The sequence below is a fragment of the Pseudotamlana haliotis genome, assembly GCF_008806375.1.
Classification (GTDB): domain Bacteria; phylum Bacteroidota; class Bacteroidia; order Flavobacteriales; family Flavobacteriaceae; genus Pseudotamlana; species Pseudotamlana haliotis.
On sequence record NZ_WAAT01000046.1, the window covers coordinates 61,458 to 161,365 of the forward strand.

General features: G+C 36.3%; 80 protein-coding genes and 1 tRNA gene. 37 read left to right on the top strand and 44 right to left on the bottom strand.

Translation table 11 applies throughout. From position 1 onward, the window contains the following. Nucleotides 1-134: 134 nt before the first annotated feature. Entirely contained in the window at nt 135-878 is a 744-nt protein-coding gene (locus F6U93_RS10565; RefSeq protein ID WP_150939583.1) for a rhomboid family intramembrane serine protease, read from the bottom strand. 193 nt (nt 879-1,071) lie between these two features. Here F6U93_RS10565 and F6U93_RS10570 point away from each other — a divergent pair, with 193 nt between their 5' ends. Further along, nucleotides 1,072-2,355 (top strand): replication-associated recombination protein A, encoded by a 1,284-nt coding sequence (locus tag F6U93_RS10570; RefSeq protein ID WP_150939585.1) that lies wholly within the window; start codon nt 1,072-1,074, stop codon nt 2,353-2,355. Nucleotides 2,356-2,368: 13 nt separating this feature from the next. On the opposite strand, the gene F6U93_RS10575 is transcribed toward F6U93_RS10570, so the two are convergent. From F6U93_RS10575 to radC, 3 genes are all read right to left on the bottom strand, one after another. Next, nucleotides 2,369-3,145 carry a hypothetical protein gene (locus tag F6U93_RS10575; RefSeq protein WP_150939587.1) on the bottom strand — a complete coding sequence of 259 codons (777 nt, stop codon included), beginning with the start codon at nt 3,143-3,145 and terminating at the stop codon, nt 2,369-2,371. Between the two features lie 136 nt (nt 3,146-3,281). Continuing rightward, nucleotides 3,282-4,499 carry a polysaccharide deacetylase family protein gene (locus F6U93_RS10580; RefSeq protein WP_225312667.1) on the bottom strand — a complete coding sequence of 406 codons (1,218 nt, stop codon included), beginning with the start codon at nt 4,497-4,499 and terminating at the stop codon, nt 3,282-3,284. An 83-nt stretch (nt 4,500-4,582) separates the two neighbouring features. After that, nucleotides 4,583-5,281, bottom strand: a complete 699-nt coding sequence (gene radC / locus F6U93_RS10585) for a RadC family protein (protein ID WP_150939590.1) — start codon at nt 5,279-5,281, stop codon at nt 4,583-4,585. Nucleotides 5,282-5,390: 109 nt separating this feature from the next. On the opposite strand from radC, the gene F6U93_RS10590 reads away from it, so the two are divergent. Both F6U93_RS10590 and F6U93_RS10595 read left to right on the top strand, forming a co-directional pair. Then, nucleotides 5,391-6,278 carry a dienelactone hydrolase family protein gene (locus F6U93_RS10590; protein ID WP_150939592.1) on the top strand — a complete coding sequence of 296 codons (888 nt, stop codon included), beginning with the start codon at nt 5,391-5,393 and terminating at the stop codon, nt 6,276-6,278. A gap of 98 nt (nt 6,279-6,376) precedes the next feature. Then, the gene (locus F6U93_RS10595; protein WP_150939595.1) at nt 6,377-9,013 is read left to right on the top strand and encodes a mechanosensitive ion channel family protein; all 2,637 of its coding nucleotides are present in this window, start codon (nt 6,377-6,379) and stop codon (nt 9,011-9,013) included. A gap of 79 nt (nt 9,014-9,092) precedes the next feature. On the opposite strand, the gene F6U93_RS10600 is transcribed toward F6U93_RS10595, so the two are convergent. Both F6U93_RS10600 and F6U93_RS10605 read right to left on the bottom strand, forming a co-directional pair. Further along, the gene (locus tag F6U93_RS10600) at nt 9,093-10,448 is read right to left on the bottom strand and encodes a UDP-N-acetylmuramate--L-alanine ligase (RefSeq protein ID WP_150939597.1); all 1,356 of its coding nucleotides are present in this window, start codon (nt 10,446-10,448) and stop codon (nt 9,093-9,095) included. Between the two features lie 247 nt (nt 10,449-10,695). Beyond that, nucleotides 10,696-11,646, bottom strand: a complete 951-nt coding sequence (locus F6U93_RS10605) for a tetratricopeptide repeat protein (protein ID WP_150939599.1) — start codon at nt 11,644-11,646, stop codon at nt 10,696-10,698. A gap of 220 nt (nt 11,647-11,866) precedes the next feature. Here F6U93_RS10605 and F6U93_RS10610 point away from each other — a divergent pair, with 220 nt between their 5' ends. Genes F6U93_RS10610 through F6U93_RS10620 form a run of 3 tightly spaced genes read left to right on the top strand, consistent with a single transcriptional unit; the run spans nt 11,867 to nt 20,276 of the window. After that, a complete protein-coding gene (locus F6U93_RS10610) occupies nt 11,867-18,346 on the top strand; it encodes an alpha-2-macroglobulin family protein (protein ID WP_150939601.1) in 6,480 nt (2,159 codons plus the stop codon). Nucleotides 18,347-18,354: 8 nt separating this feature from the next. After that, entirely contained in the window at nt 18,355-18,858 is a 504-nt protein-coding gene (locus F6U93_RS10615) for a hypothetical protein (protein WP_150939603.1), read from the top strand. Then, nucleotides 18,855-20,276 (top strand): T9SS type A sorting domain-containing protein, encoded by a 1,422-nt coding sequence (locus F6U93_RS10620; RefSeq protein WP_150939605.1) that lies wholly within the window; start codon nt 18,855-18,857, stop codon nt 20,274-20,276. Before F6U93_RS10615 ends, F6U93_RS10620 begins: the two co-directional genes overlap by 4 nt. Nucleotides 20,277-20,286: 10 nt before the next feature. Here F6U93_RS10620 and F6U93_RS10625 read toward each other — a convergent pair whose 3' ends face one another. From F6U93_RS10625 to F6U93_RS10635, 3 genes are all read right to left on the bottom strand, one after another. Next, nucleotides 20,287-21,009, bottom strand: coding sequence for an SDR family oxidoreductase (locus tag F6U93_RS10625; RefSeq protein WP_150939607.1), 723 nt, complete (start codon nt 21,007-21,009; stop codon nt 20,287-20,289). 508 nt (nt 21,010-21,517) lie between these two features. Continuing rightward, on the bottom strand, nt 21,518-22,513 hold the full coding sequence (gene obgE / locus F6U93_RS10630) for a GTPase ObgE (protein ID WP_150939609.1): 996 nt from the start codon (nt 22,511-22,513) through the stop codon (nt 21,518-21,520). A 151-nt stretch (nt 22,514-22,664) separates the two neighbouring features. After that, on the bottom strand, nt 22,665-23,774 hold the full coding sequence (locus tag F6U93_RS10635) for an adenylate kinase (protein WP_150939610.1): 1,110 nt from the start codon (nt 23,772-23,774) through the stop codon (nt 22,665-22,667). 302 nt (nt 23,775-24,076) lie between these two features. On the opposite strand from F6U93_RS10635, the gene F6U93_RS10640 reads away from it, so the two are divergent. The 5 genes from F6U93_RS10640 (at nt 24,077) to F6U93_RS10660 (ending at nt 28,769) form a co-directional block, all read left to right on the top strand. Then, the gene (locus tag F6U93_RS10640; protein WP_150939612.1) at nt 24,077-25,231 is read left to right on the top strand and encodes a 5-(carboxyamino)imidazole ribonucleotide synthase; all 1,155 of its coding nucleotides are present in this window, start codon (nt 24,077-24,079) and stop codon (nt 25,229-25,231) included. A 2-nt stretch (nt 25,232-25,233) separates the two neighbouring features. Next, nucleotides 25,234-25,713, top strand: a complete 480-nt coding sequence (gene purE / locus F6U93_RS10645) for a 5-(carboxyamino)imidazole ribonucleotide mutase (RefSeq protein WP_150939614.1) — start codon at nt 25,234-25,236, stop codon at nt 25,711-25,713. A 153-nt stretch (nt 25,714-25,866) separates the two neighbouring features. After that, complete coding sequence (locus F6U93_RS10650) at nt 25,867-27,906, top strand: M3 family metallopeptidase (RefSeq protein WP_150939615.1); 2,040 nt, start codon at nt 25,867-25,869, stop codon at nt 27,904-27,906. A 47-nt stretch (nt 27,907-27,953) separates the two neighbouring features. Continuing rightward, a complete protein-coding gene (locus F6U93_RS10655) occupies nt 27,954-28,505 on the top strand; it encodes a sigma-70 family RNA polymerase sigma factor (RefSeq protein ID WP_150939617.1) in 552 nt (183 codons plus the stop codon). Nucleotides 28,506-28,508: 3 nt separating this feature from the next. Beyond that, nucleotides 28,509-28,769: a hypothetical protein gene (locus tag F6U93_RS10660; RefSeq protein WP_150939619.1), complete on the top strand. Its 261-nt coding sequence runs from the start codon at nt 28,509-28,511 to the stop codon at nt 28,767-28,769. On the opposite strand, the gene F6U93_RS10665 is transcribed toward F6U93_RS10660, so the two are convergent. Beyond that, the gene (locus tag F6U93_RS10665; RefSeq protein WP_150939621.1) at nt 28,749-29,567 is read right to left on the bottom strand and encodes a UbiA prenyltransferase family protein; all 819 of its coding nucleotides are present in this window, start codon (nt 29,565-29,567) and stop codon (nt 28,749-28,751) included. The genes F6U93_RS10660 and F6U93_RS10665 overlap by 21 nt on opposite strands. Before the next feature lie 120 nt (nt 29,568-29,687). On the opposite strand from F6U93_RS10665, the gene gcvP reads away from it, so the two are divergent. The 4 genes from gcvP (at nt 29,688) to F6U93_RS10685 (ending at nt 35,153) form a co-directional block, all read left to right on the top strand. After that, a complete protein-coding gene (gene gcvP / locus F6U93_RS10670) occupies nt 29,688-32,537 on the top strand; it encodes an aminomethyl-transferring glycine dehydrogenase (protein WP_150939623.1) in 2,850 nt (949 codons plus the stop codon). 104 nt (nt 32,538-32,641) lie between these two features. After that, on the top strand, nt 32,642-33,700 hold the full coding sequence (locus F6U93_RS10675) for a 3-oxoacyl-ACP synthase III family protein (RefSeq protein WP_150939625.1): 1,059 nt from the start codon (nt 32,642-32,644) through the stop codon (nt 33,698-33,700). A gap of 58 nt (nt 33,701-33,758) precedes the next feature. Continuing rightward, on the top strand, nt 33,759-34,280 hold the full coding sequence (locus F6U93_RS10680; RefSeq protein ID WP_150939627.1) for a methyltransferase: 522 nt from the start codon (nt 33,759-33,761) through the stop codon (nt 34,278-34,280). A gap of 24 nt (nt 34,281-34,304) precedes the next feature. Further along, entirely contained in the window at nt 34,305-35,153 is an 849-nt protein-coding gene (locus F6U93_RS10685) for a glycosyltransferase family 2 protein (protein ID WP_150939629.1), read from the top strand. Here the strand turns inward: F6U93_RS10685 and F6U93_RS10690 are convergent. Both F6U93_RS10690 and pafA read right to left on the bottom strand, forming a co-directional pair. Continuing rightward, entirely contained in the window at nt 35,146-35,955 is an 810-nt protein-coding gene (locus tag F6U93_RS10690; protein WP_150939631.1) for a DNA/RNA non-specific endonuclease, read from the bottom strand. The genes F6U93_RS10685 and F6U93_RS10690 overlap by 8 nt on opposite strands. Further along, nucleotides 35,956-37,608 carry an alkaline phosphatase PafA gene (gene pafA, locus F6U93_RS10695; protein ID WP_150939633.1) on the bottom strand — a complete coding sequence of 551 codons (1,653 nt, stop codon included), beginning with the start codon at nt 37,606-37,608 and terminating at the stop codon, nt 35,956-35,958. A gap of 109 nt (nt 37,609-37,717) precedes the next feature. Between pafA and F6U93_RS10700 the strand changes: the two genes are divergently transcribed. Continuing rightward, complete coding sequence (locus F6U93_RS10700; RefSeq protein ID WP_150939635.1) at nt 37,718-38,455, top strand: MlaE family ABC transporter permease; 738 nt, start codon at nt 37,718-37,720, stop codon at nt 38,453-38,455. After that, on the top strand, nt 38,455-39,222 hold the full coding sequence (locus F6U93_RS10705; RefSeq protein WP_150939637.1) for an ABC transporter ATP-binding protein: 768 nt from the start codon (nt 38,455-38,457) through the stop codon (nt 39,220-39,222). The genes F6U93_RS10700 and F6U93_RS10705 overlap by 1 nt, the downstream gene beginning before the upstream one ends. Before the next feature lie 180 nt (nt 39,223-39,402). Here the strand turns inward: F6U93_RS10705 and F6U93_RS10710 are convergent, their stop codons facing one another. The 11 genes from F6U93_RS10710 to porU form a co-directional block, all read right to left on the bottom strand. Beyond that, complete coding sequence (locus F6U93_RS10710) at nt 39,403-40,905, bottom strand: DUF389 domain-containing protein (protein WP_150939639.1); 1,503 nt, start codon at nt 40,903-40,905, stop codon at nt 39,403-39,405. A gap of 6 nt (nt 40,906-40,911) precedes the next feature. Continuing rightward, the gene (locus tag F6U93_RS10715; RefSeq protein WP_150939641.1) at nt 40,912-41,991 is read right to left on the bottom strand and encodes a mannose-1-phosphate guanylyltransferase; all 1,080 of its coding nucleotides are present in this window, start codon (nt 41,989-41,991) and stop codon (nt 40,912-40,914) included. 5 nt (nt 41,992-41,996) lie between these two features. Further along, complete coding sequence (locus tag F6U93_RS10720; RefSeq protein ID WP_150939643.1) at nt 41,997-42,593, bottom strand: SprT-like domain-containing protein; 597 nt, start codon at nt 42,591-42,593, stop codon at nt 41,997-41,999. Nucleotides 42,594-42,657: 64 nt separating this feature from the next. Then, nucleotides 42,658-43,308 carry an HAD family hydrolase gene (locus F6U93_RS10725; RefSeq protein ID WP_150939645.1) on the bottom strand — a complete coding sequence of 217 codons (651 nt, stop codon included), beginning with the start codon at nt 43,306-43,308 and terminating at the stop codon, nt 42,658-42,660. Nucleotides 43,309-43,316: 8 nt separating this feature from the next. Next, nucleotides 43,317-44,000 carry an SDR family NAD(P)-dependent oxidoreductase gene (locus F6U93_RS10730; RefSeq protein WP_150939647.1) on the bottom strand — a complete coding sequence of 228 codons (684 nt, stop codon included), beginning with the start codon at nt 43,998-44,000 and terminating at the stop codon, nt 43,317-43,319. Then, nucleotides 43,993-44,940, bottom strand: coding sequence for a M28 family metallopeptidase (locus F6U93_RS10735; protein WP_150939649.1), 948 nt, complete (start codon nt 44,938-44,940; stop codon nt 43,993-43,995). Before F6U93_RS10735 ends, F6U93_RS10730 begins: the two co-directional genes overlap by 8 nt. An 88-nt stretch (nt 44,941-45,028) precedes the next feature. Continuing rightward, on the bottom strand, nt 45,029-46,654 hold the full coding sequence (locus F6U93_RS10740; protein WP_150939651.1) for a pyruvate dehydrogenase complex dihydrolipoamide acetyltransferase: 1,626 nt from the start codon (nt 46,652-46,654) through the stop codon (nt 45,029-45,031). A gap of 3 nt (nt 46,655-46,657) precedes the next feature. Next, entirely contained in the window at nt 46,658-47,656 is a 999-nt protein-coding gene (pdhA, locus tag F6U93_RS10745; protein WP_150939653.1) for a pyruvate dehydrogenase (acetyl-transferring) E1 component subunit alpha, read from the bottom strand. 204 nt (nt 47,657-47,860) lie between these two features. Continuing rightward, a complete protein-coding gene (gene cdd / locus F6U93_RS10750) occupies nt 47,861-48,346 on the bottom strand; it encodes a cytidine deaminase (protein ID WP_150939655.1) in 486 nt (161 codons plus the stop codon). A gap of 107 nt (nt 48,347-48,453) precedes the next feature. Next, nucleotides 48,454-49,698, bottom strand: coding sequence for a type IX secretion system outer membrane channel protein PorV (gene porV, locus F6U93_RS10755; RefSeq protein ID WP_150939657.1), 1,245 nt, complete (start codon nt 49,696-49,698; stop codon nt 48,454-48,456). A gap of 34 nt (nt 49,699-49,732) precedes the next feature. Beyond that, the gene (gene porU / locus F6U93_RS10760; RefSeq protein WP_150939659.1) at nt 49,733-53,617 is read right to left on the bottom strand and encodes a type IX secretion system sortase PorU; all 3,885 of its coding nucleotides are present in this window, start codon (nt 53,615-53,617) and stop codon (nt 49,733-49,735) included. A 265-nt stretch (nt 53,618-53,882) separates the two neighbouring features. On the opposite strand from porU, the gene gldJ reads away from it, so the two are divergent. Together gldJ and F6U93_RS10770 are read left to right on the top strand one after the other, a co-directional pair. Continuing rightward, complete coding sequence (gene gldJ / locus F6U93_RS10765) at nt 53,883-55,571, top strand: gliding motility lipoprotein GldJ (protein WP_191963502.1); 1,689 nt, start codon at nt 53,883-53,885, stop codon at nt 55,569-55,571. Nucleotides 55,572-55,653: 82 nt separating this feature from the next. Then, entirely contained in the window at nt 55,654-56,934 is a 1,281-nt protein-coding gene (locus F6U93_RS10770; protein ID WP_150939663.1) for a UDP-N-acetylmuramoyl-tripeptide--D-alanyl-D-alanine ligase, read from the top strand. Between the two features lie 234 nt (nt 56,935-57,168). Here F6U93_RS10770 and F6U93_RS10775 read toward each other — a convergent pair whose 3' ends face one another. The 7 genes from F6U93_RS10775 to F6U93_RS10805 all read right to left on the bottom strand — a co-directional run bounded on the left by F6U93_RS10775 (nt 57,169) and on the right by F6U93_RS10805 (nt 62,695). Next, nucleotides 57,169-57,939 (bottom strand): LuxR C-terminal-related transcriptional regulator, encoded by a 771-nt coding sequence (locus F6U93_RS10775; RefSeq protein WP_150939665.1) that lies wholly within the window; start codon nt 57,937-57,939, stop codon nt 57,169-57,171. A 113-nt stretch (nt 57,940-58,052) separates the two neighbouring features. Then, a tRNA-Val gene (locus tag F6U93_RS10780) sits at nt 58,053-58,127 on the bottom strand. Nucleotides 58,128-58,192: 65 nt separating this feature from the next. After that, on the bottom strand, nt 58,193-59,410 hold the full coding sequence (locus F6U93_RS10785) for a bifunctional folylpolyglutamate synthase/dihydrofolate synthase (protein WP_150939667.1): 1,218 nt from the start codon (nt 59,408-59,410) through the stop codon (nt 58,193-58,195). A gap of 3 nt (nt 59,411-59,413) precedes the next feature. Next, entirely contained in the window at nt 59,414-60,292 is an 879-nt protein-coding gene (locus F6U93_RS10790; protein ID WP_150939669.1) for an energy transducer TonB, read from the bottom strand. 2 nt (nt 60,293-60,294) lie between these two features. Further along, nucleotides 60,295-60,687: an ExbD/TolR family protein gene (locus tag F6U93_RS10795; protein ID WP_150939671.1), complete on the bottom strand. Its 393-nt coding sequence runs from the start codon at nt 60,685-60,687 to the stop codon at nt 60,295-60,297. 1 nt (nt 60,688) lies between these two features. After that, the gene (locus F6U93_RS10800) at nt 60,689-61,390 is read right to left on the bottom strand and encodes a MotA/TolQ/ExbB proton channel family protein (protein ID WP_191963503.1); all 702 of its coding nucleotides are present in this window, start codon (nt 61,388-61,390) and stop codon (nt 60,689-60,691) included. A 240-nt stretch (nt 61,391-61,630) separates the two neighbouring features. Next, nucleotides 61,631-62,695 (bottom strand): anhydro-N-acetylmuramic acid kinase, encoded by a 1,065-nt coding sequence (locus F6U93_RS10805; protein WP_150939673.1) that lies wholly within the window; start codon nt 62,693-62,695, stop codon nt 61,631-61,633. A gap of 94 nt (nt 62,696-62,789) precedes the next feature. Between F6U93_RS10805 and F6U93_RS10810 the strand changes: the two genes are divergently transcribed. From F6U93_RS10810 to F6U93_RS10840, 7 genes are all read left to right on the top strand, one after another. Beyond that, a complete protein-coding gene (locus tag F6U93_RS10810; RefSeq protein ID WP_150939675.1) occupies nt 62,790-63,932 on the top strand; it encodes an acyl-CoA dehydrogenase in 1,143 nt (380 codons plus the stop codon). A 233-nt stretch (nt 63,933-64,165) separates the two neighbouring features. Continuing rightward, on the top strand, nt 64,166-64,501 hold the full coding sequence (locus F6U93_RS10815; protein WP_150939677.1) for an arsenosugar biosynthesis-associated peroxidase-like protein: 336 nt from the start codon (nt 64,166-64,168) through the stop codon (nt 64,499-64,501). A gap of 79 nt (nt 64,502-64,580) precedes the next feature. Beyond that, complete coding sequence (gene arsS / locus F6U93_RS10820; protein ID WP_150939679.1) at nt 64,581-65,636, top strand: arsenosugar biosynthesis radical SAM (seleno)protein ArsS; 1,056 nt, start codon at nt 64,581-64,583, stop codon at nt 65,634-65,636. 30 nt (nt 65,637-65,666) lie between these two features. Then, nucleotides 65,667-66,161 (top strand): rhodanese-like domain-containing protein, encoded by a 495-nt coding sequence (locus F6U93_RS10825; RefSeq protein ID WP_150939681.1) that lies wholly within the window; start codon nt 65,667-65,669, stop codon nt 66,159-66,161. Further along, nucleotides 66,139-66,756 carry a TIGR04282 family arsenosugar biosynthesis glycosyltransferase gene (locus F6U93_RS10830; RefSeq protein WP_225312668.1) on the top strand — a complete coding sequence of 206 codons (618 nt, stop codon included), beginning with the start codon at nt 66,139-66,141 and terminating at the stop codon, nt 66,754-66,756. Before F6U93_RS10825 ends, F6U93_RS10830 begins: the two co-directional genes overlap by 23 nt. A gap of 130 nt (nt 66,757-66,886) precedes the next feature. Next, on the top strand, nt 66,887-69,835 hold the full coding sequence (locus F6U93_RS10835) for a PEP/pyruvate-binding domain-containing protein (protein ID WP_225312670.1): 2,949 nt from the start codon (nt 66,887-66,889) through the stop codon (nt 69,833-69,835). 3 nt (nt 69,836-69,838) lie between these two features. Further along, on the top strand, nt 69,839-71,086 hold the full coding sequence (locus tag F6U93_RS10840; protein ID WP_150939682.1) for a serine hydrolase: 1,248 nt from the start codon (nt 69,839-69,841) through the stop codon (nt 71,084-71,086). 4 nt (nt 71,087-71,090) lie between these two features. Here F6U93_RS10840 and F6U93_RS10845 read toward each other — a convergent pair whose 3' ends face one another. Both F6U93_RS10845 and F6U93_RS10850 read right to left on the bottom strand, forming a co-directional pair. Beyond that, complete coding sequence (locus F6U93_RS10845; RefSeq protein WP_191963504.1) at nt 71,091-73,832, bottom strand: MFS transporter; 2,742 nt, start codon at nt 73,830-73,832, stop codon at nt 71,091-71,093. 76 nt (nt 73,833-73,908) lie between these two features. Then, the gene (locus tag F6U93_RS10850; protein ID WP_150939686.1) at nt 73,909-74,808 is read right to left on the bottom strand and encodes a serine hydrolase; all 900 of its coding nucleotides are present in this window, start codon (nt 74,806-74,808) and stop codon (nt 73,909-73,911) included. Nucleotides 74,809-75,034: 226 nt separating this feature from the next. On the opposite strand from F6U93_RS10850, the gene F6U93_RS10855 reads away from it, so the two are divergent. The 6 genes from F6U93_RS10855 (at nt 75,035) to F6U93_RS10880 (ending at nt 81,293) form a co-directional block, all read left to right on the top strand. After that, nucleotides 75,035-75,847, top strand: a complete 813-nt coding sequence (locus F6U93_RS10855) for a purine-nucleoside phosphorylase (RefSeq protein WP_150939688.1) — start codon at nt 75,035-75,037, stop codon at nt 75,845-75,847. A 195-nt stretch (nt 75,848-76,042) separates the two neighbouring features. Then, on the top strand, nt 76,043-77,011 hold the full coding sequence (arsM, locus tag F6U93_RS10860; RefSeq protein ID WP_150939689.1) for an arsenosugar biosynthesis arsenite methyltransferase ArsM: 969 nt from the start codon (nt 76,043-76,045) through the stop codon (nt 77,009-77,011). Between the two features lie 228 nt (nt 77,012-77,239). Beyond that, the gene (locus F6U93_RS10865) at nt 77,240-78,136 is read left to right on the top strand and encodes a sterol desaturase family protein (RefSeq protein WP_150939691.1); all 897 of its coding nucleotides are present in this window, start codon (nt 77,240-77,242) and stop codon (nt 78,134-78,136) included. 5 nt (nt 78,137-78,141) lie between these two features. Beyond that, on the top strand, nt 78,142-78,915 hold the full coding sequence (locus F6U93_RS10870; protein WP_150939693.1) for a DUF547 domain-containing protein: 774 nt from the start codon (nt 78,142-78,144) through the stop codon (nt 78,913-78,915). Then, nucleotides 78,908-79,612 (top strand): TIGR04283 family arsenosugar biosynthesis glycosyltransferase, encoded by a 705-nt coding sequence (locus F6U93_RS10875; protein WP_150939695.1) that lies wholly within the window; start codon nt 78,908-78,910, stop codon nt 79,610-79,612. The genes F6U93_RS10870 and F6U93_RS10875 overlap by 8 nt, the downstream gene beginning before the upstream one ends. 166 nt (nt 79,613-79,778) lie before the next feature. After that, on the top strand, nt 79,779-81,293 hold the full coding sequence (locus F6U93_RS10880) for a carboxypeptidase-like regulatory domain-containing protein (protein ID WP_150939696.1): 1,515 nt from the start codon (nt 79,779-79,781) through the stop codon (nt 81,291-81,293). A gap of 5 nt (nt 81,294-81,298) precedes the next feature. Here F6U93_RS10880 and F6U93_RS10885 read toward each other — a convergent pair whose 3' ends face one another. Continuing rightward, complete coding sequence (locus tag F6U93_RS10885) at nt 81,299-82,030, bottom strand: metallophosphoesterase family protein (protein WP_191963505.1); 732 nt, start codon at nt 82,028-82,030, stop codon at nt 81,299-81,301. 247 nt (nt 82,031-82,277) lie between these two features. On the opposite strand from F6U93_RS10885, the gene F6U93_RS10890 reads away from it, so the two are divergent. From F6U93_RS10890 to F6U93_RS10905, 4 genes are all read left to right on the top strand, one after another. Further along, the gene (locus F6U93_RS10890; RefSeq protein ID WP_150939698.1) at nt 82,278-83,585 is read left to right on the top strand and encodes an NAD(P)/FAD-dependent oxidoreductase; all 1,308 of its coding nucleotides are present in this window, start codon (nt 82,278-82,280) and stop codon (nt 83,583-83,585) included. A 12-nt stretch (nt 83,586-83,597) separates the two neighbouring features. Continuing rightward, on the top strand, nt 83,598-85,199 hold the full coding sequence (locus F6U93_RS10895) for a 4Fe-4S binding protein (RefSeq protein WP_150939700.1): 1,602 nt from the start codon (nt 83,598-83,600) through the stop codon (nt 85,197-85,199). A gap of 110 nt (nt 85,200-85,309) precedes the next feature. After that, the gene (locus F6U93_RS10900; RefSeq protein ID WP_150939702.1) at nt 85,310-86,002 is read left to right on the top strand and encodes a glycosyltransferase family 2 protein; all 693 of its coding nucleotides are present in this window, start codon (nt 85,310-85,312) and stop codon (nt 86,000-86,002) included. Next, nucleotides 85,999-87,486, top strand: a complete 1,488-nt coding sequence (locus F6U93_RS10905; RefSeq protein WP_150939705.1) for a cellulose synthase family protein — start codon at nt 85,999-86,001, stop codon at nt 87,484-87,486. The genes F6U93_RS10900 and F6U93_RS10905 overlap by 4 nt, the downstream gene beginning before the upstream one ends. Nucleotides 87,487-87,608: 122 nt before the next feature. Here the strand turns inward: F6U93_RS10905 and F6U93_RS10910 are convergent, their stop codons facing one another. Both F6U93_RS10910 and F6U93_RS10915 read right to left on the bottom strand, forming a co-directional pair. Continuing rightward, the gene (locus F6U93_RS10910) at nt 87,609-87,800 is read right to left on the bottom strand and encodes a hypothetical protein (protein WP_150939707.1); all 192 of its coding nucleotides are present in this window, start codon (nt 87,798-87,800) and stop codon (nt 87,609-87,611) included. A gap of 4 nt (nt 87,801-87,804) precedes the next feature. Then, nucleotides 87,805-88,173 (bottom strand): DUF2085 domain-containing protein, encoded by a 369-nt coding sequence (locus tag F6U93_RS10915; RefSeq protein WP_150939709.1) that lies wholly within the window; start codon nt 88,171-88,173, stop codon nt 87,805-87,807. Nucleotides 88,174-88,369: 196 nt separating this feature from the next. Here F6U93_RS10915 and F6U93_RS10920 point away from each other — a divergent pair, with 196 nt between their 5' ends. Further along, nucleotides 88,370-89,836 carry a mannosyltransferase gene (locus tag F6U93_RS10920; RefSeq protein WP_150939741.1) on the top strand — a complete coding sequence of 489 codons (1,467 nt, stop codon included), beginning with the start codon at nt 88,370-88,372 and terminating at the stop codon, nt 89,834-89,836. Nucleotides 89,837-90,030: 194 nt separating this feature from the next. On the opposite strand, the gene F6U93_RS10925 is transcribed toward F6U93_RS10920, so the two are convergent. The 9 genes from F6U93_RS10925 to F6U93_RS10965 all read right to left on the bottom strand — a co-directional run bounded on the left by F6U93_RS10925 (nt 90,031) and on the right by F6U93_RS10965 (nt 99,656). Continuing rightward, nucleotides 90,031-90,252, bottom strand: coding sequence for a hypothetical protein (locus F6U93_RS10925; RefSeq protein WP_150939711.1), 222 nt, complete (start codon nt 90,250-90,252; stop codon nt 90,031-90,033). A gap of 80 nt (nt 90,253-90,332) precedes the next feature. Then, a complete protein-coding gene (locus F6U93_RS10930; RefSeq protein WP_150939713.1) occupies nt 90,333-90,641 on the bottom strand; it encodes a hypothetical protein in 309 nt (102 codons plus the stop codon). A 42-nt stretch (nt 90,642-90,683) separates the two neighbouring features. After that, nucleotides 90,684-92,219: a bifunctional GNAT family N-acetyltransferase/carbon-nitrogen hydrolase family protein gene (locus F6U93_RS10935; protein ID WP_150939715.1), complete on the bottom strand. Its 1,536-nt coding sequence runs from the start codon at nt 92,217-92,219 to the stop codon at nt 90,684-90,686. A gap of 1 nt (nt 92,220) precedes the next feature. Further along, nucleotides 92,221-93,195, bottom strand: coding sequence for a deoxyhypusine synthase family protein (locus tag F6U93_RS10940; protein ID WP_150939717.1), 975 nt, complete (start codon nt 93,193-93,195; stop codon nt 92,221-92,223). Further along, complete coding sequence (gene speB, locus F6U93_RS10945) at nt 93,185-94,123, bottom strand: agmatinase (protein WP_150939719.1); 939 nt, start codon at nt 94,121-94,123, stop codon at nt 93,185-93,187. Before speB ends, F6U93_RS10940 begins: the two co-directional genes overlap by 11 nt. Further along, nucleotides 94,113-95,510 (bottom strand): type III PLP-dependent enzyme domain-containing protein, encoded by a 1,398-nt coding sequence (locus F6U93_RS10950; RefSeq protein WP_150939721.1) that lies wholly within the window; start codon nt 95,508-95,510, stop codon nt 94,113-94,115. Before F6U93_RS10950 ends, speB begins: the two co-directional genes overlap by 11 nt. A gap of 1,261 nt (nt 95,511-96,771) precedes the next feature. Next, the gene (locus tag F6U93_RS10955) at nt 96,772-97,629 is read right to left on the bottom strand and encodes a pseudouridine synthase (protein WP_150939723.1); all 858 of its coding nucleotides are present in this window, start codon (nt 97,627-97,629) and stop codon (nt 96,772-96,774) included. Nucleotides 97,630-97,771: 142 nt separating this feature from the next. After that, entirely contained in the window at nt 97,772-98,674 is a 903-nt protein-coding gene (locus tag F6U93_RS10960) for a geranylgeranylglycerol-phosphate geranylgeranyltransferase (RefSeq protein ID WP_150939725.1), read from the bottom strand. Nucleotides 98,675-98,726: 52 nt separating this feature from the next. Beyond that, nucleotides 98,727-99,656 (bottom strand): mevalonate kinase family protein, encoded by a 930-nt coding sequence (locus tag F6U93_RS10965; RefSeq protein WP_150939727.1) that lies wholly within the window; start codon nt 99,654-99,656, stop codon nt 98,727-98,729. Between the last annotated feature and the right edge of the window lie 252 nt (nt 99,657-99,908).

Below are 99,908 nucleotides of genomic sequence, written 5' to 3' on the forward strand. Positions count from 1 at the left end.
ATAAAAATTCCATTTTAAATTGTAGTTAATTTTTCTTAACTGTTGACTGTTGACTGTTGACTGTTGACTCTAAAAAAGTATAAACTTTAATTATAATCTAAGTGTTTAAAAGAGTTCTTTTCACTTTTCACTTTTCACTTTTCACTTTTCACACCATCTTCCTTGTAAATATAATTGTAAGTTGGCGTTTCTTGCTCTGGCTCTTCTTCAACTTCAAGTTGTTCAATAAAGTTTCCGTTTTCGTCAAAGTGTTTTAAAAACGGATCATCATCTTCATTGTAATCGGGGTCTTCCCAAACGTATTTTTTAGGCTTAGCTATCTGTTTTCTAAATATTAAAGCAAACAATAAGCCTGTAATTAAACCTGCGGTGTGCCCTTCCCATGACACCCCCTCTTCAATGGGTAAAGTGTGCCAAATCATACTTCCGTAAAGAAAAACAACGACTAAAGACAAAGCTATTAACCGATAATGCTTAGCAAACACCCCTTTAAAGAAGGTAAAACTTACCAGTACGTAAATGAGACCACTGGCGCCTATGTGATAAGATGACCGGCCAATACACCATGTTAAAATCCCCGACAACAAAATGCCATACCCTAAAACCTTCCAAGCAATAGGTCTATAGAAATAAAACAAGGCTGATGACAGCACAAATAAAGGAATGGTATTATGATAAAGATGCTTGATATCTCCATGGATAAACGGAGAAAAAAGAACACCCCTTAAGCCTTTTAACGTTTTGGGATAGATACCATATTTATTAAAATGATAACCAAAGCGCACTTCAAACCAAAATACAATCCAAATACATAGAACAAAAAACAGCGGATATGCAATAACCCCTGTACTAAACTGAAAAGAATCCTTTTGCTTCATTACTTTAAATATAGCAAATACTTAACCAAATCAAATGTGATGCTAAATTGACAGTAGTATTCCGAAACTTTGAACTTTGAACTTTGAACTCTGCAACTCTGTAACTCTGTAACTCTGAAACTCTGAAACTCTGAAACCTAAAAATCACAACAAGAAAACTAATTAAACATAAAAATACTTTAATTTTACAACTATGAATGAGAATGAACCCTTAGCTGAACGTCTCCGACCAAAAACTTTAAAAGACTATGTGAGTCAAACCCACTTAGTAGGAGAAAACGGTGCCCTAACACAGCATATCAAACAAGGTTTAATTCCTTCCATGATTTTTTGGGGACCTCCTGGCACTGGAAAAACCACATTAGCTAATATTATAGCCACAGAATCTGGCAGACCTTTTTACACTTTAAGCGCCATTAACTCTGGAGTAAAAGATATTCGTGAGGTTATTGATAAAGCCAAACAAAGTGGTGGCTTATTTACGACTAAAAACCCCATTTTATTTATTGATGAAATCCATAGGTTTAGTAAATCGCAACAAGACTCCTTATTGCAAGCGGTGGAGAAAGGTTGGATCACACTGATTGGAGCTACAACTGAAAATCCGAGTTTTGAAGTCATTTCGGCGCTTTTATCGCGTTGCCAGATTTATATTCTAAATGCTTTTGATAAAAACGATTTAGAAACCCTTTTACAACGTGCAATTGATACCGATGAAATCCTATCGAAAAAGAACATTAACTTAAAAGAAACGGCAGCGCTTTTAAAACTATCTGGAGGTGATGGCCGCAAACTGCTTAATATTTTTGAACTTATTGTAAATTCTTATAATTCAGAATCTGTAGAAATAACTGATGAAGGGGTTTTACAACGCGTTCAAAACAATACCGTGCGTTATGACAAAACTGGCGAGCAGCATTACGACATTATTTCTGCCTTTATAAAAGCCATTCGTGGTAGCGACCCTAATGCTGCTGTATATTGGTTAGCACGTATGATTGAAGGTGGCGAAGACGTGAAATTCATTGCACGCCGTTTACTTATCGCGGCTAGTGAAGACATTGGTAATGCGAACCCTACAGCCTTAGTCATTGCAAACAACACTTTTCAGGCAGTAGCTACCATAGGTTATCCAGAATCTCGAATCATTTTAAGTCAGTGTGCCACTTACTTGGCCTGTTCTCCTAAAAGTAATGCCGCCTATGCCGCAATAGGAAAGGCCCAAAAGTTAGTTAAACAAACTGGTGATTTAAGCGTCCCTTTAGAAATTAGAAATGCACCTACAAAACTGATGCAGGAATTGGGCTATGGTAGTGATTACAAGTATGCCCATAACTACGAAAATAATTTTGCACCTCAAGAATTTCTTCCCAAGGAAATTCAAAACATCAAGTTATACGACCCTGGAAATAACGCCAGAGAAAATGCACATCGTGAGTTCTTAAAAAATCGATGGAAAGATAAATACAACTATTAAAGCTAAAAGGTCTTTAAAACTTAATGTTAAGTACTTCCTGCTTTAAAACATCATTTTCATAATATTCAAGCACCCAGTCCTCCCCTTTTTTATAAACGGTCGCACTTTGGCCTTCTACCAAGAACATATTTTTAGCATTGGTTTTTTTCAATTTATACACCACTTTGGGCGTACTGTCAACCAATTGATAACCGTTTTCTATTTTTTGAGCATATAAAATAGTGTCTCCTACATTAGGGTTGTTATTATTACTAGGGGTAGCAGTAACCAATGGGGTTGCAGCAACGGTTGGAGCACTAGGCACAGCTTTTACCGCTGGAGCTTGAGGCGGCACAGGGACCGTTATACTTTCGTTATTATATTTATATTTTAGCGTTTCAAAGGATTTAAAAGCATCTCTCAATGCTAAATTATAAGCTGTTTTGTATTCTTTTTCACGACTCATACCTTCTTGAGACCTAAAAACTTCTTGACTAGAGCAATTTTCAAGAACTACGGTAAGCTTAGTTACAAATAAACTTGAATTTTTCTCTACATTAGATTTCAATCCTAAACATGGATTATTTGCTAAATCCTGAGGAAAATCTTCAGCACCTTGCATCACTGCAGTAAAACCATACTTTTCAAACAAAAACTCAGTTAGCGAGTTTAATTGGTATTGATCAGGTTCTCTTAAAAACTCATATTGAGTTGGTACAATAACATATTTATAAGCATTCAAGTTTTTTTGAGCAAAAGCCCCGCTCACTGTAAACACTAGCAGACATATGGATAAAAATTTAATTTTCATTCTATTATGTTTTTTAAATTAAAACTCAATGGTAAAGATACGCTTTTTCAAAATTTCAAAGTCTCATGACCAGCTTACAATACACCTAAAGTTTAAAGCTTGTCATATGAATTAAAGTCTAAGGTTTTTTTAAAGATTAAGTGGTTTCTGCTGAATCTAAAATCAGGTTAAACAATTCCTTAAACCCTTCCCATTGTTTGTCTTCAGAAAAGGTATAATTATGAAAAACTGGCACAAACTCACCATTTACTGCTCTGATAGTATGAATGAGTTCATTTAAAACTTTCTTTTTATCTAATAAAGACCATTGTTTTAATAAGGCCACATCCATAAGCTGATAAGGCGTTATTTTCAAAGGGGTTTGCACTTCAAAATCTAAATCATAAAACAAAAATGGCGTACAAGAGCCTGCTCTAAACCCAATATGATTTATGTATCCCATGGTATAATCTTCTTTAACTTCTAAAGCAATTAGATTTCTATACGTTTCAGGTAAATTAAGCTTTGAATGTGAATGTCGAGAAGCCACTAAATTAGTATTTAGAATATCTTCCATTTTTTCCTTCTCTCGTTTTAAACGTTTGGCATCCTCTAGCGCAAAATAAGAGACTTTAAGCCCTACATTACAATAATCCGCCAAATGTTTTATTAGAGTAACAAAATCTTTTTTATTCGGACTCACACCTTTATCGTAGGTCGATAATTGACCAATTAAGAAAAAGAAAAGAAACTTTGAACTTGTATTTTTTTGCCGGTTTAAAATATACTTAAAAGTATCGTGAGGATCATTTTTAAACCTTAATAAAACACCAAAACGATCATAAAGACTATATAACTTAAATTTTGAAAGATCTGAAATCGTTCCACCTACAGTTCTAAGTAGTCCTTTCAATTTATATTTATATGGGCTAGGAACATCAATAATAGGTCTTATTCTGTAGGTCTTATTAGGAAATTTATAACTTGGAAATTGCGCTTGCAATGCGGCCTTAAATTTATAGGCCCAAATATCAACAACAGGTTGATGTAAAAATCCCGATTTATAAGCCAAACTCTCTTCTGCTGTAAAGCGCCCGAATTCATCCTTTACATGTGGCAAGTATTCCTCATACCGCGATAACATGTAAAAGGAAGCCGAAAAGATATCAAAAGGCATGGCACTTTTATCACTATTAGAAAAGAAGCATTTGGTATTATCCCATTTCTGAATATTGATATCGACATCGCTTAAACCTTGTTCGAACAAAAAGTCATGACTTTTAATAAAAAACTCTTTACCAAGTTGCTGTTTGGTATAAGACATTTTTAAACTATCATGGGCGATAAATTCTTCAATTTGGGTAGTGAATCGCACTTCAAAACCTAAAACCCTAGTGCATATATGTTTGAAAATATAGTTTAGCCGTGGGGATATTTTATGAGTATAAACTAAAAGCATTACAAAAGGATTTCATCAGCAAAACTAAAGTATGCTTTTTCTGTGATTATTAAATGATCTAGAACTTTAATATCTAAACTTTCTGCGGCCGTTTTCAATTTCTGGGTAATTTGCTTGTCAGCTTCACTTGGCTTTAAAGTCCCAGACGGGTGGTTATGCGATAAGATGAGTCCCGTTGCCCCTACTTCTAAGGCCGTTTTAAGAACCAAACGAACGTCTACTAAAGTACCAGTAATCCCGCCTTTACTCAATTGATTTTTTTGAAGCACCTTATTAGAGTTATTCAAATAGATTATCCAAAACTCCTCATGCTCAAGCTCTCCAATTACAGGTTGCATTAACTCATAAACAGAACGACTAGAAGTAATCTGTTTTCTTTCTAAAGCTTCTTCGCCGCGACGCCTTCTTCCCAACTCAAGAGCTGCTAGAATAGTAATGGCTTTAGCTTCACCAATACCTTTAAAACTTATAAGTTGTTTTAAAGATAACTTCCCTAAAGCGCTTAAATTATTATTGGTATGTGCTAATATGCGTTTACTTAAAGCGACGGCACTTTCATCGCGATTTCCAGAACCGATTAAAATAGCCACCAACTCCGCGTCACTTAAGGCCATTTTGCCTTTATTTAGTAATTTCTCTCGCGGTTGATCGTCATGATTCCAATGTTTTATGGTGAATGAGGGCGGTTTTTCTTGCATTCGATAAATATAAATATTGTAAATTTATAAATCAACAAACACCAATTTTAAATATCAATTTCACTGGACAGCATCAAAACGCCTTTATTGGCACTTAACAATAAATACTATGAAACCATTAAAAAAAGAAGACCTGAACCAAGAAGTTTTTGACTTATACGATGATTATGCCCATAATAAAATAAACCGCCGTCAATTTGTTGAAAAACTGTCCTTATTTGCTATAGGAGGATTAACAGTCTCATCACTTCTAAGTTTTGTTTCTCCAAATTATATAGACACCTTGCTTGTTGACCCAAACGACCCAAAACTAGATTCTGATTACATCAACTATAATTCACCAAAAGGTGGAGGCTCTATAAAAGGACTACTTTCAAAACCTAAGGGAACTAAGAAAAAATTACCTGGGGTTATCGTGGTTCATGAAAATCGCGGTTTAAACCCTTACATAGAAGATGTTGGACGACGAACAGCTATTGAAGGCTTTATTTCATTGGCTCCAGATGCTTTAACTCCGCTTGGCGGCTACCCGGGGAATGATGATGAGGGTCGTGCCATGCAAAAGAAGCGCGATAAAAATGAAATGCTTGAAGATTTTATCGCCGCATACCATTATTTAAAAAATCATGAGGACTGCGATGGTAACGTAGGTGTTGTTGGTTTTTGTTTTGGTGGCTGGATTTCTAATATGATGGCTGTAAAAGTAACAACTTTAAAAGCGGCTGTTCCTTTCTATGGCGGACAACCTTCAAAGGAGGAAGCTTCAAAAATTCAAGCACCATTACTGCTACAATTTGGAGAATTAGATACCCGAGTAAATGCTGGCTGGCCAGATTATGAAGCAGCTTTAAAAAAATACAATAAGGATTACAAAGCCTATATTTACGAAGGTGCAAATCATGGATTTCACAACAATACAACACCACGTTATGACAAAGATACTGCAACTTTAGCTTGGGATAGAACTATTTCATTTTTTAAGATAAACTTAATCTAATCAAATAAAAAAACTATGAACCCAACTGGTTAAATTCATAGTATTCATAACAACTTCAAAAACGTATATTTGCAACTCCAAATTTAAGCTATGAAAAGATGAATTTCAAACATTACATATCGTTATTCTTTATTTGCTTTATCTGTTTGTTTAACACAGTAACCCTTAGTGCCCAGAGCCTAATTCCTAAAAAAGAGCAAGCAGTAGAAGAAAAAATAGACTCAACCAAAGTTCAACCTGAGGCTATTCCTTTGATCAATATTGTACAGCAGATTCAGGTAACGAATATGAATATTAAGGCCACTCAAAGGAAAATCAAAATTCCCGATGGCATTAAAAAAATTGATTCTCTTTTACCAATATACGCCACATACTTAAAATCAGAAGGTGAGGCTACAAAACACTTTATAAAAGCCAATCCTAATGGACAAAAAGTAGACCTCACCATGATTACCTGGTCAGGATACTCATCCTATTTATCAGAATGGATGGATAAAATAAATGACCAAGAAGAGCGTAATTCTATCTTAATTGAAGACATTATTTTTCAAAACGAAGTTTGGCAATTAAGTTATCAAAATGCCATTGATAAAGAAGCACCTCCAGAGGTTTTAGAATCTATAGAAAACACTTTAGCTGAAGTACAAAGTACTCAAAACACTATTTTAGAGAACAATAATTATTATTTAAAATTAGAAACAAGCCTCAGTAAACAAATCAACTATGTTAAGGGTGTATCCAATGATTTATTGTCACTAAAAAACTCTGATGTTTACGATCTATTTTATTTACGTCACCCACCTATCTGGCAAACTACTTATGGAACTTCTAACAAAGATATTGCTGAAAATACTGAAGTAGAAGCTTTAAAAGTTAAATCTGCTAAAGCTCCCGATGTTGGACCAGATTATATGAGTAGCATCATCTCGTTTTTAATATTCATAGGCATCTTCACGCTGCTCATGAGGTATTTCAAGCGTGGATTTTTAAAGTACCCTTATAAAGATAAAGATGAAGATGTGATTGTGGCAAAAAATTTAATTCTGAATAAGAATAATTTATGTATCATCTTTCTCTCATGTTTGTTTAGCGAATCGTTCTTAACAAATTTCCCAAAACTTCTAACAGATAGCATAACACTTGTAACGCTACTTGCAGCCATTCCTTTAATTACACCTATTATGGGTGATAGGTATAAAAAAATCTTATACTATATTGCTGTTTTCTATATTTTAAACACTGCTAAAACCTACTTTTGGTATTCAGGGTTAGGTTACAGACTATATATTCTAGCCGAATCGACTCTTGTACTATTCATACTTTACCGTTTTACATCACCTTACCTTAAAACACTAGAAACCTTTGAAAAAGGACTTGCAAAACTCCTTTTCAAATTAGTCCCAATAGTATATTTATTAAGCATAGTTTCTATTATATCAAATATTTTAGGTTACACTAACCTAACGGACATTACCCTTAAAATTAGCACACAAGGCGCCATTGTTACCATGGTATTTTATGCCTTAACACTAATAATTAATGGTATTGTAGTTAGTGTGATTCACCGTCATTTCACGGTAAAACATACCTATAGCGCGATTGAAAGAAAAAGCATTGAGAAAAAAGCCTTAAAACGAGTTCGTATTACGGTTTATGTGCTTTGGGGGCTATTTTTTCTCGGGATGGTTGACGCCTTAAGACCAATGATCACCTTCTTGAGTGATGTTCTTACTGAGCCTTACAAAATAGGGAGTCTCACATTTACCCTAGGTGCTATTGTAAGTTTTAGTTTTACCCTCTTCATTTCCTTTAGTTTAACAAAACTGGTTTCCTTTTTAATAAATGATGGTGACGGTATTTTAAGATACTTTCACTTACCTAAAGGTATTCCTGCTGCAATATCATTGGTCATTCGTTATTTCATTATAGGATTTGGTACCATCCTCGCATTATCAGCACTAGGGGTTGATTTAAGTCAATTTAACCTGATGGCTGGTGCTTTAGGTGTTGGTATTGGTTTTGGTTTACAGAACATTGTTTCGAACTTTATATCAGGGTTAATTCTCGTGTTTGAGCGCCCTATTTTACCGGGTGACACCGTAGAAGTTAATAATTTATTAGGAACCGTATCGCGTATTGGTATTCGTGCCTCGAACATCAGTACCTTTGATGGATCTGAAGTCATCGTCCCAAACAACAACTTGATTTCTAACGACTTAATAAATTGGACGCTATCAAACAACACCAAGCGTATTGAAATTTTAATAGGTACGAGCTACAACGCGGATCCTAATGAGGTTTTAAAAATATTAGTTGAAGTGGCTGAAGAATGCGATTATCTTTTGAATGATCCGGCACCACGTGCTCTTTTTAATGATTTTGGTGATAGTTCTTTAAACTTTAGATTGCTATTCTGGTCACATTATGAATTAGGCTTACAAGCTAAGAGTGATGTATCGATTGGTATTTACAACCGATTTAAGAAAGAAGGTATTGAAATTCCGTTCCCGCAACGTGATCTTAACGTAAGAAACGTTCCAGAGTCCTTTACTTTAATTCCGCCTCATGAGACGCCTGAAACACCTATGGCTCCGCTAGAAATGGAAACAAAAACCACAAAAGCTAAAGACAAAAACATGAAGCGCCCGATTATTGAACCTTTGAAAACAGATATTGATTCTGATGGCTCTGCCAGCGATGGTGATGGTGATGGTGCTGGAGATTCTGCTAAATAATAACCTAGGCTACGACCATAAAAACAAAAAGCGTTAGATTTTGATAATCTAACGCTTTATTTATTAGGTATATTGAATTTTATTTCATCAAAGGTTTCACTGCATTAAAATCTAAACCACCATAATTTCCTGAACTCATCAAAAGCAGGGCTTTGTTATCAAAATCTTGAGCAAACAAGAAGTTTTTAAAATCTTCTGGGTTGGTATAGATAATCAAATCATCACGCTTAAAGGCTTCAGCAATTTGATGGTGAGTGATGTTTTCTAATTTTTTAATTTCAACAGCATCAGGAGAATAAAACACCACAGCTACATCTGCAGCGTCAAGAGCACCTTTATATTCCTTTAAGAAATCGGCATTTAAACTACTGTAAGTATGCAATTCTAAACAAGCTACTAACTTTTTATCTTTATATTGTTCTTTTACCGCTTGTGTCGTCGCCTCTACTTTACTTGGTGAATGTGCAAAATCTTTATAGGCCACACTAGTTTTTCCTTCGGCAATTTTTTCTAAACGCTTGCTAGCCCCTTTAAAAGTTGAAATCGCTTCGTAGAAATCATCTTCATCAACACCCATGTGTTGACAAATCCATTTGGCACCCGCTAGGTTATTTAGGTTGTGTTTACCAAAAACTTCAATAGGTAAATCGCCTTCAGAAGTTTCTAAAATAGTCTCTCCGTCTTCAACCGTATATTCTGGTGTGTGGTAAGCAATTTTTCTAATTGGGTTCTTACTTTCTTCAACCACACGTTTCACTTCTGGGTCTTCTTCGTTGAAATTAATGTTACCACCACTAACTATAGAATCTACAAAAATGCGAAACTGCTCCACGTAGTTATCATACGTTGGAAACACGTTAATATGATCCCAGGCTATACCACTTAACAGAGCAATATTAGGTTTGTAAAGATGAAATTTAGGACGTCTATCAATAGGCGAACTTAAATATTCATCACCCTCTAAAACCATAAAATCATTTGTTTCAGTGAGTTTTACCATTACATCAAATCCTTCTAACTGCGCGCCCACCATATAATCAACATCACGATCGTGGTAATGCATCACATGAAGAATCATTGAAGTAATGGTTGTTTTACCGTGACTCCCACCTATTACGACACGGGTTTTATGCTTAGACTGCTCATACAGAAATTCAGGGTAACTGTATATTTTAAGTCCTAATTCCTGTGCTTTAAACAACTCCGGGTTATCGGCTTGGGCATGCATACCTAAAACGATAGCATCTAAATTATTAGTGATTTTTTGTGGAAACCAACCAATTGCTTCTGGCAATAAACCTTTGGCTTCTAGTCGTGATTTCGATGGTTCAAACAATGAGTCATCGCTTCCTGTAACTTGATATCCTTTATTATGCAATGCTATGGCAAGATTGTGCATTGCAGAACCGCCAATAGCTATAAAATGTACGTTCATGGTGAAATTTTGAATGTATCAAATATAGTTTTTTAGTTACGAATTCTCGAATGAATTGTACTGAAATTACGGTTATAAACTTGTTAAATGATTATTCTTAAAATGGAGGACCAAAGGTTAAAAACCTAACCAAATACACTGCTACTTTACCAATAGGTATATTTAAAGTTCATGTACCCGCGCTAGTGGTTGCATCAGATAGCTTTTGGTGAGTGCATGCTCCCCATAGCTATCAAGAGCCCAAAACTTACATATCTAAAATATGTTCTTTTTCATCTGAAAATCTTTCTTCTGAAGGAAGCTCTTTTAAGGCTAAATTAATATGCTTTAATGCTTGATTTTTATGCTCTTGGTAACGATAAATCTGCGCTAAACGATAATGCGCCGAAGCTTTAGGAATTTGGTCCTTGTCAGAAAACTTTTTCAGGTAGTTTTCTAAACTCGTAATGCCTTTTTTATGGGCGATTTGATAGCTTGCAGATAGGCGTCCGAGTTGATAATTCAAAGCATTGTCTTGAAGATGTTGCTTCGCTATTTCAACTGTTTCTAAAGCCTTTTCATGCAAATTTTCCTGCTCATAAAGCTTCATGAGTTCGAGGTAACAAGTTAAGGACCCACCTACTTTTACTGCTTTTTTATAGTAGATTTCGGCTTCCTCAAAATCGTCATCATACTTATAAATAAACCCTTTTGCTAGATAACCATCAACCTTGGAGAGCTGCTCCAACTCTTGGGCATATTGTAGGGCTTTTTCTTTGCTTCCACCAACAATTCCGGGCAAGTGCATATAATATTGAACCAACGCCCAACGGGTATTGATGTGCTTTTTGTCTAATTCGGCAGCCTTAAGAAAGGCGACCTTCATATCACCGATATAAGCCATGGCTTTAAGCCTATTTTCCATGGCCATCATAGCCAAAATACTGCCGTAATTATAAAAATATTTAGCCTTGGTTTTATCTTTTTCTAGAACTTCCTCATAACAATTAATTGCATTGTCCCATTTTTTTTGATAGCCATAGGCATCGCCTAACAAAGATTTTACTTCTAAATTATTGGGGTGATTTTTTAAATATTTTGTTAGAAACAGTTCAGCATCATGATACTGCTTTTCTTGAAATAAGGCGTCAACCTCAGCAAAATTACCTTGTGAAAAACCAAGACACGGCAATAATACAAAAAGCAAGATTTTACTCATTTAAATTAAGGGTTTTCAACAAATGTAATCTTTATTTATAAAGTAACGATTTATTGGCTCAAGCTTAATAAATTAGCCGGCTGAGCCCATTTTTTCTTAACAAAATGATTAACTTTCCTGATTTAACAAAAGTTATGAAATTGACTCTTGTTTTTGGAATGGCTTTTGAGACCAACTAAACCACAAATTTAAAGTAGACCCCGACACAAACTCAGTATTTATGAGGCATACGCTATTATTAATAATTGTTCTTTTTTCCTTAAACCTCACCCAAGCACAAAATCAGTACCCTGATTTATGGAAAAAAGTAGAAGCTTTTGAACTTGAAGGCTTACCACAATCAGCGCTAAAAACACTAAAAACCATTGAAAAAAAGGCAAAACGCGCTGAAAATCATGAGCAAATCATCAAAGTGATGCTTTTTAAGAGCAAATTTAACCTGATTTTAGAGGAAGAGGCTCAGCTCCAAATCATCAATGATTTTAAATCTGAAATTAGCAAAAATGAGGCACCAACTAAAAACGTACTCGAAAACATATTGGCGCATTTATACTGGCAGTATTTCAACGAAAACAAAGATCAGTTTTATAGCCGAACCAAAACTTCTAAAAAAGTAAATGCTGAAGATTTTAGAACCTGGGATTTACAAACGCTCTTTCATGAAATTCATGTGCATTATCAAAGTTCATTGCAAGATGAAGCTTTACTAAAACAAGCCTCTATAGAACAGTATAGCGTCATTATAAAAAAACAAGGAAATTCCACAGCACTTAGACCTACCCTATTTGATTTTTTAAGCCACAATGCCTTAGAATTTTACGAAACCGATGAAACTAGCATTACCCAGCCGGCTTATAAATTTGAAATAGACCAGTCTGAATACCTCTCCTCAGCTGAACAATTTTCTAAATTACAAATTGAATCAAAAGACAGCACGTCATTACAACTTAACGCACTTAAAATTTACAAGGCGCTCATTAAATTTCATTTGAATGACAAAACTTTTGAAGCGCTTAGCGATGTGGATATTCAACGTATCAACTTTGTTTACGATCATGCGACTTTTGACAATAAGGAAAATTTAAAGCTAGAAGCCTTAAAAATGGCTAGTAAGACCATTACAAATCACGATAGCGCAGGATTATACAATTTTGAAATTGCTAAAATATATTACAAACAAAGCGAATCTTACAGTTCACAAATTAATGAAGAGAACCGTTGGAAAGCCAAAGAAGCCTTAGTGCTTTGCAATGAAATAATTAAAACCTACCCCGAAAGTAGAGCTGCAGAAAAATGTGTGGTTTTAAAATCAAAAATAAACAAATTCCATGTTGAAATAACGTCTGAGAGTTACATCCCTAATAGAAAAGCGTCGCGTCTATTAATTAACTACAAAAACATAGACACTTTAGATTTTCAAGTTTATAAACTGAGTAAAACTCAGGTTAAAACCTTTACTGGGCTTTATAGAAAGGACCAAAAACTATCCTTTTTAGATGAATTATCGCCATTGGAATCATGGACTAGCAAACTTAGAAATGAACAAGATTTTCAAACACACACTACCGAAGTTGTTGTTCCTAAATTAGATAATGGAAACTATGTCATCCTCGCTCGAGTTAAAAAAGATGAAGACACTTTTGCTTTTACCACGATTCAGGTCACAGATTTTGCTTTGGTTGAAACGGAATCTACAGCATTTAAAATATTCCAAATAATCAACCGAAATAACGGCACACCCATTACCAAAGCTCAAATTGAAGCTTCTTACTACCAGCAAAATTCTAGAACATTAGAGCGTAAATCTTATGAAACCAACAACCTTGGTATTTTTAAAATTGAAAAGGGTGATTACTTCTACAGAAATATCAACTTAAAAGTTTCCAAAAATAAGGATACCGCCTATTTTGGTGACTATTACATCAACAAGCGCTACAATAATCAGGCTGAGACCACAAAGCAACATAAGGCGTTTATTTTTACCGACCGCAGCATTTATAGACCTGGACAAACCGTTTATTTCAAAGCCATTGCTATGGAAACCACCGCTGGAAAATCGGTGGTTCTGGCTAACAGGCCACTAAAAGCAACACTCCACAATGTTAATGGAGAAGAACTCATGCAACTTGATTTAATAACCAATGATTTTGGATCAATTGCAGGAGATTTTATACTCCCTAATAATGGCGTAACTGGTCGATACAATATAACGGTTACTAAGCCTACCAACGAAATACAGTTGTTTGCAAGACAAGATATCTCGGTTGAAGAATATAAACGCCCTAAGTTTGAAACTACTTTTGACCCCATTACCGAAACCTTTCGTGTAAATGATTCCATACATGTAAAAGGAAAAGCCTTAGCTTTTTCGGGAAGCAACATTACAGACGCCAAAGTGGTTTATCGCATACATCGCAAGGTGGAATACCCATTTTGGTCCTCTAGGTATCGTCCCTATTCGTATAATGCGGCACAAGAAATCACCCATAGTGAAATAAAAACAGATGCTTCTGGTCAATTTGAAATCACTTTTAAAGCCCTTCCCGACGCTAGTGTAGACAAAGAAAGCTTACCTATTTTCACCTATGAAATTACTGCAGATGTCACCGATTTAAACGGAGAAACACACAGTGAAACCACCACTATAAAAGTGGGTTATCACGCGTTGGAGGCGAAATTAAATATTGAAGCGTACTTGAATAAATCTGAAGGAAAGCAAGAATTAATCATAGATACCAAAAACTTAAATGGTGCTTTTGTTCCTACGGAAGGCCTTATTAAAATATACAAACTTCAGGCACCGAACCGTGTCTTACGAGAACGACCATGGGAAGCCCCAGATTATAAAAAGTTATCTGAAGCTGAATTTAAAACCTTGTTTCCACACGAGGCTTACGCAAATGAACACCTTTCAGACCACTGGAAAAAAGGAGCTTTGGTTGTAGAAAAGCCTTTTAATACGGCTGATTCCAAAACTATACCCCTAGACGACCTTGACCATTGGGAATCGGGGCAGTACGTCATTACTTTAGAAGCGAAAGACAAGTTTGGTCAATTGGTAAAAGATGAAGCTAAAACCACGCTTTTCAGTCAGAATGATAAAACTTTAGCCGACCAAGAATTATTTAGTGTTACTACAGATAAAACAAGCTACAATCCAAATGAAACGGCTTACGTGACTTTGGGGTCTTCTGCTGAAAATATCGCTGTAACGCTTAGTATTGAAAAAGGCAAAAAAATCATTAAAACTGAAATTATAAATCTAAACAACAGTAAAAAGACCATCGCGATTCCCGTTACAAAAAATGACATTGGTGGATTTGCCGTACACTACAGTTTTGCTGCTTTTAACAGTTACAGTTCTGGCAAAAAAATTATTACTGTGGCTTATCCAGAAACCGGTTTACAAATTGAAACACTAACTTTTAGAGATAAAATCCAACCTGGCGCTCAAGAAACCTGGGAATTTAAAATTAAAGGTCCGCAAGGCGAAAAAGTAAGCGCAGAGTTATTAGCAAGCATGTACGATGCCTCTCTTGATCAGTTTAAATCACATAACTGGAAATTCAACCCAATAGCTAAACCAACCTATTACTCTCGCATTTTTAAGAACGGATATAACAGCTTTAAAACTCAAAATTTCACAGCTTACAACCCGAAAAACACAGAAACCTATCCCACCCAACTCTACGATAAATTCAACTGGTATGGTTTTGACATGAATAACCAGAACACAAATAAGCGTTATTTAAATGAATTACGAACCAAACAAGAATCTAAATACAGTAGCTCAGTTAAAAAAGGCTTTGTTTCAGGAACAATTTACGATGAAACTGGAGCGCCTATTCCTGCCGTGAACATTATTATTAAAGGCACGTCAAGAGGAACCATGACCAATTTTGATGGTAATTTTTCTATTAAAGCCAGTAAAGGGGACATTCTAGAAATCACTTATATCGGTTTTGATTCACAGGAAATTACCATCGCCAACAAAAACTTTTTCCATGCATACCTAACAGCAAACACCGACCATTTAGACGAGGTCGTTGTATTAGGTTATGGCGCCGCACCTCGAGCAGCAACCAACCTCACCGGGGCTGTTCAAAAAGTAGAAGCTGATGAGGCTGATGTAGGAGCATCAGAAACTCCCACTGTAACTATTCGAGGTAATGCTCGTATTTCTGGAAACAATAAACCTTTGTGCATCGTTGATGGAAAAATCACTGAAGACATTTCAGGTATAGACCCAGATGACATCCTGTCTATGGACATTTTAAAAGACGCTGCTTCTACTGCAATTTATGGAAGTAAAGCTAAAAATGGTGTTGTAATTATCACCACTAAAAATGGTTTGAACGCCATGTCTCAAGTAGAAGTTAGAAAGAACCTCAAAGAAACGGCGTTTTTCTTTCCACAGTTAAATACCGATAAAACAGGAAATATCAGTTTTAGTTTTGAAACACCAGAAGCTTTAACCCAATGGAAACTGCAATTATTGGCTCATACAAAATCCTTAGAGAGTACGACTAAACAGTTTACCACCATCACACAAAAAGAACTTATGGTGAGTCCCAATGCCCCACGTTTTTTACGCGAAGGAGACCGCATTACAATAAGCGCTAAAATTGCCAACCTCACAAAAAAAATAATGTCAGGTGATGCTACTTTAATCCTAAGCGATGCCATTTCTGGAAAAGACCTCAACACCGCACTGGGCAACGCCGTAAACAGCAAATCATTTTCAGTAGATGCCAACGGCAACACCCAAGTCTCTTGGCAACTAAGCATCCCTGACAACATACAAGCTGTACAGTATAAGATTATAGCTAAATCAGAAAGCTTTAGTGACGGCGAACAAAACACAGTTCCTGTTTTATCGAACCGTATATTGGTTACTGAAACCCTACCTATGTGGATTAATAGCAATCAAACAAAAACATTCACACTCGAAAAGCTTAAAAATAACAGCTCAGCCACACTAAAAAATCATAAGTTAACTTTGGAAATCACTTCCAACCCAGCATGGTATGCGGTTCAAGCTTTGCCTTACTTGATGGAATATCCTTTTGAATGCAATGAACAAACCTTTAGTAAATATTACGCCAATGCTTTAGCGAGGCACATTGTAACTTCAAATCCTAAAATTGAAGCTGTTTTTAATGAGTGGAAATCGCAAGAGGCTTTAATTTCTAATCTTGAAAAGAACCCGGAATTAAAATCCATTTTAATTCAAGAAACACCTTGGTTGCGTGATGCACAGAGTGAAACCGAACAGAAAAAACGCATCGGCTTATTATTTGATTTGAATCAAATGACTAGCAGTTTACAGGCCACGCTTAACAAACTAAAATCAAATCAACTTAGTTCTGGAGCTTGGCCTTGGTTTAACGGAGGCAGAGAAAGCCGTAACATTACGCAGCATATTATCACTGGCTTCGGACATTTAGACAAACTTGGAGTGTCTTCAGAAAACACTTCAAATATGATTCAGAAAGCTATAAGATATCTTGATACTGAATTTGTTGAAGAATATAAAAACCTTAAGAAATACGATGATAAGGTCGATTTAAGTAAAGACCAATTAAGCACCACACAACTGCATTACTTATACATGAGAAGTTTCTTCCCTGAAATTAAAAAATCAGAAGAAGTTGTGCATATCATCAATTACTACCAAACACAAATTGAGAACTATTGGTTGAAACGTCCATTATACGCTAAAGGGTTAATGGCTTTAATTTCATTTAGAAATGAGAACATCAATACAGCCAATAAGATTATGGCTTCTTTAAAGGAAACCAGTATCACTTCAGAAGAACTTGGAATGTACTGGAAAGAAAATACAAACTCATTGTTGTGGTACCAAGCCCCTATTGAAACACAGGCACTTTTAATTGAAGCTTTTTCAGAAATTAAAAATGATAAAAAGCGTATAGACAAGCTAAAAATGTGGCTACTCAAAAACAAGCAAACCAACCGTTGGAGTACAACAAAAGCAACGACTAACGCGGTTTACGCTTTACTCCTACAAGGTAGCGATTGGTTAAGTGTTTCTGATTTGGTTGAAGTTAAAGTGGGCAATCGAACCATTGACCCTACAAAACTGGACCATGTAAAAACTGAAGCAGGAACTGGTTATTACAAAACCTCTTGGTCTGCTTCTGAAATCACACCTAAAATGAGTGAAGTTACCCTCAATAAAAAAGGTGAAGGCATCGCTTGGGGTAGTTTGTACTGGCAGTATTTTGAGGATTTAGATAAAATCACTTCTGCTGAAACGCCTTTATCTTTAAAGAAGACATTATTTTTAAAAACCAATACAGACACCGGCAAAGCCCTTACTGAAATAACAAAAAACACTAAGCTTAAAGTAGGAGATTTAGTAACTGTTAGAATAGAATTACGCAGTGATAGAGCCATGGAATTTCTTCATATGAAAGATATGCGTGCCGCTGGTTTAGAACCTACAAACGTAATTTCAACCTACAAATGGCAAGACGGCTTAGGTTATTATGAAAGCACTAAAGATGCTAGTACCAATTTCTTTTTTGATTACTTGCCAAAAGGCGTTTATGTTTTTGAGTATGACCTAAGGGTAAATAACGCTGGAGACATGAGCAATGGCATTACAACTATTGAAAGCATGTATGCTCCAGAATTCAAAAGCCACAGCGAAGGTGTCAGAATTCAAACCCAATAAAACAAGTCATGAAAAATTTCTCATTCAAAAGGTATAAAGCTACAATTCTGCTTGCCATCGTTTTAGGGTTTGTTCAGGCTTGTAAAACCACAAAAACAGAAACACCCATAGAAACTACGACTGAGGAAAACCCTAAAATCATTTTTTTAACTTACAGCATTAATGAATCGCCATCAGGAGAAAGAAGCATGACCTTTATAAATCAAAAAACTGTTGATGGCTACTTAAAACCAAATAGTGATCATTCTGCAAATAACGCTGTTGATGGTGACTTGATCTGTTTGCAATTTGATGAACAGTCTAATATTATAGATCGTAGTTTGATAAAAAACCCATTAAAAAAAACCATAGAATCTTTAAATGATTCTAAAAGTTTCGAAACTGAGACTGTTCATGTGACTACTACGAAATTCACCAATAGAATTTCCTTAAAAAGAAATACCAAAATCATCACAATTAGTAACTTTGCCAACTCAAAAAATCTGATTAGCACTAAGATAAGCCAGGAATGAAAATCTTTTTACCATATATAACACTCTTTTTTGCTGCGATTCAACTATCAAATGCACAAAGCTTCCCTGTAGAAGCTATTAAAATTTCTGGTGATGATGACAAAAAGATAAACATTGTCATTTTAAGTGAAGGTTACCAAGCTAGTGAATTGGACAAATTTATCACAGACGCAAAGAGTTATTCAAACACCATATTTAATACGAGTCCGTTTAAAGAGTACGCCAATTACTTTAACGTGTATGCTATCAAAGTACCCTCAAATGAAAGTGGTGCTGACCACCCAGGAACAGCTACAGATTTAGCAGAACCAGCCCACCCAACACAAATGGTAGACACTTACTTCAACAGCACCTTTGATGCCTATGGCAGGCACAGACTCCTATTTTATGAAATTGACGGAAATGCTGCCAATAATACAGAAATCAAAATCACAAATGTATTGGCTGATAATTTCCCTATGTATGACCAAGGTTTAATTCTTGTTAACACTCCGCATTACGGAGGTAGCGGCGGCCAATTTCCTGTAACTTACAATGGCCATTGGGGTGTATATGTAGCCATGCACGAAATGGGACACTCCTTATTTAACCTGTTAGACGAGTATTATCCTGGGGATCATTTGGCTCGCGAAGGCATTAACATGACTCAAGAAACAGATCCTACTCGAGTAAAATGGAAAAATTGGTATAATGTAAATAAAGCAGGAATCCATCAGTATTATTCAGGGGCAACACCTAAAGACTGGTACAAACCAAACGCGGGCACCTGTATCATGGAAGTTATTGACAAACCTTTTTGTGCGGTCTGTAAAGAAGGTATTGTTGAAAAAATTCATGAATTAACAACACCTATTGACAGCTATTTACCAAATACCACAACGGTAGATGCCGAAAATTTCCCTATAGGTTTTGAATTACAACTCACCACTCCAAATCCAAATACCTTAAAAAGCACCTGGAACTTAAACGCGCTCCCCTATGCGTCTGATGTCGATGCCGTTGCAATCACAGAAGCTGATTTACTTAAAGACACCAACGTCTTAACCGCAATAGTTACCGACAACACCGATTTAGTCATGGTAGATAATCATGAAAGTGTTCATGCCTATGTAGTTACTTGGACGATTAATTACTCAACTTTTGGCATCACAGAAATTGAAAGCGAAACGCATAGATTCCATATTTCCATATATCCTAATCCATCAAACAACCTAGTTAATTTAGAATTTGAAGGCACTCATAATGCGCCTTTAAAAATTGACATTATTAGTATGGATGGCAAACAAATTAAAACTATTAACGTTTCTAGCTTAGAACCTCAACAAATAGATATCAGCCATTTGAATTCTGGAATCTATATTGCAAATTTCTATTCCGGAAATTCTTTAATTTCAAGTAAACGCTTAGTCAAAAACTAAATTCTAATGCTTATTTAGTTGGTGGCATGGTAGGACGCACCTCAATTTTACTCGGCAAGGTTCTCGGGTTCATTTTTAGTAAATCAACAACCATTTCACCAAGGTCTTCTATTTGAATTTTCCAATCGTCTTTAGCGTCTGGCTCGTTACCATTAAAATGTGTTGACACAGAGCCTGGCATAATGGTACTCACTTTAACACCGTGCTGTCTTAAATCTAACATCACCGATTGGGTGAACCCCGTTACACCAAATTTACTGGCATTATAAGCCGAACCTTTTGCAAAAAAATTGGCTCCGGCTAAACTTGAAATCGTAATAAAATAACCTTTAGATTTTTTAAGGGCTTCCACACTGGCTTTGATGGTATAAAAAACACCTGTTAAATTGGTATCAATAGTGTCTTGCCACTGCTCGACAGACAACTCTTCTATAGATGCGAAATGACCTAAACCCGCATTTGCAATCACATAATCAAGCTGTTTATACTTGCTCACCACTTTTCTAACTACATTTTGCTGACTCTCAAAATCACGTACATCTGCCTTAATACCCAGTGCTAAAGGACTCTTAGCTCTAGAATTCAACATTTTTGCAGATTCATCAGCGGCCTCGGCACTTCTACTGGTTATTACAACATGAACTCCTTGTGCAATTAAAGCTTCAGCGATACCATAACCGATACCTTTTGTACCTCCCGTAATTAATGCAACTTTATTTTTTAATGTTTCCATGATAGTTATTAGTTAAAATTACAAAATGAAATATAAAGATTAGAGTTTATAGCGTTATGATAGTTATAAAATAACAGATTGCGTCAGGTTTTACAGCGGTTTTTGTTTGAAATTACTATAAGATAATAGTCTGCTTCGTTGCACAACGAGGATGATTTTTTTCTTTATTCGGAAACAGAAAGGAAAAAAGGGCGTTTTATTGCGGTAATTTCAAATACGAAATGGTATTAATATCTAAGGGAAAAACATTTAACCTGAACAAATACCAATGAAGTCTTTTGTTTGCGTTAGGGATTGCAACGGAAATCCTTTTTAAAAGAGCCAGAAGAATAATCATAAACCATGTCATATACCCGATTATAAACACGCGCAATACCATGAGAACGCACAACGCTTTTAAAAAGATTGCAGTGGAAAGCCCGACCTTTAGGGAACGCCCAAAAGCCGTGAATATCAAATTATATTATTTATGAAAAATTTTACGCTTTCGCGGAAGCAATAACGTTTACTAATTCAACATCTTCCAAAGGACATCTTTAAGCTCAGTAATCCCTTTCTGGGCAACTGAAGAGATGAACATATAAGGAATTGGCAATTCGTTATCGAGTTCTTCTTTCATTTCAGCTTTAAGCTCTTCATCGAGCATATCGCTTTTTGAAATGGCGATAATACGTTCCTTATCCAACATTTCTGGATTGTAACGACGCAGCTCGTCTAAAAGAATATCGTATTGCTTTTTAATATCTTCAGCATCGGCTGGAATTAAAAATAGTAATATGGAATTACGCTCAATATGACGTAAAAAGTAATGCCCTAAACCTCTTCCTTCGGCCGCACCTTCAATAATACCCGGAATATCGGCCATGACAAAGGTTTGGTATTCACGATATTTTACAATACCTAAATTAGGTTTTAGGGTGGTAAACTCGTAATCGGCAATTTTAGGTTTTGCTGAAGTCACTACCGAAAGCAAAGTCGATTTCCCCGCATTTGGGAAACCTACAAGTCCGACGTCGGCCAACACCTTTAACTCCATGGTCACGTAGCGTTCTTCCATAGGGAGTCCCGGTTGGGCGTAACGTGGCGTTTGATTGGTAGATGATTTGAAGTGCCAGTTTCCTAAGCCACCTTTTCCTCCTTGGGCTAAGATACGCTCCTCGCCTTCTTCAGTGATTTCAAAAAGAATTTCGTTGGTTTCGGTATCACGAATTACGGTTCCCAGAGGCACATCAATGTACACATCTTCACCATCACTACCAAAGCTTCGGCCGCTACTACCATGATCACCATGGCCAGCGCGAATGTGTTTCTTAAACTTTAAATGAAGAAGGGTCCATAGGTTTGATTGCCCACGAACAATAACATGTCCGCCACGACCTCCATCACCACCATCAGGGCCACCTTTTGCGATATATTTTTCGCGATGTAAATGCGAAGAGCCTTTACCTCCGTTTCCGGAAGACACATACATTTTTACGTAGTCTACAAAATTCCCTTCAGTCATTGTCTTTATTTATTTATAATTCCCGCGAAGGCGGGAATCTTTTTTAATGAAGTTATATTAAATACCTTCTTGGGTATAAACAAACTATTATTAAAATGTATAGTTGTTTTATGAGATTCCCACCTTCGTGGGAATTCCATAAAGTTTTAATCTATAATTTATCAATTACAGCACTTAAACGCTCTGTAATATCCTCTATGCTCCCAACACCATCAACACCAAAGTATTTATCTTGAGCTGAATAGTATTCTTTTAAGATAGCGGTTTTGTTATAATATTCTGTGATTCTATTTCTAATGATAGATTCGTTAGCGTCGTCTGCACGGCCGCTTGTTTTCCCTCTTCCTAGAAGACGTTGCACTAAAATCTCATCTTCAACTTCTAGGGCAATCATGGCATTTATTTGAGAATCTTTAGAATCCATTAATTTCTCTAAAGCTTCTGCTTGTGCATTAGTACGTGGAAAACCATCAAAGATAAATCCTTTAGCATCGGCATTCTTTTCAACTTCTGCGTTAAGCATATCAATAGTCACTTGGTCTGGTACCAATTCACCTTTATCGATATATGATTTTGCTAGCATCCCTAAAGCGGTTTCGTTTTTAATATTAAATCTAAAAACATCACCTGTAGAGATATGTACTAAGTTATACTTTTCCTTTAAAAATTCTGCTTGCGTTCCTTTACCGGCACCAGGAGGGCCAAATAACACTAGGTTTGTCATATGTTGAGTTTGTTTTATTTGATATACTTCTGGCAAGTTTCTTCCTAAACCATCATAATCTAAGCCGTAACCCACTATGAATTTGTTTGGAATTTCAATACCGACATAATGCAGTTTAAAATCTTTTTTATAAGCTTCTGGTTTGTAGAAAAGCGTGGCTATTTTTAAAGATTTTACATTTTCATTTTTAAAAATACGATGAACTTCGGCTAAAGTATTTCCTGTATCAATAATATCCTCCAGAATAATTACCGTACGTCCAGTTAAGTCTTGCGTTAATCCTATTAAGCGTTGTATATCTTCGGTAGATTTCACACCTTCATAAGACGCTAACTTAATAAAAGTCACCTCACAAGGCTTAGGGTATTTCTTAACAAAATCGCTAACCACCATAAATGAGCCGTTCAAAATACCAATAAACATAGGGACTATATCACCTAAATCATCAGCTATTTCTGTGGCCATACGTTGTAGTGCATCATCTATCTGTTTGGCTGAAATAAAGGGCTTAAAGAACTTATCGTGTAGCTTGATCAAAACTTAAATTTATTTTAAAGAGGCAAAGATAATCAATAGATTGAGCAATAACCATTTTTTGATTTTGATTTTAGGAACTAATTTAAGATTTAACCGTATTTTTGCCTATCCTAATTTCGATATATATCATGTTCACTTTAAAATGACTTAAATAAAAAGCAGGTATTTTTTGTTTAGACGAAAAAGAAAACGCAAGCATAGCTATAGCTACGGTTAAGTTTCATTTTGAAGTATAAACGAAAAAGAACATATTTTAATAGGTTATTTTATGGTAAAAATGGTATTAGTAAAAAACACATTTAATGAATTATTTTTCATCAAACTTTAAACTTGGTATTTTAGGTGGCGGCCAACTTGGTAAAATGCTACTGTACAACACACGAAAATTCGATATTTACACCGCAGTGTTAGACTCTAGCGATGAAGCGCCTTGCAAAATTGCTTGTGACGATTTTCAGCTGGGTGATTTAATGGACTATGATGCGGTTTATAACTTCGGAAAACAAGTCGATGTTTTAACTTTTGAAATTGAAAACGTTAATGTTGATGCCCTTGAAGCTCTAGAAAAAGAAGGCGTAAAAGTTTATCCTTCTTCTAAAACCTTAAGAACCATTCAAAACAAAGCTACGCAGAAGTTATTCTACGTTGATAACGACCTGCCTACCGCAGCGTTTTCACGTTTTGCTTACACTTCTGAAATTAAAGATGCCATTGCTCATGGTGGTGTAACATTGCCTTTTGTTTGGAAATGTGCGCAGTTTGGTTACGATGGTACCGGGGTGAAAATTGTAAAATCGGTTGATGATTTAACAGATTTACCAAATGTGGAATGTATAGCAGAATCGTTAGTGCCTTTTAAAAACGAATTGGCTGTGATTGTGTCTAGAAGCGCTTCAGGCGAAATGAAAACGTATCCGGTTGTAGAAATGGAATTTCACCCAGAGGCCAACCAAGTGGAGTATGTGATTTGTCCGGCAAGAATTCCAGAAGCCATTGCTAAAAAAGCCGAAGATGTGGCTTTAGCGGCTTCAAAAGCCTTTAACCATGTGGGGCTATTAGCTGTTGAAATGTTTCAAACCCAAGATGATACTATTCTCATTAACGAAGTCGCACCAAGACCTCACAATTCTGGTCACCAAACTATTGAAGCGAGTTATACTTCGCAATTTGAACAGCACATCAGAGCGATATTAAACTTACCTTTAGGCCGCACTGATAATAAAGTTGGAGGTGTTATGGTTAACTTAGTAGGCGCTGAAGGCTATTCTGGAAATGTGGTTTATGAAAACATAGAAAACATCATGAAGTTAGATGGTGTAACACCACACATTTACGGTAAGAAACAAACGCGACCGTTTAGAAAAATGGGACATGTGACCATTGTGAATGAAGATTTAAATGAAGCGAGACGCGTTGCCGAAGAAGTAAAAAACAGTATTAAAGTAATAAGCGAATAGATATGAGTAAAGTAGGCGTTATTATGGGAAGCAAAAGCGACCTTCCCGTTATGCAAGATGCAATCGACATCTTAAAAGGTTTTGATATTGAAGTGGAAGTTGATATTGTTTCAGCACACCGCACACCAGAAAAATTATTTGATTATGGTAAAAACGCTCATACCAGAGGCTTTTCTGTCGTTGTGGCTGGCGCTGGTGGCGCAGCACATTTACCAGGTATGATTGCATCATTATCACCACTACCTGTTATTGGAGTGCCTGTAAAAAGCAGCAACTCTATTGATGGTTGGGATTCTGTATTATCTATTTTACAGATGCCTGGAGGTGTTCCTGTAGCTACAGTAGCCTTAAACGGTGCTAAAAACGCAGGTATTCTTGCAGCTCAAATTATTGGCGCAAGCGATAAATGTGTACTCGATAAAATAGTGATGTATAAAGAAGGCTTGAAAGTGAAGGTTCACGAATCAGCAAGAGATTTATAGTATGAAAAAAGCCCCAAAAATAAATTTGGGGCTTTTCAGCTATTAACAAATAATTCTATTGAGTTAGTCACTCTGCAATTATGACTTCAAAAATACGTATTTTTTTATTATGCATACATAGTAAATTAAATATTTAACATATAAATTAAAGAAATGATAAATAAATCACTAATCACCCCTTACAATACTAATTTTCAAACGGCTCCATTCTCAAAACTAAAAAATGAGGATTTTTTACCAGCCTTCAAAGATTCTATTGAAAGTGCTAAAAAAGAGATTGATAGTATCACAAACAACACTGAAAAGCCTTCCTTTGAAAACACCATTGAAGCTTTAGACTTCTCGGGCGAACAGCTAGACCGTTTGGGGAGTATTTTCTTTAATTTAAATTCTGCAGAAACTAACGAAACCATTCAAAACATCGCACAAGAGGTATCACCATTACTATCAGAATTTAGTAACGATATCACTTTAAATGAAGCCCTTTTTAAACGTGTAAAAGCGGTTTATGATGCTAAAGATGATTTAGATTTAACGGTTGAACAACAAACATTACTTGATAAAAAATACAAAGGTTTCTCTAGAAACGGCGCTAATCTAGCGGAAGACAAAAAGCAAAAACTAAGAGACATCGACAAGCAATTGAGTAAGTTGAGTCTTAAATTTGGTGAAAACGTCTTGGCGGAAACCAACAAGTTTGAAATGCTAATTACCGATGAATCCGATTTATCTGGCCTTCCGGAAGGCACCATTGAAGCTGCTAAACAGTTAGCTGAATCTAAGGACAAAGACGGTTGGATGTTTACCTTGGATTACCCGAGCTACATTCCGTTTCTCACCTATGCCGACAACCGCGAACTCAGAAAAAAATTAGCTCTAGAAGCAGGTGCTAAAGCCTTTAAAGGTGATGCTTTAGACAACCAAGAAAACGTTCTCAAAATCGTAAAACTACGCCATGAGCGCGCAAACTTATTAGGCTACAAAACCCACGCCCACTTTGTTTTAGAAGAACGTATGGCTGAAACTCCAGAAAACGTTACAAACTTTTTAAACGAACTTTTAGAGAAAGCGAAGCCTGCGGCTGAAATTGAATTCGAAAAACTTGAGGCCTTCGCCAAAGAACGTGACAATCTTGATCACCTTGAAAAATGGGACGGCGCTTATTATTCTGAAAAATTAAAACAGAAACTATTCAGTTTAGATGATGAGCTTCTCAAACCATATTTCAAACTAGAAAATGTTATAAACGGTGCTTTTATAATAGCCAATAAATTATTCGATTTAAATTTTGAAGAAATTAACGACATCGACAAGTACCACGACGATGTTTTAACTTATAAAGTGACCGACGCTAACGGCGATTTAGTCGCTATCTTTTACGCCGATTTTTTTCCAAGAGCAGGAAAACGAAACGGTGCTTGGATGACGGTTTACAAACCACAATACGTTAAAAATGGCGAAAATAGCAGGCCACACATTTCAATAGTTTGTAATTTCACTAAACCTACAAAAAGTAAACCTTCACTTTTAACCTTTAATGAAGTGACGACTTTATTCCATGAATTTGGACATGCCCTACATGGTATGCTAGCCAATACCACTTACCCGAGTCTTTCTGGAACTAGTGTGTATTGGGATTTTGTAGAATTACCAAGTCAAGTTTTAGAAAACTGGTGCTACGAAAAAGAGGCCTTAGAGTTGTTCGCAACACATTACGAAACAGGCGAAGTAATTCCTATGGATTTGGTTGAAAAAATTAAAGAATCAGCGGCTTTTCACGAAGGGATGCAAACGTTACGTCAGTTAAGTTTTGGTTTACTAGACATGAGCTGGCATGGTCAAGACCCTAGCAATATTTCAGACGTGAAAGCGCATGAAAAAGAAGCCTTTAAAAAAACTACGCTCTACCCTGAAGTTGAAGAAAACTGTATGAGCACAGCGTTTTCTCATATTTTCCAGGGTGGCTATTCGTCTGGGTATTACAGCTACAAATGGGCTGAAGTACTCGACGCCGATGCTTTTGAATATTTTAAAGAAACAGGTCTTTTTAATAAGACCATAGCTCAAAAATTTAAGGACAATGTACTGTCTCAAGGAGGCACCGAAAACCCAATGACACTTTACAAGCGTTTTAGAGGTCAAGAGCCTCAACCTGAAGCTTTGTTACGACGTGCGGGATTAATCTCTAAATAAAATTCATTTTTTTCAACTACATTTGAAACTCTAAATATCGTTTGTCAATGCCAAATCACCAAATTAACCCTAATAAGTGGATCGATCTATATTCAGATTACTTATTCAATTACACCATTTCGCGTGTAAGTGACCGAGTCATGGCGCAAGATTTGGTGCAGGATACTTTTTTGGCAGCATTAAAATCAATGAAAAACTTTAAGGGTGAAGCCAGTGAGCGTACTTGGCTTATCTCTATTTTAAAGCGAAAAATCATTGACCATTACCGTAAAACAAACTCCAATAAAGGTAAAGCTGAAGTCCGAATTAACTACAGAGATTCCGAAAGTGAAGGCGATTGGCTAGAAGAGCGTGTTGCCGACCCTTACGATAAAACAGCGGAAAACGATATAGAAAACACCGAACTCGGTGATGCCATACATAACTGCTTGAGTAAATTGCCCGCCAAACAAGCTGAAGTCTTTAAAATGAAAACCATTCTTAATTATGAAACAGAAACAATCTGTAATGAACTGAATATTACAGCGTCTAATCTCTGGGTAATCATTCACAGAGCACGAACCGCTATGGCAGATTGTTTAAAAGAAAATTGGTTATAAGTTATGAGTAGGATAAGGATTTTCATGCCTTGCGAAGAGGCGAGTCAGGTTTGTGACAAAGTACAGTACAAAGAAGCTTCGCTTTGGGAAAAAATAAAGCTAAACTTACATGTTGTTTTATGCATGAGTTGCCGTAAACACACTAAAGTGAACACCAAATTATCAGAATGCATTAAAAAATCGAATATCGATTGCTTAGACCCCAAATGCAAGGAAGTCATGAAAAAAACTTTAGACAAGGCACTAAAAAATTACCAATCCTAAAAGTAACCACAGTATGGGTAAAGCTTCAACCCAAAAGGAAGCGTAATATTTTCGTTGCACGGTTCTGGAAAACCAAACCATACTTCCTGTTACAGACAGTACAATCGCCAAGACCCCCATTCTAGAAACAGAAAACTGTGTTTTAAAACACTCCAGAACTAAAATAAAAGCCAAAAGTAGCCCCCCTAAAACCTTAGTTTTTTTTAGCCCAATTTTCTGCGGAATGGTTTCTAAATTCAAAGCATCATGTTTTAAATCACGTATTTCAAAAGGCAACATCAAAGCGAGTACATAAGCAAAACGCTGAACGCCCATTAACAGCACATCTTGAGTCATGGCAAAACCTTCATTAATTACTGGTAGAAATACGCTCACTCCCATCCACACCACAGCTATAATATAAACTTTCAGACCTTCTACCTGTCGTAAATTTCTCGTATTTCCGCGCAAAAACGGAAAAGCATAAAAAAAAGTTAACGCTGAAAACACACCCATAATTAAAAGGCTTTGGAGTTTCAAATGCAGACCAAAATAACACATCAGTAAAAAGGAAAAAAACGAACAAACATGAATCCATTGCAGCCAATTTCCGAAGCGCTTTTTATAAAATTTTCCAAGCCCATAAATTTTAACAAAATTATAACCCGAAATGGTAGCAAAGAAAACAAAGCAAAGTACTACTTTATCAAAACCTAAGCCCAACTCCAACAAGGTCACCCAACACAGTGACATAGCCGCTAAAGCCACGTGAATACTACTATATATATAGAAAGCAAAACCCTTTTTTAACAAATTCATAAAACAAATGTAGTTAAAGTGTTGCTAGAGAATTCAATTCGTTGAAAACTTTCGATTTTTCGCAATAAAACACCATAAATATTCATTAATTTTGCGAATTATTTATACAAATACACTTTTATGAATACAAACGCGTTTGCTTTGCGTCATATTGGCCCTAGAGAAGAGGACCAAAACCTTATGTTAGAAACTCTAGGTTTAGACTCGTTAGATCAATTAATTTACGAAACCATTCCTGATGATATTCGTTTAAAAAAACCGCTTGATTTAGACCAGCCAATGACCGAGTATGAATACTTACTTCATATTCATGCTTTGTCTCAAAAAAATAAAGTTTACAAAACTTATATTGGTTTAGGCTATCATCCCACGGTTTTACCAGCGGTGATTCAACGTAACGTTTTAGAAAATCCAGGTTGGTACACGGCATATACGCCTTATCAAGCTGAGATTGCCCAAGGCCGACTTGAAGCTTTATTGAATTTCCAAACCATGATTATCGATTTAACCGGTATGGAAATTGCCAATGCATCACTTTTAGATGAAAGTACAGCAGCTGCAGAAGCCATGAGCTTATTATTTGCAGTACGCGAACGTGACCAGAAAAAGGCAGGAATTAATAAATTCTTTGTTTCAGAACATATTTTACCTCAAACCTTATCGGTACTTCAAACAAGAGCAACACCTATAGGTATTGAACTCGTTGTTGGTAATGAAGAAACTTTCGATTTTTCTTCTGAATTTTTCGGAGCGCTTTTACAGTACCCTGGAAAAGCTGGTCAAATTACAGACATTGAATCTTTCATTTCAAAAGCAAACGACGCTAGAATTAAAGTCGCTGTGGCTGCCGATATTTTAAGCTTAATAAAATTAGAAGCACCAGGGGAATTTGGTGCTGATGTTGTTGTTGGTACCACCCAACGTTTTGGTATTCCAATGGGATATGGAGGACCTCACGCAGCTTATTTTGCCACTAAAGAAGCGTATAAACGTGATTTACCTGGACGTATTATTGGTGTTTCTAAAGACATGAACGGCAATCGCGCCCTTCGTATGGCTTTACAAACTAGAGAACAACACATTAAACGTGATAAAGCCACTTCTAATATTTGTACTGCACAAGTACTTTTAGCCGTTATGGCAAGTATGTATGCCGTATACCACGGCCCGAAAGGCTTAAAATTTATCGCCAATAAAATTCACAACAAAACAGCAACCTTAGCAAAGGCCTTAGAGGAATTAGGGTACGAACAAATAAACAACTCGTATTTTGATACGCTTCAGATAAAAACAAAAGCAAAAAAGATTGAAAAAATTGCTTCTCATAAAAAAGTAAATTTCTTTTATCCTGATAAAAAGACCGTGACCATTTCTATAAACGAAACAACTTCGGTTAGCGACATCAACGACTTAATTGCCATCTTCGCTAAAGCTGCAAAGAAAAAAACGATTAAAGTTTCTGAAGTTGAGCAACACAATAACATTTCAGAAAACATACAAAGAACTACAGATTTCTTAACAGAAGACGTGTTTAACAGTCATCATTCTGAAACTGAATTAATGCGTTACATCAAAATGCTTGAGCGCAAAGATTTATCATTAAACCATTCTATGATTTCTTTAGGGTCTTGTACCATGAAATTGAATGCAGCTTCAGAAATGCTACCGCTTAGCTCTGTAAACTGGGGAACCATTCACCCGTTTGCCCCTTTAAAACAGGCTAAGGGTTACTTAACCATTCTTAAGGAATTAGAAGATCAATTAACCGAAATCACAGGTTTTGCTGCCACTTCGTTACAACCAAATTCTGGTGCTCAAGGGGAGTTAGCTGGACTTATGGTGATTAAAGCTTACCACGAATCTCGTAATGACCATCATAGAAATATTTGTTTAATTCCTTCATCTGCTCACGGTACAAACCCTGCGAGTGCGGTAATGGCCGGTATGAAAGTGGTCGTAACAAAATCTACTGCTGAAGGAAACATTGATGTTGATGATTTACGTGAAAAAGCAGAATTACACGCTGATAATTTATCTTGTTTAATGGTAACTTATCCCTCTACACACGGGGTTTACGAATCTGCTATTAAAGAAATCACTAAGATTATTCATGATAATGGCGGACAAGTTTACATGGATGGTGCCAATATGAATGCCCAAGTTGGATTAACAAATCCTGGAAATATTGGTGCAGACGTTTGTCACTTAAACCTTCATAAAACCTTTGCCATTCCACACGGTGGTGGTGGTCCTGGCGTTGGCCCAATTTGTGTTGCTGAGCAACTCGTGCCTTTCTTACCTGGAAACCCGATTATAAAAACTGGTGGTGAAAAAGCCATTACTGGTATTTCTGGAGCACCGTTTGGTTCTGCTTTAGTTTGCTTGATATCTTACGGATACATCAAAATGTTAGGAGCCGAAGGATTAACAGAATCAACCAAAGTTGCTATATTAAACGCGAATTACATCAAAAATCGTTTACAAGGCAGTTTTGACACCTTATATTCAGGTGAACGTGGTAGAGCAGCACACGAAATGATTGTAGACTGTCGTGCTTTTAAAGCCAATGGTATTGAAGTGACCGATATCGCTAAGCGATTAATTGATTACGGTTTCCATTCACCTACCCTATCATTTCCAGTTGCTGGAACCTTAATGATTGAACCTACTGAAAGCGAAAGCAAAGCCGAAATCGATAGATTCTGTGATGCTTTGATTTCTATTAAGAATGAGATAGATAACGCTTCAAAAGACGATGATAACAACGTTTTAAAAAATGCACCGCATACACTTGCTATGGTCACTGCCGATACTTGGGAGTTCCCATACAGCCGTGAACAAGCTGCTTTTCCAATAGATTATGTGAAAGACAATAAGTTTTGGCCAAGCGTAAGACGTGTGAATGATGCTTATGGTGATAGAAATTTAATATGCTCTTGTGCGCCTATTGAAGACTATATTGAAGCTTAAAATTAAGGTTGAACATCGTAAATATTAAACAAATTATAACCATCACTATTTAAAACGTTTTATATTGCTAGGTATTAAAATTTAATCAAGGCAACTCCTTTTTTATGAACATAAAAATAACAGGAACTGGAAGCTACATTCCTTCTATTGTAGAAAGAAACGAAGACTTTCATAAACATACATTTTTAAATAGTGATGGTTCAATAATTAATGCGCCTAGCGAAGTCATTGTCAAAAAATTCAAAGCCATTACAGGCATTAAAGAGCGTCGTTACATCAAAAAAGATTTAACCACCTCGAACATTGCGACTTTCGCTGCTGAAAAGGCTATTGATAAGGCCAATATTTCTAAAGAATACCTTGATTATATTATTGTTGCTCACAATTACGGTGATGTAAAAAACGGTAGCGTTCAAAGTGATACCGTGCCAAGCATTGCTTCTAGAGTAAAACATCTTTTAGGTATTGAAAACCCAAAATGTGTGGGTTACGATTTACTTTTTGGTTGCCCGGGGTGGATTCAAGGTGTGATTCAAGCGGAAGCTTTTATTAAATCTGGCATCGCCAAAAAATGCTTGATTATAGGCGCTGAAACTTTATCTCGTGTTGTTGACCCTTACGATAGAGATTCTATGATTTATAGTGATGGCGCCGGAGCTGTGGTTTTAGAAGCTACAGACGATAAAGGTGGTGTTTTAGCCCACGAAGCAGCTACTTTTGCCTTAGATGAATCTCATTTTATTTTCTTCGGAGAAACTTACAACCAGGAGAGTGATGACCCAAGGTGCTACATTAAAATGCACGGACGTAAAATTTACGAATTTGCATTAAACAACGTGCCTTTAGCCATGAAATCTTGCTTAGATAAAAGTGGCATTAACATTTCTAAAATCAAGAAAATCCTGATTCATCAAGCCAACGAAAAAATGGACGAAGCCATTGTAAAGCGTTTTTACGAACTTTACGATATGGAAATGCCCGAAGGCATCATGCCCATGAGTATTGGAAAACTTGGTAATTCTAGCGTTGCTACCGTGCCAACTTTATACGATTTAATTTTAAATGGTGAAATGGACGGACAAGAAATCAACAAAGGCGACCACATCATGTTTGCAAGTGTTGGTGCTGGCATGAACATCAACGCCATTGTTTACAAGGTATAAGCTTAGGAATTCATGATTTGTCGTTTCCGCTTTCACGGAAATAAAAAATAAACCATTCATGTACGAAAAAACATTTCCAAACAAACGTTTTAAACATACCATTGAATTTTTAGAAAAACACATCAACACTTCTGAATCTATTTTAGATTTAGGCGTTGTGAATCCGTTTTCTAAAATCATGAAAGCACATGGTTATCAGGTTGAAAATACAAAAGGAGAAGATTTAGACCTCGACACTTCAAACATTATAAATTCTGAAGCCGAAGTCGTTACAGCTTTTGAGATTTTTGAACACCTACTGTCCCCTTTTACCGTTCTTAAAGCGATTAAATCAGATAAATTGGTGGCTAGTATTCCGCTGAAACTTTGGTTTTCATCTGCTTACAGAAGTAAAACAGATATGTTGGACCGTCATTATCACGAATTTGAAGATTGGCAATTTGACTGGCTCTTAGAAAAAGCAGGCTGGAAAATTATAGACCGCCAAAAATGGACTAACCCAACTAAAAAAATTGGAATTCGCCCTATTTTACGTTGGTTCACACCAAGGTATTATATTGTTTATGCCGAACGTATTTAAAAGCACCCTATAAAAAATTCTATTTTGAATTTCTACATTGTCATTCCAGCACATAACGAAGAAACCTCGATTGGGCTCACTTTAGAGTCTTTGGTCAATCAAACCTTGTTGCCAAAACGTGTGGTTGTGGTGAATGATAATTCAACAGATAAAACACAATCTATTGTAAACGCTTTCGCGGAAAAGCATCCGTTTATTTCATTGGTGAATTCAAAATCATCAAACAAGCATTTGCCAGGTTCTAAAATCATCAATGCCTTTTACAAAGGTTTTGAAACTTTAGATGAAGCATACGATGTGATTTGTAAATTTGATGCCGATCTTATTTTTCCGAAGCATTATTTAGAACAATTAGCTTCACATTTTAAAGCCAACCCGAATCTTGGTATGGCCGCTGGATTCTGTTATATTGAAAAAAATAACGAGTGGGTTTTAGAAAACCTCACTAATAAAGACCATATTCGAGGTGCGTTAAAAGCCTACAGAAGGGCTTGTTTTGAAGAAATCGGACAACTAAAACCTTCCATGGGTTGGGACACCGTTGATGAACTACTGGCTAAATATTACGGTTGGGCACTCATCACCGACGAATCCTTACACGTGAAGCATTTAAAACCAACAGGAATCAGCTATAACAAAGCTTCAAAGTACCTACAAGGGGAAGCCATGTATAAAATGCGCTATGGTTTTACAATCACCTTAATTTCAGCTGCAAAACTGGCCTTTAAAAAGAAAAGTTTCGCTTTGTTTAAAGATTATCTTGCCGGTTATTTTAAAGGAAAAAAAGATCAAATTGATTTTTTAGTTTCCGAAGAAGAAGGGAAATTCATTAGAAACCTCCGTTGGAAAGGCATGCTCGCCAAGTTTAGTTAAACACCCAATTTTTATACTCCGCTGACGCTTCCAGTTGATCTTCTAAATCATCGTCCAACTCTGGAAAGAAATCAATACCAGTAAGGGTTTCAATTTGATCTACAGGCACTACAAAATCATAAAGTGGTTTATTGGAGTTTTTATGAGGTATTAAAAACCCAATCATTTTAGTATTCCCGCCATTATAATCAACCAATACTTTATAAAAGTAATTAGGAACAGTCACAGCTTCATCACCGATAACATCCAGGTTTCCCTTTAAAACACCGCCAGTCACTACAAAAACACCATCGTACTTGGCCGCCCAATACCGTACTTTTTGTTCTAAAGCATTCCAAATACCGGCATTAAATTCATGCTCTTGCGGACTAATATTACTGGTTAAAAACGTTTCAACATAGGCAGATTTACTCGACCGCCTGTCCCCTGCAGGGCACAGATGTCCGCGATCATAGCCTGAATTCTTATAATTACGCCAATGTGCCGCACCAGTCTTTACCGCAGGATCAATTTCAAAATATGGGCGTTTGAAATTATGACTTGATAAATCAGATTTTTTCAACTCATAAGCCACCCATTCTGGTTGTTCATGAGCTTCGCTATACGACAAAGAATAGCCTTTGTGATGCACCACCTCCCCAGTGGTACTTGTAGGTAAGAAGAAAGTATTTGTGGTTGTTTTCGGCGTACTACCTTCTTCAATAACACCTTGCTGTTCTTCTACTTTTAAATAATGTTCATAACCATACACACCTACCATGATAAGTGCGGCTACAATAGCATACAAACTCCGTTTACTCATTTATTTTAATACGTAACCTAAAGGTTTTCCTGTAGCAGCATTTGGAAAGCTAATGCCTAATAAGGTTGAAATGGTTGGTGCAATATCGGTAATACTGGTACGCTCTGTGGTTTCTCCGTGAGCTACCCCTTGTCCGAAAATCAAGAAAGGTACATGGGTATCATAATTTAAACCACTACCATGAGTTGATCCCGTTTTTCCGTATGAAATGTATGCTGGATCATTGACTAAAACCACATCTCCAGAACGTTTTTGATTAAACCCTCTTTTTATCATCCCCTCAATGCCTTCAGTGAATTCCGTTGAAACAATAGCATTTCTAGTATAAGCTTTTGAAATATGCATGTAAGACATTTGCTCTTCAACAATAGCATTTTGGACATCAACCGACTTTAGACCTAATTCTTTTAATTTGGCTTTATTCAAGAAAATCTGTTCGTTACTGATATTTTCAACCACCTCGGTTGTGCCATATGTTTTCACTAAAAAGTCGTTAAACACTTCTTTTCGGCCTTTGTTATCAAGATATCCTGAAGGAATATTGTGCGCGTGTAAATAAGCAGGAACATCAACTGCACCATGATCCGCAGTTAGAAACACCACATATTCTCCTTTTCCTACTTCTTTATCTAAAACATTAAAAAAACGCTCTAAATCTTTATCCAAACGGATATAAGTATCTTCTATTTCCTTTGAATTTACACCAAAATTATGTCCGACATAATCTGTACAAGAATAGCTAAGTGTAAGCACATCGGTAATACCATCTTGACCTAAATCTTCGCCTTCAATAGCAGCAATGGCAAAATCTGTGGTTAAACTATTTCCAAAAGGCGTTGCTTTTAAAATACTATAGTTACCATTTTGGTCTTTTAACTTTTTCAAATTGTATGGAAACGTTGCCGTTTCTTTACCTTTAAAACCACCTTCATAGTCGTTCAAATCGGGACCACTCGCCGTATAAGTATCCATGTCATAATACACATCCCACTTTTTAAGATATGACGCAGCTTGCTTACTAGAGTTAAATTTGCTCACCCATTTTGGAAGTGCTTCCATATAAAACGAGCTCGAAATAAAAACACCTTCATCATCGCCATGAAACCAATAGGCGGCATCTGCAGTATGACCAGCTGGTAAAATAGCACCACGGTCTTTCACCGAAATACCAATCGTTTTACCCTTCATTTGGGTAAATAATTTATTTTCATCTGCAAAAGTTGTTGTTAACATACGACTTGGTGACATTTTACCGGCCTTATCAGTGGTTCCTAATGGCTGTACACTTTCATCACCAGCGCAGTAAACCTCCTCCTTAGTTTCCTTATCATACCAATAATTAGAAATGATTCCATTGTATTTTGGAGTTGTTCCTGTAAATATTGCCGCATGACCAGGAGCGGTTTTCGTTGGCACATAATTAAAGTGGTTATTTTTACAGTTAAAACCTTCGCTAATCATACGCTTAAAACCACCATCTCCGTATCTTGAATCAAAACGTGTTAAATAATCATAACGCATTTGATCTACTACTATACCTACTACCAACTTTGGCTGTACAGGTGATTTTGAAGTATTTGAAACAGATTGCCCTTGTACTTTAGCAGAAAAACTAAATACAATAGTAAAAGCGATGTAAAATATATATTTCATTATCATTTAAATTTGGAAACTCAAAAATACATATTTAATACTGCCTTAATTTAAAATTAAGGTTAAATACCCCCAAGTTTTTTTTACTTTAGCAGCTACAAAATTGCATATGAAATACCTGCATAATATTGGAACTTATTTTTTGATGATTGGTGAAATGTTTCACAAACCCACAAAGTGGAGCGTCATGAAAAAACTTATTTTAAAAGATATCGATGACTTAATCATTGGCTCTTTAGGCATTGTTGCTTTTATTTCTTTTTTCGTGGGTGGTGTTGTTACCATTCAAACAGCTTTGAATATAGACAACCCCTTAATACCGCAATCTCTTATTGGTTTCGCCACGAGACAATCCATTTTATTAGAATTTGCTCCAACATTTGTTTCCATTGTTATGGCTGGTAAGGTTGGTTCTTTCATTACTTCTAGTATAGGAACCATGCGTGTTACCGAACAAATAGATGCTCTTGAAGTTATGGGTATTAATGCGGTAAACTATTTGGTTTTCCCTAAATTCATCGCTTTAATGCTTTACCCTTTTCTTATTTGTATAGGTATGTTTTTAGGAATTGTTGGCGGATTAGTAGCTTGTATGTATGGCGGATTTAGTTCCCCTGAAGCTTATATTACTGGTGTACAATTAGATTTTGATCCTTTTCATATTACCTATGCTTTTATAAAAACCTGTGTTTTTGGTTTTTTATTAGCCACTATTCCGTCTTACCATGGTTTTTATATGAAAGGTGGTGCCCTTGAAGTTGGTAAGGCCAGTACAACATCATTTGTTTGGACCAGTGTATTTATCATCCTTTTAAATTATTTACTAACCCAAATGTTATTAAGCTAATGATTGAAGTTAAAGATTTACGCAAATCGTTTGGTGATACCGAAATTTTAAAAGGCATTAACACCAACTTCGAAAAAGGGAAAACCAGTTTAATTATTGGTCAGAGTGGCGCTGGTAAAACGGTATTCCTAAAATGTTTGTTAGGTATTTTTGATTATGAAGGCGGATCTATTGCCTACGATGGAAAAATATTATCAAAACTTAGTGAAGACGAAAAAAGAAATATCCGTGCACAAATAGGCATGGTTTTTCAAGGCAGTGCTTTATTTGATTCGATGACCATTGCTGAGAACGTGATGTTCCCTTTACGTATGTTTACCAAACAAAGTAAAAGCGAAATGCAAGACCGTGTAGACTTTGTTTTAAACCGTGTCAACCTTGAAAATGCACACAATAAGATGCCTAGTGAAGCGTCAGGTGGGATGCAAAAACGTGTAGCTATTGCTCGCGCCATTGTAAATAAACCCAAATATTTATTTTGTGACGAACCTAATTCAGGTTTAGACCCAAAAACCGCCATTGTCATTGACAACCTCATTCAGGAAATTACAGAAGAATATCAAATCACAACGGTAATTAACTCGCATGATATGAATTCGGTGATGGAAATTGGGGAAAAAATTGTGTTTCTAAAAGACGGTTTAAAAGCTTGGGAAGGCTCTCATGAAAACATTTTCAGAACCGACAATGAGGTCGTTACTGATTTTGTTTACTCTTCAAACTTATTCAAAAAAGTGCGCAGAATGTACCTAGAAGAAAACAGTTAGTGTTATCTCGAAAACTATTTAATTGATTTCTCGTGAAGGCGTAAAGGAGTAGCGCATAAATTCTGTAAAATCAGTGTATATGTTTCTAAAAAATACTTCGTGAGTCTCTGTGAAACCTCTGCGAAGCTCTGTGTAATAACCCCCACTAGAGTGAGAGCGGCCAACCAACATCCAACAACCTTAATTCAAGCGCTTAACCACCAGAGTATCCAATTTAAGCTTTAGCTTCAGCCACTTTTCTAATTTCGATTTCTCTTTGGCACGTTGTTCTTCAGCGTAATCTTCTTTCCACTTAACGGAAAAAACTGAAATCGTATCTTTCTGCTTGAAATCGGTATTAATGACATTGGCATATGAAAAACGGTCAATATTTTCATAATTAATATTCAACTCTTCAGTAAGTCCTTCAAAAGCCAAATAACTACTCTCTAATTTAGAAAAGCGTCGTAAACGATTTTCTAAATATTTAATTTTATCTGTTTGCGACAAAAGGTCTAAAGAATCACGTGTACGCAGCTCCTCCATATACCTAAAATTATCTAAATTTTTAGAGCGATTCTGATTGATAACCAATTTGGTATTCTTTAAGGCGCTATAATCCTCCAAACGACTACTTAATATAGCGATGGTCGTTTCAGGAATTTCGTCTAAACCAAAAGTATTTAATTCAATAGTCGATTGTTTATCATCTATAAAAGTGTAAGAAGCGTTACTTTTAATGTAATCACCATGTGGTAAATCGCTTAACTCTTCTCTAATAAAATTACCGGCATCTCGCTTAAAATTACTTTCTTTTAACACGTTTAAGAAAGTCCAAACCGCGGGTACCATAACCACTATAGCCAACAACATGGCCGCTCTAGATATGAATTGACGACGTTTAGAATTCGCGTATTTAAGCATAGGAAACCTTAGCAGCTTCAATACTAAAAAGGTCGCTAAAGCGATGAAAATAGTGTTAATAGTAAACAAGTACATCGCCCCACCAAAATAAACAAAGTTACCTTTGGCCAAACCATAGCCCGCTGTACAAAGTGGTGGCATTAAGGCCGTAGCAATAGCTACCCCAAAAATAACAGAAGCAATGGTTCCTTTTTTAGTACGTGCAATAATTAAGGCTAAACCACCGAAGAAAGCGATAAGCACATCTCGAATATCAGGTCTTACACGCCCTAAGAGCTCCGATGTATCTTCACTCAAAGGAAAGAGCCAGAAAAACAGAAAAGCCGTTAATAAACTTAAAACAATCATCGTTGCTAAGTTTATCAAAGACTTCTTTAGGGTATCAATATCATTTATAGCAATGGACAGGCCTATACCTAAAATAGGGCCCATAAGCGGAGAAATTAACATGGCTCCAATAACCACAGCGGTAGAGTTGGCGTTCAATCCAATAGATGCTACAAAAATAGAACAGACCAAAATCCATGCGGTTGCGCCTTTAAAAGGAATATCGGCCACAATCGCTTTGGTTGTAGCTTCCCTATCCGTATCATCTCTAAAATCTAATAATTCTCTTAGAAAGATCTTGATACTATCAAAAAGACCTTGGGCATCCTTTTTAACGGCGTCCTTAGACTCTTTTACATTTTTATCTTTTTCAGCTTCAGCTGCTTCAGCAACCTTATTAGCCTTAGCTTCGGCTTCCTCTTCCGAAAAATTAAATTTACTTTCTTCGCTCATTTATGATTATCCGTATTGCTCTCCAAAGGTGTTCTTTACATTTTGGAGTACTTTTTTAATGTCTTGTTCCTTAGACTTAGGAAAGATAAGCAAAACTTCTTCTTTATCAACAATAATATAATCGTTCAGACCATCAACAACCACGATTTTATCTTTTTTCGTACGAATCATGTTCCCTGAAGCGTCTTCTGGCAGCACTCTAGCATTCACAACAGCATTACCGTTCTCGGTTTTATCCAGCTTGTCGTATAAGCTACCCCAGGTTCCTAGATCATTCCAATCGAATTCTGCAGCAATCACATAAACATTTTTAGACTTCTCCATGATGGCATAATCGACAGAAATATTTTCGGCCTTCGGGTAATTTTCTGCAATAAAATCGGCTTCGTCATCAGTATTATAAACAGGCAAACCTTTTTCAAATAATTCGAATAACCCTGGCTGATTTTTCTTAAAAGTATCAATTACCGTTTGTACGCTCCACATGAAAATCCCTGCATTCCACAAGAAATTCCCCTGGGATATAAAGTCTTTTGCGGTTTCGTAGTCTGGTTTTTCTCTAAATTGATTAACTGATTTTATCGCTTCCGCGGAAGACTTATCGTATTCTATATAACCATATCCTGTATTTGGAAATGTTGGCTGAATACCTAAAGTCATTAACGCATCATTTTTGGAACAAAATTCAAAAGCTTGCTCTACATTTTTTGAAAAGGTAGTTTCATCTTCAATCCAATGATCACTAGGCGCCACTATCATAACAGCATCTGGGTTTTCCTTCTGTATTTTTAAAGAAGCATATAAAATACAAGGTGCGGTATTACGCATGGCAGGTTCTAAAACCACTTGACGTTGTGTTACCTCAGGAAGCTGTTCTAAAACCAAATCATTATATCGGGCATTAGTTAAAATAAAAATATTTTCTTTCGGGATAAGCTTCGACAGTCTCTGAAATGTTTTCTGAATCAGGGTATCACCTGTGCCTAACATATCATGAAATTGCTTTGGAAATTCTTCAGTACTTACAGGCCAAAATCGAGATCCTACCCCTCCAGCCATTAATATGGCATAATAATTCTTATTCATAGTTTTTATTTTATCAATTCAACTTCTGCATTGGGATTAAACAGATATACACGACCTGTTTTTACTTCAATACACTCAAATCTTTTAACGCGTTGGGTCCCCATTTGAAATATTTTACCGTTATAGATCTTAAAAACACTTCCTTGCGGAACCTCAAAAATATAGGTTTTATCGTTAGGTTCATCATATTGTTTTAAAGCCAACGATAAGTTAACATCGGTATCACTACTTGCCTTGGGATTTTTAAAGTGTCTTGCCAGCAAAGGCAATAAATCTACAGGGAATATTTCAGGATTTAAAAACGGTAACATTAAATGCTGAAAGGTATACTTCCATTCTTTACCATGTGGTTTAATAGCTCTTCCATAGGTTTTGAAAGCTTCTAAATGAGCGACTTCATGAATCAAAGTTATTAAAAAGCGATACGAATTCAAATTAGAATTAATCGTGATTTCATGCTTTCCGTTAGGCAGACACCTATAATCACCATGACGCGTTTTACGCTCTTGCTTGATTTTAACAACTAAATTTTCGTGTTGTACAAGCTCTGAAATTTGAGCTAAAGCCTTTGGCGGAATGTATTTTTGAAGTTGCTCCTGCATTAAAACAAAAATAACAGAATTCTTTTAAAGTCCTTTTTAATTTGTGAAGAGAAATTGATAAAACTTAAGCCATTTCATTATTAATGAGCGCTAACAAGTCATCCATTTTAGAAAAAGTTTTAGTCGCAAGTGTTTGTAATTCATTTTCAGGGTCATGAGCTGTGTAACCAAAAACATCAAAGCCTCCTGCTTTAGCCGCTCGAACACCCGATAAGCTATCTTCTACAACCAAGCATTCTTCTGGTTTAAAGCCCATAGTTTTAGCTGCCCACAAAAAAACCGCTGGATCTGGTTTCCATTTTTTAAGCGCATAGCAACTAAAAATTTTACCTTTAAAAAAAGGTAGCAAACCAGCTAGCCCGAGGTTCAATTTAATTTTTGATTCCGGACCACTAGACGCCACACAAAACGGTAAATTTAGATTTCCAATAACATCTCTAACGCCATCCACAGCCTCCATCTTTTTCTCAAAAGCCTCAAAGCTACGAACTCGGTAAATAGCTTCTAAATCATCCGGTAGCTCCCGTTGGGTTAAATCGGCAATCATTTGTTTACAGGCCACGAAAAAGCTGCCTTTAAAATGTTTCATGCCATAATCTAAGTCGATGTTTGCCCCGTACGCGTTAGCAATGTCTACCAAAACTTGAATACTTGTTGGTTCGCTATCCACTAAAACACCGTCACAATCGAATATGATGCATTTGTATTTACTCATAGTATATATTAAGGCGTAGAATTAGAAACCTGTAACATTTTACCGTTATAATACTTGTTTCCGTTTAGTGAAAAATCTAAAATATATTCGGCCATTTCTAATGCTGTTGTTGGTGCTTGATAGCCCGGAAAGGCTTCTTCAAGCATTTCAGTTTGCACGGCTCCTAAAGCTAACACGTTAAAAGAGATGCCAGAATCTTTATATTCTTCAGCCAATAATTCTGTTAAGGTAATTACCGCGGCTTTACTCGAACTGTAAGCTGCCAGACCAGGAAATTTCATTGAGCCTTGCACACCTCCCATGGAGCTAATAGTTACCACATGACTTTGGGTTTTCATAAAGGGTAACACCACACGCGTTAATTCGGCAACACCGTAAACATTGGTTTTATACACGCTTTCAAAATCAGCCATTGATAATTCTGAAAAAGGTTTGTTCACCAAAGCGCCTGCATTATTAATTAAGACATCAACCTGTTTCCAATTCTCATTGATAAAGCTTTCTACTTTGTTATAAGCCTTACTATCGGCTAAATCGAATGAAAACGCTGTTACGTTTTTTAGTTTTAAGTTGAAAATAGGCTTTTCATTCCGCGAAAGCGCTAAAACTTGGTGCCCAGCATCAGAAAACAACTTGACTAGTTCAAAACCAATACCGCGACTGGTTCCAGTGATTATAATATTTTTACTCATGTAACTTAAATTCTTTGGTTTCTGAATTAATCATCCCTTCCAGAGCAGGAATCATCTTATTAATGAACGTGGTCATGTGTTCAAAATCTAAAGCTTCTACCTCGTCATCTACATGATGATAATAGTCAAAATTGGTAAAATCGAAGGTTGAAATAGCCTGCGCAGGCACCTTAAAAGCGTTATAAAATGGATAATTATCAGAACGTTTAAATAAATTATAAGCTTTGGCTTGAGGCAGAAAGCCAATAAGCTCTTCTTTAGCATAACTATTTAATTTTTCAGCCATATTTGATTTTTTATAACCTGTAACATAAGCCGCAATTTCGCCTTCCGCTCTTGGCACACCAATCATTTCAAAATTGATCATGGTATACAAATCGATTTTCAAGTCTTTCAAACGCTTAGCCAGGTGATCTGACCCCTTTAAGCCCATTTCTTCAGCATCATAAAGTGTAAATAAAATACTGCGCTTATTAGATTTTGTTTCGGCAAAATATTTGGCCCATTCCATGACAGCAACGGTCCCTGAAGCATCATCATTAGCTCCGTTGGCTACTGTATCACCGTTTACTGCTTTTGCAGAACCAATGTGATCATAATGCCCACCTAGAATCACAAATTCATTTTTCAATTTAGGATCCTGACCTTCTAAATACCCAACTATATTGTAACCTATCAGCCTCTTAATATTAAAACTATCTCTATAGGTTTCAAAAAAAGGATTCACAGCGTTATTTTTAAAAAAAGTCTCGATATATACGGCTGCTTTTTCCAAACCTGCTGTGCCTGTTTTTCGGCCTTCTAAAGCATCAGAGGCTAGGTAATTCATGCTTTTTTCAATACTTTCTTTTAAAGCAGTATAATCTGATTGGTTTTGTACTTCCTGTGCTCCACAGGTCAAAACAGGTAATAAAAAGAGTAAATAGTATATGTTCTTCATAGTTTAAAGATAAAAAAAACCTGTTTCTTTTAACGGAAACAGGTTTTAATATTATGTGGTATTTCTTCTTTCGAAGGAATGCTATAGATTATAATAACATTGAAATCGGGTTTTCAATAAATCCTTTTAATGTTTGAAGGAATTGAGCACCTGTAGCACCATCAACCGTTCTATGGTCGGCTGCTAAACAAAGTTTCATAGTATTTCCTACTACAATTTCACCGTCTTTTACAACTGGTTTTTGAACAATAGCTCCAACAGAAAGAATCGCTGAATTAGGTTGGTTAATGATAGAAGTAAAACTATCGATTCCAAACATACCTAAGTTAGAGATAGTAAATGTACTACCTTCCATTTCTTCAAGAGATAATTTCTTAGTTTTAGCTTTAATAGCGAAATCTTTTACAGCAGCCCCAATATTTGTTAACTTTTGTTCGTCAGCAAACTTAACAACTGGTACAACAAGACCATCTTCTACGGCAACAGCTACACCAATATGTACATGGTGATTTAATTTCATTTTATCGTCAAACCACTGAGAGTTCACTTGAGGGTGTTGCTTTAATGCCATAGCACAAGCTTTAACCACGATATCATTAAATGAAACTTTAGTATCAGGAACGGCATTAACTTCCTTACGGAATGCAATGGCATTGTCCATGTTAAACTCAACATTTAAATAATAGTGAGGTGCTGTAAACTTAGATTTCCCTAAGTTTTTAGCAATAGCCTTACGCATGTTAGAGTTTTTAATTTCTTCAAAACTCTCTTCTCCAACTACAGATGCTACAGGAGCTCCGACAGCGGCAGCAGGTGCAGCAGCTTTAGGGGTAAAGTTTTCAACATCACGTTTAATAACACGTCCACCTTCTCCTGATCCAGGAATATCTGCAATTTTAAATCCTTTTTCTTCTGCCATTTTTTTAGCTAAAGGCGACACATATACACGGCCTCCTTCTGGAACGGCAGTTGGTGTAGGTGCAGCAGCTTGTTTTGGCGCAGCGGCTTTAGGAGCCTCTTTTTTAGGTGCAGCAGCTTTAGGGGCTTCTGCCTTAGCTGGAGCAGCAGCAGGTGCAGCACCAAAATTATCTGCAACTCCAGAAACATCTGTTCCTGCAGGGCCAATAATTGCTAATAATGAATCTACTTTTGCAGACTCTCCTTCTTGTAATCCTATTTCTAATAAAGTACCTGATTGGAATGATTCAAATTCCATAGTAGCTTTATCTGTTTCAATTTCAGCTAAAATATCGCCTTCCTCTACAGAATCACCTACTTTTTTCAACCAAGTGGCTACCGTACCTTCTTCCATGGTATCACTTAAACGCGGCATAGTCACCACAATAACACCTTCTGGTAATTCAGCAGCTTCAGGAGCAGCTTCCTCTTTTGGAGCTTCTTCTGATTTTGATTCTGTTTCTTCTGCAGCAGGAGCAGCGCTTCCACCACCGTTTAATAAACCTGAAATATCTTCACCTTCATCACCAATAATAGCTAAAAGCTCATCTACTTTAGTCGTTTCACCTTCTTGAACCCCGATATGAAGTAATGTTCCTTCATTGAAAGACTCAAATTCCATAGTTGCTTTATCGGTTTCGATTTCAGCTAGAATATCACCTTCTTCAATTTTGTCTCCTACTTTTTTTAACCAAGCCGCTACCGTACCTTCTTCCATGGTATCGCTTAAACGCGGCATATTTACTACTATTGCCATAGTCTATATTTTATGTTGAATGAATGGATAATCTTCTTGTTCGTAAACCATATCGTAAAGCTGTTGCTTTTCTGGATACGGCGACTCATCTGCAAACTTCTCGCATTCTAAAACGCGTTCTTTAACACGTTTATCAATTTCTTTAATATCGTCTTCTGTTGCGTATTTCTTTTTAAGAATAATATCTTTCACTTGCGTGATAGGATCTATTTTCTTGTATTCAGCAACTTCGTCTTTTGTTCTGTAGTGTTGAGCATCACTCATTGAGTGCCCTCTATAACGGTATGTTTTTAACTCTAAGAAAGTTGGTCCATCACCACGACGTCCTCTTTGGATTGCTTCATCAAAAGCTTCAGCAACTTTGATTGGGTTCATACCATCAACAGGTGCACAAGGCATATCGTATCCTAAACCTAATTTCCAAATATCAGTATGATTAGCAGTACGTTCTACTGAAGTACCCATCGCATATCCGTTGTTTTCACAAACAAATATTACAGGTAATTTCCAAAGCATCGCTAAGTTAAAAGCCTCGTGAAGAGACCCTTGTCTAGCAGCACCATCACCAAAACAACATAAGGTAACCGCATCACTACCGTGGTATTTATCACCAAAAGCGATACCTGCACCTAAAGGAATTTGACCTCCTACAATACCGTGACCACCATAAAATCTAAATTCTTTAGAAAAAATATGCATAGAACCACCCATACCTTTAGAGGTTCCTGTAGCTTTTCCGTACAATTCTGCCATAACACGTTTAGGGTCTACCCCCATACCAATTGGTTGTACGTGATTACGATAAGCAGTAATCATTTTGTCCTTAGTTAAGTCCATAGCGTGTAAAGCACCAGCTAATACAGCTTCTTGTCCGTTATATAAGTGAAGAAATCCTCTTACTTTCTGTTGAATGTAAACTGCAGCAAGTTTGTCTTCAAACTTTCTCCAGAACAACATGTCTTCGTACCATTTGAGGTAAACCTCTTTTGTGATTTTTTGCATGGAATAATTTTATGATAATTTATAAGCGACTACAAAAGTAACACTTTGTGCTGTAATGCAAAAACGCATTTTCACTAAAGTGCGAAAAAAATCGAAATATTGTAGTCTTAATTGACTCCTTTGAGTATTTCATAATTATTTGACTCTATTTTATATTTTTTTCAAAATATGACCGAATTTTAGACCTAAACAGCACGCTATGAATTAAAAAAGAACTGATTTATCGAACACATAAGGCAATAAATTTAAAACCGAATCTGATTTTGCTACGGCGCCCATTTCACCCATAAAATATATTTCTATAGGCTCATCCTGCTTTATTTCATATTCTACCATAGCCTGTCTACATGCGCCACAAGGAGGAATGGGTTTACTAGTAGGTGCATTTATAGCCGTTGCTGAAATCGTCATACACACTATTTTTGCATCTGGATATTGTGCTCCTGCATAATAAATAGCCGTTCGCTCAGCACAAAGCCCTGATGGATAAGAAGCATTCTCTTGGTTATTTCCTGTAACAACCTCTCCATTATCAAGTAATAAGGCAGCGCCCACTTGAAAATTAGAATACGGTGCATAAGCACGGGTTCTGGCTAACATGGCTTTTTCCATTAAATCAGACACATCACTTGGGAGCTCTTCTAAATTTTCATAAACAAATAACTTAGATTCTAATTTCACTTCTTTCATAGGCCGTAAAAATTTTAATTCATACTACAAGTTAGGAAACTCTTAGAAACAAAAAAACTATTGCTTTCACAATAGTTTTTTTTAAAAGGTAATTCAATATTTATATTTTAATATTCGGTATAAGCTCCTGCTCCAATATTAAAGGTTAACGAGAAACGTAAAGTGCCTTCTAACGGACTTTGTACTTGAGACGTTGAAAATAAATATGATAAATCAATATTTACAACACTTGCTTTAAATCCTGCTCCTAAAGCCATAAATTGCCTAGCACCTTTTTCTACAGATTCATGGAAATATCCAGCTCTAAAAGCAAAAGCATCTTGATAGGTATATTCTGCACCTAATGCCCAAGTAATTTCCTGCATTTCTTCTTTAAAACCTCCTGGCGCATCTCCAAACGATTGAAACATCCCTTTAAAAAAGCCCACGTCGTCAGACTTTCCTGCGTAAATCACATCAGAGGTACGTGACACCTCCGTATCTATACTATCGTCAAATTCACCATCACCGTCAACATCTACAAAAGTAACTTCATCACCTAAAATTGGTGGGGTAGGTACTAAAAGCTTTGTAAACTCAGTAGTCACCGCTATTTTGTTATAATCATCGAAGATGAAATCAAATCCACCACCAAGTCTTAAATTGGTTGGTTGAAAGTTTTCTTGACCAGCTTCATCATACTTGAATTTCGGACCAATATTTTGAATAGCAAATCCACCACGCCATCTTCCGTTAAAATCATCATAAGCTTCTTCTTCACTTTGGTAATATCCAGAAATATCTACACCAAAGGTACTTGCTGGAGAAGTATCATTTGTACCATCATTTAACTTTAAATCTGAACGCAAATAACGCATAGCAACACTCATTGCAAAACGGTCATTCAAACGTAAGGCATAAGCTGCATCAAAAGCAAATTCATTAGGACGTTGAGTATATGGCTCTGTATATTCATTTTGCACAAACTCAATATCGCCTAATGAAAAATATCTTAAACTTCCCGAAAAGGCACTACGTTCATCTATTCGATTGTAATACGTCAAACTTCCTAAGAAGATATCGTTTACTAACTTCCCTAAGTACGGTGTATAACTTACACCAACACCAGATTTAGTTTCCGCGAAAGCGTATTTTGAAGTGTTCCATTGTTGTGAAAAAGCATCAACTGAAGTCGCTACACCCATATCACCCATACTTGCTGAGCGCGCATCTGAAGCAATAAGTAAAAATGGCACTCCAGTAGTGATTACTCTACTATCATTATTGTTAGGAATTATGGTTGTTTCTGTAGTTTGGGCTTCTAGTTTAAAAATGAAAGCAAAAGCTATTAATAGCAATAATCTATTTTTCATGAATTTTAGTTTAGTTAGCAAATATAATTTTTTATTACAGTATTACAAGTTTCTCAATTTTTTCTACCGTTTTATTCAATAACGTAGAATGTACCTTCAATTTGTAAACGTATACCCCTTTACCAATTTTAGCACCAAAATCATCTCTACCGTCCCAGACAATATCTCGAGATAAAGAACTATTCACTACGGCTCCACCCGAAGTTTGTCCATTTAATGTTCTTACTAATTTCCCGGAGACAGTAAATATCTGTATAGAAACGTCTAAAGACTCCGAACTATTGTGATTGAACCAAAATTCGGTATAATCAACAAAAGGATTTGGGTAATTAAGTACGTTATTAATCACCAATTCTTGATCCTTATCAAAGACCATAAATTGAATTTCAGAAACTGAAGAATTATTATACACATCCCATGCCTTAAGGGTTAAGGTGTGTAATCCTGGTTCTAAATCTCTTAAAGGGAAACTCACTACGCCTCGTGTGTAATCGTCTACTTCTGTTTGATAGTAATCATTTAAAATTATTGGATTTTTTTCATCACCATCAAGTATTGCAACAATATCATGACCAATACCACTGGCGGTATTCACGCCATTAAGGTCCTCTAATTTCACTAATAAAGTTGGTGATTCATTGGTAATCCCACCGGTAACAAAGTTTTCATCATTCATATATAGATTAATGACCGGCCCTTCATTATCTTCGGGAGCATTTTCATTCAAACCACCTATTTTAACCACGTTCTCACTAGCACCAGCTTGATCAAATGTTGAGGCTTCATTTTCTGCGTAAAAATTCACTCGACCATACCCCACAGGAATACCAATATCTTTTGGCACCACAAAATCAAACTCAAATTGTCCGTTATTCACTGTGGCTTGTCCTCTAAAAATAATTTCGCCAAGCGTTTTAAAATCTAAAACAACGAGCTCCCCATTAAATTTGGTTCCATCATTTGCCAAGGTACTTCTATCAATATATTTATCATAAATTGTGGTGGATAGCACGCCACTATAGTCTGTGAGCACATTTCCCGAAACATCGGTAACTTCTCCTGCTAACTTGACTTTACTTAATGCTTTTAGGGTGTCGGTTGCTTGCGCTAATGGCACATCGTTAATTTTAGTCAACCGAATACTTGGCTTAGCAAAACTCAACTTCATTGCGGGGTCACCAATAAAAAATATCAATCGACGTTGACTATTATTTGACACCGCTGGGTCAGCTTTTGCTAACCTTAGAGCTTCAGCCATAGACGGATACTCATCATCAGCGTAAGCATCAGTATCACTATAAGAAAACAAATACTGCCCCAGAATTTTATTAAAATTAATAGCAAAACTAACGTAAATCTGACGTGTGGTTGTGATTAATCCTATTGCTCCGGCTTGTTTGTTCCAAAAGGTAAATTCGCCAGCAGTTTCACGATAAGGGTTGTCAAATCGAGTAAACTCACAAGTCACCGTTACAAAGCAATTGAGTTTATTGTAATTTCTAAAATTTTCAATGTCTGGCTTAGATAAAATACGCTCTTGAGCTAAACCATCCTCCCCCCCGTGACCAAAATAATTCACAACCAAAGCACCTTTATCAACAGCATTAGAAATTTCTGTGTTTACTGTTGGATATCGGTTTCCTCCAGAAGACGTTTCTTGAACATAAGCATCTGAGTGAATTTTAAGCACATTAATAAATGGCTTTTTCTCAGTGACCAGATTACCAATTTCATCGGTAGTTCCTTGTATGACTCCTTCCCAATTAGCATCAACATCATCTGAAATTACCACAAAATTATTACGCCAACTTCCGTAAGACTCCTTTTCATAATAGTAAGCTACCTTATCTACCAATTCCTTGGCACGCTGTTGGGTATCAGCAATCATGCGTCCCACAGCAATATCCAACATATCTGTACTCGCCATACTTCCTTCATGATCATCCATCATACCGTAAAAATCATCTGAAACATAGGAGCTTGCCAAACTAAAACTATTATAAGAATACCAAGAAGGCACAATATTAGTATTATTCGGCACACGGTCTTTATAGTCAAAAGACCCATCACCAAATAAACACAGGTATTTTATACGTTTATCAGGAGAACTCGCATTATCATAGATATACTTCACTACATTTCTAATAGCCCCTACATCTTGATTTCCTGTGGAAAATTCAGCGTAAATTTCATCTAAACCTAACACTTTTACATTCAAACCGTATTGCTCGCGATTGATATCAGCCAAGCGTTCGGCATGGTTTATCATATTGTTTGGAGACACAATGAGATAATCTACGTCTTGAAAATTACCTTGAGCATTTTGAAAAATATTGCCTTTAATATCTTGATTAACCACTGTAGTGTTTCCGTCCATTTTAGGCTCAAAATAATCAGAAGCACTTAAGGCCACATAGGTTTTAAGGCTTCCTAAAGGTGCTTTAAAACTAAAAGCTTCATCTCTTTGTGAATTTTCAATACTTGAAACATTATAAATATCTGTAACATCCCAAACTTCAGTCAAATTAGAGGCATTAGAAATATTATACTGCCCAACTCCTGCAGCTGATGTCACCGCACTATTTTTAAATTCAAACTGTTTTTCTGAAAAAGTTAAGGCAGATATCGCTTCAATAGAAATATAATCGAGATAAGCTTCAATACTTGGATTACCTTGATTATTAAAGTTTAGACCTACAGCAATTTTGGAATCACTAACATCAACACTTGTATATAGCGCATTCCCTGATGCTAGGTTCGGACTAGAAACACCGTTTAAATTTAACGTTGACACGGCTGTTCCGTTTACATTCACATCAAAAGAACAACGTGTACCATTTACAGCACCCACTAAAACATTAAGTTGCACAGGTTCAGTGGTTATTATATTTGGAAAATCAAATTCAAAAACTTGATTGTTCTGAATATCAAACTTATCACCAAACCAACGTCTTCCTAAGGAAATTAAATTATAATCATCTATTTCATGAAACTGATAGGCTTCATAAGAATCTATCATCATATCAACAGTACCTGTTGGCTCCATAAATGATTGAATACGTTTTCCGTCAGCCGTTGGGCTCACATTGATATAATAATAGGTTTTATCTGTATAGCAATTAATATGTGTTTGACTTACAGCATCGTAGCCTTTAGGTCCACGACCATAAAACAAAATATAATCCTGATTATCAAAAACACCATCTTCTCCTCCTACAGCCTTAACAGCATTTTCCGGAACATCATAAGGATAAGGCTCAGCGTTAGAATAAGGAATCATTTCCCCGCCATGACCATAAAGTTTAATACGATTAGGATTCATATTATTCATATCAATCCCTAAGCCTTCTAAAAAGTGTTTTGACAACTTAAAAACGCCAGTGGTATCAATATAAAATTTAAACCATTTTCCTGAATTTAGAACCGAATTAGACAACCCTTTGGAAGAAACATAATTTTTACCAAAGGAAGAAACTCTAGCCGTTATACCCTGTTTATAATTAAGCTGAAAAGCTGTGATTTTTTTGTAGCGACCATCAGCTCCTTTAATAATTGGTTTAAGCTGAAATGAAACATAACGTTGATTTCGCGCTACTGAGTTTTTAAGAAGAAACTCAAGTTGTGTTGGAATTTTTTCCAAATCCAAATCTTTTAATTCGGAAACTGAAATATTTTCATAAACAACTTGACTTAAGGATGCTGAAGTCTCGTCAACCTGAGTCTGGCTTTCCCATTGATCAACAAAAAGAAGTCCGGCTTCCGTATGATTGAAATTAGATTTATTAAAACCAGGTACTTCTATCATAAAACCAGAACCTGCTAATGTTTTGGATCCTTCCCAAGTAATGGTATACGATTTTTGCTGTGCGTATAACCCCATTGAGGCAAACAACACTAAAAAGAAAATATTATTTTTCATTGATAAATTAACGTCATTAACAATATGTTATTATTAAAAAGAAATAACATTTTTTCAAAGTCGCTCAAAAATACAATAATAAATTTGTTAAACCTTCGTTAACATAACTGAAAACGCAACGAAAAAGAGGTCAAATCATCGTTGTAAGGACTAAAAAACAGGACGAAATACATGATTTTTTAGTCTAAATGTAATTATTAGCTTGCAATATTCGGTTTAATTCTTATATTGCAGCACCAAAACATTATTTAGCTTACTTAAAAGTATGGATATGAAAAAAGTAGTCGCATGCAAAGTTTTAGCGGTCTTAGCACTAGCTATAGCTTCAACTAGTTGTTCAAAATCTTCGAGCTCAAGAAACAGCTCACGCGCAACTGGATGGCAAATAAACTCTAGAGAGGGTGGCTTCCAGTACAATACAAATTTCAGAGAGCAAGAAACTGCTCCTGGATTGGTTTTTATTGAAGGTGGAACATTTACAAAAGGACGTGTTCAAGACGACGTTATGCATGACTGGAATAATAGTCCAAGTCAGCAACATGTGCAATCTTTTTACATGGATGAAACTGAGGTAACCAACATGATGTACATGGAGTACTTAGATTGGTTAAAACGTGTTTATCCACCATCAGAAGGTAATTTCAGAGCCATTTATAATGGGGCTTTACCAGATACTTTAGTATGGAGAAACCGTTTAGGTTTTAATGAAGTAATGACAAATAATTATTTACGTCACCCAGGTTATGCAGATTACCCAGTGGTAGGCGTAAGCTGGATTCAAGCTGTAGAATTTGCTAACTGGAGATCTGATCGTGTTAACGAGAAGAATCTTGAAGAAGCAGGATACCTACAACGTGACGCAAAAACAACCGAAGTTACGTCAGATCAAACTTTCAGCACAGATACTTATATCAACTCACCTTCTAGTACTTACGGAGGAAATGAAGAAATTCACGACGGAAGAGCTAATAGCAGAAATGCACAGGTTGATGAAGAAGGAAACGAAACTGGAATCTATGCAACTCGTGAAACTGGAATCCTTTCTCCAAAATACAGACTCCCAACTGAAACAGAATGGGAATATGCAGCACTTGGCTTAAGTGAACTTAGAGATTATAACATTTACCGTGGACGTAAAAAATACCCATGGGATGGACAATATACACGTTCAGGAAAACGTAAAGTACGTGGTGACCAATTGGCTAACTTCAAACAAGGAAAAGGTGATTACGGTGGAATTGCAGGATGGTCTGATGATGGCGCTGACATTACAAATGCTGTGAAATCATACGAACCAAATGATTTTGGATTATATGATATGGCTGGAAATGTTGCCGAATGGGTTTCTGATGTTTACCGTCCTATTGTTGATGATGAATTTAATGATTTCAACTACTACCGTGGAAACGTTTATACTAAAAACGCAATCAATGAAGATGGTACGGTGAAAATTGTTACACCTGGAGAGATTGTTTTTGATACCCTTTCTAACGGAAGAGTGATTGCTAGAGATTTACCAGGAGAGATATCTCAAGTTCCAGTAGATGAGAATGAAACTTACTTAAGAACAAACTTCGACAGAAGTAACCATATTAATTACCGTGATGGAGACAAGCGTTCTTCTCGTTATTTCGAAAGCTTTAACGATGATGATTTAGGAAAAGATCCTGAAGCAGAAACAAGACAAATGTACAATTCGCCTAAACACACAATCACAAGAGATTCTTTAGGTAATATCATTAGAGAGTTTGATACCGCTTCACATAGAACCTCTTTAATCAATGACGAAGTTCGTGTTTACAAAGGTGGATCTTGGAAAGACAGAGAGTACTGGTTAGACCCTGCTCAAAGACGTTATTTCCCTCAAGATATGGCAACAGATTACATCGGATTTAGATGTGCAATGTCTAGAGTTGGATCTAAAAGTAAATCAAAAGCTAAAACGAAAAATTAAACTTAATTTTTCCTAGATAAACTAAAGTCCTAACTATTGAAGTTAGGACTTTTTTTATACATTTATTTAAAATTTATATATCGTGAACATAGCCCAAATACATAGCTTATTTTTAAACTGTCATTCCGTTTGTACAGATACTAGAACACTTGAATCTAACAGCATGTTTTTTGCACTAAAAGGAGACAACTTTAATGGCAACATCTACGCCGAAAAAGCACTAGACGCCGGAGCAAAATATGCCATTGTAGATGAAGCCTCGGCCAACACTTCAGAGCAAACCATTTTGGTTGACAATGTGCTAGACACGCTTCAAGAACTCGCTTCTTTTCACCGCAATTATTTAAAAACCCCAATTATAGCCTTAACAGGTAGTAACGGAAAAACAACTACAAAAGAGCTCATCAATGCCGTGCTATCTCAAAAATACAAAACAACAGCAACGGTGGGAAACTTAAACAACCATATAGGGGTGCCGCTAACACTACTGTCAATGACAGATAAAACTGAAATAGGTATTGTAGAAATGGGCGCCAATCACCTTAAAGAAATTGAGTTTTCTTGCAGCATAGCCAAACCAGATTACGGCTATATCACTAATTTTGGTAAAGCTCACCTGGAAGGTTTTGGTGGCGTTGAAGGCGTCATTAAGGGCAAAAGTGAAATGTACGATTTCCTATCGAAACATCACAACACTATTTTTGTAAATAATAATGACCCCATTCAAGTTGAAAAAACTAAAGACCATACACATTTTAGTTTTGGAAACTTAACACATAAAAATGATGTCACCGTCAATTTTTTAAACGCACAACCTTTTGTAAAAAGTGAATATAAAGGTTTGGAAATAAACAGTAATCTCATAGGTGATTACAACTTTAATAATATAGCTGCCGCCATCACTATAGGAAATTATTTTAAAGTAGATGATGCCGCCATTAAGAAGGCTATAGAAGGCTATGTGCCTAGCAACAATCGTTCGCAGATTATAAATAAAGGCAGTAATAAAATTATACTTGATGCTTACAATGCGAATCCAACGAGTATGCAAGCCGCATTACTAAATTTCGAGAAGCAAACAGGACCAAAAACAGCCATCTTAGGCGATATGTTTGAATTAGGTAGTGAAGCAAAGGCAGAGCATCAAAACATCGTAGATTTAGCTACAAAACTCGATATTGATTATATTTCCTTTTTAGGTGAAAACTTTCACCAAGCACAGCTGACTTCAGAAAAAACAAAATCATACGCCAGCTTTGAGGATTTTAAATCAGAAAACGCTTTATCAACACTAGAAAACGCCACATTACTCATAAAAGGATCTCGAGGCATGGCCTTAGAACGTGTTTTGGATTTACTATAAATAGGTAATAAAAAAATGCCTGCCTCATAAATGATATAAGACAGACATCTATAAATAATTCTCCCTAAGAACTAATTAATAGCAAGTCAAAGTTGCAATTATAATAGGCTTCAGACAATACTCAATTTGAGTAATTATAGTAATATTCGATTAAGTACTCGTTATATCCGTTTATCGGAAAAGCATCATAAATCGGGATGGTTGTAAAAAACAATCTTGTTAGGTCGAGCACCACTAAATTAAATTGGTATTCATTTTAATCATACCAACCAATTCACCTGTTGAAGAGATGTTTAACTTTTTTAAGATATTCCTACGATGGGTATCCACGGTATTCGAACTAATATTTAGTTTTTCACCAATCATCTTGCTAGAATGATTTAAAACTAGAAGTCTGATGATATCACGCTCACGATTAGTTATGCCTTCAGAAAGTAATTTTTGAGAAAGATTATTGTAATAAACAGTTTCGTATTCATTCTGCCCATTCAAAAGTTTAGCTGAAGCGCAAATTTGTAAATTAATTTCCGGCACTAATACGGTATAATGTGCTAAACCAATAATGGGCTTAGATCCGCTATCAAACTCTAAGGGCGTCGTATTCTGAACGATGTTAACATATTCATCATTATTGTTTTTTAAACGATAATTCCACGTGTAAGTCATTTTACTACGGTCCTCGACGTTGATTTCATTTAACGTGAACTTCATCAAGTCACTTAAAGCGTGTAACCATAAATCTAAATCCTCTGGATGCATTCTACTCCAAAAATAACGCATGCCTTTAGATTTTACCTCATCGGCATCGAGGCCTAAACAAGCCTTGATGTTTTTACTAACGTATTCAAAAGTTAAATCTTGGGTATTGGTTATACAGAAGAAAGTAGAACTATAAGGCAAAAACGTATCGAGCTCTATAAGCTTCTGGATATGCTTTTCTAGGGAAGGTTGATCGTGCGAACTAAATATCTCACTATATGCCTCTCTAATATTCTGGTTCTTCATATGGATACATGTTTCTAAAAAACAATAATGTTTCAAATTACAATATTATTTTGAAAAACAGAACCTATTAAACGCAAAAAAGTCTGATGATATCATCAGACTTTTTCTCTCTGTGGGCGCGAAGGGATTCGAACCCCTGACCCCTTGGGTGTAAACCAAGTGCTCTGAACCAACTGAGCTACGCGCCCTAATTATTAGGAGCTGCAAATATACAACCCTTTTTCACTTTACAAAAACTTTTTTGAAAAAATTTTCAAATAATTTCTGCTACCACAAAAGTGCTTCCACCAACGTAAATAAAATCGCTTGTTTTTGCATTTTCTAAAGCGAATTTATAAGCTTCATTTACAGACGAATACACCATCCCTACTAGTCCGAACGCCGATAATTGTTCTTTTAACAGACTTGCATCCATACCTCGAGGAATTTCTGGTTTGCAAAAATAATATTTTGCATTTTTAGGTAACAAATGTGCAATCGACCCTAAATCTTTATCATTTACCACACCAAAAACAATGTGCAAGTCGTCAAATTCTTCTTTTGACAGCTGATTCATGACATCTTTTAGACCACTTTCGTTATGACCGGTATCACAAACTACCTTCGGATTTTCACTTAAAATTTGCCAGCGTCCCAGAAGCCCAGTGTTTTTAACCACATGAAGTAAACCTGTTTTTAATTGGTCTTCAGAAATACAAAAGCCTTTTTCACCAAGCTCTTCAATGGCCTGAATAACGGTTTTGATATTTTTCGACTGGTAGCTTCCTATTAAATCAGATTTATAGTCCATTTTCACCTCCTGATCGGCAAATACGATTTTAGACTGCTGTTTGTCCGATAGCCTTTCAAAAACCGTTTGGGTTTCGCTTTGCGTCTCTCCTATCACTACAGGAACATGATTTTTGATAATTCCTCCTTTTTCAAAAGCAATCGCCTCTAAAGTGTTTCCTAAAAACTGCGTATGATCTAACCCAATGTTTGTAATTACTGAAACCTCTGGCCTAATGATATTGGTAGAATCTAATCGACCACCCATACCAACTTCAATAACGGCAATATCTACTTTTTCTTCTGAAAAGTATTCAAAAGCCATACCTACAGTCATTTCAAAAAAGGACAGCGATTCCGACTCTAAAAAAGGTTTATTACGTGCTATAAAATCGACCACAAAAGTTTCAGACACTTCCTGGCCATTAATTTTAATACGTTCTTTAAAATCTTTTAAGTGTGGCGAGGTATACAAACCCACTTTATAACCAGCCTCCTGTAAGATAGAAGCCAGCATATGACTTGTAGAACCTTTACCATTGGTACCTGCTACATGAATGGATTTAAAATTATTTTCTGGAAAATTTAAATGCTTGGCGAGCTTAAGCGTATTACTTAGGTCTTTTTTAAACGCCGTACTGCCTTGATTTTGATACATGGGAAGTTGAGAAAACATCCACTCTAGCGTATCGTTATAAGTCATGAGTTATTCGCTTATTTTGAAGTTGACACTTACAAAGCCTATTTGTTTTGTAGGCGCTTTAGAATCGGCTGGCCATTTATGCGATAGTGCTATTTTTTTTGCAGGTTCTAACAAGCAAGCTGCCGTATTGGTTGTACCCTTAACCCCTGGTGTTGCTTCAACAACATTACCATTTTGGTTCACAACAATTTTTACAATCACCATCCCAGACTCGTTGCAATCTTGTTTCATGCGTTCAAACGAAGCTCTACCACGACCTTTTAAGCCGTATCCAACACCACCACTTCCAGTACCTTGTCCGCCAAAATAACTAGAAGCATAAGGATTACCATCAAGCTGGCCTTTATCACCTGATTGGTTATCATCACCCTCGCCGCCTACTTCAGAACCTTCGGCCTTTTTAACACCACCAATAAGGGCATCTAATTTTTTCTTCTTTTCGTCCTGTTCGCGTTTCTTTTTAGCTGCTTCCTCCGCCTTTCTTTTGGCTTCAGCTTCAGCCTCTGCTTTTGCCTTGGCCTCAGCGTCTGCTTTTGCTTTAGCTTCGGCTTCTTTCTGTTTCTTTATCGCTATAGCTTCTGAATTATCTTCAGTAAGCACTTCTTCCTGGGCCTCAGCAGGGGCTGCTGCTTCTGGTTCGGGTTCAGAAACTTCAGGCTCTACAGGTTCAACCACCTCTTGAGGTTCAGATTTCACCGGCTTCATAGGTTGCACATCACCTTTCCCAACGCTAGAATTACCAAAATTCACTGCCACGCCATATTCTTCTGGCGGATCCATATACTTGGTACCAACCACAAATAAAAGCAATAAAATAATGATGCTAATTAAAGCCGTTATCTTTGCTGAATTTCGTTCGTGTTTGGTTCTTAAGTATTTCATTTTTATTTCGGTTGTACCGCTAGAATGACTTTAAATTTGTTTCTATTAGCTATATCCATAACCTTCACCACATTATCAACAGGTACCGATTTTTCGGCACGTAAAATAATGGTTGGTTTTTCTGCGGCCGACAATGCAGCGAGTAATTCATTTTCTAGAACACTCACGCCAACACGTTTCTGATCGATATAATACGTTAAATCTTTTTTAATACTTACAGCAACAGACTTCTTGTTTTCTGTTTTACCACTAGCTTTTGGTAATAAAATATCAATCGCATTAGTGGTTACCAAGGTAGATGCAATCATAAAAAAGATAAGTAGTAAGAATACAATATCTGTCATAGACGACATATTGAATTCTGGTGTTACTTTGTTTCTTCCTCTAAGATTCATACTAAGTTGGTTCGTTTAAGTGATCTAAAAATTCTAAAGAATGGGCTTCCATTTGGTAAACAACTTTATCGGTTTTTACCACTAGGTGGTTGTATGCCATATAAGCGACAATACCAACAATTAACCCAGCCACGGTTGTTGTCATAGCTGTGTATAAACCACTTGCTAAAACATCCATTTGAATGCTTCCGCCCGCATTGGCTAATTCAAAAATGGCTAAAATCATCCCTACTACCGTTCCTAAGAAACCGATCATAGGTGCTGCTCCCGAAATGGTTGCTAAAACACTTACGTTCTTCTCTAGGCCGTAAATTTCTAGACGTCCTGCATTTTCGATAGCCGTATTAATATCTGCTAAAGGTTTTCCTATTCTTGAAATTCCTTTTCCAATTAATCGCGATACCGGCGAGTTCATTTGAGCGCATAACTGCTGTGCTGATTCTATTTTACCGTTACTCACATGATCCTTAATCTGATTCATAAAATTAGCATCGATAGTAGATGCTGCCTTAATCGCAAAAATGCGTTCAAAATAAATATAAATTGCACCTACAAGTAGTAAAAATAGAATAGCAATGATGACTTGTCCTGCCATACCACCACTAGCTATTAACTCTATAATCGAAAGTGTTTTTTCTACCGATTCTCCTTCCGGAAGTACATCCACCCCCTCTTGTGCTTCTTGAATTAAAATATTCACCATAAATTATGTTATTTATTGCAACGTTATAACGCTGCCTTTTTGGTTAAAGTATAAACCCAATACAAAAGCTTTTTATTCTTTTATAATAGTGTTTATGTGGTTGTTCATTAAAAAAAAATGATTTGGTTCGTTACAGTTTTAAAATTAACTTATTATAAAACGTTCAAATACGCCCTGTTAATTTTGGAAACCGAACAAATATAAAAAACTAAACTATTTAGACTTCATTTTTTGAAGATTTTAGGGCAGAAAGATTTCACCTGAACTGTGGTTTTTTGAAGCCCCGGTAACACTTTGTAGGCAATTCACTTCATTTCTGAGTTTCAACACACCTAAAAAACCAAAAATTATGGCTTCTTTAAATTCCACAAGACTCTTTGAAGGGATGATAATTTCAAGAGATGTATGTTTTTTTAGAGCATCCATTAAATAGGTATTGTATGCTCCACCGCCGGTAACCAAGACGGCACCGGTTTCCTTAATTTTAAATTGAGCGGCGAATTGAATAGCGATATGCTCCACAAATGTTTTAAGAATATCTGTAACTTCTAGATCATGAGCATCAATAAGTGGCAACACCTGCTCCTGAACCCACTCTAAACCTAAAGATTTTGGAAAAGCTGCTTTATAAAAAGGAAGGGCATTCAGTTCTTCAAGAAGCTTTTCATTCAAAATGCCTTTAGAAGCGATTTTTCCACCATCATCATAATCAAAACCTAAACGACTCACATAATGATTCAAAACGATGTTGACCGGACAAATATCGTAAGCAATACGCGCACCATTTATTTCTGAAGACACATTTGCAAAGCCTCCTAAATTCAAGCAGAAATCATAATTTGAAAACAAAAGTTCATCACCTATAGGTACTAAAGGAGCGCCTTGACCACCAAGCTCAACATCTTGAACTCTAAAATCACACACTACCTTTTCTCCTATTAATTTTGAAATTTCAGGCAGATTTCCAATCTGTAAAGTCATCCCTTTTTCAGGTTGGTGTAAAGCAGTATGCCCATGTGAACAAACCGCATCAATATCTTTTATCCCATGTTTTTGAATGAAGCTTTTGATCACTTCAGCAAGATAACCCGTGTAATCGGCATCAATACTTTTTAATTTTTCTTCGGAATAGGAAACCAACGCGCTCAACTGTGTTTTCCAAAATGAAGGATACGGCACCGTTTCAGCATTAATGATTTCAAACTGCCATTGCCCTTTGAATTGAAAATTTATTTCAACAAGGTCAATCCCGTCTAAGGAGGTTCCAGACATCACTCCTATAACATGATACTTATCTTCTAACATAGCTGGTAAAAATAACAAACACAATTAAATAATTCACATTAAAAAGGTATATTTGGTAAAATATATCACCAAATAAACTAAATAATTACGAATTATGGATTTTAAGCTCTCAGAAGAACATATCATGATTCGCGATGCCGCTCGCGATTTTGCTCAAACCGAATTACTTCCTGGTGTTATTGAACGGGATACCAACCAGCACTTTCCCAACGAACTCGTCAAAAAAATGGGGGACCTTGGGTTTCTAGGTGTTATGGTAGACCCCAAGTATGGAGGCAGTGGCATGGACGCCATTTCTTATGTGATTATCATGGAAGAGCTTTCTAAAATTGATGCTTCGGCTTCGGTGATTGTTTCGGTTAATAATTCACTAGTTTGCTATGGACTCGAATGTTACGGCACCGAAGAACAAAAACAAAAATACCTCACGAAACTAGCCACGGGCGAATACCTAGGCGCCTTCTGCTTAAGTGAACCAGAGGCTGGTAGTGATGCCACATCACAAAAAACAACAGCCATTGACAAGGGGGACCATTATATTATTAATGGTACCAAAAACTGGATTACAAGTGGCGGACGTGCAGATGTGTACCTAGTCATCGCACAAACCGATAAAGAAAAAGGTTCACATGGCATTAATGTTTTTATTGTTGAAAAAGGCACTGAAGGTTTTCATGTTGGCCCTAAAGAAGACAAGCTCGGCATTCGCGGGAGTGACACCCATACCCTTCAATTTAATGATGTTAAAGTTCCGAAGGAAAATAGAATTGGTGTGAATGGTTCTGGATTTCGATTTGCAATGAAAACCCTTTCTGGCGGACGTATAGGCATTGCTGCTCAAGCCTTAGGCATTGCTTCGGGCGCTTATGAATTGGCATTAAAATATTCAAAAACACGCAAAACCTTTGGGGTTGAGATTTACAACCATCAAGCCATCGCATTTAAATTGGCTGATATGGTCACTGATATTGAAGCCGCAAGGCACTTAGTAATGAAAGCCGCTTGGGAAAAAGACCAAGGTTTAAATTACGATTTTTCGAGTGCTATGGCCAAACTATACGCTTCAAAAGTGGCGATGCAACACACCGTTGAAGCGGTTCAAATTCATGGCGGCAACGGTTTTGTAAAAGAATACCATGTAGAACGCTTAATGCGTGATGCCAAAATCACACAGATTTACGAAGGCACTTCTGAAATTCAAAAAATCATCATTTCTAGAAGCATCACTAGAGATTAAGTTTATTAAGGTTGCAAAGCCACAAAGAATCAAAGGTCCAAAGATTTAGGTCACCTAGAACTGTTTCATAGCTCATAAAAAACTCCTATAAACGGATAATAATCTGGGGTAGCAATAAAAAAGCACCACAAAAAGGATTGCAACTCATAAAATAATTAAGTGAATTCTGTTATGTTGATTTAAACTTATCGACTTAAAATTTTAGATTTACATCTTGACATAAAAAACCCATCATGCAAAAAACATATTACGACCCTGCCGATTTAAAGAAATTTGGAAAAATTAGCGAATGGAACCCTGAATTGGGTGAGAAATTTTTCGACTACTACGGTAAAGTTTTTGAGGAAGGCGCTCTTACAGCTCGTGAAAAAGCCCTAATAGCTTTAGCTGTTTCTCACACCGAACAATGTCCGTATTGCATTGACGCTTACACAAAAGACAACCTGCAACGTGGTGTCACCAAAGAAGAAATGATGGAAGCCATTCATGTTGGTGCGGCTATAAAAAGCGGAGCCACTTTAGTGCACGGTGTTCAAATGATGAATAAAGTGAATAAGTTAGAAATGTAAATCACAGGTCAATTTCCTTTAAAAACTTCTTAAACAGCATGCCGAATGCACTTCGGCTTCTTAAAATTAAAACAAATTAATGGCTATAAAGTCTTTAAATAAGCGCCAAAGTGCCTTGGCAAAAAGCGAAAAACAACTTCAGATTTTATCAAACGGTATTTTTCAAAATGGAGAACTACCAACTTTTAAAGCTAAAATATCTGAAACGAATCAATTTCCGCTTCAAGCGAAAAAACTCGAAATTTTACAAATCAATTTAGGCTACATGTGCAACCAAGTATGCGCTCATTGCCATGTCGATGCAGGTCCCGACCGCAAAGAAATTATGACGCGTGACACTATGCAACAATGCCTAGAGGTGATAAAAACCACGGGCGCGCATACCTTAGATTTAACCGGTGGCGCCCCAGAAATGAACCCTGATTTTAGATGGTTTGTTGAAGAGGCTGCAAAAGCAGGGATCAAAGATTTTATCGTGCGCTCCAATTTAACCATTATTAGAGCGAACAAAAAATATCATGACCTTCCTGATTTTTTTAAGAAACATCAGGTGCATGTGGTGAGTTCGATGCCGCATTGGACTCGTGGAAAAACCGACAAACAGCGTGGCGACGGTGTTTTTGACCAGTCAATTAAAGCTTTACAAGAGCTCAACGCCGTGGGATACGGCATACCTAACAGCGATTTAAAACTCGATTTGGTTTACAATCCGTCAGGGGCTTTCTTACCTGGTGATCAGGCTGCCATGGAAAAAGACTTTAAAAAAGCTTTAAAAGAAGATTTCGACATTGATTTTCACCAGCTTTTTGCGATTACAAATTTACCTATTGCTCGTTTTCTGGATTATTTAATCGCTTCAGAAAACTACGAAGATTATATGTATGCCTTAGTAGAAGCCTATAATCCAGCAGCCGTAAAAAACGTGATGTGCACCAATACCTTATCAATTAGTTGGGACGGATATTTGTACGATTGTGATTTTAATCAAATGCTAGAACTACCTATAAACAGTAAAGTCAAACATATTTCTGAATACAACGAAGCGCTTTTAGAAGGAAGAAATATTGCCATCTCGCAACATTGTTACGGCTGTACCGCTGGCGCTGGAAGCAGTTGCCAAGGTGTAGTCGCCTAAACTCGTGAAAAAAAAAGGAATCTCATCACAATGAAAAACTTAATTCTATTCATATTATTTTTAAGTGCTACAGCAAGTTTTGCCCAAAAACCATTGGACAAACTGCTCAAAAAGCACAATAAAGAGAGTGTTCCTTATATAAAGGCTTCAGAATTGCAAAACACCTCTTCCGAAGTGATTTATTTAGACACCAGAGCGCCTCATGAATACGCGGTAAGCCATCTTAAAGACGCTATTTTAGTAGGTTATAACAACTTCAGCATGGATAGTATTAAAAAAATAATTCCTAATAAAACCTCTGAAATTGTAGTGTACTGCACCCTAGGTATGCGATCGGAAGCTATTGGCGAAAAACTAAAAAAAGCAGGCTATACCCACGTGAAAAATTTATACGGAGGTATTATCACCTGGAAAAACAATGATTTTCCTGTTTATAATAGGAATAACAAACAAACTGATAGCGTACACACCTATTCGAAATCGTGGCGTAAATGGTTAAAAAATGGCATTCAAGTTTATGAATAAAGAACTCGTTATTGTGTTTGTAAAAAACATACAACTCGGTAAAGTAAAAACACGATTAGCCAAAACTGTAGGCGATGAAAAGGCTTTAAAGGTGTACAAAGCCCTTTTAGAAATCACCGAAAATGTAACCCAAAACCTTGATTCTGATGTGTGCATTCACTTTTCTGAAAGCATAGACGAGACCCTTTGGAAAAACACAGACAAAACCATACAACAAGGAGAAAATTTAGGCGATCGCATGAAAAACGCCTTTAAAACCAGTTTTGAAAAAGGTTATGAACGCATTGTTTTAATTGGTTCTGATTTGCCCAGTCTCACGACCAAACACCTCAACACCGCTTTTAATAAATTACAAAATCATGAGGTCGTTTTTGGCCCTGCTGAAGATGGGGGCTATTATCTAGTTGGCCTTTCAAAAATGCATGATTTTATTTTTGAAAACAAACCTTGGAGTGAAACCCATTTACTCAAAACCACCTTGAATGAAATCAAATCCCAAAAGGCAACTTATGATGTTTTAGAAACCCTAAACGACATTGACACCATTGAAGACCTTAAGACTTTTCCTCAGCTCACAAAGCTCATTTTACAATAAAAATGGCACAAACCCCAACTAAACTACTCATTTATAAAAAATTACATTTTAACAATTTATTAACAAAAACGGTTAATCTATAGGCTAATATTCATATCTTTATTAGCTTATTAATTAAAACCAATTTGTCTTGCAAACTACAATCTCCTTAAGAGGTGTAAAACCTCTATCCCTTAGAAAAACAACCACCAAAATCTTAGCACTGGCTTGCCTGATATCAGCAAGTGCTGTGACAGCTCAGGAACTGCCTGTTGAACAAATAAAATCACAGATAAAGGCCTACAAAAAAGACGTGCGAGGCCCATACCATAGAATAAAATGGTTTTGTGATGATGGTACGATACGTGAAGCCAAGGATCCTTGTCCTAATGAAATTGGAGGTATCCAACACGCGAGTCTAAAATCTGATGTTGAAAAACTAGGAAAAAAGCACCATATATTTTTCGGAAACCTATTAGTTCAAAATGAAAACGAAGCGTTTTGGGATGAAAAAAATAACCACAGCCGATTAAAACAATACCAACTTGTCAAGTTTTTACAAAGTAATGATGACGGCTGGATTTATAGACGTGGCCAATTTTATCGTGGTGCTATGCAATCTGAAGACGAACAAGCTTGGGGCCTAGATTTCTACAAATGGTTGCTTAAAAATAACAAGCACACGCAAGGGCAATTCTTTTTACTAAAGCAATCTTTAAATGATATTCCGCATTCGGGCGACAGCAATTTAGCACAAAAAATGCGTAGTGAATCTAAAGTCTTAGGTAATGAAATTAGCTCTTTTATGAACCTGAGAATTAAAATTCACGGCAACCCAGAAAAAAGCGATATCGCTTCGGTAGAATCTTATGTTTCTAAGCACAATTCTGGATTAAGCTCGGGGCAAAAGAAAGCATTCAATAGCCTACTTTCAACTATGAAGGAATACTACAAACCTTTAGACATTAAAGACATTCAAGGCTTGAGTAATCAACTATTTAATCCGCATAAAACAAAAATAAATGAGTTACTAACTGGTTATAATGACGGTTTATCTTCAAAAGAAAAAATTGAAGTCTTAGGCCCAGTTTTAATGTATATTAGACAACATTTTGAGGCTTTAAATTCTGAAAATGACAAGTTAGCCGCCTTAGATATTTCTAACAAAATTGAAAAATCTGTTTTTCAAAATTCTCAAGAATGGGCCCCTAGCGACCTATATGACATGCTTCAAAAAATTGATTATTTAAGTTATGTCGCAGCCGCTACAGGCTTGATTGAACTTTGGGAATACGACAGAATTAAATCGACTCTCGGACTTTATAAACACAAAAAACAACTTACTATTGCCGAACTAAACAAGGTTTTATCTACGGCACGAAGCGTTGTAGAATGGAGTGCGGGTATGGTAAAAGCCAATTATAGTGATATTGTTGAAACTTACTCACAATTTGAACCATTAGCTTACGGTTTTATTGATGATAAAATTCGTTCATCGATCGCTTTAGACTTAGGAAACAGTGTTGGGATACTAGGGAAATATATTTCTGGAAAATCATCGATTAAAAATGAAGTCATCGGCGTTTCTAAACCAGCAACCATAAGAGGATTAAACCCTGGTTATGCTTTTGGCGAATTAGTAGTTATTGAAGGTTCTATTGAAAACATCAACTTTTCAAAAGATAAAATTTACGTATTTAACAGACCGCCTTCAGGATTAAAGCCTGTAGCTGGAATCATGACGGTTTCCGAAGGAAATTTAGTATCGCACGTGCAATTATTAGCCCGTAATTTAGGGGTTCCAAATGCAGCACTTTCTCAAGAAAACCTAGACGATTTAGCCAAGTACAATGGCAAAAAGGTATTCTATGCAGTTTCTACAAAAGGGAATGTAATTTTAAAAACTGAAGGCCAAATGTCTTCAGAAGAAAAAGTACTTTTCAGTAAAGTTGAACGTAGCACGAATAAAATCACAGTTCCTGTTGACCGTATTCAACTGGACCAAACTGATATCTTAAACATGCGTGAAGTTGACGCTTCAGATTCAGGGAAGCTTTGCGGACCAAAAGCAGCAAACTTATCGCAATTAAAATCGATGTTTCCTGACCATGTTGTTGAAGGTTTTGTGATTCCTTTTGGTATTTTCAGAAAACACCTTGACAACCAAATGAGTGGTCAAAACATGACCTACTGGGAGTTTTTAACCCAAACTTATGCCCAGTGCGAGGCCATGAAAAAGGCTAATAAAACAGAAAACGAAATTGAAGCTTATCAATTTAAACGCTTAAGCACTTTAAGAACCGCCATTATTAACATGGACCTGAATCCTGACTTTATTGCGCAATTGCGTAAAAATTTCAAAGATGCGTTTAACAAACCTATTGGTCAAGTTCCTGTATTTTTACGAAGTGACACCAATATGGAGGATCTCAAAGAATTTACTGGAGCAGGATTAAACCTAACGTTGTTTAATGTTCTAGCGGAACAAAAAATCATTGAAGGCATCAAAAAAGTATGGGCTTCACCTTATATGGAGCGTAGTTTAAAATGGAGACAAAAATATTTATTAAACCCTGAATATGTATTCCCTTCTATTTTGGTCATTCCTGGGGTAAACGTAGACTATTCTGGAGTTGTAGTAACAACTGGAATTAACGCTGGTGGTAAAGACGATTTAACCATTGCTTTTAGTCGTGGTGTTGGCGGTGCTGTTGATGGTCAATCGGCTGAAACACGAATGGTTTCAAAACACAACAACTTATTATTATCGCCTTCAAGAGAGCCTAGTTTTTTAACACTACCAAAAACGGGAGGCACCAATCGTGAATACACCACGTTTGAGGATCCTATTTTATCAGAAAAAAACATGCAGTCCATTCGTGATATGGTAGAGCAAGTCCGTAAAAAGATGCCAAAGCAAACAGGTTCAGACTACAAAGGCCCTTACGATATGGAAATGGGCTTTGAAAACGACAAATTATGGTTGTTTCAAATTCGTCCGTTTGTTGAGAACAAAAAGGCTTCCAGTTCAGAATACTTAAAATCGATTACGCCAAAAATCAACTACAATCAAAACATCGATCTAAACTCAAAAATCTAAATTATGCAAAAATTATTATTTTTAGGCATTGGAATTTCGCTTGGTTTACTAAGCTTGATTTACCCTATAGATGGTTATGAAAAAACCAAAATAGCCCGATTACTTTATGTTGAAAAGGCTGTAAATAGCGAAAAAGGTTATTCACGAATTCCGGAAGGAGCCCTATTAAAAACTGAAGACATCAAGTTAAACTTAAAATCTTGTGATGGTGAACCAGCAGATTCCATTCTAGTAGAAGACGATGAATTCACTAGAGCCATTAAAAATGTTATGCCTCATGGAAACTACTCACTTACTGCCCTAGATATGACTGACCCTAGCGCTATAAAATATGCTGCTTACAATGAAAACCGCGGTTATCAACCTGGTAGTGTAGGGAAATTGGTAGTTTTAAACGCTTTCTTTTCAGAGCTAAAAAAAATCTATCCTAATTCTTGGGATAAAAGAACAGATTTAATGCGTGACAAACGTGTCACTTCAGGTATTTTTGGAACAGGAGACCACCACACCATTCCCGTTTACAATATAGAAACCGAAAAACAAGTGAAGCGTAAGGTGGTTGCTAGTGATGTGTTTTCATTATACGAATGGTTAGACCACATGGTTTCAGTGAGTAATAACGGTGCTGCCACTGTAGTTTACAGAGAGGTGATGCTAATGAACCATTACGGAAAAGATTACCCTGAGCTTACTGATGAGGAGGCCTTAAATTATTTTAAAGAAACTCGCAAAGACACCCTTACTAACCGTGCCAATCGCGTTATCAACCAACCGTTAAGAGACCTAGGCATCACTAAAGACGAGTGGCGTTTAGGTGGTATGTTTACTCATGCTTCAGCGAAATATGTTGGTAGGAAAGGGGGTAGTTCGGCAACACCAAAAGGTTTAATGAAATTTTTAGTGGCTCTAGAGCAAGGAAATATTCATGACAAAGAAACTAGCCTTGAAATGAAACGTCTTATCTACTTAACAGACAGACGTATTCGTTACGCACAATCGCCAAGATTAAAGAAGGCTGCCGTATACTTTAAATCGGGAAGTTACTACAAATGTGACCGCACAAAAAACCCAAACTGTGGTGATTACCAAGGCAACGTGTTTAATTACATGAACTCTGTAATTATTGTAGAACACCCTAACGGAAAAAAATATATGGTCTGTTTAATGACCAATGTTTTAAACAAAAATTCCGCTTGGGCTCACTTAGACTTAGCTAATAAAATAGACCGTATTATTAATCCAGACGCTTAGTCTATTATTTTAAAATTTCCAGCGCCTTATCACTAATTAACGCCTCTGAATGACGTGTTAATTGTTTTAAGGCGTTTTTATATGCTGAAATATCATCTAATTGAGCAACCACGTTTAATGTTGCCAATTTCACCTCAACGGTTCCATCTTTCAATAGCTTTATCAAACAAGTATTTGCATCTGATAAAACCTCTCGCACCTCATCTAAAGCACTAAATTCTTCAAGCTCTTGCACAAAATGATGCTCAATGATTGGCATGAGTTCAGATTTCAAGCGCACGTTTAAAATATTATCTAAAAACTCAATGGAATTAACTTTAACACTTTCAGATTCGTCTTTTAGACCGAAATAAGCAATTTCCATATCATCTTCATTCAAGATTAAAGCAAGTAATTCAAAAATCACATTCATACTACAATCTAACTCCTTACGTAACAAAGCAACAAGACTTTCTTTGCTTATTTGCAATTCTGTATCATCCATTTTAGATTGTAAATGAGCTTCAATTATGGTATTAGCTATAACCAAATGTTCTAAATAAAAATCACATTCTTTAAGGGTGAATTCATTCACCCGATCTTTATTGACATTAATTCGTCCTTGCTTAAAGTGTAAATCGACCATCGTTTTCGCGGTTTCCAATCGGAGAAAAGGATCACTAGAAAGTCCTAAACGAATTAACACTTTTAATGATTCTTCTGTTCTCAAGGAAGCCACCGCAATTGGAAAAAACTTTCTCACCTTGACATCAAAAGGGGCAACTATATCACGATCTAAAATGTATTTAGGCACTTGATTCCCAAAATTACGTAAGGCTTCAATAACACTATATCTAACCTCATCAACTTGCAATAAGTTTAAAAGGGGGCCAATAAATTCAGTATTATGAGAAAAACCAGCCGCTTTTACGGCACGCCTCAAGATGTAGTCGTTCTCATTTTTTAAATACCCGGCTATAAAGTCATAAAATTTAGGATTTCTAGCGTAACCCAGAGTGAGTAAAAATTCGGCGATTTCCTCTTGAGAATGTGATATATTAGGATCCTGTATTTGAAGAATTCGCTCCTCCAAACGTTCAAGCAACCCGTACTTTTTAACAAGTGTACTATTATCAATTGCCAATTCTGCGAGACATAAAAGGGCAGCATCAGCAATATAAGGCATACTGTGATTTAGATATTTTCCGAAAATTTTATTCTCATCAACATGAGTATGCAAAAGCAGATATTCCATGGCCTCATAAACCACCTCTGGATCATCATTAGTTTCAATCAGGCTCGCAATTTTTTCCGTGGCAGCTTCATGCTTAAAAAAATAAATTTCTTTAATCGCTGCAGCCTTTACTTCGTTTGATGGATGGTCTAGCAATTTGATGATATGTGGCTTATGTACATCTACAATGGTATCACCTAGACTATCTAATAGCGCTATAATTTCTTGATCGGCACCTTTATTAAGAGTTTTTATTACTGAATCATGCAACGCTTTTTTAGAGGTTCTTACATCATCAATATCATGATTTCCTATAGCGTTAAGAATGTTTCTTTTAAAAGTATCAAAATACGCCCCTTTTAGCTGGTAAATTAAAATAATCCACACAAATAAGAAGAACAAAATGATGACAGTAATGTAATGTGAATGTAAATCTAAGCCTTTCACCACAAAAATCAATAAAAAACCAGCCACACCCGTAGCAATACTATCGACTACCACATCAATAAATGACTTGGCTTGTTTTTTATCTTCGTAAGAAATAGGCATGATAGACAATTCAACTGCCGCCTTATTGATGGACTGCTTAAAACTTCCATCCATTCCTTTTAAAATAATAAGCACCCACAATTCTGGATAAATTAAAAACAATAAACAGCCCGCTGCAATACCTAAAGGTAATAGCAATAAATTAGAGGTCACCCCTAGCCAAGCTAACAGCCTGTTAGTTAAAAAAAGTTGAATCACTAAAGACAACACATTAAATGTAGAAAACCAAAAACCGAAAAAGGAAGCCAATTCATCAGGATCTGAAATCTTAAGCTGTGCAAAATCGCTAAACTGATAATCTACCAATTTCGCCATAATTACAGACACCCCAATCGATAAAGCCAAATAGGTTAAATGCTTTGAACTGGTAATTAATTTTAAAGCCGAAGTATGCTTATGGACCTTAGGTTTATGGGATTTCCCGGTATCAATATCTGTAGTTTTATGCAACCTATGACTCCACACCCACATCACAATAGGAATACAAAACAAGAGCAACACAGAAGCTAATAGTATCACATAAATACTACCAAAACTTTGAGATAAAATAGTAGTCAAATACCCACCTACAATACCACCAAAAATAGCCCCAGCACCAATCAACCCAAACAAGCGTTTAGCTTCACGGGCGTTGTAAATCATATTGGCAATAATCCAAAATTGCGAAGTCACCAATACCCCAAAAATAGAGACGCTCAAATAATAGCCATAAAGAATCAAGTCACTAGTAATACCCGCATAGAGCAAATAAGCCAAAAAGAAAAAACAGGCACTAAAAAACAATAACGAGGCAATGGCTATTCTTTTAATATTAAAAAACTGAAGTGATTTGTCATAGAAATAAGAAGTAATTACGGCCGTAAAAGCAACAAGCAAATAGGCTTTTGGAAGTTCTTCGGCCCCTAAATCTGATAAAAACAAGGCGTTTATTGTGGGCTTTACCAGAAGTAAAACAGTAATTACAATAAAAATGTACAATTGCATAAACATTGAGATTTTAAACTCGCCGTCTCTGATATGAAAAGTTTTCTGAAAAAAGTTTTTTAACATCGTCAGAATTTTATTTACTGCAATTTAAGTTTTCAGAAGCTTTTAAAACTTTTTCAACCGGTTCAACTAATTTTCTAACAATTTGTTCGCCGTGACTATCTTCTATTAAAGCCACAAGAATATATTTACGTTCTGGCCCCCAAACTAAAACCGAATCGGAATGGTAATTTTTCCAAGAGCCTGACTTGCGGTACAATTTCGCATTTGGAGCAATATCCCTCAAAGTGTACACAAATTTATGTCCGAGTTCCGGATCTTTCAAAATATCTAACATCTCTACCGAACGTTCAAAATTAATCAACTTTCCAAAAACCAAATGGTAGTAAAAATTAGCGGCTTGATATGGCGTTGCTGCGTGACTCAATCCTTTTAAAGGGTCTGGATAGCGCTTACCAGCGGCTGCATAGCGTTTACCTACCCACAAACCACCACCTGTTCCTGGGTCATATAACATTGAACCGGCATTTCGCAAAACTTCTTCTATTTTTTCATAACCTACCAAATCTATCATACGCGTAGAAGCCGCGTTATTTGATTTAGCAATCATGAGTTTTAAGTCTTTGCGCACATCAGGCGTATCTTTAACTGACCCTTTATCTATAGCATCCATCACAGCATACAGTACCGCTATTTTAGGTAAACTCGCCGCGTACACCATATTATTTCCATTAACACCAGCATACTTAATATCATGGTTACTTAAATCGACAACCGCGATAGACATTTTCTTAGAAGCAATTAATGATTTCCACTTCGCATTTCGTGATAGCTCAGCTTTTAAATTCTTTTCAAGAGCCTTACATTTGTTTGATTTTAGCTCGGTAAATTTGGCTATTTTAATGGGCAATACTTGTTGTGCGCCAACTACTGAAACCCCTATAAAAAACAAGAAAGAGAAAATATATTTCATTTTTAAAAACATCAAATCGAAGTGGTATTAAATTAGGCGCTAGCAACGTCTTCTCTATTGTATTGAAAATAGCCAGCTCAAACAAAGATAAAACAAAATTACCTTGAAGCGATTAGCTTACGGATAAATGCAAAATTTATAATAGAATTCATAAAAAAAAAGATTAAAAAACTTAATTTCAAGACTTAAAACCTCCTGTCTCTTAAAGTTTACAAAATAGATAGTTATGATAAATCAAATAGAAAAAACAACAGCCTTTTTAATAGAAAAAGGCTTCGACAAGCCTGAAATCGGGATTATCCTTGGCACAGGATTAGGCCAGCTGATTAATGAAATAGACATCCTTAAAGAAATAAGCTACAACCACATTCCTTACTTCCCAACCGCCACCGTAGAGTTCCATAAGGGAAAGCTTATTTTCGGAATACTTGAAGGCAAGAAAGTCATCGTAATGCAGGGCCGTTTCCATTTATATGAAGGCTACACGCTACAAGATGTAACCTACCCGGTTCGTATTATGGAGAAATTAGGCATTCATACTTTATTGGTATCTAATGCTGCTGGTGCGGTAAACTTAGGGTTTAAAAAAGGAGAAATCATGCTTATTGATGACCATATCAACTTACAAGGCAGTTCTCCCCTAGCCTTTAACGGTGTTGAAAAAATGGGCGAGCGTTTTGTTGATATGAGTGCGCCTTATGATGCAGAAATCAATGCGAAATTTAAAAGTATCGCCAAAGCCAACAATATTAATTTACACCAAGGGGTATACGCCAGTGTTGTAGGGCCACAGTTAGAAACCCGCGCCGAATACCGCATGCTCAAAATCATTGGTGCCGATGCCGTGGGGATGAGTACCGTTCCTGAGGTTATTGTAGCCAACCATTTAAAATTAAAAGTGGTTGCGGTGTCAGTTTTAACCGATGAATGCGACCCAGACCATTTAGAACCTGTAAACATAGAAGACATTATTGATATGGCTCATAAAGCAGAACCAGTAATGATTACCTTGTTTAAGGAACTTATAAAAAACTTATAGAATACAACATCATAACATCTTCATTGCGTCATTCTCATTAATTGTGAAAGCAATGAATTATAATTAAGCCCCTAAAATATAGGATTCAACGCAAATCTCTAGATTCAAGGTCAACGTATTCTATATGTTTTTTACAGAAATTTTAAATAATCAACTTAAAACCAATAGATTAACACTTTCGTGAGAATGAAAATTATGAGCTATCTAGAAACCACACACGACGTATACAAAGAAGCCGCACTAACACCTGATGTTGGCTTATGCTGCACGACCAACCCCATTTGGGAATTACCGGGATTAAAAATTCCGAAAATCATGCAAGAAATGAATTATGGCTGTGGCACCACAGTTCATGCCCGCGACTTAACCAACAACCCAAAAATGCTATACGTTGGTGTTGGTGGCGGTATGGAACTCTTACAATTCTCGTATTTTAATCGTCAGAAAAACGGCGTAATAGGCATTGATGTCGTTGATGAAATGCTTGAAGCTTCAAGAAAAAATTTCATTGAAGCCGAAGCGCAAAACCCTTGGTTTAAAAGTGAATTCGTTGACCTTAAAAAAGGAGATGCGATGCACCTACCGGTTGAAGACAACAGCATTGATGTGGCCGCACAAAATTGCCTGTTTAATATTTTTAAGGCCAATGATTTAAAGAAAGCCATTGCTGAAATGTACCGTGTTTTAAAACCTCATGGTAAACTCGTCATGAGCGACCCAACCTGCGAACAACCAATGAATGAAGCCTTACGCAACGACGAACGCCTACGTGCCTTATGTCTTAGCGGAAGCTTACCTATTGCCGAATACGTTAAAGCACTTACTGATGCTGGTTTTGGTACCATTGAAATTCGTGCCAGAAAACCATATAGAATTTTAGATCCTAAAAACTACCCTACGGAAGAACTCATCTACATCGAATCGATTGAAGTTGCAGCCATTAAAGACCCTATGCCAGAAGATGGCCCGTGTGTCTTTACTGGAAAAGCAGCTATTTATTATGGTGAAGACGATTATTTTGATGATAAAAAAGGCCATGTTTTATTGAAAAACCAGCCCTTAGCGATCTGTGATAAAACTGCTGGAGCTTTAGCTGATTTAGGTCGTAACGATATTTATATTAGTAAATCGACTTACCATTACGATGGCGGCGGTTGTTGCTAATTCCTGCGAAAGCAGGAATCTTATGAATTAGAATTTAATATTCAGTTCTAAATTTGATTTTGTCATTCAGAAGGAGGTACGACTGAAGAATCTTTGCATGATTCGTGAGGTTCCTCGGAACTTTAAAAGTTAAGTCATAAGAGGACAAAACAGATGATTATTAATTTATCTTTAGTTTGGGATTCTGAACTTTAAAACCTGAGATTCCTGCTTTCGCGGGAATAAAAAATGGAAAAATATTTAAACCTCATAAAAAAAGCCTATTCGGGTTACTGGAATTACCTCAAACATGAGGTACAATTCCCTAGTGATTGGGACAATTATTTTTATGGTTTAATCATTATTTCTCTACTTGTTTGGGGACTAGAAATCCTTTTCCCTTGGCGGAAAAACCAATCGATTTTTAGAAAAGATTTTTGGCTAGACACGTTTTATATGTTCTTTAATTTCTTTCTACTGAACCTCATCATATTAATTGCGCTTTCAAATACCGCAGCCCAAATACTCAACGATATTTTAAAGCTTTTTGGGCTAACTCTTTCTAATTTTCAGCTTTTTGATGTGAACCAACTACCAGCTTGGTTAGGATTATTGGTTTTCTTCTTGGTTTCAGATTTTGTACAATGGAACACCCACCGCCTTTTGCACCGCGTGCCGTGGCTGTGGAATTTCCATAAAGTCCACCACTCGGTTAAAGAAATGGGCTTTGCCGCTCATTTGCGTTACCACTGGATGGAACCCATTGTTTACAAATCCTTACTTTATATTCCGCTAGCCATTATTGGCAACTACAGTTCTAAAGACGTGGCTTTTGTTTATTTTTTTAGTATTGTTATTGGACATTTAAACCATGCCAATTTAGGTTGGGATTATGGCGTGTTAAAATACATTTTTAACAACCCAAAAATGCACATCTGGCATCATGCCAAAGCCTTACCAAAACATCTTAAATATGGCATGAATTACGGACTCACATTCAGCTTTTGGGATTATATTTTTAAAACTAACTACATGCCGCATAACGGCAAAGACATTGAACTGGGTTTTGAAGGCGATGAAAACTTCCCTAAAGATTTTTTCAAACAGGAAATGTATCCAGCTGGCACTAAACCTTCTAAAAACTAAGCCTTATGAAAAGCGTTTCGTTCTTAATTATTGGTTTTTTGCTAATTGGAAACTTCCAGATTCACGCTAATAATGTCAGATTACAACCGTTCACAATCGTTAAGGCTGAAGATTCTATTTCAGCAGAACCACAAGACGTGTTTAACCACCAATTGTGGGATGATTTACTTCAAAAACACGTCTCTGAGCACGGAAACGTAAATTATAAAGGTTTTTTAGCCGATAAAAAATATCTCGACCAGTACATTTCAAGTTTAGCTACAAACACACCAAAAACCTCTTGGTCTAAAGTAGAAAAACTAGCGTATTGGATAAATACATACAACGCTTTAACCGTAGATTTAATCCTTAGAAACTACCCTATTAAAAGTATAAAAGACATTAAACATCCTTGGAAACAAAACCTTTGGATTCTAGGTGACTCTACTTATAACCTTCATGATATTGAGCATAAAATCTTAAGGAAAATGAACGAACCGCGTATCCATTTTGCTATTGTTTGCGCCGCAGTTTCATGTCCGAAATTACAAAACAAAGCCTACACCGCTTCAAATTTAGAGCTTCAGTTTAATCAAGCTGCTAGAACTTTTATAAATGATTCCGCAAAAAACAGCATCTCAAAAGAGCAGTTAGAACTATCAAAAATCTTTCAGTGGTTTACTAAAGATTTCAAACATGATGGCTCTTTAATTGATTACCTCAACCAGTTTTCTAACGTACCCATTTCCGCGAAAGCGAAAACCCATTTTAAAGATTATATTTGGGAGCTCAATGAGTAGTCAAATTTCCATAATTATCCCGGTTTTAAACGAAGCCCCTTTTATTAGAAAGCTTCTAGAGCATCTTTTGGAAAACGCTTCCGCGGAAAATATTGCTGAAATTTTAGTTGTTGATGGTGGAAGCACCGACGAAACACCACAAATTGCTCAAGCTTTTTCTGAAGGTCATATCACTTATTTACAATCGGAAAAAGGACGTGCCAAGCAAATGAATTTTGGTGCTAAACAGGCCAAAGGAGACATCCTCTATTTTCTTCACGCCGATTCGTTTCCGCCGAAAGATTTTGATACATTCATTTTAACTGAAGTACAAAAAGGCCATAAGGCTGGTTGTTTCAGGATGCAGTTTGATAGCCAGCATTGGTGGTTAAAATTAGCCGGATGGCTCACGCAATTTTCATGGCGCGCCTGCCGTGGTGGCGACCAAAGTCAGTTTATCACCAAGGCGTTATTTCACGATATTGGAGGTTTTGATGAACGCTATATCATTTATGAAGATAACATGTTAATTAACGCACTCTACGCCCGAAAGCAATTTGTTGTGATTAATAAAAAACTGAGAACATCAGCGCGCTGTTATGAAGCACACGGGGTTTGGAAAATACAGTACATTTACTGGAGCGTTTACGTAAAAAAATGGTTTGGTGCCTCGGCTGAAGAACTTTATCAGTTTTACTTAGACCGTGTAGCAAGGTAATCATCCATAGCATCTCTTTTTAGCCAAGGTAAACCTCTAATTAATCGTGAACTAGGTTTTGTAAATGTTAAAAATACTACAAAACATCCTTAACAAAACACTAATTGTTACAAATGTGTTTGTTAATCGTTATACTTTTAGAGAGTCAAACATCCAACATAACCACATGAAAAAAATTTTACTCGTTTTTCTTTTTAGTTCTTTATACTCACAAGCCCAAGAATCCATTCAAGCTAAATTATTAGATTCTATTTCAAAAGAACCCATTCCTTATGCTACGATATCTATAAACGAAAATTCGGGTGTCATCAGTAATGAAAACGGTGATTTCTCAATATATCTAAGCGAAAAGGCATCAAAAACCGATTCGCTAAAAATTAGATCATTAGGCTATGAAACCAAACAAATTTTAATTGAAACCTTTCAAGATTCTATAGTCTTGCTAAGCCAAACCTCTATTGAACTTGATGAAGTTTTAGTTTCCAATAAAAACTATTCTACTGAAGAAATCATTGATAAAATAAAGGAGAATTTAGAAAAAAACTACAACCGTTCTCCCATTAAAAGCCGCCTTTTTTATAGATCATCTAACTTTAATCGTGTCACAAAAAGTGATGTTGACATCAAAAAAACGAGTATTCCAGAACTTAATCAACAGCTTGTTGATAGCGTAGTCACGGCCATGCCAAAAAATGCTGATGATCACACTGAAATACTAGCTGATGTATATGGTAAATCTGGCCTAGAAGATTCGCAAAAGTTAGACATCATCAAAGCTTCGCATTTATATGATAAAAGCAACGAAGTTACATTTGAGTTTTACGAAGAAAAGTTTAACAACATTATTAAAAAACATGTCAAACGAGATTCTTATTTTAAAATAAAATCAGGCTTTTTCGGAACAAAACAAGATATAGATTCGACATTTTTCAATGACCTTGATAACGATAAATCTGATCAAACACAGGCCATGATTGAAGCCAAAAAGAAGAAAGAAAAAGAACGGAAAGCTGATTTCTTGAAGTATCGAAAATCGGATATAGCTGATATTCAAAGTAACAGTTTTGTTTTTGAAGACAGCGACTTTAATTTTCTCGAAAAATCAAACCGCTACGAATTCAAACTCGAAGATTATAGTTTTTTAAATGATGAATTTGTTTATAAAATTAGTTTCACACCTAAACGTAGTGAAGATTTTCAAGGCGTTATTTATGTAAGCACAAACGGCTTTGCTATAGTAAGATTAGATTATGAAAACGTAAACCCCTTAAAAAAATTCAGCATGTTTGGGGTTTCATACAAGCATTACCATAAAAAAGGAACTATTATTTATGATAAAAACGATAATAATACTTACGATTTAAGATATGCCGATGTAGAAAATGGTACCACATTCGAAATTGAACGTCCTTTAAAAATCATAGAAAAAAACAAAAACACTAGAGGTCGAAGAAAGCAAAATGAATTATCATCTGACATTCATTTTAAAGTAGGAAACACAGAAATAAACAAATTAATCATTTTTGAGAATGAAGCGATCACAGACGCTGAATTTGATGACTTCATCGAAAAACCTGATGTAAAACCAGCTTATCTCCCTGAATACGATCCTGAATTCTGGAAAGGTTACAATGTTATAGAACCCAACCAGGCCATTAAAGATTTTAAAAGTCTCGAATAAGAAATTCAACTCTTATTTCTACCGGTTTCATTAGGGTATAAGTCTGGTAAATTATCACTTTGCACAAACGCTTTGGTGTCAACATTCATAGCGGTTACGCGACCTTTAAAAGCGGCACCGGTGTCTATATTCCAAATATTCATGGCATTCATAGGCACCTCAACACCAAAATTGGTGGTTGGAGTATGACCGATAAACACTTCTTTGTAAAAAGTTAGGCGTTTTGGATAAATAGGGTCATTCTTGTCGATATCAGGTTTCATCGTTAATGCCATTTCCCATAAAGTACGGTCTAAATAGAAATAACGCTTATCAAGCTCATGCTCTACCCCTTTTACCGAGGTAAATCCGGCATGAAGAAATAGACGATTTTCATCATCCAAATGATATAAAGGCATGTTTTCAAAAAATGCTAAATGTGCTTTTTTATCTTCTTCAGAAAATCCACTATAACTTTCCATAGTTTCCTTTCCGCCGTGCATGTACCAGGTTTGGTTCACTTCACCAGAACGCAACCATTCTTCTGTCCAAACATCATGATTTCCTTTAATACACACGCAATTCACTTTTTGAGAAAGCTCAATTAAAAGCTGTACCACTTGGGCTGCTTCACTCCATCCGTCAACATAATCGCCAACAAAAATAAGTTTGTCTTCGTCTTTAACTTCAACTTTATTCAGTACTTGAGTTAGTGCTCTTAAGCCACCATGAATATCTCCAATTGCAATTGTGCGCATTATAAAATCTATTTTCAGCAAAACTAAAGGTTTCTAAGAAGAATATTAAATGGCTTGGTTAAGTAATTATTATTTTTTTGAGATTACACACAAAATATGACATATCGAATCACGTTCGACTTCACCGTAATTTTCATAAGACACACGATAAAGTTGAATATTTTCAATTAAAAGTTCAACTAAATGACATTCTGCTGTTAAGTTATTACCTTTAACTTCGACCCAATACAGCATAATCTAAAAATCCATGGAAGAACATATTGTTATTATAGGAAATGGGATATCTGGCGTTACGGCAGCTAGGCATATCAGAAAATTATCCGATAAAAAAATTACAATTGTTTCTGCTGAAACCGATTATTTTTTCTCCAGAACAGCCCTGATGTACATTTACATGGGACACATGACATTTGAGCATACCCAGCCTTATGAAAACTGGTTTTGGGAGAAAAACCGAATCAAATTAAAAAAAGGCTACGTAAAAACGGTTGATAGCGACTCTAAAACCCTTCATTTTGAAGATGGCGAGTCTTTAAATTACGATAAGCTCATCATAGCCACAGGTAGCAAACCTAACAAATTTGGCTGGCCGGGGCAGGATTTAAAAGGTGTTATGGGACTGTATCACAAGCAAGATTTAGAGAACCTAGAGAAACATGCTCCAAATAATAAAACCTGTAAACGCGCGGTAATTGTTGGTGGCGGGTTAATAGGCATTGAGTTAGCCGAAATGTTGAATTCTCGTAATATCCCGGTGACTTTTCTAGTGCGAGAAAAAAGTTTTTGGAACGGTGTTTTACCAAAAGGTGAAAGTGAAATGGTAAACCGTCACATTAAGAACCACCACATCGATTTACGTTTAAACACGAATTTAAAAGAAATTGTTTCAGATGAAAATGGTCAGGTGAAATCGGTTATCATCGAAGAAACCGGTGAAGAAATTCCTTGTACAGTCGTGGGACTCACAGCTGGGGTTTCTCCGAATATTGATTTCCTTAAAAACTCCAATATTGAAACCAACAAAGGCGTACTCGTAAATCGTTTTTTAGAAACCAATATTCAAAATATTTACGCCATTGGTGATTGCGCCGAGCAAAAAGAAGCTATTGATCAGCGCCCGCCTATTGAATCGGTTTGGTACACCGGCCGCATGATGGGTGAAGTCTTAGCCCAAACCATTTGCGGGAATCGCATGGCTTACAACCCTGGGCACTGGTTTAACTCAGCTAAATTTTTAGACATCGAATACCAAACTTATGGCTGGGTACACGGTTTAAAAGGCAGACTAGATTATGAACAACATTTTCACTGGAAACATCCTGATGACACGAAATGCATCACCATCGCCTTTCATGAAAACACACATCAGTTTTTAGGAATTAACACTTTTGGCATTCGTATGCGTCACGAAACATTTGACCGCTGGCTTACTGAAAAACGCGATTTAGATTATGTGATTACATATTTAGCTGAAGCCAATTTCGAACCTGAATTTTATAAAACTTACGAAAAAGACATACTTGAATCGTATAAAAACCAATTCCAAACGGCATAATTAAAACCACACATGAGCGATAAACAAAACCATAGCATGTCTTTAACTACACCTGAAACAAATGCGCTTTCAGGAAAACAAAAAGCCGCTGTTTTTATTGGTACCTCTGGGCTTTTCATTTTAATATTGGCTATTTTCAACACCAATTTCCCAAATAAAACATGGTTCTTAAGTTTGGCCTTAGGACTTATTGCTGCTGGAACCATTCTTTTTTCAAACAGTTTGTACCTCAACAAAATGGAAGGCATCAAAAATGATGGTGTCTGGTTTAAGTCACTCACCTCAAGAGGCGTTTTGGCTTGGATTACCGGCATAATTTTAACCGGTTTTTATATTGTACTTTACTTTTTTCCGCAGTATTTAGGTCAAGGCAGTAATGGCGAAGCGAATAGCGGACTCATAGCGCTATTTGACCCCTTGAGTTTTCTGTTGAGTGGTAGGCCGGCCAGCCAATGGTTTGTTTATGGTACGCTATATACTTTAGCTATTCTAATTTTTGGTTATAAATACATTTTAAAATACCGCCACAACCGCTACCAGCAATTACGAACGGTTTCGGTGATGTTTTTTCAATTAGCATTCGCCTTTCTTATTCCCGAATTTATGGCGCGCTTAAATGAAAGTCCCGATTATAGTTTACCATATTATGATTTAAAAAGCATGTGGCCTTTAAACTATTATTTATTTGATGGCTGGTCTATAAATGGTTTTCTTTCTTCAGGGTATTTAGGTCTAGGTCTTTTAATTTTTGGTGTACTTTCCATATTTGTGGTTTCACCCATTTTAACCTACAAATACGGAAAACGTTGGTATTGCTCTTGGGTTTGTGGTTGCGGTGGCTTGGCCGAAACTGCCGGTGATTCCTTTCGCCAATTAAGTAGCAAAAAATTATCTGCATGGAAACTAGAACGCTGGCTCATTCACACGGTTTTGGTATTTTCAGTGATTATGACCACGGCCGTCATATATTCTTATTTAGGAAACGACCCTAACAAATATTGGATTTCACGCCCCACTTTCCTTATTGGAGTTGGTGTATTATTAACATTGGTTTTCGCACTCACTCTTATTTTCAAGCGTCACGAACTTGGTAAAGATGCCAAATACGGCGCCTTAGGTTTCTTTGTGATTATTGCAGCGCTATTCGCGATGCATTATACTGGAACAAGCGACAAATTATTTCTCGTAAAATCGAGCAGCTTGCGTTCTGCGTATGGTTTATATATTGGCTCAATATTTTCTGGTGTAGTTGGCACGGGCTTCTACCCGATTTTAGGGAATCGCGTGTGGTGCCGATTTGGTTGCCCGATGGCAGCCATTTTGGGGTTTCAACAACGCTTATTTTCAAAATTTAGGATTACCACCAATGGCGGACAATGTATTTCTTGCGGAAATTGTTCTACCTACTGCGAAATGGGTATTGACGTACGTGCCTATGCTCAAAAAGGTGAAAACATTGTGCGTTCAAGCTGTGTAGGCTGTGGGGTTTGTTCGACGGTTTGCCCAAGAGGTGTTTTAAAACTAGAAAACGATAGTATGAATGGACGCATCAATGCCAATGACATTTTATTAGGTAATGATGTTAACTTGATGGATTTAGTAAACCAAAAATAGAAACAAAATCTATATAAGTCACTGTTAAAACGTTAGCTATTTCGGTGTAACTCCAAAAATATGTTACATTTGCGACAAACTTAACCTAAATACTAACCCAAAGTCCTGCAATGACTCTAATAAAAGTCATTATTCCTGCCTATAACGAAGCCGATTCTATTGGTCTCGTCATTAAGGCCATTCCTGAGGTGGTTGACGAAATTATTGTGGTGAGCAACAACTCTACCGACAATACTGAAGTCAATGCCAAAAAAGCAGGCGCCACCGTGTTATCTGAACCCAAAAAAGGCTACGGATATGCTTGCTTAAAAGGCATGCAACACATTGCTAACCAACCTACCAAACCTGATATTGTTGTTTTTCTTGACGGCGATTACAGTGATTACCCCGAAGAATTAACGAAAATTGTCGCTCCAATAATTGATAATAACATCGATTTTGTTGTCGGGGCTCGTGTCAAAAACCTTCGAGAATCAGGGTCTATGACCACTCCACAAATTTTCGGGAATTGGCTTGCGACATCACTAATGGCGCTGTTTTTTAATTCTACTTTCACTGACCTAGGCCCCTTTAGAGCGATGAAGTACCCCAAACTTTTAGCTCTCAATATGGAAGACAAAACCTATGGGTGGACGGTAGAAATGCAATTAAAAGCCTTGAAACGAGAATTTTCATACACAGAAGTCCCTGTAAACTACAGGAATAGAATTGGTGTCTCAAAAGTGTCTGGTACAATAAAAGGTGCTATATTTGCAGGCGCAAAAATCCTGGGTTGGATTTTTAAATACAGCTTAAAAAAATGATTTTAGAAACCTCAATAATAGTAATTTATAGTATTTCGTTGCTGCTTATTTTCATGTACGCTTTAGCACAGCTAAACTTACTTTTCAACTACTTATCGTCCAAAAAGAAGGAGGATGATTCGCCTAAACTGGATTTATCCAATGAAGACGAAGTCCCTTTCATTACCATACAACTTCCTGTATATAACGAAATGTATGTGATGGAACGCCTATTAGACAATATTGTTGAATTGGAATACCCTAAAGACAAGCTTGAAATTCAAGTTTTAGATGATTCTACCGATGAAACTGTTGTAAGTACTAGAAAACAAATTGAAAGACTTCATGCTACAGGCATTGACATCACACATATCACACGAACAGACCGCGTAGGCTTTAAAGCTGGAGCCTTAAAAGAAGGTTTAGAAATTGCTAAAGGTGAGATTATCGCGATTTTCGATTCTGATTTCCTTCCGAAAAAAGACTGGTTAAAACGTACCGTTCCTTATTTTAAGGATGAAGCTATAGGTGTGGTTCAAACACGTTGGGGACATATCAATAGAAATTATTCTATTCTAACTAAAATTCAAGCTTTCGCTCTTGATGCGCATTTCACTTTAGAGCAAGTAGGCAGAAACAGTAAAGGACACTTTATCAACTTTAACGGCACCGCTGGTTTATGGCGTAAAACCTGTATTATTGATGCTGGAAACTGGGAAGGCGATACCCTTACTGAAGATTTAGATTTAAGTTACCGTGCCCAATTAAAAAACTGGAAATTCAAATATTTAGAAGATGTTGAAACACCTGCTGAACTGCCAATCGTAATAAGTGCGGCGCGTTCGCAACAATTCCGTTGGAATAAAGGTGGTGCTGAAAACTTTAGAAAAATGCTTAAGCGCGTGATTTCTTCTGATATTTCAGCAAAATCAAAAGTCCACGGCTTACTACACTTATTAAACAGCACCATGTTTTTAAACGTGCTAATTGTTGGTATTTTAAGTATCCCGATGTTGTACATCAAGAATGAATATGCCCACTTAAGACCGTACTTTTATGTCATGAGCTTCTTCGTGATGAGTACCATTATCTTTTTCATTTGCTATTGGTTCATGTATAAAAACACTTATGGAAGTGGCTTTAAAAACTTCATTAGATACATTGGTATGTTTTTCGTGTTTTTCTCCATTGCAATGGGCTTTTCGTTACACAACTCCATAGCGGTTATTGAAGGTCATCTTGGTAAGAAATCAGAATTTATTCGTACACCAAAATTTAACATCAGCAAATATAAAGACAACTGGAAAAGCAATAAATACATGGCAAAGAACCTATCAGTGAATGTTATTTTTGAAGGTTTATTGATGCTGTATTTTGCGTTTGGTATGTATAGTGCCTTTACCGTAGGAAATCAAGGTGGTGATTTTGGGTTATTTCCATTCCACACGATGCTTTTCGTTGGTTTTGGCTATGTATTCTTTAAGTCTTTACGTTCAAAGGTATAAACTAGATCATCTAAATAACATAAATAAGCTGCTATATTGTTTGATATCGCTGGGCATTCTATTTAATAAAAATGTACCAATCCAAACAGTATAACAGCTTATCTTTTAAGCTACAGAATTAATTACCCGTTCATTACTGTGCTGATGATTGAGAGAAGAATTCCAACGCCAACACCCCATAAAGCAAAATTACATGCTGCTTTAGACTTTGCTGGACTGCTAGTTTTATAAACGAAATAAAGTATTGCTCCTACAATAGGTAAAAGAAATGAAATAATTTTTATTCCTAAATGTGATGAATTTGGTTCTTCCATAATTTTAATTGATTAGTGTTAATATTAGTTTTCCTATATAAATTCCTATTAATGACGCCATAGACATACTTCCTACTCCAGTAATAAGTCCTGTTATGAAGCGTCTTTTATTATTACTTTCTACATCAAAATAAGCTTGAATCGCCCCATCTAAATAAGCGGGTATCACCATTAGCAAAGACCATATAAGCGGAATTTCAATCAAGCCGAAAATAAAAAAAGGCAGAACAAAATACCCCACTTGTATTCCCGTACACCTCGCGCAAATGGGGAATTGCTTCCCTTTAAAAAAGAACGAACGCTCGGGCAATTGGTGACAAAGAGTAAAATGTAGTTTTGTTTGTTTAAGCTTTAAATCTTTAATCCTTTTCATTGGTTTTGGTCTCTACGTCCTAAAACGAAACAGCATGCAGACTTAAAAATAAGCAATATTTTTAACAAGAACCTCCCAAGTTTACAAATAACTTCCCCTTAAAACTAAAAAACCATCCTCCCTACCTATTAACGTGATATATAATTTGTCTTAATACGGGTTAAAACACCCTAAAAAATTGCAGTATATTTACTTCATGCTATTCCCTGCTATTTTTAAGCTAAAAAAAACACCATTACGATTAGTCACATTATGTTTTATAACATATTGGGCTTTTGCTTATAACTTAGTTCGAACTGACTACGTTAAACTGATTGGTCTTTATGCAGCGCTTTTCTATTTATTTTATAAACTGGTTCAGCTTTTAAAAGGAAATACAAAAGCACTCACCTATTTAGCCTTTGCGTTTCGTGCTATTTTTATATATGCCATTCCCAACCTATCACAAGATTTTTACCGCTTTATTTGGGACGGACGCATCATTTTTGAAGGCATTAACCCCTATTTGAATACGGTAAATGCGCTTATCGCGAAAGGAGATGTTCCCGTGGCTCAAGCCTTAGAATTACAAAAAGGTATGGGTGATTTAAACGCCAGTCATTATTCAAACTACCCACCCTTAAATCAACTTTGTTTTACAATTGCAGCCTTATTTTCTAGTCAGAACATCCTTGGGTCGGTCATAGTCATGCGAGTGCTGATTATTGCTGCTGATTTTGGAACCCTTTACTTCGGAAGAAAACTGCTTGAAAAACTAAATCTCCCAACATATCACATCTTTTGGTACATTTTAAATCCGTTCATCATCATAGAACTTACCGGAAACCTACATTTTGAAGGGGTCATGATTTTCTTTTTAATATGGAGTCTTTATTTACTACACCTAAAGAAATGGGAATGGGCAGCTGTAATGTTTGCGTTGTCAATCTCAGTAAAATTGATGCCTTTAATTTTTCTACCGCTTTTTTATCAGTGGTTTGTTAGGCCTTCAACTTCCACAGCGAAACCTATATCTATTGAAACATCAGAGGCTTGTCCGAATTCAAAAATCATAAACGCAGATGCTGCACCAAATAAACAAAATACTTTCAGAAAGGGCCTCTTTAACCTCATCAAGTTCTATAGCATAATAGGTCTCTGTACCCTTTTACTTTTTGCTCCTTTTTATTCTTCAGAATTCATAAATAATTATGCTGCTACCGTGGCCTTATGGTTTCAGAATTTCGAATTTAATGGCAGCTTGTATTATATCGCTAGAACCATTGGCTATAGTTTTCGAGGCTATAACGAAATTGCTTTTATAGGCAAAGGCATTGCTATTTTGGTCGTTTTAGTCGTTCTCGTGCTTAGCTTTTTCAGGCAAAACAAAACCACTGTTCAGCTTATCACTGCGATGCTTTTCGCTCTATCATTTTACTATTTTACAGCCACTACCGTACACCCTTGGTACGTTGCTACGCTTTTAATTTTATCGGTTTTTACGAAGTACAAATTCCCTTTGGTTTGGAGCTTTATGATTATATTAAGTTATTTGGCTTACCTCAACATTAATCAAGCCGACAAATCGGAGAACTTATGGGTGATAGCTCTAGAGTACAGTGTGGTTTACGGGGTGTTTATTTGGGAGCTTTTTGTGAAGACGGAAGCGAAAAAATTTAGATAATTGCTTCTCGGCTCTGCTCGAAGATCGTCATGAATCATCAATTTAACAGGAGTGGAGTCGAGAATATTTCTGACTAGCGAAAATCAGTAAAATCTGTGTCTAAAAAAATCCTCTTTGAGTCTATGCGAAACCTCAGCGCAGCTCTGTGTTACAACACGTAGGAGTAAGCAACCAAAAACCAATAACTAAAAAATTTACAGCGGCTTCAAGCTCTCTACACGATAATACATCTCATCATCAACTTCATCTTCCACGAAAGTGATTTTAAAATCTCGATCGATAAGCGTTTTATCATTTTTTAAATCGAATTGTTTTAAAACACGAGGATGCACATCTTCAAAAGCAAGTTCCTCGCCATTTTCAAACCAAAAATTGTAATAACCGTTTTCGTAGGACTTAAAAGCGGCAGTTCTCATAATATTAAATTAATTATTATTGCTTATTGTATATTTATTTATTGCCAATTTCGGTTATGAGCCTGACAAATGAAAAATCACTAATCTTCGTCGGTAACCTCAGGTGGTTGAACGGCTTCGGGATCATTATTATCAAAATCTTCGTAATCATCCTCGTCATAGTTTTCCATAGTTATAGCCAGCTTGGTACTCACTTTTACCAAATACTTGGTATCCGCAGTGGTTACTTCTACAGCCTCAATAATTTCATTGTGCTGATTTCTAAAAGAAATGATTTGATCTTCATCATAACCATCTGGGTAGCGCTCAACCAACAGTGCTAAAATCTCTGGTGTTAACTTTTTAAAATCAACAATGACACGTTTTAAATTATCATTTCTATTTTTCATTTTTTAAGGGTAAAGTGTTATTTAGTTTCAAGCTTAAATATACTATTTATCATTTTTAATACGAATAACATCGTAAAAATCTTTTCTTCTATCTTTTAAATTTTTAACCGCTCCAAAGGAATGTAATTCTCTTAGCAAACTTAAATCGACATCGGCAACCAGAATCATTTCGGTATTGGTGGTCGCTTCAGCTTTAATCCCGTTACTAGGAAATGAAAAATCACAAGGTGTGAATACGGCTGATTGGGCGTATTGAATATCCATGTTATTTACATTAGGTAAATTCCCCACACTTCCTGAAATCGCCACATAGCATTCATTTTCTATGGCACGTGCCTGGGCACATAAACGCACGCGAGAATAACCATTTTGCGTATCGGTTAAAAACGGAATAAACAAGATATCCATTCCTTCATCGGCTAGCAAACGAGCCAATTCAGGAAATTCTGAATCGTAGCAAATAAGGATTCCAATTTTACCACAATCGGTTTCAAAAGTTTGTAATTTGTTACCGCGCTGCATGCCCCAAACTTTAGCTTCATCGGGTGTTACATGGATTTTCTCATAACGTTCAAAACTTCCATCGCGACGGCATAAATAACCAACATTATACAACTTATCATCGACCACCTCCGGCATAGACCCAGAAATGATATTGATGTTATAAGAAATAGACAATTGCTTCAGTTGATTGACGATTGTCTCCGTGAATTTAGCTAATTCTCGAATGGCATCAGGTTCATGCATGTGATTAAACTCCGCCATTAACGGTGCGTTAAAAAACTCTGGAAACACGGCAAAATCTGATCGGTATGCTGCCACACTATCAATGAAGTACTCTACCTGTTGCATGAGGTCCTCTAACCCCTTGTAAGGGCGCATTTGCCATTGGATTAAACCTAAACGCACCACGGTTTTCACCGTACTCGCCTTTTTATTTGGTTTGGAATAATAGATATTATCCCACTCCATTAAAACGGCGTACTCATTTGATGCGGTATCGCCTTCAAGGTAATTTTTTAATACACGTACCGGATGAAAATCATTTGAGATCTGGAAGTTTAAAACCGGATCATGAATTTCCTTGCGCTTTACTTTTTCAATGTATTGCTTAGGCGTTAAATCTTTATGCAGATGGTAATTGGGCATTCTTCCGCCAAAAACAATACTTTTTAGATTTAGGTTTTCGCAAACTTCCTTTCTATAGTCGTAAAGACGACGCCCTAAACGTAAACCTCGGTATTGTGGTTTTATAAACACATCAATGCCATAAAGCACATCGCCATTGGCATTGTGGTTTTTAAAAGAATCGCCCGCAATAATATCTTCATAAGTATGCTCATCATCAATCGTATCATAATCTACAATTAGCGATAAAGCACAGCCAGCAATATCTCCATCCACTTTAATAACCACCTGTCCCTCTGGGAACATGGTGGTTAAATCAAGAATGTGCTGTTTTTTCCAATATGAATTAAGCACCCCTGCATATGACTCTAAAGTCGCTGCTTTCAGCTCTTCAAAATCATCAACCGTGAGGTACTTTAGCTCTATATTTTCAATGTTATTGAGGTCCATCTTACTGATCTAATAAATAAGCGAAAATTAATGGCGCCACAATAGTCGCGTCACTTTCTATAATAAACTTAGGCGTATCAATATCTAATTTCCCCCAAGTGATTTTCTCGTTAGGCACAGCCCCTGAATACGAACCGTAACTGGTTGTAGAATCACTAATTTGGCAGAAATAGCTCCAAAATGGTGTATCGGTACGTTCCATATCTTGATACAACATAGGCACCACACAAATTGGAAAATCGCCAGCAATACCACCGCCTATTTGGAAGAATCCGATACCATTTTCAGAATTATCGGTGTACCAATCGGCTAAAAAGGTCATGTATTCTATACCAGATTTCATGGTGCTTGCTTTTAACTCGCCTTTTAAAACGTAGCTTGCAAAAATATTCCCCATCGTACTATCTTCCCAACCTGGGCATACAATAGGCAAGTTTTTTTCCGCGGCAGCGTACATCCATGAATCTTTTAAATCGATTTCATAATACTGCTCTAAAACACCAGACAATAACATTTTGTACATGTATTCATGTGGTAAATAGCGTTCGCCTTTAGCTTCAGCTTCTTTCCAAATATCAACAATATGACCTTGTAAACGACGGAAAGCTTCATGCTCTGGAATACAAGTATCAGTCACACGGTTTAAGCCTTTTTCTAACAAATCCCATTCCTCTTGTGGCGTTAAATCACGGTAATTAGGCACACGCTTGTAATGTGAATGCGCCACTAAATTCATGATATCCTCCTCTAGGTTTGCCCCTGTACAAGAGATGATTTGCACTTTGTCCTGACGAATCATTTCGGCAAAACTTTTACCTAACTCTGCCGTACTCATCGCACCAGCTAAAGACACTAACATTTTAGCACCAGACTCCAATTGCGCCTCGTAACCTTTTGCTGCATCAACCAAAGCTGCTGCATTAAAATGTAAATAATGTTTTTCTATAAATTGTGAAATTGGTCCTTTAGTACGCATCGTTATCGGTAAATTTTGAAATATTAGTTTTTTGTTTTGAATTGTCGAAGGCATTATCATAATCATCATCAACGCCTTCGTCTATAAATTTATAGCTTAACATCTTGTAATACAACTTAGCAGCTAAGAAATCTGATGATTTTTCTTTTTTATTAGGGCATAACTCCACAATATCAAAGCCTACCACATTTTTCTCTGCAAACACTTGTTTTAAGAACTCTAAAGCTTCATACCACAGTACACCTCCTGGTTCTGGCGTTCCTGTACTAGGCATAATCGAAGGATCGAAAGCATCTAAATCGAATGTGATAAACACATTATCTGTCATTTGATCTATAGCTGAATCCATCCAAGAATCATCCATGGCCATTTCATGAGCGAAATAAGTTTTCTCTTCATCCATAACTGTTTTTTCCATCACATCCATAGAACGGATACCCACCTGAATTAAGTTGGTCGTTTGGCTCGCCTCGTACACCGCACAGGCGTGATTACAGGTACTTCCTTCGTATTCTTTACGCAAATCGGCATGCGCATCAATATGCAGCACCGTTAAGCTTGGATACATATCGTTAAAAGCACGAATGGTTCCTATAGAAATAGAATGCTCACCACCAAAAATGGTTACAAACTTGTTTTTCTTTATATATTTTTTAGTGGCTTTATGCACCGCTTCAACCATCGCTTCTGGCGAGTCATTTTCGGTAACCGCGTCGGCTAAATACACCCCTTGTTGGTATACTTCTGTACCAGTTTCAATATCATAAAGCTCCATATTTTCAGAAGCCTCTAAAAAAGCTTTCGGACCTTTATCTGCCCCTTTTTGCCATGTGCTGGTACCATCATAAGGTACAGGAATTAAAACGATTTTTGCGTTTTCTAATTTCCCTAATTCTTCTGGAATTCCAGCGTAGGTTTTATTGCTCATAACCTAAAATTTTAAGTAAGTCTTCACTTTTTTGTTGTTCACTAAATAATTTTGTTGTGATGTTTCCATCTTCATCCCTATCGATTAACACATGCTTTGGCGACGGAATTAAACAGTGTTGTAGTCCGCCAAAACCACCTATAGTTTCCTGGTAAGCACCTGTGTTAAAAAAGCCTATATATAAAGGTTTGTCTTTGTTATATTTTGGCATATATATCGCGTTCATGTGCTGCTCACTGTTGTAATAATCATCACTATCACAGGTTAAACCTCCTAACAAAACACGCTCGTAGCTATCCTGCCAACGGTTAAGTGCCAACATAATAAAACGCTTGTTAATCGCCCAAGTATCTGGTAATGTTGTGATAAACGATGAGTTAATCATGTTCCACTTTTCACGATCGTTTTGTTGCTTTTGGTATAACACTTCGTAAATCGCACCACCGCTTTCGCCTACTGTAAAACTTCCAAATTCAGTAAAAATATGTGGCACATCAACTTCCTCTTCCTCACAGGTTAATTTGATTTGATTGATGATTTCATCAACCATATACTCATAATCAAAATCGAAAACCAAGGAGTTTTTTATAGGGAAACCACCACCAATATTTAAGCTATCTAACGACGGACAAATCTTTTTCAAACTTGTGTAAACCTTTAAACATTTTAAAAGTTCGTTCCAGTAATAAGCCGTATCGCGAATGCCTGTATTGATAAAAAAATGTAACATTTTAAGCTCAACCTTTTCATTATTGGCAATCTGATTTTTATAAAAAGGCACAATGTTTTTATAGCCAATTCCTAATCGCGAAGTATAAAACTCAAATTTTGGTTCTTCTTCCGAAGCAATTCGAATCCCTACATTAAATTTGCCATCAATTTCTTGCGACAGCAAATCAATCTCCTCGTAATTATCAATAATCGGAATCGCATTTTTATGTCCGTTATTAATCAATCTCGCGATATTGGTTACGTATTGCGCACGTTTAAAACCATTGCTAATTACAAACGTTTCATCTGTAATTTTGCCTTCAGCTTTTAGGCTTTCAACAATATCAATATCGAAAGCCGAAGAGGTTTCAATATGAATATCATTCTTTAAAGCCGTATCTAAAATATGCTTAAAGTGCGAACTTTTTGTACAATAACAATAGTTGTAACGCCCTTTATAATCATGTTTGTCCATCGCATCGGCAAACCATTTTTTGGCACGCCCAATGTTGTTAGAAATTTGCGGTAAATAGGTGAATTTTAAAGGTGCACCGTACTGTTTGGTCAACGCCATCAAATCGATATCATGGAAATGCAGCTGGCCTTTATCAACCTTAAATTCTTCCTGAGGAAAATCATAAGTTTGATTGATTAAATCAATATATTTAGTATTCAATGTATTTATTTTAAAAAGTTAAAGATGTCAAGCGCAGATTAACTGCACGTTAAGTCAATAAAAAATAAATACTATCAAATCTGGATTTCCTTCTCGGTAGTAGGCACAAAGCCGTATTCATGCTGAATCGCATATATGGGTGATACGGAAGTTAGCTTTAAAATTCGGTCGCTTAATCTGTAAGCTGCTTTTGAATATGACTTCCTAATTTTCAAAAGCCCGAACATAGAAACACAGTTCAATTTGTTCAGCTAAATAGACTGCAAATGAAAAACAAAAAATTGAATTACAAACTTTTTTTGTGTTTTTTTTACAAAAAAAATAAGCTACTGGTTTTTGAACCCTACTAACTGACTTCTAAACCTTTAACTCTTCTGATATTTGGGCGTTACCACAGCCACCACGCCATCCAACGCTCGTGGTCGGGCTATCCGTTGCAATCTTTTTAATTTTGAAGTTTCTACTGTCTTGTGAACAGACTAACAATTACCAACCAATTTTTCCTTTTACAACCATAGGTCTATTTAAAAAGGATTTTCACTACTATCCCTAACGCGGGGGTTGGTTGTTGGTTATTGGTTATTGGTTATTGTATAAGACCCTTCAGATTTTTGAAACCTGAAGGGTCTAAATGCTTAATTCACAAACATTAAAGTCAATAAAAATTTCAACACTACGGTGTGAGTAAAAGTTTAAGCCTATAGTCTAAAGTAAACTACGTCTATCTTAGTGCCTCTTTGCGAAGCTCTGTGTCACAACAACTTTCAATGAAACAGATTCTCCGGTGCTTCCTCCCGCTGAATGACAGCAAAAAAAAACTGTTCAACCTTCGAAAAGATTGAACAGTTCTAGACTAACCAAACATTTTATGAAAAACGAACCACCATTTTACATTAACACTGCAAAGTTGCATAAAAGGTAGCATGTGTTTTATGATAAATGTCATAATCCCGTGTCCATGCTGTTAAAAATGCGTTAAAGCCTTCTGAATAAATCTTAAAATGGGCAAAAAAAACCTCCTAGTATACGGATATTAACGATACTAAAAGCTTTAAGAGAAAAGAAAGTGTTTTTAGCTTGTTTACGGCCAATAATTACAGCCTAGTGGTAACATGCGTTTTGGGTAACTATAAGACCCTTCAGGTTTTTGAAACCTGAAGGGTCTGAATCATCGTTAAAACTTAAAATAAACTCCGTGTTACTCTGCGCCTCTTTGCGAATCTCTGTGTTATAACAACACTCGACACTAAAGAGAAAAAAACTATAGCATTTTCAAAGTATTAAGCTCTTGCTCGGTAAGGTGTTTCCAGCTACCACGTGGGATATCCTTCTTAGTTAAGTGTCCAATAGCCACACAATCTAAACTGATAATATCGTATTTAAAATGTTCAAAAATAGTACGGATAATCGTGTTACCCGTGTTTTTGATTTTTAATCCAACTTCTTTTTTTGAAGCGCCATCGATATAACTAATTTCTTCAACTTCAATTAATTTTCCTTCAGATTTAAAACCATCTTGAATTCTTTTCAAGTCTTCAAGTTTCAAGTTTTTATCTAATTCAACATGAAATAAACGTGGCACCCCATGTTTAGAATTTGTGAATTTAGCAGTAATAGCATCGTCATTAGTAAACAATAACAAACCTTTAGAATTTCTCCCTAAACGCCCTATAGGCTTAATTCTTGAATTGGTCGCGTTAGCAACTAAATCCATTACCGTTCTACCTTTTCCTTCACTGGTTGTTGTTGCAAAACCTTTAGGTTTATTAAGCAGTACGTAGGCTTTTTTCTCCGGATTAATACGTGCACCGTCATAGCGCACCTCATCTCCGGGTTTTACTTTATATCCCATTTCGGTAATGACTTTACCGTTTACAGCAACCAATCCTGTAGCGATATGCACATCGGCTTCTCGACGTGAGCACATCCCCGCATTGGCAACATATTTGTTTAACCTAATTTCATCAGGATTTCCTGATTTTTTAGGTGCTGGGTTTTTAGGTTCTGTATTTGATTTTTTAATAGGCGCATTTCCTCTTGCATAACTTGTAGAACGTGTGTTTCCACTTCCGCGTCCCGATGGCTTTCCTTTTCCTTTACTCCCTTGTTGTCTGTTCATGACTTAAAAATTTTATGCAAAGATATACTTAAAATTAGGACTTCTTAATGAAGATGAAATATTTGTGTGTTTATTAGGTATGGAAACTTAAAAATGACTGTATTTCAGAAAACACAAAGCTAAATCAAAGCGTATTAACGACTTAAATACGATTTAAAATCACCTGTACATCAATAAGTAAAATACTAAAAACTCCAGCTAGAATTATAAATTTCAAGATGTTATGCAGAATTAAATAATGTAGTTTGGCATTCGATTTCCATAACAACACCAAAAACACCAACAGCAAAAAAGCACTTAAATAAAAGAATAAATCCATGTGCCCCACATCATATTTAAACAACAAAAAATAGGCTGGTACTAGGGTTAAAACTGCCATTACGGTGAGCATGATTTTCGATACCTTTTCTCCATAAGCCACAGGAATCGTGACATAATTTTGTGCAATATCGCCTTTTATATTTTCAAGGTCTTTGGTTAACTCCCGCATGGAAATCATTAAAAATAAAAAGACGGCATGAACAAAAATGACCGTCTCGAAATTTTTGTAATACATGAAAATGGCGAAAAACGGTGTAATAGTCAGTATCGCAGAGGTTAAATTACCAATAAAAGGTAGTTTTTTCAACTTGTGAGAATACAACCAAATTCCAAAAATGTAAATAGAAAAGAAGATAACCGCTCTAAACGATACATAACTTGCCATAACCACAGCTAGAAAATTCAGCACAAAATAAAACGACAATTTCGTGTTCTGACTCACCAATTTATCCAAACGCGATTTTATAGGGCGATTGATTAAATCTTTTTCCGAATCGTAAAAATTATTGATGATATAGCCACCTGCAATGGTGGCCGAAGATGCCAAAACTAACATCAGTAAATTAAGGTCTGAAACCACCGCCTTTACAGGCGTATCGTGAGCCAAGATATAAACCGAAGTTAGATACTGCGCAATCATAACCACCAAGATGTTATAACCGCGAACTACAGAAAACATACTAAAAAATTTAAGTAGAATGTGCTTCTGTCTTCGATTTAGCATAAAAAAATAGTATTGGGAGTCCCTTTGCTTATACTCAGACTAACCGAGAAATTTAGAAGTTATAAACCACTTCAAGCTTATAATCACTCAATGATTTTTGGGCTTTTTCTATATCCTCTGTAAAACCGAGAATATAACCACCACCGCCAGAACCACAAAGTTTTAAGTAGTAATCGTTTGTATTAATCCCATTTTCCCAAAGTTCATGAAACTGTTGCGGAATCATAGGTTTGAAATGACTTAATACAATTTTAGACAGCTGCTTGGTGTTTTTAAACAATGACTTGACGTTTCCTTTTAAGAAATCGTCTACACAAGCATCGGTATGTTTAATAAACTGTGTTTTAAGCATATTACGGAAACCTTCTTGCTTCATGTTTTCCATAAACAAGCTCACCATAGGAGCGGTTTCTCCAATAATACCACTATCAATTAAAAACACAGCGCCTTTACCTTCACTTTGTTGTGCGGGAATACCTGTAGCTTCAATATTATCTTTGGAATTGATTAAAATTGGAATGCTTAAATAACTATTTAAAGGATCTAATCCTGAAGATTTTCCGTGGAAAAAAGATTCCATAGTCGAAAAAATCGATTTCAGTTTTAATAGTTTCTCTCTGGTTAAGTTTTCTAGAACCGTAATTTTATCAAAAGCATATTGGTCATAAATCGCTGCAACCAAGGCACCACTGCTTCCTACACCATAGCCTTGAGGAATAGAAGAATCGAAATACATTCCTGAATTTACATCTTCCAATAACAATGCATTATCAAAACGCACCAAGTCTTCATCGATATCCTGAATGTATTCAGCAAAACGTTTTAAGCTCGCGTTTGATTCTATAGCCGCTTCTGAAGGATTTTCAGACTTCTTTAAAGCGCCATTGTAAAAGTTATAAGGAATTGATAAGCCTTTAGAATCTTTGATGATTCCGTACTCGCCAAAAAGTAGAATTTTAGAATAAAATAAAGGTCCTTTCATATATTCAATTAATAATTCATAATGAAAAATTAATAATTTTTCTCGATTCAACATTTTAACGAACCTCTATAAAAGCTTCAACATCAAATACGCAGCAAAGATAGTTAGAAATTTTTAAATAGGTTCTACTTTCTATTGTAGCATCTAAGAGTGGTAGCAAAAAGGCGATGATTGGTTCGTGACAGTTAATAATGAAAAATTAATAGTGAAAAGTGAAAAATTGTACGTCCCTGATATAGGTTGACCATAAAG

Coding starts and splice junctions, on each gene's coding strand:
- F6U93_RS10875 (WP_150939695.1), top strand. CDS start 78,908: ATGAGTAGTCAAATTTCCATAATTATCCCGGTTTTAAACGAAGCCCCT.
- F6U93_RS10690 (WP_150939631.1), bottom strand. CDS start 35,955: ATGAGTAAACGGAGTTTGTATGCTATTGTAGCCGCACTTATCATGGTA.
- F6U93_RS10915 (WP_150939709.1), bottom strand. CDS start 88,173: ATGAAAAGGATTAAAGATTTAAAGCTTAAACAAACAAAACTACATTTT.
- F6U93_RS10925 (WP_150939711.1), bottom strand. CDS start 90,252: ATGAGAACTGCCGCTTTTAAGTCCTACGAAAACGGTTATTACAATTTT.
- F6U93_RS10700 (WP_150939635.1), top strand. CDS start 37,718: ATGAAATACCTGCATAATATTGGAACTTATTTTTTGATGATTGGTGAA.
- F6U93_RS10895 (WP_150939700.1), top strand. CDS start 83,598: ATGAGCGATAAACAAAACCATAGCATGTCTTTAACTACACCTGAAACA.
- F6U93_RS10680 (WP_150939627.1), top strand. CDS start 33,759: ATGTACGAAAAAACATTTCCAAACAAACGTTTTAAACATACCATTGAA.
- F6U93_RS10715 (WP_150939641.1), bottom strand. CDS start 41,991: ATGAATAAGAATTATTATGCCATATTAATGGCTGGAGGGGTAGGATCT.
- pdhA (WP_150939653.1), bottom strand. CDS start 47,656: ATGCAAAAAATCACAAAAGAGGTTTACCTCAAATGGTACGAAGACATG.
- F6U93_RS10655 (WP_150939617.1), top strand. CDS start 27,954: ATGCCAAATCACCAAATTAACCCTAATAAGTGGATCGATCTATATTCA.
- F6U93_RS10785 (WP_150939667.1), bottom strand. CDS start 59,410: ATGACTTATAACGATACGCTAGAGTGGATGTTTTCTCAACTTCCCATG.
- F6U93_RS10940 (WP_150939717.1), bottom strand. CDS start 93,195: ATGCGTACTAAAGGACCAATTTCACAATTTATAGAAAAACATTATTTA.
- F6U93_RS10795 (WP_150939671.1), bottom strand. CDS start 60,687: ATGAATCTTAGAGGAAGAAACAAAGTAACACCAGAATTCAATATGTCG.
- F6U93_RS10605 (WP_150939599.1), bottom strand. CDS start 11,646: ATGAGTAAAATCTTGCTTTTTGTATTATTGCCGTGTCTTGGTTTTTCA.
- porV (WP_150939657.1), bottom strand. CDS start 49,698: ATGAAAAATAGATTATTGCTATTAATAGCTTTTGCTTTCATTTTTAAA.
- F6U93_RS10775 (WP_150939665.1), bottom strand. CDS start 57,939: ATGAAGAACCAGAATATTAGAGAGGCATATAGTGAGATATTTAGTTCG.
- F6U93_RS10625 (WP_150939607.1), bottom strand. CDS start 21,009: ATGGAAACATTAAAAAATAAAGTTGCATTAATTACGGGAGGTACAAAA.
- radC (WP_150939590.1), bottom strand. CDS start 5,281: ATGCAAGAAAAACCGCCCTCATTCACCATAAAACATTGGAATCATGAC.
- F6U93_RS10930 (WP_150939713.1), bottom strand. CDS start 90,641: ATGAAAAATAGAAATGATAATTTAAAACGTGTCATTGTTGATTTTAAA.
- pafA (WP_150939633.1), bottom strand. CDS start 37,608: ATGAAATATATATTTTACATCGCTTTTACTATTGTATTTAGTTTTTCT.
- F6U93_RS10660 (WP_150939619.1), top strand. CDS start 28,509: ATGAGTAGGATAAGGATTTTCATGCCTTGCGAAGAGGCGAGTCAGGTT.
- F6U93_RS10850 (WP_150939686.1), bottom strand. CDS start 74,808: ATGAAATATATTTTCTCTTTCTTGTTTTTTATAGGGGTTTCAGTAGTT.
- F6U93_RS10665 (WP_150939621.1), bottom strand. CDS start 29,567: ATGAATTTGTTAAAAAAGGGTTTTGCTTTCTATATATATAGTAGTATT.
- F6U93_RS10810 (WP_150939675.1), top strand. CDS start 62,790: ATGGATTTTAAGCTCTCAGAAGAACATATCATGATTCGCGATGCCGCT.
- F6U93_RS10955 (WP_150939723.1), bottom strand. CDS start 97,629: ATGAACAGACAACAAGGGAGTAAAGGAAAAGGAAAGCCATCGGGACGC.
- gldJ (WP_191963502.1), top strand. CDS start 53,883: ATGGATATGAAAAAAGTAGTCGCATGCAAAGTTTTAGCGGTCTTAGCA.
- F6U93_RS10865 (WP_150939691.1), top strand. CDS start 77,240: ATGGAAAAATATTTAAACCTCATAAAAAAAGCCTATTCGGGTTACTGG.
- F6U93_RS10600 (WP_150939597.1), bottom strand. CDS start 10,448: ATGAACGTACATTTTATAGCTATTGGCGGTTCTGCAATGCACAATCTT.
- F6U93_RS10880 (WP_150939696.1), top strand. CDS start 79,779: ATGAAAAAAATTTTACTCGTTTTTCTTTTTAGTTCTTTATACTCACAA.
- F6U93_RS10910 (WP_150939707.1), bottom strand. CDS start 87,800: ATGGAAGAACCAAATTCATCACATTTAGGAATAAAAATTATTTCATTT.
- F6U93_RS10935 (WP_150939715.1), bottom strand. CDS start 92,219: ATGGACCTCAATAACATTGAAAATATAGAGCTAAAGTACCTCACGGTT.
- arsS (WP_150939679.1), top strand. CDS start 64,581: ATGGCTATAAAGTCTTTAAATAAGCGCCAAAGTGCCTTGGCAAAAAGC.
- F6U93_RS10920 (WP_150939741.1), top strand. CDS start 88,370: ATGCTATTCCCTGCTATTTTTAAGCTAAAAAAAACACCATTACGATTA.
- purE (WP_150939614.1), top strand. CDS start 25,234: ATGAGTAAAGTAGGCGTTATTATGGGAAGCAAAAGCGACCTTCCCGTT.
- F6U93_RS10705 (WP_150939637.1), top strand. CDS start 38,455: ATGATTGAAGTTAAAGATTTACGCAAATCGTTTGGTGATACCGAAATT.
- F6U93_RS10620 (WP_150939605.1), top strand. CDS start 18,855: ATGAAAATCTTTTTACCATATATAACACTCTTTTTTGCTGCGATTCAA.
- F6U93_RS10805 (WP_150939673.1), bottom strand. CDS start 62,695: ATGTTAGAAGATAAGTATCATGTTATAGGAGTGATGTCTGGAACCTCC.
- F6U93_RS10730 (WP_150939647.1), bottom strand. CDS start 44,000: ATGAGTAAAAATATTATAATCACTGGAACCAGTCGCGGTATTGGTTTT.
- F6U93_RS10570 (WP_150939585.1), top strand. CDS start 1,072: ATGAATGAGAATGAACCCTTAGCTGAACGTCTCCGACCAAAAACTTTA.
- F6U93_RS10965 (WP_150939727.1), bottom strand. CDS start 99,656: ATGAAAGGACCTTTATTTTATTCTAAAATTCTACTTTTTGGCGAGTAC.
- F6U93_RS10825 (WP_150939681.1), top strand. CDS start 65,667: ATGAAAAACTTAATTCTATTCATATTATTTTTAAGTGCTACAGCAAGT.
- F6U93_RS10790 (WP_150939669.1), bottom strand. CDS start 60,292: ATGAAATACTTAAGAACCAAACACGAACGAAATTCAGCAAAGATAACG.
- F6U93_RS10710 (WP_150939639.1), bottom strand. CDS start 40,905: ATGAGCGAAGAAAGTAAATTTAATTTTTCGGAAGAGGAAGCCGAAGCT.
- F6U93_RS10845 (WP_191963504.1), bottom strand. CDS start 73,832: ATGCAATTGTACATTTTTATTGTAATTACTGTTTTACTTCTGGTAAAG.
- F6U93_RS10640 (WP_150939612.1), top strand. CDS start 24,077: ATGAATTATTTTTCATCAAACTTTAAACTTGGTATTTTAGGTGGCGGC.
- F6U93_RS10960 (WP_150939725.1), bottom strand. CDS start 98,674: ATGCTAAATCGAAGACAGAAGCACATTCTACTTAAATTTTTTAGTATG.
- F6U93_RS10855 (WP_150939688.1), top strand. CDS start 75,035: ATGATAAATCAAATAGAAAAAACAACAGCCTTTTTAATAGAAAAAGGC.
- F6U93_RS10575 (WP_150939587.1), bottom strand. CDS start 3,145: ATGAAAATTAAATTTTTATCCATATGTCTGCTAGTGTTTACAGTGAGC.
- F6U93_RS10890 (WP_150939698.1), top strand. CDS start 82,278: ATGGAAGAACATATTGTTATTATAGGAAATGGGATATCTGGCGTTACG.
- F6U93_RS10815 (WP_150939677.1), top strand. CDS start 64,166: ATGCAAAAAACATATTACGACCCTGCCGATTTAAAGAAATTTGGAAAA.
- F6U93_RS10740 (WP_150939651.1), bottom strand. CDS start 46,654: ATGGCAATAGTAGTAAATATGCCGCGTTTAAGCGATACCATGGAAGAA.
- F6U93_RS10590 (WP_150939592.1), top strand. CDS start 5,391: ATGAAACCATTAAAAAAAGAAGACCTGAACCAAGAAGTTTTTGACTTA.
- F6U93_RS10675 (WP_150939625.1), top strand. CDS start 32,642: ATGAACATAAAAATAACAGGAACTGGAAGCTACATTCCTTCTATTGTA.
- F6U93_RS10650 (WP_150939615.1), top strand. CDS start 25,867: ATGATAAATAAATCACTAATCACCCCTTACAATACTAATTTTCAAACG.
- F6U93_RS10565 (WP_150939583.1), bottom strand. CDS start 878: ATGAAGCAAAAGGATTCTTTTCAGTTTAGTACAGGGGTTATTGCATAT.
- F6U93_RS10840 (WP_150939682.1), top strand. CDS start 69,839: ATGCAAAAATTATTATTTTTAGGCATTGGAATTTCGCTTGGTTTACTA.
- F6U93_RS10870 (WP_150939693.1), top strand. CDS start 78,142: ATGAAAAGCGTTTCGTTCTTAATTATTGGTTTTTTGCTAATTGGAAAC.
- F6U93_RS10800 (WP_191963503.1), bottom strand. CDS start 61,390: ATGGTGAATATTTTAATTCAAGAAGCACAAGAGGGGGTGGATGTACTT.
- F6U93_RS10905 (WP_150939705.1), top strand. CDS start 85,999: ATGATTTTAGAAACCTCAATAATAGTAATTTATAGTATTTCGTTGCTG.
- F6U93_RS10885 (WP_191963505.1), bottom strand. CDS start 82,030: ATGCGCACAATTGCAATTGGAGATATTCATGGTGGCTTAAGAGCACTA.
- speB (WP_150939719.1), bottom strand. CDS start 94,123: ATGAGCAATAAAACCTACGCTGGAATTCCAGAAGAATTAGGGAAATTA.
- gcvP (WP_150939623.1), top strand. CDS start 29,688: ATGAATACAAACGCGTTTGCTTTGCGTCATATTGGCCCTAGAGAAGAG.
- arsM (WP_150939689.1), top strand. CDS start 76,043: ATGAGCTATCTAGAAACCACACACGACGTATACAAAGAAGCCGCACTA.
- F6U93_RS10595 (WP_150939595.1), top strand. CDS start 6,377: ATGAATTTCAAACATTACATATCGTTATTCTTTATTTGCTTTATCTGT.
- F6U93_RS10615 (WP_150939603.1), top strand. CDS start 18,355: ATGAAAAATTTCTCATTCAAAAGGTATAAAGCTACAATTCTGCTTGCC.
- F6U93_RS10720 (WP_150939643.1), bottom strand. CDS start 42,593: ATGCAGGAGCAACTTCAAAAATACATTCCGCCAAAGGCTTTAGCTCAA.
- F6U93_RS10830 (WP_225312668.1), top strand. CDS start 66,139: ATGGCATTCAAGTTTATGAATAAAGAACTCGTTATTGTGTTTGTAAAA.
- porU (WP_150939659.1), bottom strand. CDS start 53,617: ATGAAAAATAATATTTTCTTTTTAGTGTTGTTTGCCTCAATGGGGTTA.
- obgE (WP_150939609.1), bottom strand. CDS start 22,513: ATGACTGAAGGGAATTTTGTAGACTACGTAAAAATGTATGTGTCTTCC.
- cdd (WP_150939655.1), bottom strand. CDS start 48,346: ATGAAAGAAGTGAAATTAGAATCTAAGTTATTTGTTTATGAAAATTTA.
- F6U93_RS10900 (WP_150939702.1), top strand. CDS start 85,310: ATGACTCTAATAAAAGTCATTATTCCTGCCTATAACGAAGCCGATTCT.
- F6U93_RS10735 (WP_150939649.1), bottom strand. CDS start 44,940: ATGAAGAACATATACTATTTACTCTTTTTATTACCTGTTTTGACCTGT.
- F6U93_RS10610 (WP_150939601.1), top strand. CDS start 11,867: ATGAGGCATACGCTATTATTAATAATTGTTCTTTTTTCCTTAAACCTC.
- F6U93_RS10725 (WP_150939645.1), bottom strand. CDS start 43,308: ATGAGTAAATACAAATGCATCATATTCGATTGTGACGGTGTTTTAGTG.